The 115,343-nt window shown below is 34.4% G+C and carries 118 protein-coding genes (2 of these 118 cut by a window edge); 57 read left to right on the forward strand and 61 right to left on the reverse strand.

Translation table 11 applies throughout. The features are described from left to right. Positions 1-201 carry the 3' end of an Lrp/AsnC ligand binding domain-containing protein gene (locus CLV90_RS15015; protein WP_133688336.1) on the forward strand. It extends 270 nt beyond the left edge of the window, so the window shows 201 of its 471 coding nt (coding positions 271-471); the start codon falls outside the window, past its left edge; it ends in the stop codon at positions 199-201. A 50-nt stretch (positions 202-251) separates the two neighbouring features. Here the strand turns inward: CLV90_RS15015 and CLV90_RS15020 are convergent, their stop codons facing one another. The 4 genes from CLV90_RS15020 to CLV90_RS15035 all read right to left on the reverse strand — a co-directional run bounded on the left by CLV90_RS15020 (position 252) and on the right by CLV90_RS15035 (position 5,696). Continuing rightward, positions 252-947 carry a zinc metallopeptidase gene (locus CLV90_RS15020; protein WP_133688337.1) on the reverse strand — a complete coding sequence of 232 codons (696 nt, stop codon included), beginning with the start codon at positions 945-947 and terminating at the stop codon, positions 252-254. A gap of 136 nt (positions 948-1,083) precedes the next feature. After that, complete coding sequence (gene ald, locus CLV90_RS15025; protein ID WP_133688338.1) at positions 1,084-2,184, reverse strand: alanine dehydrogenase; 1,101 nt, start codon at positions 2,182-2,184, stop codon at positions 1,084-1,086. A 139-nt stretch (positions 2,185-2,323) separates the two neighbouring features. Beyond that, on the reverse strand, positions 2,324-2,578 hold the full coding sequence (locus tag CLV90_RS15030; protein WP_133688339.1) for a SemiSWEET family sugar transporter: 255 nt from the start codon (positions 2,576-2,578) through the stop codon (positions 2,324-2,326). Between the two features lie 88 nt (positions 2,579-2,666). Next, the gene (locus CLV90_RS15035; protein ID WP_133688340.1) at positions 2,667-5,696 is read right to left on the reverse strand and encodes a leucine--tRNA ligase; all 3,030 of its coding nucleotides are present in this window, start codon (positions 5,694-5,696) and stop codon (positions 2,667-2,669) included. A gap of 195 nt (positions 5,697-5,891) precedes the next feature. On the opposite strand from CLV90_RS15035, the gene CLV90_RS15040 reads away from it, so the two are divergent. The 6 genes from CLV90_RS15040 to CLV90_RS15065 all read left to right on the forward strand — a co-directional run bounded on the left by CLV90_RS15040 (position 5,892) and on the right by CLV90_RS15065 (position 11,255). Then, positions 5,892-7,712, forward strand: coding sequence for a T9SS type B sorting domain-containing protein (locus tag CLV90_RS15040; RefSeq protein WP_133688341.1), 1,821 nt, complete (start codon positions 5,892-5,894; stop codon positions 7,710-7,712). A gap of 63 nt (positions 7,713-7,775) precedes the next feature. After that, entirely contained in the window at positions 7,776-8,654 is an 879-nt protein-coding gene (locus CLV90_RS15045) for a cell division protein FtsX (protein ID WP_133688342.1), read from the forward strand. Positions 8,655-8,663: 9 nt separating this feature from the next. Beyond that, a complete protein-coding gene (locus tag CLV90_RS15050) occupies positions 8,664-8,927 on the forward strand; it encodes a DUF3098 domain-containing protein (protein ID WP_133674069.1) in 264 nt (87 codons plus the stop codon). Then, a complete protein-coding gene (locus CLV90_RS15055; protein ID WP_133688343.1) occupies positions 8,928-9,725 on the forward strand; it encodes an undecaprenyl-diphosphate phosphatase in 798 nt (265 codons plus the stop codon). It abuts the gene before it with no gap. Between the two features lie 23 nt (positions 9,726-9,748). Continuing rightward, on the forward strand, positions 9,749-10,462 hold the full coding sequence (gene truB / locus CLV90_RS15060) for a tRNA pseudouridine(55) synthase TruB (protein WP_133688344.1): 714 nt from the start codon (positions 9,749-9,751) through the stop codon (positions 10,460-10,462). A gap of 64 nt (positions 10,463-10,526) precedes the next feature. Continuing rightward, entirely contained in the window at positions 10,527-11,255 is a 729-nt protein-coding gene (locus tag CLV90_RS15065) for a hypothetical protein (protein WP_133688345.1), read from the forward strand. Between the two features lie 76 nt (positions 11,256-11,331). Here the strand turns inward: CLV90_RS15065 and CLV90_RS15070 are convergent, their stop codons facing one another. The 5 genes from CLV90_RS15070 to CLV90_RS15090 all read right to left on the reverse strand — a co-directional run bounded on the left by CLV90_RS15070 (position 11,332) and on the right by CLV90_RS15090 (position 17,115). Beyond that, positions 11,332-11,940 carry a thioredoxin family protein gene (locus CLV90_RS15070; protein WP_133688346.1) on the reverse strand — a complete coding sequence of 203 codons (609 nt, stop codon included), beginning with the start codon at positions 11,938-11,940 and terminating at the stop codon, positions 11,332-11,334. Between the two features lie 62 nt (positions 11,941-12,002). After that, positions 12,003-13,406 (reverse strand): TolC family protein, encoded by a 1,404-nt coding sequence (locus CLV90_RS15075; protein ID WP_133688347.1) that lies wholly within the window; start codon positions 13,404-13,406, stop codon positions 12,003-12,005. Between the two features lie 2 nt (positions 13,407-13,408). Next, entirely contained in the window at positions 13,409-14,761 is a 1,353-nt protein-coding gene (locus tag CLV90_RS15080; RefSeq protein ID WP_133688348.1) for an HlyD family secretion protein, read from the reverse strand. Next, complete coding sequence (locus CLV90_RS15085; RefSeq protein ID WP_133688349.1) at positions 14,754-16,436, reverse strand: peptidase domain-containing ABC transporter; 1,683 nt, start codon at positions 16,434-16,436, stop codon at positions 14,754-14,756. Before CLV90_RS15085 ends, CLV90_RS15080 begins: the two co-directional genes overlap by 8 nt. Continuing rightward, a complete protein-coding gene (locus CLV90_RS15090; RefSeq protein ID WP_133688350.1) occupies positions 16,429-17,115 on the reverse strand; it encodes a TetR/AcrR family transcriptional regulator in 687 nt (228 codons plus the stop codon). Before CLV90_RS15090 ends, CLV90_RS15085 begins: the two co-directional genes overlap by 8 nt. 185 nt (positions 17,116-17,300) lie before the next feature. On the opposite strand from CLV90_RS15090, the gene cutA reads away from it, so the two are divergent. After that, the gene (cutA, locus tag CLV90_RS15095) at positions 17,301-17,618 is read left to right on the forward strand and encodes a divalent cation tolerance protein CutA (protein WP_133688351.1); all 318 of its coding nucleotides are present in this window, start codon (positions 17,301-17,303) and stop codon (positions 17,616-17,618) included. Here the strand turns inward: cutA and CLV90_RS15100 are convergent. Beyond that, a complete protein-coding gene (locus tag CLV90_RS15100) occupies positions 17,615-18,538 on the reverse strand; it encodes a LysR family transcriptional regulator (RefSeq protein WP_133688352.1) in 924 nt (307 codons plus the stop codon). The genes cutA and CLV90_RS15100 overlap by 4 nt on opposite strands. A gap of 96 nt (positions 18,539-18,634) precedes the next feature. Between CLV90_RS15100 and CLV90_RS15105 the strand changes: the two genes are divergently transcribed. The 6 genes from CLV90_RS15105 (at position 18,635) to CLV90_RS15125 (ending at position 22,091) form a co-directional block, all read left to right on the forward strand. Next, positions 18,635-18,949, forward strand: coding sequence for a hypothetical protein (locus CLV90_RS15105; protein WP_133688353.1), 315 nt, complete (start codon positions 18,635-18,637; stop codon positions 18,947-18,949). Between the two features lie 27 nt (positions 18,950-18,976). After that, the gene (locus tag CLV90_RS19380) at positions 18,977-19,141 is read left to right on the forward strand and encodes a hypothetical protein (protein WP_208295137.1); all 165 of its coding nucleotides are present in this window, start codon (positions 18,977-18,979) and stop codon (positions 19,139-19,141) included. A gap of 105 nt (positions 19,142-19,246) precedes the next feature. Then, on the forward strand, positions 19,247-20,209 hold the full coding sequence (locus tag CLV90_RS15110) for a sodium-dependent bicarbonate transport family permease (RefSeq protein WP_133688354.1): 963 nt from the start codon (positions 19,247-19,249) through the stop codon (positions 20,207-20,209). Positions 20,210-20,244: 35 nt separating this feature from the next. Beyond that, entirely contained in the window at positions 20,245-20,808 is a 564-nt protein-coding gene (locus CLV90_RS15115) for a DNA-3-methyladenine glycosylase I (RefSeq protein ID WP_133688355.1), read from the forward strand. A gap of 115 nt (positions 20,809-20,923) precedes the next feature. Beyond that, positions 20,924-21,415 carry a hypothetical protein gene (locus CLV90_RS15120; RefSeq protein WP_243835484.1) on the forward strand — a complete coding sequence of 164 codons (492 nt, stop codon included), beginning with the start codon at positions 20,924-20,926 and terminating at the stop codon, positions 21,413-21,415. Then, a complete protein-coding gene (locus CLV90_RS15125; RefSeq protein WP_133688356.1) occupies positions 21,396-22,091 on the forward strand; it encodes a DUF2490 domain-containing protein in 696 nt (231 codons plus the stop codon). The genes CLV90_RS15120 and CLV90_RS15125 overlap by 20 nt, the downstream gene beginning before the upstream one ends. On the opposite strand, the gene aat is transcribed toward CLV90_RS15125, so the two are convergent. Together aat and CLV90_RS15135 are read right to left on the reverse strand one after the other, a co-directional pair. After that, complete coding sequence (gene aat, locus CLV90_RS15130; RefSeq protein ID WP_133688357.1) at positions 22,083-22,715, reverse strand: leucyl/phenylalanyl-tRNA--protein transferase; 633 nt, start codon at positions 22,713-22,715, stop codon at positions 22,083-22,085. The two genes, CLV90_RS15125 and aat, sit on opposite strands and share 9 nt — an antisense overlap. Before the next feature lie 131 nt (positions 22,716-22,846). Beyond that, positions 22,847-23,224 carry a DUF3127 domain-containing protein gene (locus CLV90_RS15135; protein ID WP_133688358.1) on the reverse strand — a complete coding sequence of 126 codons (378 nt, stop codon included), beginning with the start codon at positions 23,222-23,224 and terminating at the stop codon, positions 22,847-22,849. Between the two features lie 126 nt (positions 23,225-23,350). On the opposite strand from CLV90_RS15135, the gene CLV90_RS15140 reads away from it, so the two are divergent. Next, the gene (locus CLV90_RS15140; RefSeq protein ID WP_133688359.1) at positions 23,351-24,499 is read left to right on the forward strand and encodes a sensor histidine kinase; all 1,149 of its coding nucleotides are present in this window, start codon (positions 23,351-23,353) and stop codon (positions 24,497-24,499) included. Positions 24,500-24,501: 2 nt separating this feature from the next. Next, entirely contained in the window at positions 24,502-24,858 is a 357-nt protein-coding gene (locus CLV90_RS15145) for a hypothetical protein (RefSeq protein ID WP_133688360.1), read from the forward strand. Here the strand turns inward: CLV90_RS15145 and CLV90_RS15150 are convergent. Next, entirely contained in the window at positions 24,845-25,237 is a 393-nt protein-coding gene (locus CLV90_RS15150) for an HIT family protein (RefSeq protein ID WP_133688361.1), read from the reverse strand. The two genes, CLV90_RS15145 and CLV90_RS15150, sit on opposite strands and share 14 nt — an antisense overlap. A 76-nt stretch (positions 25,238-25,313) precedes the next feature. After that, positions 25,314-25,790, reverse strand: coding sequence for a transcription elongation factor GreA (gene greA / locus CLV90_RS15155; RefSeq protein WP_133688362.1), 477 nt, complete (start codon positions 25,788-25,790; stop codon positions 25,314-25,316). Positions 25,791-25,925: 135 nt separating this feature from the next. On the opposite strand from greA, the gene CLV90_RS15160 reads away from it, so the two are divergent. Next, positions 25,926-26,360, forward strand: coding sequence for a Rieske (2Fe-2S) protein (locus CLV90_RS15160; RefSeq protein ID WP_133688363.1), 435 nt, complete (start codon positions 25,926-25,928; stop codon positions 26,358-26,360). A 3-nt stretch (positions 26,361-26,363) separates the two neighbouring features. Here the strand turns inward: CLV90_RS15160 and CLV90_RS15165 are convergent, their stop codons facing one another. Both CLV90_RS15165 and CLV90_RS15170 read right to left on the reverse strand, forming a co-directional pair. After that, positions 26,364-27,029: a hydrolase gene (locus CLV90_RS15165; protein ID WP_133688364.1), complete on the reverse strand. Its 666-nt coding sequence runs from the start codon at positions 27,027-27,029 to the stop codon at positions 26,364-26,366. Positions 27,030-27,133: 104 nt separating this feature from the next. Beyond that, complete coding sequence (locus CLV90_RS15170) at positions 27,134-29,308, reverse strand: TonB-dependent receptor (RefSeq protein WP_133688365.1); 2,175 nt, start codon at positions 29,306-29,308, stop codon at positions 27,134-27,136. Positions 29,309-29,671: 363 nt separating this feature from the next. Here CLV90_RS15170 and CLV90_RS15175 point away from each other — a divergent pair, with 363 nt between their 5' ends. Then, the gene (locus CLV90_RS15175; RefSeq protein WP_133688366.1) at positions 29,672-32,122 is read left to right on the forward strand and encodes a hybrid sensor histidine kinase/response regulator; all 2,451 of its coding nucleotides are present in this window, start codon (positions 29,672-29,674) and stop codon (positions 32,120-32,122) included. Here CLV90_RS15175 and CLV90_RS15180 read toward each other — a convergent pair. The 9 genes from CLV90_RS15180 to CLV90_RS15220 form a co-directional block, all read right to left on the reverse strand. After that, entirely contained in the window at positions 32,097-33,455 is a 1,359-nt protein-coding gene (locus CLV90_RS15180) for a sigma-54-dependent transcriptional regulator (protein WP_133688367.1), read from the reverse strand. The two genes, CLV90_RS15175 and CLV90_RS15180, sit on opposite strands and share 26 nt — an antisense overlap. Before the next feature lie 178 nt (positions 33,456-33,633). After that, positions 33,634-33,951 (reverse strand): hypothetical protein, encoded by a 318-nt coding sequence (locus tag CLV90_RS15185; protein ID WP_133688368.1) that lies wholly within the window; start codon positions 33,949-33,951, stop codon positions 33,634-33,636. A gap of 617 nt (positions 33,952-34,568) precedes the next feature. Next, entirely contained in the window at positions 34,569-34,874 is a 306-nt protein-coding gene (locus CLV90_RS15190; protein ID WP_133688369.1) for a hypothetical protein, read from the reverse strand. Between the two features lie 153 nt (positions 34,875-35,027). Further along, on the reverse strand, positions 35,028-35,330 hold the full coding sequence (locus CLV90_RS15195; RefSeq protein ID WP_133688370.1) for a hypothetical protein: 303 nt from the start codon (positions 35,328-35,330) through the stop codon (positions 35,028-35,030). 205 nt (positions 35,331-35,535) lie between these two features. Further along, complete coding sequence (locus CLV90_RS15200; protein ID WP_133688371.1) at positions 35,536-37,074, reverse strand: DUF4301 family protein; 1,539 nt, start codon at positions 37,072-37,074, stop codon at positions 35,536-35,538. Continuing rightward, positions 37,071-37,634: an AAA family ATPase gene (locus CLV90_RS15205; RefSeq protein WP_133688372.1), complete on the reverse strand. Its 564-nt coding sequence runs from the start codon at positions 37,632-37,634 to the stop codon at positions 37,071-37,073. Before CLV90_RS15205 ends, CLV90_RS15200 begins: the two co-directional genes overlap by 4 nt. After that, positions 37,595-38,227 (reverse strand): nicotinamide riboside transporter PnuC, encoded by a 633-nt coding sequence (gene pnuC, locus CLV90_RS15210; RefSeq protein WP_133688373.1) that lies wholly within the window; start codon positions 38,225-38,227, stop codon positions 37,595-37,597. The genes CLV90_RS15205 and pnuC overlap by 40 nt, the downstream gene beginning before the upstream one ends. Further along, on the reverse strand, positions 38,211-38,471 hold the full coding sequence (locus tag CLV90_RS15215) for a thiamine-binding protein (protein WP_133688374.1): 261 nt from the start codon (positions 38,469-38,471) through the stop codon (positions 38,211-38,213). Before CLV90_RS15215 ends, pnuC begins: the two co-directional genes overlap by 17 nt. 22 nt (positions 38,472-38,493) lie before the next feature. After that, positions 38,494-39,132, reverse strand: a complete 639-nt coding sequence (locus CLV90_RS15220; protein ID WP_133688375.1) for a 4'-phosphopantetheinyl transferase family protein — start codon at positions 39,130-39,132, stop codon at positions 38,494-38,496. 82 nt (positions 39,133-39,214) lie between these two features. Between CLV90_RS15220 and ahcY the strand changes: the two genes are divergently transcribed. Continuing rightward, a complete protein-coding gene (ahcY, locus tag CLV90_RS15225) occupies positions 39,215-40,531 on the forward strand; it encodes an adenosylhomocysteinase (protein WP_133688376.1) in 1,317 nt (438 codons plus the stop codon). Between the two features lie 73 nt (positions 40,532-40,604). On the opposite strand, the gene CLV90_RS15230 is transcribed toward ahcY, so the two are convergent. Both CLV90_RS15230 and CLV90_RS15235 read right to left on the reverse strand, forming a co-directional pair. Next, positions 40,605-41,189: a DUF3332 domain-containing protein gene (locus tag CLV90_RS15230; protein ID WP_133688377.1), complete on the reverse strand. Its 585-nt coding sequence runs from the start codon at positions 41,187-41,189 to the stop codon at positions 40,605-40,607. 141 nt (positions 41,190-41,330) lie between these two features. Continuing rightward, positions 41,331-41,660, reverse strand: a complete 330-nt coding sequence (locus CLV90_RS15235) for a CCC motif membrane protein (RefSeq protein ID WP_133688378.1) — start codon at positions 41,658-41,660, stop codon at positions 41,331-41,333. A gap of 143 nt (positions 41,661-41,803) precedes the next feature. Between CLV90_RS15235 and CLV90_RS15240 the strand changes: the two genes are divergently transcribed. Both CLV90_RS15240 and CLV90_RS15245 read left to right on the forward strand, forming a co-directional pair. Beyond that, complete coding sequence (locus CLV90_RS15240) at positions 41,804-42,325, forward strand: 5' nucleotidase, NT5C type (protein ID WP_133688379.1); 522 nt, start codon at positions 41,804-41,806, stop codon at positions 42,323-42,325. Between the two features lie 57 nt (positions 42,326-42,382). Beyond that, positions 42,383-43,723 (forward strand): hypothetical protein, encoded by a 1,341-nt coding sequence (locus CLV90_RS15245; RefSeq protein WP_133688380.1) that lies wholly within the window; start codon positions 42,383-42,385, stop codon positions 43,721-43,723. Positions 43,724-43,786: 63 nt separating this feature from the next. Here the strand turns inward: CLV90_RS15245 and rpmA are convergent, their stop codons facing one another. The 3 genes from rpmA to CLV90_RS15260 all read right to left on the reverse strand — a co-directional run bounded on the left by rpmA (position 43,787) and on the right by CLV90_RS15260 (position 45,305). Beyond that, complete coding sequence (gene rpmA, locus CLV90_RS15250; protein ID WP_073240841.1) at positions 43,787-44,047, reverse strand: 50S ribosomal protein L27; 261 nt, start codon at positions 44,045-44,047, stop codon at positions 43,787-43,789. 40 nt (positions 44,048-44,087) lie between these two features. Continuing rightward, positions 44,088-44,753: a 50S ribosomal protein L21 gene (rplU, locus tag CLV90_RS15255; RefSeq protein WP_133688381.1), complete on the reverse strand. Its 666-nt coding sequence runs from the start codon at positions 44,751-44,753 to the stop codon at positions 44,088-44,090. Positions 44,754-44,849: 96 nt separating this feature from the next. Further along, the gene (locus tag CLV90_RS15260) at positions 44,850-45,305 is read right to left on the reverse strand and encodes a DUF4199 domain-containing protein (RefSeq protein WP_133688382.1); all 456 of its coding nucleotides are present in this window, start codon (positions 45,303-45,305) and stop codon (positions 44,850-44,852) included. Between the two features lie 184 nt (positions 45,306-45,489). Here CLV90_RS15260 and CLV90_RS15265 point away from each other — a divergent pair, with 184 nt between their 5' ends. Beyond that, positions 45,490-46,812, forward strand: a complete 1,323-nt coding sequence (locus CLV90_RS15265) for a M16 family metallopeptidase (protein ID WP_133688383.1) — start codon at positions 45,490-45,492, stop codon at positions 46,810-46,812. 8 nt (positions 46,813-46,820) lie between these two features. After that, positions 46,821-48,893 carry an insulinase family protein gene (locus CLV90_RS15270; RefSeq protein WP_133688384.1) on the forward strand — a complete coding sequence of 691 codons (2,073 nt, stop codon included), beginning with the start codon at positions 46,821-46,823 and terminating at the stop codon, positions 48,891-48,893. Positions 48,894-48,967: 74 nt separating this feature from the next. On the opposite strand, the gene CLV90_RS15275 is transcribed toward CLV90_RS15270, so the two are convergent. Further along, complete coding sequence (locus tag CLV90_RS15275; RefSeq protein WP_133688385.1) at positions 48,968-49,711, reverse strand: head GIN domain-containing protein; 744 nt, start codon at positions 49,709-49,711, stop codon at positions 48,968-48,970. Positions 49,712-49,777: 66 nt separating this feature from the next. Next, positions 49,778-50,668, reverse strand: a complete 891-nt coding sequence (locus CLV90_RS15280) for a DMT family transporter (RefSeq protein ID WP_133688386.1) — start codon at positions 50,666-50,668, stop codon at positions 49,778-49,780. A 155-nt stretch (positions 50,669-50,823) separates the two neighbouring features. On the opposite strand from CLV90_RS15280, the gene CLV90_RS15285 reads away from it, so the two are divergent. Both CLV90_RS15285 and CLV90_RS15290 read left to right on the forward strand, forming a co-directional pair. Beyond that, the gene (locus CLV90_RS15285) at positions 50,824-51,177 is read left to right on the forward strand and encodes a heavy-metal-associated domain-containing protein (RefSeq protein ID WP_133688387.1); all 354 of its coding nucleotides are present in this window, start codon (positions 50,824-50,826) and stop codon (positions 51,175-51,177) included. 1 nt (position 51,178) lies between these two features. Beyond that, positions 51,179-51,601 carry a hypothetical protein gene (locus CLV90_RS15290; protein ID WP_133688388.1) on the forward strand — a complete coding sequence of 141 codons (423 nt, stop codon included), beginning with the start codon at positions 51,179-51,181 and terminating at the stop codon, positions 51,599-51,601. A 12-nt stretch (positions 51,602-51,613) separates the two neighbouring features. Here the strand turns inward: CLV90_RS15290 and CLV90_RS15295 are convergent, their stop codons facing one another. From CLV90_RS15295 to mutY, 5 genes are read right to left on the reverse strand one after another with little or no spacing between them, the layout of a single operon-like run. Continuing rightward, a complete protein-coding gene (locus tag CLV90_RS15295; RefSeq protein WP_133688517.1) occupies positions 51,614-52,561 on the reverse strand; it encodes a pyridoxal-phosphate dependent enzyme in 948 nt (315 codons plus the stop codon). A 9-nt stretch (positions 52,562-52,570) separates the two neighbouring features. Continuing rightward, positions 52,571-53,131: a gliding motility lipoprotein GldD gene (gene gldD / locus CLV90_RS15300; RefSeq protein ID WP_133688389.1), complete on the reverse strand. Its 561-nt coding sequence runs from the start codon at positions 53,129-53,131 to the stop codon at positions 52,571-52,573. Continuing rightward, positions 53,121-54,449, reverse strand: coding sequence for a gliding motility-associated protein GldE (locus tag CLV90_RS15305; protein ID WP_407943385.1), 1,329 nt, complete (start codon positions 54,447-54,449; stop codon positions 53,121-53,123). Before CLV90_RS15305 ends, gldD begins: the two co-directional genes overlap by 11 nt. A gap of 19 nt (positions 54,450-54,468) precedes the next feature. Beyond that, on the reverse strand, positions 54,469-54,939 hold the full coding sequence (locus CLV90_RS15310; RefSeq protein WP_133688391.1) for a single-stranded DNA-binding protein: 471 nt from the start codon (positions 54,937-54,939) through the stop codon (positions 54,469-54,471). A gap of 27 nt (positions 54,940-54,966) precedes the next feature. Then, complete coding sequence (mutY, locus tag CLV90_RS15315; RefSeq protein WP_133688392.1) at positions 54,967-56,016, reverse strand: A/G-specific adenine glycosylase; 1,050 nt, start codon at positions 56,014-56,016, stop codon at positions 54,967-54,969. A gap of 127 nt (positions 56,017-56,143) precedes the next feature. Here mutY and CLV90_RS15320 point away from each other — a divergent pair, with 127 nt between their 5' ends. The 4 genes from CLV90_RS15320 to CLV90_RS15335 all read left to right on the forward strand — a co-directional run bounded on the left by CLV90_RS15320 (position 56,144) and on the right by CLV90_RS15335 (position 59,642). Then, positions 56,144-56,434, forward strand: a complete 291-nt coding sequence (locus CLV90_RS15320) for an HU family DNA-binding protein (RefSeq protein WP_027065813.1) — start codon at positions 56,144-56,146, stop codon at positions 56,432-56,434. Positions 56,435-56,695: 261 nt separating this feature from the next. Next, on the forward strand, positions 56,696-58,243 hold the full coding sequence (locus CLV90_RS15325; protein ID WP_133688393.1) for an Rne/Rng family ribonuclease: 1,548 nt from the start codon (positions 56,696-56,698) through the stop codon (positions 58,241-58,243). A gap of 159 nt (positions 58,244-58,402) precedes the next feature. After that, the gene (locus CLV90_RS15330; RefSeq protein WP_166638600.1) at positions 58,403-59,140 is read left to right on the forward strand and encodes a DUF3667 domain-containing protein; all 738 of its coding nucleotides are present in this window, start codon (positions 58,403-58,405) and stop codon (positions 59,138-59,140) included. 25 nt (positions 59,141-59,165) lie between these two features. Then, the gene (locus CLV90_RS15335; RefSeq protein ID WP_133688395.1) at positions 59,166-59,642 is read left to right on the forward strand and encodes a regulatory protein RecX; all 477 of its coding nucleotides are present in this window, start codon (positions 59,166-59,168) and stop codon (positions 59,640-59,642) included. 19 nt (positions 59,643-59,661) lie between these two features. Here CLV90_RS15335 and CLV90_RS15340 read toward each other — a convergent pair whose 3' ends face one another. The 4 genes from CLV90_RS15340 to bioA all read right to left on the reverse strand — a co-directional run bounded on the left by CLV90_RS15340 (position 59,662) and on the right by bioA (position 64,302). Then, a complete protein-coding gene (locus tag CLV90_RS15340) occupies positions 59,662-60,522 on the reverse strand; it encodes a cupin-like domain-containing protein (protein ID WP_133688396.1) in 861 nt (286 codons plus the stop codon). Positions 60,523-60,599: 77 nt separating this feature from the next. After that, the gene (bioB, locus tag CLV90_RS15345; RefSeq protein ID WP_133688397.1) at positions 60,600-61,694 is read right to left on the reverse strand and encodes a biotin synthase BioB; all 1,095 of its coding nucleotides are present in this window, start codon (positions 61,692-61,694) and stop codon (positions 60,600-60,602) included. 113 nt (positions 61,695-61,807) lie between these two features. After that, a complete protein-coding gene (locus tag CLV90_RS15350) occupies positions 61,808-63,019 on the reverse strand; it encodes a beta-ketoacyl synthase N-terminal-like domain-containing protein (RefSeq protein ID WP_133688398.1) in 1,212 nt (403 codons plus the stop codon). A gap of 8 nt (positions 63,020-63,027) precedes the next feature. After that, positions 63,028-64,302, reverse strand: a complete 1,275-nt coding sequence (gene bioA / locus CLV90_RS15355) for an adenosylmethionine--8-amino-7-oxononanoate transaminase (protein WP_133688399.1) — start codon at positions 64,300-64,302, stop codon at positions 63,028-63,030. A 108-nt stretch (positions 64,303-64,410) separates the two neighbouring features. Here bioA and CLV90_RS15360 point away from each other — a divergent pair, with 108 nt between their 5' ends. Further along, on the forward strand, positions 64,411-65,847 hold the full coding sequence (locus CLV90_RS15360; protein WP_243835486.1) for an ArnT family glycosyltransferase: 1,437 nt from the start codon (positions 64,411-64,413) through the stop codon (positions 65,845-65,847). On the opposite strand, the gene bioD is transcribed toward CLV90_RS15360, so the two are convergent. The 3 genes from bioD to CLV90_RS15375 form a co-directional block, all read right to left on the reverse strand. Continuing rightward, on the reverse strand, positions 65,842-66,459 hold the full coding sequence (gene bioD, locus CLV90_RS15365; RefSeq protein WP_133688401.1) for a dethiobiotin synthase: 618 nt from the start codon (positions 66,457-66,459) through the stop codon (positions 65,842-65,844). The genes CLV90_RS15360 and bioD overlap by 6 nt on opposite strands. A gap of 6 nt (positions 66,460-66,465) precedes the next feature. Next, the gene (locus CLV90_RS15370) at positions 66,466-66,849 is read right to left on the reverse strand and encodes a putative signal transducing protein (RefSeq protein ID WP_133688402.1); all 384 of its coding nucleotides are present in this window, start codon (positions 66,847-66,849) and stop codon (positions 66,466-66,468) included. 167 nt (positions 66,850-67,016) lie between these two features. Then, positions 67,017-68,174 (reverse strand): aminotransferase class I/II-fold pyridoxal phosphate-dependent enzyme, encoded by a 1,158-nt coding sequence (locus CLV90_RS15375; RefSeq protein ID WP_133688403.1) that lies wholly within the window; start codon positions 68,172-68,174, stop codon positions 67,017-67,019. A gap of 306 nt (positions 68,175-68,480) precedes the next feature. Here CLV90_RS15375 and CLV90_RS15380 point away from each other — a divergent pair, with 306 nt between their 5' ends. The 10 genes from CLV90_RS15380 (at position 68,481) to CLV90_RS15425 (ending at position 77,325) form a co-directional block, all read left to right on the forward strand. Then, positions 68,481-71,135, forward strand: coding sequence for a PAS domain S-box protein (locus CLV90_RS15380; protein ID WP_133688404.1), 2,655 nt, complete (start codon positions 68,481-68,483; stop codon positions 71,133-71,135). Further along, the gene (locus tag CLV90_RS15385) at positions 71,132-71,542 is read left to right on the forward strand and encodes a response regulator (RefSeq protein ID WP_133688405.1); all 411 of its coding nucleotides are present in this window, start codon (positions 71,132-71,134) and stop codon (positions 71,540-71,542) included. Before CLV90_RS15380 ends, CLV90_RS15385 begins: the two co-directional genes overlap by 4 nt. A 74-nt stretch (positions 71,543-71,616) precedes the next feature. After that, complete coding sequence (locus CLV90_RS15390; RefSeq protein WP_133688406.1) at positions 71,617-73,416, forward strand: M61 family metallopeptidase; 1,800 nt, start codon at positions 71,617-71,619, stop codon at positions 73,414-73,416. Between the two features lies 1 nt (position 73,417). Further along, complete coding sequence (locus tag CLV90_RS15395; protein WP_133688407.1) at positions 73,418-73,957, forward strand: GNAT family N-acetyltransferase; 540 nt, start codon at positions 73,418-73,420, stop codon at positions 73,955-73,957. Between the two features lie 374 nt (positions 73,958-74,331). Further along, positions 74,332-74,853, forward strand: coding sequence for a hypothetical protein (locus CLV90_RS15400; protein ID WP_133688408.1), 522 nt, complete (start codon positions 74,332-74,334; stop codon positions 74,851-74,853). A gap of 118 nt (positions 74,854-74,971) precedes the next feature. Beyond that, positions 74,972-75,199, forward strand: coding sequence for a hypothetical protein (locus tag CLV90_RS15405; RefSeq protein WP_133688409.1), 228 nt, complete (start codon positions 74,972-74,974; stop codon positions 75,197-75,199). Between the two features lie 3 nt (positions 75,200-75,202). Continuing rightward, the gene (locus CLV90_RS15410; protein ID WP_133688410.1) at positions 75,203-75,895 is read left to right on the forward strand and encodes a hypothetical protein; all 693 of its coding nucleotides are present in this window, start codon (positions 75,203-75,205) and stop codon (positions 75,893-75,895) included. 211 nt (positions 75,896-76,106) lie between these two features. Continuing rightward, positions 76,107-76,613, forward strand: a complete 507-nt coding sequence (locus CLV90_RS15415) for a DUF2975 domain-containing protein (protein WP_133688411.1) — start codon at positions 76,107-76,109, stop codon at positions 76,611-76,613. Between the two features lie 2 nt (positions 76,614-76,615). Next, on the forward strand, positions 76,616-77,116 hold the full coding sequence (locus tag CLV90_RS15420; protein ID WP_133688412.1) for a DUF2975 domain-containing protein: 501 nt from the start codon (positions 76,616-76,618) through the stop codon (positions 77,114-77,116). 2 nt (positions 77,117-77,118) lie between these two features. Beyond that, positions 77,119-77,325, forward strand: a complete 207-nt coding sequence (locus CLV90_RS15425) for a helix-turn-helix domain-containing protein (protein WP_133688413.1) — start codon at positions 77,119-77,121, stop codon at positions 77,323-77,325. A 54-nt stretch (positions 77,326-77,379) separates the two neighbouring features. Here the strand turns inward: CLV90_RS15425 and CLV90_RS15430 are convergent, their stop codons facing one another. From CLV90_RS15430 to CLV90_RS15460, 7 genes are all read right to left on the reverse strand, one after another. Continuing rightward, a complete protein-coding gene (locus CLV90_RS15430) occupies positions 77,380-77,658 on the reverse strand; it encodes a F0F1 ATP synthase subunit epsilon (RefSeq protein WP_133688414.1) in 279 nt (92 codons plus the stop codon). A gap of 78 nt (positions 77,659-77,736) precedes the next feature. Then, on the reverse strand, positions 77,737-79,245 hold the full coding sequence (gene atpD / locus CLV90_RS15435) for a F0F1 ATP synthase subunit beta (protein WP_133688415.1): 1,509 nt from the start codon (positions 79,243-79,245) through the stop codon (positions 77,737-77,739). A gap of 167 nt (positions 79,246-79,412) precedes the next feature. Beyond that, the gene (locus tag CLV90_RS15440) at positions 79,413-81,041 is read right to left on the reverse strand and encodes an SGNH/GDSL hydrolase family protein (RefSeq protein ID WP_133688416.1); all 1,629 of its coding nucleotides are present in this window, start codon (positions 81,039-81,041) and stop codon (positions 79,413-79,415) included. Between the two features lie 18 nt (positions 81,042-81,059). After that, positions 81,060-83,864: a TonB-dependent receptor domain-containing protein gene (locus tag CLV90_RS15445; RefSeq protein ID WP_133688417.1), complete on the reverse strand. Its 2,805-nt coding sequence runs from the start codon at positions 83,862-83,864 to the stop codon at positions 81,060-81,062. 267 nt (positions 83,865-84,131) lie between these two features. Beyond that, the gene (gene glmS / locus CLV90_RS15450) at positions 84,132-85,976 is read right to left on the reverse strand and encodes a glutamine--fructose-6-phosphate transaminase (isomerizing) (RefSeq protein WP_133688418.1); all 1,845 of its coding nucleotides are present in this window, start codon (positions 85,974-85,976) and stop codon (positions 84,132-84,134) included. Between the two features lie 151 nt (positions 85,977-86,127). Further along, the gene (locus CLV90_RS15455) at positions 86,128-88,047 is read right to left on the reverse strand and encodes a DUF4270 domain-containing protein (RefSeq protein ID WP_133688419.1); all 1,920 of its coding nucleotides are present in this window, start codon (positions 88,045-88,047) and stop codon (positions 86,128-86,130) included. A 5-nt stretch (positions 88,048-88,052) separates the two neighbouring features. Further along, entirely contained in the window at positions 88,053-88,862 is an 810-nt protein-coding gene (locus CLV90_RS15460) for a glycogen/starch synthase (protein ID WP_133688420.1), read from the reverse strand. 102 nt (positions 88,863-88,964) lie between these two features. Here CLV90_RS15460 and panC point away from each other — a divergent pair, with 102 nt between their 5' ends. From panC to radA, 6 genes are all read left to right on the forward strand, one after another. Then, complete coding sequence (gene panC, locus CLV90_RS15465; protein ID WP_133688421.1) at positions 88,965-89,810, forward strand: pantoate--beta-alanine ligase; 846 nt, start codon at positions 88,965-88,967, stop codon at positions 89,808-89,810. 8 nt (positions 89,811-89,818) lie between these two features. Then, positions 89,819-90,169, forward strand: coding sequence for an aspartate 1-decarboxylase (gene panD, locus CLV90_RS15470; protein WP_027065788.1), 351 nt, complete (start codon positions 89,819-89,821; stop codon positions 90,167-90,169). Between the two features lie 3 nt (positions 90,170-90,172). After that, positions 90,173-91,138 carry a lysylphosphatidylglycerol synthase transmembrane domain-containing protein gene (locus CLV90_RS15475; protein ID WP_133688422.1) on the forward strand — a complete coding sequence of 322 codons (966 nt, stop codon included), beginning with the start codon at positions 90,173-90,175 and terminating at the stop codon, positions 91,136-91,138. 26 nt (positions 91,139-91,164) lie between these two features. Next, entirely contained in the window at positions 91,165-92,307 is a 1,143-nt protein-coding gene (locus CLV90_RS15480; protein ID WP_133688423.1) for an alpha/beta hydrolase, read from the forward strand. A 54-nt stretch (positions 92,308-92,361) separates the two neighbouring features. Beyond that, complete coding sequence (locus CLV90_RS19330) at positions 92,362-92,532, forward strand: hypothetical protein (protein WP_166638601.1); 171 nt, start codon at positions 92,362-92,364, stop codon at positions 92,530-92,532. 73 nt (positions 92,533-92,605) lie between these two features. After that, entirely contained in the window at positions 92,606-93,967 is a 1,362-nt protein-coding gene (radA, locus tag CLV90_RS15485; RefSeq protein WP_133688424.1) for a DNA repair protein RadA, read from the forward strand. Between the two features lie 105 nt (positions 93,968-94,072). Here the strand turns inward: radA and CLV90_RS15490 are convergent, their stop codons facing one another. After that, positions 94,073-95,113 (reverse strand): aldo/keto reductase, encoded by a 1,041-nt coding sequence (locus CLV90_RS15490; protein ID WP_133688425.1) that lies wholly within the window; start codon positions 95,111-95,113, stop codon positions 94,073-94,075. 70 nt (positions 95,114-95,183) lie between these two features. After that, on the reverse strand, positions 95,184-95,948 hold the full coding sequence (locus tag CLV90_RS15495) for an exodeoxyribonuclease III (RefSeq protein ID WP_133688426.1): 765 nt from the start codon (positions 95,946-95,948) through the stop codon (positions 95,184-95,186). A gap of 114 nt (positions 95,949-96,062) precedes the next feature. Between CLV90_RS15495 and CLV90_RS15500 the strand changes: the two genes are divergently transcribed. Continuing rightward, positions 96,063-96,587 (forward strand): DUF3575 domain-containing protein, encoded by a 525-nt coding sequence (locus CLV90_RS15500; protein WP_133688427.1) that lies wholly within the window; start codon positions 96,063-96,065, stop codon positions 96,585-96,587. Between the two features lie 26 nt (positions 96,588-96,613). Next, positions 96,614-98,701, forward strand: coding sequence for a TonB-dependent receptor family protein (locus tag CLV90_RS15505; RefSeq protein ID WP_133688428.1), 2,088 nt, complete (start codon positions 96,614-96,616; stop codon positions 98,699-98,701). Position 98,702: 1 nt separating this feature from the next. Here CLV90_RS15505 and CLV90_RS15510 read toward each other — a convergent pair whose 3' ends face one another. Both CLV90_RS15510 and CLV90_RS15515 read right to left on the reverse strand, forming a co-directional pair. Beyond that, positions 98,703-100,247, reverse strand: coding sequence for a glycine--tRNA ligase (locus CLV90_RS15510; RefSeq protein WP_133688429.1), 1,545 nt, complete (start codon positions 100,245-100,247; stop codon positions 98,703-98,705). Between the two features lie 37 nt (positions 100,248-100,284). Next, complete coding sequence (locus tag CLV90_RS15515; RefSeq protein ID WP_133688430.1) at positions 100,285-101,184, reverse strand: hypothetical protein; 900 nt, start codon at positions 101,182-101,184, stop codon at positions 100,285-100,287. Between the two features lie 40 nt (positions 101,185-101,224). Here CLV90_RS15515 and CLV90_RS15520 point away from each other — a divergent pair, with 40 nt between their 5' ends. Next, positions 101,225-101,926, forward strand: a complete 702-nt coding sequence (locus CLV90_RS15520; RefSeq protein WP_133688431.1) for a ComF family protein — start codon at positions 101,225-101,227, stop codon at positions 101,924-101,926. Between the two features lie 51 nt (positions 101,927-101,977). Further along, positions 101,978-103,594: an Ig-like domain-containing protein gene (locus CLV90_RS15525; protein ID WP_133688432.1), complete on the forward strand. Its 1,617-nt coding sequence runs from the start codon at positions 101,978-101,980 to the stop codon at positions 103,592-103,594. On the opposite strand, the gene CLV90_RS15530 is transcribed toward CLV90_RS15525, so the two are convergent. Next, positions 103,578-104,363, reverse strand: coding sequence for an amidohydrolase (locus tag CLV90_RS15530; protein ID WP_133688433.1), 786 nt, complete (start codon positions 104,361-104,363; stop codon positions 103,578-103,580). The two genes, CLV90_RS15525 and CLV90_RS15530, sit on opposite strands and share 17 nt — an antisense overlap. Positions 104,364-104,368: 5 nt before the next feature. Beyond that, the gene (locus tag CLV90_RS15535) at positions 104,369-104,833 is read right to left on the reverse strand and encodes an ankyrin repeat domain-containing protein (protein WP_133688434.1); all 465 of its coding nucleotides are present in this window, start codon (positions 104,831-104,833) and stop codon (positions 104,369-104,371) included. A gap of 133 nt (positions 104,834-104,966) precedes the next feature. Between CLV90_RS15535 and CLV90_RS15540 the strand changes: the two genes are divergently transcribed. From CLV90_RS15540 to CLV90_RS15550, 3 genes are all read left to right on the forward strand, one after another. Beyond that, positions 104,967-107,162, forward strand: a complete 2,196-nt coding sequence (locus CLV90_RS15540; RefSeq protein ID WP_133688435.1) for a sensor histidine kinase — start codon at positions 104,967-104,969, stop codon at positions 107,160-107,162. Between the two features lie 10 nt (positions 107,163-107,172). Continuing rightward, the gene (locus tag CLV90_RS15545; RefSeq protein ID WP_133688436.1) at positions 107,173-107,580 is read left to right on the forward strand and encodes a response regulator; all 408 of its coding nucleotides are present in this window, start codon (positions 107,173-107,175) and stop codon (positions 107,578-107,580) included. A 169-nt stretch (positions 107,581-107,749) separates the two neighbouring features. Then, positions 107,750-108,157 (forward strand): response regulator, encoded by a 408-nt coding sequence (locus CLV90_RS15550; protein ID WP_133688437.1) that lies wholly within the window; start codon positions 107,750-107,752, stop codon positions 108,155-108,157. 2 nt (positions 108,158-108,159) lie between these two features. Here CLV90_RS15550 and CLV90_RS15555 read toward each other — a convergent pair whose 3' ends face one another. Continuing rightward, the gene (locus CLV90_RS15555) at positions 108,160-109,524 is read right to left on the reverse strand and encodes a DUF5689 domain-containing protein (protein WP_133688438.1); all 1,365 of its coding nucleotides are present in this window, start codon (positions 109,522-109,524) and stop codon (positions 108,160-108,162) included. Between the two features lie 16 nt (positions 109,525-109,540). Continuing rightward, a complete protein-coding gene (locus tag CLV90_RS15560; protein WP_133688439.1) occupies positions 109,541-111,628 on the reverse strand; it encodes a TonB-dependent receptor in 2,088 nt (695 codons plus the stop codon). 211 nt (positions 111,629-111,839) lie between these two features. Between CLV90_RS15560 and CLV90_RS15565 the strand changes: the two genes are divergently transcribed. The 4 genes from CLV90_RS15565 to CLV90_RS15580 all read left to right on the forward strand — a co-directional run bounded on the left by CLV90_RS15565 (position 111,840) and on the right by CLV90_RS15580 (position 114,280). After that, on the forward strand, positions 111,840-112,811 hold the full coding sequence (locus CLV90_RS15565) for an HIT domain-containing protein (RefSeq protein ID WP_208295138.1): 972 nt from the start codon (positions 111,840-111,842) through the stop codon (positions 112,809-112,811). Between the two features lie 216 nt (positions 112,812-113,027). Continuing rightward, positions 113,028-113,738 carry a hypothetical protein gene (locus CLV90_RS15570; RefSeq protein WP_133688440.1) on the forward strand — a complete coding sequence of 237 codons (711 nt, stop codon included), beginning with the start codon at positions 113,028-113,030 and terminating at the stop codon, positions 113,736-113,738. A gap of 69 nt (positions 113,739-113,807) precedes the next feature. Beyond that, complete coding sequence (locus CLV90_RS15575; protein ID WP_133688441.1) at positions 113,808-114,023, forward strand: hypothetical protein; 216 nt, start codon at positions 113,808-113,810, stop codon at positions 114,021-114,023. 14 nt (positions 114,024-114,037) lie between these two features. After that, entirely contained in the window at positions 114,038-114,280 is a 243-nt protein-coding gene (locus tag CLV90_RS15580) for a hypothetical protein (RefSeq protein ID WP_133688442.1), read from the forward strand. A gap of 8 nt (positions 114,281-114,288) precedes the next feature. On the opposite strand, the gene CLV90_RS15585 is transcribed toward CLV90_RS15580, so the two are convergent. Then, entirely contained in the window at positions 114,289-114,576 is a 288-nt protein-coding gene (locus CLV90_RS15585; protein WP_133688443.1) for an STAS-like domain-containing protein, read from the reverse strand. 34 nt (positions 114,577-114,610) lie between these two features. Next, a protein-coding gene (locus CLV90_RS15590; protein WP_133688444.1) for an ATP-binding protein crosses the window boundary here: on the reverse strand, positions 114,611-115,343 show its 3' portion. 161 nt of this gene lie beyond the right edge of the window; the window shows 733 of its 894 coding nt (coding positions 162-894); its start codon lies off the right edge, out of view; it ends in the stop codon at positions 114,611-114,613.

Here is a 115,343-nt window from a genome sequence, read left to right on the forward strand (position 1 = left end):
AAACAACTAGAGAAAATACCGGAAGTATTAGAATGCCACTATACCACCGGCAACTGGTCTATTCTAATAAAAGTATTATGTAGAGATAATGAACACTTAATGCAGGTCTTAAATAAAGAAATACAAGCTATAGAAGGGGTATCAAGAACAGAAACCTTTATATCATTAGCACAACAAATTGATAGACAAATAAGTATATAAAAAAACCTTCCCAATTGGGAAGGTTTTTTTTATTCGATACTAATAGCAGTTTAATCTCTACCACCAAAAACTTGAAGTCCCCAGTATACTAAAGTTGCTAAAGAACCTATTGCAGCGACTAAGTACGTACGTGCAGCCCATTTCAATGCATCTTCAGAACCTTTATACTCTTCTGGTGTAACTACATTTTTATTTTTTAACCATGCCAATGCTCTATTACTAGCATCATATTCAACTGGTAAGGTTATAAAACTGAACAAGGTTGCCATACCCATCATCACTAAACCAGCAACAGCTACCCAATAACCTAAGCCTAAACCTGCAGCGGCACCTAAAGCCAAACCTCCAAAGACTACCCATTGCGCCATCCCAGATGTCACACTAACTATAGGCACTAATTTTGAACGCATACCCAGCCACTCATATGCTTGCGCATGTTGTACGGCATGACCAACTTCGTGTGCAGAAACTGCCGCGGCAGCTGCATTTCTTTGATTATAAACTCCCTCGCTTAAATTCACTGTTTTATTAGCAGGATTGTAATGATCCGTAAGCATACCAGGTGTAGAAACTACTTTTACATCTTTAATACCATGATCTGCCAACATTTTTTCAGCAATCTCGGCTCCACTCATTCCGTTTTGCAAATGAACTTTTGAATAGAACTTAAACTTACTCTTTAACTTACTACTTACTAACCAGCTGACTAGAGCTATTGCTCCAATCAGTATATAATATCCCATCATAACTTTTCAATTTTTAAATCAATTAAATATACTAAAGATTCCCACTTATTTTAAGAATCTAGATATCTAAAAGCAAAAACCCCGCCAAATTCCTTTCGGATATGGCGAGGCATACTTTACTGACAAAATGTACAACCTAAGCAACTATCTCTTCCCAACCAAAGGCTTCAATAATTTCTTGATATACTACATTTCCTTCTACTATATTTAATCCTTTCTTTAAAGATGCATCTTTTTCACATGCTGCTTCCCAACCTAAATTTGCCAATTTTAATGCATACGGCAAAGTTACATTGGTCAAAGCCATTGTAGACGTATAAGGCACTGCACCCGGCATATTTGCTACCGAATAATGAACCACGTCATCTATAATATAAATAGGATCTTCATGCGTGGTAGGTCTGGTTGTTTCTACACATCCGCCTTGATCTACGGCAACATCAACGATTACGGTACCAGGTCTCATTTCTTTTAACATGTCTCTAGTAATCAAATTCGGAGCTTTAGCTCCTTTCAATAAAACTCCGCCAATAATTAGATCATGTGTTTTTATAAGTCTTCGAATATTAAATTCGTTTGAAAATTCTGTTACCACATGTGGCGGCATTACATCGTTAGCATAACGTAGACGTTTCATGTTTACATCTAGTATTGTTACATGAGCACCTAAACCTGCTGCCATTTTAGCAGCCTGTATACCCACTACACCAGCACCTAAGACTAAAACCTTACCTGGAGCTACACCTGGCACGCCACCTAATAATACACCACGACCTTTTACAGGTTTCTCTAAATATTTAGCACCCTGCTGAATTGCCATTCTACCAGCTACTTCAGACATTGGCGTTAATAAAGGCAAAGTACCTTCTTCATCTTCTACGGTTTCATAAGCGATACAAACCGCTTTTTGTTTGATCATTGCCTTAGTTAAAGCTTCGCTTGATGCAAAGTGGAAATAAGTAAAAAGTATCTGACCTTCTTGAATTAAATTATATTCTTCTTCAATAGGCTCTTTTACTTTTACGATCATTTCGCTCATGGCATATACCTGACCAATAGTATCTAGAATTATAGCACCTGCTTGTTGATAATCTTGATTGAAGAAACCACTTCCTTCACCAGCATCTGACTGGACATATACTTTGTGGTTGTTCTTTACCAATTCGAAAACCCCGCCAGGTGTCATACCTACCCTGCTTTCATTGTTCTTAATTTCTTTTGGAATACCAACAATCATGATTTATCAATTTATGTTTCACTGCAAAATTGAAGCTAATTATGCATATATCAAACATAAAATCGATAAAACGTAGGGGTTGAATGGTAAAAATATGTATTTACGCATATTTACCCCTATAAATTTAGGGGGTATATTATTATTTATACTTAAATTTCATTATAATCATTAAAATTAACAGGGCAGATGTAATTCCATTTGCTAAAATAACAGGGAGACTATTGATATTAACACCATAAACCAACCAAAGCAAGACTCCTATTAACAATACAGTATACATGGTAAGGGAAATATCTTCGACAGATTTATTTTTCCATGTTTTATATACCTGCGGTACAAATGCCGCTGTGGTCAACGTAGCTGCGACCAAACCTAAAATTTCAACACTGTCCATATTTTTTATTTTACAAGTGTATAAATAAGAAGAGGCGATAAATATCGCCTCTTAATCTATAACCTTTCTCTAAATTAAGCTCTTGTAATTACCCTACAATATTAACAATTTTACCGGGCACTACAATTACCTTTTTAGGTTCACGACCTTGTAACTGTTGCTGTGTTTTTTCATTTGCCATTACCGCTGCTTCTATTTCATCTTTAGATAAGTCTAGCGAAAGCTCTAAGGTAAATTTCATTTTACCATTAAACGAAATAGGATACTCCTTACTACTCTCTACCAAATACTTTTCTTCAAACTTCGGAAAGGCTGCAGTGGCTATAGATTCTTTATGACCCAATTTACTCCAAAGCTCTTCTGCAATATGTGGTGCGTAAGGCGAAACTAAAATAGCCAACGGCTCTAGTACTTTTCTACTGTAACATTTTTGCGAAGAAAGCTCATTAACACAGATCATAAATGTAGATACCGATGTATTGAAACTAAAGTTCTCTATATCTTCTTCTACCTTTTTAATAGTCTTATGTAATGTTTTCCACGATTCTTTTGAAGGCTCTTCTTCGCTTACCAAAAATGAAGCATTTTCACCGGTGTGAAATTGTCTCCATAATTTCTTCAAGAAAGAATGTGTACCGGTAATACCAGCCGTATTCCAAGGTTTTGACTGCTCTAACGGACCTAAGAACATTTCATACAAACGCAAACTATCGGCACCGTACTCCTCACAAATAGCATCAGGATTAACAACGTTGTATTTGGATTTGGACATTTTTTCGACTTCGCGAGAAACCTTAATCTTTCCTTTTTTATTAGTTATTGGAGCCTTAATATCATCCTCTCTTAACCATGAACAATAACTCTCAAAATCCAATTCATCTTGGAGGTTGATACATTCCAAAGAACTACGATTAGAATAAGTTAAGAACGAAATTTTATTAATTTCAAAATTGTTATCTATAAACTCAGACAAATCAATTTCATGGTCGCCTAATATTTCATTTAAATTATATTTAGGACCCTCGATCGCATCATATACTTTTTTACCTTCAATTAAATCATAAGAAATAACTACATTTCCGAGTAAGGATTCAAATATTTGATCAAACAAGGAATCCTTTTCCCTCATCTCATCTTCGTTGAGACCATCTTCATAAGTATAATATCCAGTATCTTGAATTTTATACACAAAAGCACTAGTCCCCGTAATCATACCCTGATTAATAAGCTTTTTAGCAAACTCATCTTTAGGCACCAAACCTTTATCGAACATGAATTTTTGCCAGAAACGAGAATACAACAAATGCCCTGTTGCGTGCTCGCTACCACCTATATATAAATCTACATCTTGCCAGTAGTTAATAGCCTTTTGTGAAAATATTTCTTCGCTATTATGCGGATCCATATATCTGTTGAAGTACTGAGAACTACCCGCCCAACCTGGCATAGTATTCAACTCAAGAGGCCACACCGTGGCATTGTTTATCTCACTGTTATCTACAACTTTATTTGCTACAGTATCCCATGCCCAAACCTCAGCATTACCCAATGGTGGTTCACCGGTTTCAGTAGGTAAATATTTCTCAACCTCTGGCAACTTAATTGGTAAATGTTCTGGAGAAATCATCTGCGGCATTCCGTCTACATAATATACCGGGAAAGGTTCTCCCCAATATCTTTGACGACTAAAAACAGCATCACGCAATCTATAGTTTATTTTTCCTTCGCCATGCCCTATTTTCTCCAACTCATAGATAGCCAATTTCATAGCTTTCTTATACGGCAATCCGTTCAAGAAATCAGAATTTGCAATAACAGTCTTCTCCTTATCAGCAAAAGCTTCTTCAGAAATATCTACACCTTCAAATATGTTAGGGATATCGATATTGAAATGTTTTGCAAAATCATAATCGCGCTGATCTCCGCATGGAACGGACATTACAGCTCCTGTACCATAACCTGCCAATACGTAATCACCGATCCAGATAGGAATAGGTTCTTTTGTAAATGGATGCTCAGCATATGCACCTGTAAAAGCACCTGAAATGGTTTTTACATCTGCCATACGATCACGCTCGCTACGTTTTGCCGTTGCCTCAATATAAGCGTCAACTTCTGCTTTTTGTTCTGCTGTGGTAATTTCTGAAACCAATTCATGCTCTGGCGCCAATGTCATAAATGATACTCCGAAAATAGTATCAGGACGAGTTGTGAAAACCTCTATTTTTTCATCATGTCCCTTCACATTAAAAACAGCTGAAGCTCCTTGAGAACGACCTATCCAATTCGTTTGCGAATCTTTTAATGGCTGAGGCCAATCGATTTTTGCCAAACCATCTAATAAACGTTGTGCGTATGCAGAAATACGCATGCTCCACTGGGTCATTTTTTTACGAACCACCGGGTGACCACCACGTTCTGATACTCCGTTTACTATTTCGTCATTTGCCAATACCGTGCCTAGTGCAGGGCACCAGTTTACCTCAGTATCCGCCAAATTCGTTAATCTATATTGTAATAGTATTTCTTGTTTTTTAACATCAGAAAAAGCTTTCCACTCATCCGCAGAAAATGATGTAATATCATCATCACAAACAGCATTTATGTTGGCATTACCTTCTGCCTCGAATACAGAAATCAACGTTTCTATATCTTCTGCCTTATCAGCATCTTTATTATACCAAGAATTGAAAATTTGAATGAATATCCACTGCGTCCATTTATAATACTCGGGACTAGAAGTTCGTACCTCTCTACTCCAATCAAAAGAAAAACCTAGTTGATCTAATTGCCTTCTGTAGGTCTTAATATTTGCTGCCGTAGTAACTGCAGGGTGCTGTCCCGTTTGTATTGCGTACTGCTCTGCTGGTAAACCAAAAGAATCATAGCCTTGCGGATGCAATACATTAAACCCTTTATGCCTTTTGTAACGCGCATAAATATCACTTGCAATATAGCCTAACGGATGCCCTACATGCAGCCCCGCACCAGACGGATAAGGAAACATATCCAGCACATAGAACTTTTCTTTTTCAGAATCGTTCTCTGCTTTAAAAGTTTGATGTTCTGCCCAGTATTTTTGCCATTTGGCTTCAATTTCGTTGAAATTGTATTGCATGATCTTTACTTCTTTTCTGTAAGTCGCAAAAATAGGTCGAATCAATGAGAGTTAAAAAGATATTGATGATTAACAGTTTTACTTTCTAAAAGTATTCCAATGCAATCTATTATCTAAATTTGGTATCTTAGAATCGTGAAATTAAAGCACCCAAAAAAAATATTCTTTTTTACAATAGCATTTTGTTTTCTTTCAGTGGAAATACAAGCTCAACTTGGTTTTTGTGGTGGTAATTCTGGCGATCCAATTTTTACAGAAGATTTTGGCTCAGGTACCACCGACGGACCCGCATTACCAGCTGGCACAACCACTTATAATTTTACTACCGGCACACCGGCCGATGGTGATTACACTATTTCTAGCACCACCAATTATTACGACTGGCTTTCTATTCAAGACCACACACCAGGCGATAGCAACGGTAAGTCTTTTATTGTAAATGCTAGTTTTACAGCAGGCGAATTTTATCAACGACAAGTAACAGGCTTATGCGAGAATACTACCTATGAGTTTTCATCATGGCTCATAAACCTACAAAGATCAGGCAGTTGCGAAGGCAATAGCATACCCGTAAATGTTCGTTTTCAAATATGGGACGAAACGGACACCAATATGCTTGCACAAGGTGATACAGGGAGCATAACAGCTATCGGCACTATCGAATGGAAACAATACGCTTTGGTTTTTAAAACCGAACCAGGGCAAACATCTGTTATTTTAAAAATGAGAAACAATAGTAACGGTGGTTGTGGTAATGACCTTGCCATAGATGATATTTTGTTTAGATCCTGTGGCGATAATGTCACCGTGGCAACACCAGCGAATGAGGCAAGATTAACCGTTTGCGAAGATCAAGGCGGTGTATCAAGAACATTGACCGCAACACCAGATTCTTCTGTTTTTAATAGTCACGTTTACCAATGGCAGCAAAGTACAGACCAGCAAATATGGACAGATATCCCCGGTGAGAATAGTGCTTCTTTAAATACATCGGCAGTTACTGCCACCACTTATTTTAGAACAAAAATTGCAGAAGATATTGTCAATGTCAATAACGATTTATGTAATGTAGTATCTGATGTTTTCGAAATTACCGTTCTACCTATTCCCGCTGCACCTGTAAGTAACGGAGTTGTAACCATTTGTGAAGGCGAACTAGGTACTTTATCGGTCAATACGCAAAATTTATATTCCATTAATTGGTACGATGCCGCTACTGGCGGTAATTTAGTTTTATCTGATAATCGAAACTTAGAAACTGGCATTGCTGGCACCTATTATGCAGAAGCAAACTCCACAGAAATTGAATGCGCATCTACTACTAGAACTGCCGTTACTTTAACCGTTAATCCGTTACCCCAAATACCAGATGACTTAAGCACGTTTTTATGCGAAGATTCTTCTACCACGCTAGATGCAGAAGTTGAAAATGTCACGTATCGATGGTCTACTGGTGAGACCACCCAACTAATAGACGTTACTGAACCTGGCGATTACGATGTCATTATTACCAATACAAATGGATGCTCTGCTACTCGCAATTTTACTGTCGAACAAATAGATTTACCACAAATTGATAAAATAGTATCTGACGGACCGTCAATAGTAGTTTCGACTTCAAACAACGGAAATTTTGAATATTCTTTAGACGGAATTTCATTTCAGCCTAGCCCCGTTTTTGATGCCGTAGCAGGCGGATTCTACACTATTTACGTTCAAAATAACACAGATTGCGGTGTAGTAACCCAAGATTTTTATCACCTAGTCATTCAAAAATTCTTTACTCCGAACGGAGATAATGTTAACGATACGTTCGAACCTGACGGATTAGAGGTTTTTAATACTGTTACCATTTCAATTTTTGACCGGTACGGAAAGCTCTTAAAATTCGCTAATACAAATTCCACTTCTTGGGATGGCACTTTTCAAGGCGAACGATTACCAAATGATGATTATTGGTATCTTATTACCGCTGATTCTGTACAATTTAAGGGACACTTCAGTTTAAAACGTTAAGGCTTGATTATTTTAAGTCCCATTTAACAATACTTTGCTATTTTTACTGCACTTTTAAGTACTATGGCGAACTCCTTCGAAAATTATCAAAGACGCAAACTCATCTCCTCCTATTTTTCTGTGGTGCTAAGTATTGCATTGGTCTTATTCCTATTAGGCATTTTAGGATTACTGGTTTTAAATACCAAAAAAATGGCAGATCGTTCTAAAGAACAAATCACCATTTCTGTCTTCTTAAAAGAAAATACCAAAGAAATTGAAGTTGAGCAGCTTCAAAAGACATTAGCAATGTCTGAATACACAAAATCTTCTACATACGTATCTAAAGAAGAAGCGGCGAAACAGCACAGTGCTGATATAGGTGAAGATTTTGTTGATTATTTAGGATACAATCCGCTTAAAAATTCCATCGACGTAAAACTAAACGCCGATTTTGTTACTGCTGAAAAAGTTGAAGAGATTGCAGACACCCTTTCAGAAAAAAGTTTTGTCGATGAAGTTAGTTATGACAAGGTATTGGTAAGTATGGTCGCCAAAAGTGTTGAACAAATTGGTTTCTGGATTTTAATAGCCAGCGCTATTTTTACTTTTATTGCTGTATTATTGATTAACAGTTCTATCAGATTATCGATCTATTCTAAAAGATTTATCATCAAAACCATGCAAATGGTTGGGGCAACAAAGACCTTTATCAGAAGACCATTTATATGGCAAAATATTAAACTTGGCATGATCGGTGCTGCCATTGCCTTATTGGCTATTGGTGGTGTCGTATACTATGTAAACACTAATTTTCAAGATTTAGGCTTATTCGATGAACCTTATATTTTAGTCATTTTATTTGTTAGTGTTTTTCTATTGGGCATACTTATTTCGTTCATTAGCACCTATTTTGCGACTCAACGCTTCTTAAACCTTAGAACGGACGAATTATATTATTAAATTTGCGGCATGAGTAAAAACAACAAAGTGGAACAGCACACTAAACAAGAATTTATTTTTCAGAAGAAAAATTATATGTTCATGTTCATTGGTCTTGCCTGTATTGCAATAGGTTTTATTTTAATGAGCGGTGGTGGTAGCGATGACCCCAACGTATTTAACCCTGAAATTTATAATTTTAGAAGAATAAGACTAGCACCAACTTTAGTGCTTATTGGCTTAGGTATAGAAATTTATGCCATTTTATTGAACCCACACAAAAAGAAAGATTAATTGGATACTTTAGACGCTATTATACTCGGCATTATTCAAGGATTAACCGAGTTTCTACCCGTTTCTTCAAGTGGGCATTTAGAATTGGGCAAAGCCATTTTAGGAGACAACTCTGTACAAGAAGAAAGTTTATTATTTACAGTAGTACTTCACTTTGCTACCGCATTAAGCACCATTGTTGTTTTTAGAAAAGATATATGGGAAATTTTAAGTGGCTTGTTTCAGTTTAAATGGAACGAAGAAAGTCAGTTTTCTGCCAAAATTATCATCTCTATGCTACCTGCTGTATTTGTAGGTTTATTTTTTGAAGAACAATTAGAAGCTTTTTTTGGTGGTAATATTCGTTTTGTTGGCTTTATGCTGATTATTACGGCAGTACTTTTATATTTCGCCGACAAAGCCAAGGATACTGAAAAAAAAGTGAGTTTTAAAAATGCTTTTATAGTTGGTATCTCTCAAGCAATTGCAATGCTACCTGGTATTTCTCGTAGTGGAGCTACCATTTCTACTTCTGTTCTTTTAGGTGTAGACAAATCAAAAGCTGCTCGCTTTTCTTTCTTAATGGTTGTACCGTTAATTTTTGGTAAAATTGTCAAGGATTTGATGAGCGGAGATTTAACTTTTGACGGAGAAAATAATGTAGCCATGGGGGCAGGTTTTATTGCTGCCTTTGTTGCCGGTCTTGCTGCTTGTACTTGGATGATTAAACTGGTTCGCAGAAGCAAGCTATCCTATTTTGCCATATATTGTCTTATAGTAGGATTGATTGCCGTTATATACGGATTCACTAATCCGTAGAACTCCTTTAAACACCCTAATTCATGAAAGATTTGACCCAAGAAGACTATTTAAACGGTCAAGTAATATTGATTGACAAACCATTAGAATGGTCCTCTTTTCAGGCGGTCAATAAATTGAAATGGGCAATTAGAAAAAAGTTCAGTTTAAAAAAATTTAAAATTGGTCACGCAGGCACTTTAGATCCCTTAGCAACGGGACTACTTATTATTTGCACCGGAAAATTCACTAAGAAAATTACCGAATACCAAGGACAAGAAAAAGAATATACCGGTGTGTTTACCTTAGGTAGCACCACTGCTTCTTACGATCTTGAAACAGAAGTAAACGAAACTTTTGCAACAGATCATATTACACCTGATCTTTTAAATACCACTACCCAACAATTTATTGGTGACATCGATCAGGCACCACCTGTTTTCTCTGCATTAAAGCAAGATGGTAAGCGACTTTATGAATTGGCTCGCGAAGGAAAAACAGTTGACATACCAAAGCGAAAAGTAAATGTAAGTGCTTTTGAAATTACTGATATCGATGGCTTGAATATTCACTTTAGAATCGCTTGTAGTAAAGGAACCTATATAAGATCTATTGCACATGATTTTGGGAAAGCACTAAATTCTGGCGCACATTTAACAGCACTTAGAAGAACCAAAATAGGTGATTTTAACGTAGATATTGCTCAAGACCCTTTGGTCTTTGCCGATATTTTACTGGGATTCGAAAACAATAGCTAACAAACAATTGATTGCCTTTTGTCGATTACTTAAAATATTTTGGTATTATTAAGGTTATATAACCATGAATCTAAACCGAAAACAACTATCATTACTTGCCACTATATTTAGCTTGTCTATTGTAGTGTTGGTGCTGTATGGTATTCAGTTTGGAGGTCAAGAAGAATCTCATGAAGATTATGTTGTTGAAATGGTCATGGATCCTGAAGTTTTAGAAGAAATTTTAAAAGAAGAGGAATTACAAGAAGACCAAGCGAACACAGATCCTATAAAAAGTCATTTAGCCTTTAACGAAACAGCAAAGCCTAGTTATGGTAACCCAGAACCGTTACAAACTTTAGAAGAGTTAATGGAGGAGCGCAGTGAGATGAGCGATGGCGATCCTACCGAGAGTCTAATTTCTGACTCAGGTTATTCTGAGAGAGTAAAAGCATTAGCTAAAAAGCGAGAAGAGAAAAAACAACTTTTAGGCGAAAAGGAAGCACAAAAGAAAGAGTTTACGAATAACCTTGCAGCTAGAAGAACTTCAGTTTCCTATTCTTTAGTAGACAGAAACAATTACAAATTACCCCCACCAATATACACTTGCATAGAAGGTGGTAAAGTCGTAATTAATATTGAGGTGAATGCTTTAGGTTATGTTACCGAAGCTGATTATAACGAAAAAAGTTCTGGCACCTCTAACGGCTGTCTTGTTGAAAATGCGATTAATTACGCTCTAAAAGCAAGATTTAATTCATCAGATAAAGAGTCTCAAAAAGGTACTATAACCTATTTATTTCAAGGGAAATAAACTAGCACAAGAAATACGCCAATTATTCTTAAAAGTATCTACTGACGTTCTAAGCCCAATTTTGAACCTTTTTTACTCAATTGTCTAGCAATAGTAGTAAGTCTTCTAAGATACTTTGACCCTTATCTTTATTGTAAAACCCTTGTAAATCTTGCTTAAACTCTGGTGTTAACAAGCCATGTGCTGTTTTATAATCTTCTACAAGCTTTGTTGCTTTTATTGATCTAGGACCCCAAGTGGCTACTACAGTGTCATCCTTCTTATCAATCGCGATTAATTTAGGTATCGACATGCCACCGTTGGTTAAAAACTGATTCATAATATCTAAATTCTCATCACGAAGAATAATAGACAACGATATATTCGGATTAATTTTAGTGATTTTGTTCATTACCGGTAAGGCAGGTGAAGCATCGCCACACCAACTTTCTGATATTACTACCCATAAAATTTTTTGATTGACAGATTTTATCTTAGTTACAGCCTCGTCACTAAATTTCAACGTTTTATCCCATCGGCGCATTCGGCTGTTGTTAAGCTGAGTATACTGCGATAAAGCTTCTGATTGTTCAGGACCGGTGGATTCGTTTTTTTCTGCAAGTTCAGAAACCAACGCCCTGTATGCTTCATAGCTATAACTATGCTCTAATCCCTTTTTAATCAAATCTTCAACAACTAATTCCATCAAGCTTACTTTTTAATTATACACTCTAAGCGAACCCATTAGTAGTACTAAATTTAAATTGCTTACAAATTCTCTGGGTTTACCGCTAAACTGTTGAATAACTTCGCTTTTGCGGTAAAGAATTTATTCTCAACTTGATTTTGTTTTAAAACGGCATCTATCAACTTGGTTTCTCTAGAATTAATTAAGAATAGTGAACTTTCGCCAAAGCTAAACTTTCGTTCTTCGGCTGCCAATAGCGCTTCATAACTTGTTACAATATCAGCTATTAATACATTCTGATTTTCAAAAGAATCTAACTCGTTATAGATGGCTGTTATTTTGTTCAGAATCTGAACCTCAGCATTATCAAACTCGAATTGCGCATCTCTTAATTTCAATTTTGCCAATTTCAAATCTCCTCTTTCCTTTCTAAGAAATAGTGGAAGTTCAAAATTCAATCCGCCTTTATAATTTTGAGTTTCAAATGAATTCAAGTACTCTGGCTGATCAGTTATAAACTTATATTCCACATCTATTCTAGGCAAAAGTTTATTCGTTTTTAAACGTTTATCTACCACTAAACCATCAATTTTATAGCCTAATGATTTTAACTTTGGATGATTCTCTAACACGAAACTATCTAAAGGTTTACCTAAAATCTCAAGAGCTTGGTCTATTTCTGTATCTAATGAAGTTTCCGGTATAACGTTCGGCTGTAATTCCATCGGTATATTTTCACCCATCCACAGGTAATTAGAAAGTTCTAATCTTGCATTTTGTAAAACCACATTAGCCTGCTCCATTTCTAAAGCTCTATTCTGCACCGAAATTTTTGCTTCTACTGTATCAATAGCTGCAATTTCACCCGCTTGTGCACTACGGCTAACACCCTTTAACCTTACTTTAGCGTTCAATAAAAAATCATTGAACACCAAACTATTACGGTATGCCTGTAACCAATCGAAATAAGCCAAAGAGGCATCGAACAAAATCTGATTGACCAATAAATCTCTATCTGCTTTTGACTGCTCTCTAAAAAACTTTGCTTTTTTTACGGTAGCCATTCGCTCGTTTATCCAAGAACCACGACCTAGAGATAGTGCTACTCCGGCACTATACAGTCCGTCATCAGGTACATTTCTTTCGGCATTTAAATATTCGCCCGAGTACTGCTCAAACTCTCCTTTTAATTCTATACCGTACCACGTAGGTACCTTAAAAGTGGAATTCAACAGATCGTAATATTCGGTGCCTTTAAACTCTTTGGTTGAATAATCAACAGATATTTTAGGATCAAACCCCCCACGTGCTTTCATGAGATTTGCCTGACCTACACTCACCACCATCTCTGCCTGCTTAGCAATAGGATGATACTTTTTTACATATCCCAAATATTCCTTAAAGTTTAAGGGTATAGTATCTACCATTTGTGCATTGGCAAAAAACCCAAAAACTAGATAGAAAAGGAAAACGATTCTTCTCATTATTATTTTTTTATGGGTTTATCTTGTGCGCCTTCTGGTTGATAATAGTTAGCCGGGAAGCCGTTTAATTGTCGCCATAGTTCGTACCAAATAGGCACATCTTCTAACAAAGCAATTGTATTTGCACCAGAACCTACGCGCAAGGCATTTGGCCATGGTTGATCTTCTTTATCTGGCGATAGCAACACCCTATATTTACCATTAGGGTTTATAAAAGTTTCAATGGCCACTACCTTACCTGCATACGTACCGTAAGATGCGTTTGGCCAACCACTGAATACAATTGCAGGCCAACCGTCGAACTGAATTCGTACCGATTCGTCTAAATGAATTAGCGGTAGATCTATAGGGTCTACAAACGTCTCTACAGCCATATCATAATCTGCCGGCATAATACCTACTAAAGGCGTACCTTCTTTAAATGTCTCACCGATACCTGCTGTAAGCACTTTATTGATATACCCGTTTTGCGGTGCTCTAATGTAGCGTAATGCATTTCGCATTTGATAATTGGTATAATCGTTCTCTAATTTACTTACCTGCGCCTCAGAATCGAATTGGTTCGACATCGCCGTAAACTTATCGCTCTGCGCTTTTGAAATTTTATCGGTATACGAGGCTTGTACACTATTAATCTCTACTTCGGCATTTATGATCTCATTTTTAGCAGCCAACAGCTTATTCTCTTGAGAAAGTAATTTTGCCTGTGTTTCTTGTAGCTTTAATCGCTTTTCTTCAACATCTGTTACCGCCTTTAAACCTTCACTTTGTAATTGAACTGTACGCTCATATTGCCGCTCTGCAATTTGAATATTGGTCTTAGCAGCCTCAAAGTCTATACTATCACTTTGTGCTTTTAATTTCGATTGTAATAATTTATTCTTGGCCTGCTCTAATTTTAATCTTCTTTCCTTAATAAGTGCCCCAACTTGATTATCTAATGACTTTACTTTATCGCCATAAGAGGTAACAGATGAACTTTTAGACTTTAATTGTTCTCCTGTTCTTTCTACTAAATCTGGATCGAAATATTCTGATTTTACTTCTGATATAAAAAGAATAGTATCTCCCTTTTTTACGTAATCGCCTTCTTGCACATACCACTCTTCTATTCTACCCGGAATTTGAGACTGAATGGTTTGCGGTCTTTGACCAGGAGTTAACGTCGTTAGAAAGCCTCTGGCATTTATTGTTTGTGTCCATGGCAAAAACAACACAATTACACCTACTACCGCAAAAGCGAATAGAAATCTATTGAAGTGCCTATAGTATTTTTTATGGTCTACTTTTTGAACGGATTTAAAACGCTCAATTGAAACTCTCTCGTTTAGTTTATTATGAGATATGTTAAGCATTTTTTCCTGAAATTTCGTTAATAATTTTTCCTTTATCCATAGTAATTATACGCGAACATTTGTTGATCCACTTGTCATTTTCACTTACAACAAGCAATGCCCAACCATTTGCGGGGTCGCTTAAAAAGCTTAAAATTCGATCAGCTTCTTCAATATTGAACTGATCTAATGGATCTTTTAGAATCAATAATTTTGGTTTACGAACGATACTTCTTGCCAGTACAATCTTTTTGGATACTGTATACGGAATCTGTTTACCCTCTGGGTAGAGTATTGTGTTAAGACCGTCTGGTTGTTTCTTTACAAAATCTGTCAAACCTACTTTATCAAGCGCCCAATAGACCTGCTCACTTGTGGTCTCTTTATCACCAAATGTGATGTTATTTAGAATAGTACCCTCAAAAGGTGATTCTTCTGGTAATGACTGACCAAGATGAGAGCGGTAGTAATTTAAATTCATCCCTTTTAAAGAAACTCCGTTTACATATACCCCACCACTATCTGGTTCTAGAATGCCCGCTATTATACGCAACAACGTATTTTTACCAGAACCGCTATTGCCTCTCAGTAAAATGGTACACGTTGGCGAAATGGTTAAACTTAGGTTTTTAATTATATCTCGATTTTGCTGCGGTACACTATAAGAAATATCGCTCAGCTCAATAGTAAAAGCTTGGTTCTCTAAAAATGGCTTTTCTCCTTCTTGTGGCTCTAATTCTTTATCTACCACCTGCCCCATTTTTTCTAGAGATGTCAATAGATCGTAAAAAGTTTCCAAACCAAGAATCAACTTTTCTACAGAACTAATCACCAAAAGAATAATAATCTCTGCTGCAACAAATTGACCAATATTCATTTCTTGATTCAATACCAATAAACCACCGATCAACAATAGACCACCGGTTACCAGAACCTTAAAACCGATCATTTGTATAAATTGTATCACTATCACCTTAAAATGACTTTCTCTTGCATTTAAATACTCTACTACCAGCGTATCATTTTTATCTAATGCATGAGAAGTTTTACCCGAAAGTTTAAAACTAACTATTGAACGGGCAATTTCTTGCAACCAGTGCGCTACTTTATACTTACTCTTAGATTCATCTAAACTAGTATCAAAACCTCTTTGTGCCGTAAACTTGAATACGATATAGATCAATAGCATTAGTAACAGACCATACACGATAAAAAACGGATGATAAAATGACAATAACAATAAACCGAAAACGATTTGTAATAACGCCGCCGGAAAATCTATTAACACCTTTGACAATGACTTTTGTATGGTCAACGTATCAAAAAATCGATTCGCTAATTCTGGCGGATAGTAGTTATGCAATTCACTCATTTTTATCTTCGGAAAACGATACGCGAATTCAAATGAGGCCCTGGTAAATATTTTTTGCTGAACATTTTCAATAATTCGTATTTGCATTAATTGAAGTATACCCACAAAGGCCACACCTACAGTTACCCCTACTACCAAAACAATCCAAGAGGTGCTTATTTGCGCACCTTGCATAAGGTTAATAATAGCCTGTATACCTAATGGTAAAGAAAGGTTTACAACACCAGCGAATATGGCATAATAAAATACCTGAAACACATCTTTTTTATCAAGCTTTAAAAGACCAAGAAAGCGTTGCCAAGCGGTTAGTATATTTTTATTCATCTATTTTCTGATTTAATGTATTAAATACAAGATGCGTCAAAAACTGTGTCGGCGTCACCTGGTTATTACAATCTGTTAGTGATGGAAAATGTTCTTTTAAAAAATGCTGATGTAAACCGTTTTCAAGAATAGTACTTGCTAAACTAGTAGGGTATTGATAGTCTGCATCTACTAGTGATATCATCTCACCTAATCGACCTACCAATCTCTTATAAATACTATAAAAGCCTTCTTTATTCTCGGTATCTACCTCTTTTGTCGTGTACGATTTTGAATATTCGTTAATGACAATCTTATTCAATAGCACTTCGTTAATGTGTGAAAATGATGAATCTTCTTTTATCTCTCTAGTTATTATAAGTATAGATTTCAACAACTTCTCTTTAGGGTTGCTAATACTGTTGGTCGCGAATACTAGTTGATACTCCATCCACCCCCAATACCATGATGTTAGATACAACAACAACTTGTGCTTATTTTCAAAATAACGATAAATAGAACTTTCGTTCGATTTTATTTGTACTCCTAATTTTTTAAAAGTAAAGTTTTCAAAACCGATTTCATTAATCATCTGAATACTTATTTCAATGATTTTCTTACCAAGCTCTGAGGATTCTGGATCTTTCAAATAAAGTTTTTCATTTATTCTTATTTGTACCCCTTGTAACAACCTATCCATAAATTTCTCTTTAATTCAATTGCAAATATAATAGTAATACTATTATATTTTAATAGTTTAACATATATTTTTGACAGCAATACGTATATTTGGAATATTATGTTATCTCAATGAACAAGAACAATAGAGATTATTAGTTGTAATAACGCTTTAACAAATGCATCTAACCCTTAAAAAATATCATTATGATCTTAGGCTATATCATTGTTAAGAAAAAGAAGCAGGCAAAAGAAATAGCTCAACTACTTTTAGCACAAAACCTAATCTACAGCGCCAGTATATCAACCAAAAAAGTATTCAGTAAGAATTTAAATACTGGAGAAATTGATTATGAAAAACAAACGATAATCGAAGGTAAAACGAAGGCGTTGCTTTTTAGTACTATAAATGAAATTCTAAGAGTTACGTATAGAAAAAACATGCCTTTATTTTATGCTGTACCAATTATTTATATGGATGAGGAACAAACACAGAGACTAAGAAACCAAACAGCTAAAGTTTAATATCTTTCTATCCAATCAAAATTTTCTTTTATGACTTGGTCTTTCTCTGACTTTATATATTCTAAAAATGCCAGTGCGGTAGGTGATAGTTTTTTAGATTTAAGCCAAATAATATTCCACTTTGTAAGTATCGGCAAGCCTTTGATCGGAACTATTTGAACTTCATTATTTATAAGTTCATTTTTTAACCCTATAATCGGCATAATAGAAAAACCTAAACCCGCAATTACCGCTTGCTTAACAGCTTCGTTAGAGGTAAGCTCAATTTTTTTTCGAACTTCAAATTTATTTTCAATTATAAAATTTTCCATAGCCCCTCTAGTGGCAGAACCTGTCTCTCTATAGAGTAATGCAGACTCTTCAAAAATCTTCTTCTTAGATAGTTTTTTATTCGCTAATCCGTTTTTACCGGCAATTAAATATAACTTGTTCTGCATGAGCTCTACCCTATCAACATTTAATTTCTTTGGCAAAACAGATACCATTGCAAAATCTACGGTATTCAATTCTAAACTTTCAATCACTTGAGCCTTATTGGTTACATCTATGATTAGATCAACACCTTTATTCTGGTGCGAGAAATTAGATAGTAAATATGGCATTACGTACTTACCTGTAGAGACTACAGAAAATTTCAATTTACCCACCAGCTCACCTTTATAGGCCAGCGTTTTATAATTGATTGCGTCTACCTCATTCAGAATTTTTTTGGCAGCGACTGCTATTTCTTTCCCAAAATCAGTGACATACAACTTTCTACCTACGACCTCAGTAAGCGGAATTGAAAATTGATCTTGAAAATTTTTTAACTGAATAGATACTGCAGGTTGCGTAAGATGCAACTCTTCAGAAGCTTTTGTAATACTCTGATTTTCAGATATTTTTAAGAATATCTTTAACTGATGTAATGTATAATTCATAAATTATTTTTATGTATAGCATAATAAATATAAATTAAATTTTATGAATTAAAAATATAAGATTTGCAACCGTAATAAAATATATAAACTAAAATTATGAAAGTAGAAGTAAACAATCCGGTAAGTACCACAAGTACTAAACAGAAAATTCAACTTGTAGATGGTGTCTTTACAGTTTCTGAAGCAAATGACATTATACAAAACCTGATCAATGAAAAAATAAATTTTCACAAATTACAGCGCCTTACGCTTTGCGAAGGATTTTCTGGATCGAATACGAAATACCCGGATGGCAGAATTAATCAACTAGAAAAAGATAAACTGATTTCAAAAGAATTTTTTAAAGATAAATACAATAAAAATGTATCGATTAAAATTAACGGGGTCTTAGAAATCTCTATAAACGAATAAACAAATTGGGACTTTAAAAAAAATGATATGTATAAAAAAGCAAACCTTTCTAGAATAGTCACGTTTTTAATGATGGCGCTATTAATACTTGCATCTTACACAAACAATGGTCTCTTTTTAAATCAATTATTAATTTCATGTGGCATCATATCTTTAATCATGTTTATTAATACTAGAGCTACCGACAAATAATTAATAGTAATTCAACTCATCTATTAAACGGAAAAAAGGGAGTTTTCAGTTATCACATATTTTACATCAAACTCCCTTAAACCTGCCTTACTAAATAAAATATTTATGGATTTACATTTACTGTTAGATAACCTGACCAACCCCGCTCTGCTCTTTTTCTTTTTAGGTGTTATTGCAGTTCAATTAAAAAGTGACTTAGAAATTCCGCCAAATTCATCAAAATTTATTTCTCTTTATTTAATGTTCTCCATTGGTTTTAAGGGTGGCTTAGAACTTTCGCATAGCGCTTTAGATATAGAAATTTTATGGTCTTTATTATTCGGTGTTTTTTTAGCCCTGTTCGTACCTATATACACTTATTTTATCTTAAGAAGAAAATTTAGTGTAGCCAACTCAGGTGCCATAGCGGCGTCATACGGTTCTGTAAGCGCAGTAACCTTTGTCACCGCAGTTTCATTTCTTGAGATGGAGCAAATAGAATTCGGTGGCCACATGGTCGCTGTTATGGCATTAATGGAAGCTCCATCAATTATTATCGGGGTGCTACTTATGTCTTATTTCCAAAAAAATAAAGAAAATAAAATCTCTCTGCCCAATGTCGTAAGACACTCGCTAACCAACGGAAGCGTAATATTAATTATTGGAAGTTTAATTATAGGTTTTTTAGCAAGTGATCAACATGCCAGAGGCATAGAACCTTTTACCACAGATATTTTTAAAGGCTTTTTAGCTGTTTTCCTGCTAGATATGGGTATAACGAGTGGTAAAAAATTAGCTGATTTTATTAAGAAAGGATGGTTCGCATTTCTTTTCGCGATAATTATACCGTTAATAAATGGTAGCATCGTGGCAGTTGCTAGTTCAACCTTTACCGAAAGTATTGGAAATCGTTTTTTGTTTGCCATTTTAGCGGCAAGTGCGTCTTATATAGCAGTACCAGCAGCAATGCGCTTAGCGGCCCCTAAAGCAAACCCAAGTTTATATCTACCCATGGCACTGGCAATTACTTTTCCATTTAACATAACTATAGGCATGCCCTTATATTTAGCTATTGTTAATTGGTTTTAATTTGACCACAAGCCATTATATAGTACTTTTAATCTATGGATAAAAATAGATGTGGCTGGTGCAAAGGTGATACGCTATACGAGGCTTATCATGACCATGAATGGGGAGTTCCCGTAAAAGATGACGAGCTTTTGTTTGAGTTTCTGGTTTTAGAAACATTTCAAGCTGGTTTAAGCTGGATTACCATTTTAAAAAGACGAGAGAATTTTCGAGTTGCTTTTGATCATTTTGATTATCAAAAAATTGCAATTTATCCTGAATCCAAAATTCTTGGCCTATTACAGGATGAAGGTATTATTAGAAACAAATTAAAAGTTCGCGCAACGGTAACCAACGCTCAGGCATACTTAAATATTCAAAAAGAGTTTGGGTCTTTTAGCAGCTACATTTGGGCATTTGTTGATAATGAACCTATTATAAACAAGGTAATACATTATAAAGAAGCTCCTGCAAATACACCAATCTCTGATGCAATCAGTAAAGACTTAAAAAAACGCGGATTCAAATTCGTTGGCAGTACCATCATATATGCATTTATGCAAGCTACCGGCATGGTAAATGATCATCAATTAGACTGTTTTAGATACCACCAAGTATAAACTTATAGACATAACTACTATGAATGCTATTCCATCAAAAATATTTGCTGTCATTTTTCTTTTTTGTTTTCAAATTTGTCAAGCTCAATATAAATATGAAAGGGAGTTTCGAATTTTGAAATCTCAATTTCCGGCAAAGGCCATCGCAACCATCAATAAGAATTTAAAAGATTTTAAACGGATTAAATTCTACAAAGAAACCGATAGCACCAAAATTAGTTTTGAAGCTAAATTGAAAAAAGATAAGCTTTGGTATAGTATAGAATTTGATGAAGACGGGGCATTAGAAGATATTGAAATTTTAATAAAAACAACCGATATACCCAATGACACTTATGCAAACATGGAAAAATATTTGAACAAAAATTTCACTAAATACCGTATTAAAAGACTACAACAGCAATATACTTCAAAAAATGAGTCGTTAGAAGTAACTTTTAAAAGCGCCTTTCAAAATCTTATTTTACCTACTAACAACTACGAAATAGTTATAGTCGGTAAAAAAGACAAAGGGTATTTAGATTATGAAATTCAGTTCGATGCTGACGGAAATTTTAAGAAAATAAGAACTTCTCTTCCTCCAAATTATGATCACGTACTTTACTAGGGGTCATTTTATTTTAATAGTATGCCTATTTTTAGGTTCGTTCTACGCCATATCGCAAGGCAATACAACGGGTTATTGGGAGCCCGATGTTGCCATAAATTACGAAGTAACACCACTTCTTAAACAGAACTTTTCTTTATCGAATAGAAATTACATTTATCGTAATCAAAAATCTGAATTAACGATTAGGCAAATAGAAATTGCCCATTTTTCCTCTTTAACAATTGACCCCTATAAAAGTATTGGACTAGGTGTTCAATACCGCTTTAGAGAAGCCTTTGAAGAGGATAAGGAAAATGAACTTAGACTAACCCAACAGTTCAATACTATTAAAAAAACGAACAGTGCCCGATTTGGTAATCGGTTTAGAATAGAACAACGTATTCAACCCTCTACTCTTGTACATCGTTTTAGATATCGTTTTGCGGTAGATATTCCTCTAAAAGGATTAAAAATAGATATTGGCGAACCTTATTTAGTTGCCACAACAGAATCTTTATTAAGTGTGGGCAAAAGTATAAAACCCATGTACGACCAAAGAATTACATCTCATATTGGCTGGTCAATTTCAGAACATTTAAAAACCCAATTAGGCGTGCAGTTTAGAATGGAGAATTATACCGAAAACACCGAACATGTTTTCTTTTTGCTGAATAGCTTCGTTATATCACTGTAAAAATTTTACGAACTCTTGTCTAGAAATTTCTTGTGCCCCCAAACTCTCTAGATGATCGGTATGCAATTGGCAATCTATAATGTGATATTCTTTGGCCTTTAATTCTTCAGCCAATTTAATGAAAGCAAATTTTGAAGCATTAGCCGTTAAACTGAACATACTTTCTCCGCAAAAAATATAACCCAAATCTACACCATATAAACCACCTACCAAGGTATCGCCTTCCCAAACTTCATACGATTTTGCAATTCCCCTTTCATGAAGCTTTACATAGGCATTTTTCATGTCATCAGTGATCCAAGTGCCATCTTGCCCTTCTCTTGGCACAGACGAACAATACTCTAAAACTTCTTTGAAACACGTGTTTTTAGTTAATCGAAATTGATTGCTTCGAATAACTTTCTTCATGCTTTTTGAAATTTTGATATGACCTGGGTAGAGTATCATTCTAGGATCAGGACTCCACCATAAAATAATAGAATCATTATCGAACCACGGAAAAATTCCACTTTGGTACGCTAAAAGCAAACGTTCTGGGGATAAATCTCCACCCACTGCCAACAAGCCTTCTTCATTGGCTTCATCTACCGGAGGAAACACAAGTTCATCTGTTAAAAAATACATGACTATTTGTGGCTTTTAATTTTTTTCAAAGTAAATAAAAGGTCTTAAAACAAAAAACTTGTTTAACTATTTAAGTTAAACAAGTTTTATATTAAAGGAGCTTTATACCTTATTAAAAAGTAATATAATTCTTAGAATGGAAGATCGTCATGATCTTCTTCATTTAAATCATCCGCAGGCTCAAAAGCCTCCATTGGTGCTACCGGTGGCTTACCACCTGCAGGTGCCGCTTTCCCAGCACCTTCTATACGCCAACCTTGTATCGAGTTAAAGTATTTTACTTCACCTTGAGGGTTCGTCCATTCCCTACCTCTTAGGTTAATACTTACTTTAACATCTTGACCTATACCGTAATTATTTAATAAATCACATTTATCTTGTACAAACTCTATCATGATATGTTGTGGATATTGTTCGTCTGTAGTAACAACCAATTCTCTTTTTCTAAACCCATTAGACCCGAAGGTTTGGGTTTCGCCTATCAATTTTACTTTACCTTCTATTTCCATCTTGAACTCTTTTTACAATAGAGGTCAAAAATACATAAAATGATGCGTTAATAAAACAGCCTACCACGATAACAACACAACAATTATTCACAATTAGGGTTATCTTTAGTATTAGATAACTATTGGATGAACTTTATTCCTAAAAACAAAATTTCCAACATTTTTCTATTGATAGGCTCGTTCGTAGTTGTGAGTCTTATCTTATGGAATACCAATAGCTTTTTTAAACAATTTAAAGAGGAAGAGCGCCTAAAAATGGAGATTTGGGCTACCGCACAGTCAGAATTTCTACAATCGTCTGAAACCGTAGATTTAGGAAGCCTTCATTTAAAGGTCTTTCAAAATAACACCTCTACCCCAATGATACTTATCAACAAAGATGGGTCGATAAGGGTCAATAATTTTCCGCCGAACAAAAGCAAAGACTCCATTTTTATTCAAAGTCAACTTAAAAAATTCAAGAACGAAAACACACCTATATCCATTGATCAGCAAGGCGAGCATTTAGCTACCTTATATTATGGCAATTCTGATGTTTTAACCAAGCTGAAGTTTTATCCGATTGCGCTACTTCTTATCATTTTTCTATTTGCAGCAGTTATCTATTTCTTGTTCAAAACTAATAAAGCTTCTGAACAGAATAAATTATGGGCAGGTATGGCCAAAGAAACCGCGCACCAAATCGGCACACCGCTATCTTCTCTTTTGGGATGGAACGAGTTGTTAAAATCTGAAGCCATAAACCCTAGTATTACCAAAGAAATAGAGAAAGATATTGACCGTTTACAAACGATAACCGAACGTTTCTCTAAAATTGGTTCTCTACCTAAATTGGTAGAAAGTGATATTGTAAAAGAAACCCAAGATGCTTTCGATTACCTGAAACGAAGAAGTTCTAAACTTATTCATTTTTCGTTTAGCACCAAGGTGGATCATTTACCCGTTATGCTCAATAGTTCTTTATACAATTGGACCATAGAAAATCTGGTTAAAAACGGAATCGATGCCATGCGCGGAAAAGGTAGTATTGCCATAGAAATTGTACAAGACCACAAGTTTGTAAACATTTTAATAGCCGATACAGGACATGGTATTTCTAAAAGCAACTATAATAGTATCTTTACACCAGGCTTTACCTCTAAAAAACGAGGCTGGGGCTTAGGACTTTCTTTGGTAAAACGAATTGTGGAGGAATATCACGATGGAAAAATAAGGGTGTTATCATCTGGAAAAGAAGGAACTATAATGCAAATTTCTCTAAAAGTGTCTTACTAATTATGGCCAAGGAAAAACTAGAAGTTATTAAAGAAGCCAATCTAAATAACAACTGTCCTGAATGTTTTAATCAAGATCTGAATCTTACTTTTTACCAAAAACATACATACGGTAGCTTCTTTCATAAAATTACAGGAGAACTAAGCAATAAATTAGTTTGCAATACCTGCCACTCTACTATTTACCCTGTTACCTGGACAGATGATATTGAACGCATGTTCAACTACTATCAAAAAACAGTTATACCCGCTAAAAAAACATCTAAACCAACGATGCTTTTTTACAGCCTTATTTTGGTGCTTATTGCATTAGTTGCAGCAGTAATCTATGTATTTATTTCTGGCACTATTCAATTTTAGCCCCAATCTCCTCGGCTAGTTCTGCAAGTTCTTCATTACTTAATTTTACCTTATACTGAAAAGTTGCCTCTTTCATTTCATTTAAAGGAATAAGATGTACATGTACATGTGGAACCTCTAAACCAATAACCGACATACCCACACGCTTACAATCCACAGTTTTTTCTAAAGCTTTACCCACTTTTCTAGAAAACAACATTAACTGCATATAAGTTTCTTCGTCAAGATCCAAAATCTTGTTTGTCTCTTTTTTAGGTATGCACAATGTATGCCCCTTTGCATTTGGATTAATATCTAAAAAAGCTAAGAAATTCTCATCTTCAGCTACTTTAAAACATGGAATTTCACCATTAATTATCTTCGTAAAAATCGTTGGCATACTCTTGTTTGTTTAGTGGGAATAAAAAATCCTACCCCGCAAAAGGATAGGATTAAATATAGTTATTTAATAAAATCTAATCTCTGGTAATTTCAAGAATTTCAAACTTAATGGCTCCGCTAGGCACAACAATTTCTGCAGTGTCGCCTACCTTTTTACCAAGCAGCCCTTTGCCTATAGGTGAATTCACAGAAATTTTACCCGTTTTAGTATCGGCTTCGCTTTCTGCAACCAATTTATACGACATTTCCATACCATTAACTTGATTTTTTATTTTTACGGTCGATAACACCAAAACTTTAGATGTATCTAATTGAGATTCGTCAATTAAACGTGCATTGGCCACCGTATTCTCCATTTTAGCAATTTTCATTTCTAAGAGACCTTGCGCTTCTTTTGCAGCATCATATTCTGCATTTTCTGACAAATCACCTTTATCTCTTGCTTCGCCAATTGCTTGAGACGCCTTTGGGCGCTCAACATCTCTTAAATGATTTAGTTCTGCCTTCAGTTTTTTTAACCCTTCGACAGTATAGTATGATATATTACTCATTACTTCCTCGTTTTATAAATAGACAAATCCTCTGCAATTGCCTATTAATTCGGCTTTTTAAGCGAGGATTTAACACAAATATACATAATTTTTACGCACATTTGCTGAAGTTTTTTAAAACAAAATTGAAGTAAGATGAACAGATTAAGTATCCTTATTCTATTGATTATCACGGCATGTAGCAATGATGGTACAAACAGAAACCCTTATTTGCAAGAAATAAGTTTTCGTTTTGAAGCTAATTTAAATCTTCCTTCCTACAGTCCCCTTACAAATACTGGAAGCGCAGTGTACATTAATAGTGATCTTGCCGGTACTAGAGGTGTTTTTGTGATCAACTCTGGTTTCGATCAATTTAGAGCTTTTGAAGGCAGTTGCCCAAATCATGCACCAAACGATTGCTCGACCATGGTATTAGACGGTCAGATTGCAATATGCTCATGCGACGATTATCGCTATAGCCTATTTACCGGTCAACTATTGAATACGCCTGAAGATGAAAATCGTTATTATGACATGTTAGAATACCGTGCCAGTTTTAGTGGCGGTAGTGTCATTATCTCCAACTAAACACTATTCTTCCGCTCGGTATTTATCCATTATTTCTTTGAACAATTCGCCCGTACTTGGCGGAGTATAGGATATTGCGTTTGCGCCAGCATCAATGGCGGCAACTATTGTTTCTTCAGTTTTACCACCTGTTGCAATGATACCAACATTGGCGTCTAAATCTCTAATCCTTTTAATGATATCGGCTGTTTTACATGCTCCAGAAACATTAAAAATATCAACGCCTGCAGCTAGTCTTCCTTTAAAATCATCTTTCTCTGAAACTACGGTAATGGTAACTGGTATATCTATTTTTTCTTTCAATAACGTGATAAGACTATTGGGTGTAGGTTTATTTAAAACTACACCCAATGCGCCTTGAAACTCGGCATGTATTGCCAACTCTAATGATCGGACACCTGTTGTTAACCCACCACCTACTCCGCAAAAAATAGGTTTGTCGGCAGCTAAAATCAATGCATTTGAAATTACAGGTTGCGGGGTAAACGGGTACACCGCAATAATTGCATTGGCATTAGTGTTTCTAATAATTGCCACATCTGTACTAAACAGAAACGACTTTATCGATTGACCGAAAACTCGAATGCCCGAGCATTGAGATATTACTTCTGGTACCGTTACTATATTGTTTCTTAACCTACTACCAAAAATCGGAATATTGCGATCCATAACCCTGAATATTAATATTCTAATTTAGAATATTATGCTACACTCCGAACTTTTTAAGCAAACATTTAAGACAAATTTGTAACGGAAAGAATCCAGCGAAATCCTTAAAAATTTACTGTAGCCCCTAACAAAAAGTTAGTGCCCGCCTGCGGATAATAACCGGCTCCTTCAATGGTAGTAATGGTATCAGGTACCGAAAAATCATCATCATAGGTAAAGAAATACCCATTAGACACATATTTCTTATTGAATACATTGTTTATCAAGCCCGAGAATACAATACTTTTTAAAAACCCATTACAGTTAATAGTATATTGCATATTTAAATCGCTCTGCGAATACGCATCTAAAACAGAATTTTCAGAATCTATATTCCCCATATACTGCTTGCCAACATATTTAGATAAAAAGGATACCTGAAAATTTTCATTAGCACTATACGTGAATATATTGCCTATAATCAGATTTGGTGAGAATGCAATATTCGTACCGCCTAGTTCTTGTAATTCGCCATCTCTCTCAAATACAAAATCTTGGTTTTTATTGGTGCTTACCGCAATATTTGGTCTTATAGAGAATTTTTCACTTAATATTATATTAGCATCTACCTCTAAACCTAAACGGTAACTTTCACCTACATTTTCACGTAATGGTGCACCAACATCGTTCAAAGCGCCTGTAAGTACCAATTGATCTTTGTAGTTCATGTAATAAACGTTCGTGTTTAATTGAACTGCCGAAGAAATATAACGCCATCCCAATTCAAAATCATTTAGTTTTTCTGGCTTAGGGTTTCCACTTTCGTAATCATTTCTATTTGGTTCTCTATTGGCAACCGCATACGAAAGGTAGAAATTATTATTCGTGTTTAAATCAAATGTTACACCAGCCTTCGGGTTGAAAAAGTTAAAAGTATCATCGACCAAACCAGTTTCATTACCATTCGCTTTATACCCAACTGTTCTATATTGCAAGTCTCCGTATAACGACCATTGATCTGTTATTTGGTAATTTGCTTTTGTATAAATATTGAAATCTGTTTTTGATGAGCTGTCATCATAATAACGGTCTCTATAACTACTATTACTAGCATATCTAGCCCAAATAATCTCGCCAAAGTGATCACCTTCATATTTATTGAAACCACCACCCATTATTAAATCTAGCCTATCTTTCTTATAATTTGCAGAAAATACGGTACCGTAGAAATCATTATCTAACCAACGTCTTCTAATAAGATCGGTCGTATTTACTTCTTCACCATCTACAATAATTGGTTCAAAACCATAGGTAGAAAAATCATCGTCTTCTTTATACTGCTCAAAGAAACCTCTACCTCTGGTATAGTGCAAAGCGATATTCGTACTCCAGAAATCTGAAATTTGTTCATTCCACAACAACTGTGCATGATCTTGCTTATAATTGTCTACCTCGTTATCATAAAACTGGGTATTACCGTCTACATCTGTATAAATACCTGAAGGATTAAAAGTTCTATCCGTTTCTAAAGTTTGGGCATCTATACCGTACCATGCTTGATACGTAACCTCATGACCGCCAAAAATCAGTGCTTTGACCAAGGTATTATCGTCTTTATAAGCTCCTTGTAAGAAATAGGAGTCCAAATCTGCACTGGCTCTGTCTATGTATGCATCAGAATTAATTTTAGATAATCTACCCGAGATTTCTACATGGTCATTTAAGAGTCCTGTACTAAATTTCAGATTATTTCTTAAGGTATTAAAACTACCAAAAGAAGTAGATATTTGTCCGTATGCATCTTGTGAGAATCCGTCGGTCAACAGATTTAAACTTGCCCCAAAAGCACCTGCACCGTTGGTAGATGTACCTACACCACGCTGTAATTGCAAGCTTTCTGTTGAAGAAGCAAAATCTGGCATGTTTACCCAAAAAGTACCTTGCGACTCGGCATCGTTATAAGGTATCCCATTTATAGTTACGTTTACTCGTGTAGCATCGCTACCTCTAACTCTAATACCTGTATAACCTACGCCAGCACCTGCATCTGTTGTGGTTACTACAGATGGTAAAAAATTCATTAAAACAGGAATATCTTGCCCTAAATTTCTAGGTTTAATATCCTCCTTTATGAGATTTGAAAATGTAACCGGAGATTGCTTGGTTACCCTAATTGCTGAAACGAACACTTCGTCTAGCACTACTTTTCGACCCTCTAAAGAGTCTGTTTCCTGTTCTTGGGCACAGACACCCATACTTAGCGCCAAAGACGCTGCAATTGTGAAAATAGATAGTTTCATCCGTAAAATAATTACGAATAAAAGGGGCTATTATTCTAAAGTTAAAATTGATTTTTGAGCAACTACGCTCTATTTCCAAAAGACTACATATGACCAAAATGTCCATATTACATCTTATTCCAAAAAATTAAAATAAACTTTTTGGATTATCCCTTGGCAGCATTACCTGCCCAGGTTCTTTGGGTATAATCTCAGCTTTGTTCTTAATATAGAACTCGGCACCCCTTTGAGATGCCGCAAATGTAATGCACATAATTCATCTCTCATAAAGAAATTTAAAAAAATAACAATGTGTTTAATTAACACGATTTTAAAACTTATTTACAAGCTTTTATCGTACTTATATTACCTATTAATAGCTACATGAATTCTACGAAAAATAAGTTCACACTTAAAATTACCATAAGCTACCTACTGCTAATTATTCTAGGGGTTATAGCTTCATATTACATTTACTCTGAAGTTCAAGAATATATTGCCACAGAAACAACTACAGAAAAAGACAATAAGCTTCTTAAAACCAACTCTTTTCTTGCCCAACTGTATGAGGCAGAGAGTCTTTCTAAACTTGCATTACAAACAAAGAGCAAAGTAAATTTTACGGCTTACGAGCATAAAATCGACTCGCTTTACACGAATATTGAAGAATTAAAGACCTTAACAGAAAGTGATTTCCAGCATGGTCTTTTAGATAGTCTTCGCTCTCTTTTAAATAGAAAAGTTACCAATATCAATGCCTTACGCTCCATTAGACTTAAAAATCAAACGGGCACTGCTATAAATTCTGCCTTGAAAGAATTTGATAAACTTGAAGAATCTTTGGGTATTATAAAACCCGAAGAATTGGCTCCAAATCTTGACGAACTATCCCCAAAAGCGCAAAGTACCATCAAAAAAGTAGCAGACTACTTAAATGCAAATGTGCCCGAAGAAGGTAATGCACAACAAAAAGCACAAAAGATGGATAGTGTTGTTCAGGTTTCTAAAAATCTTTTAAAAGATGTGCAGCAAGAAAATACCCAGAACGAAAATTCTTTAGCCGTTCAAGAAACCAATATTAATAGAACCGACATTGAACTCTCTCAACAATTGAGAACCATACTTTCTTCTTTTGAACAAGAAATTATTATGAACAGCTTAGCAAATTCAATAAAAAAAGAAAGTTTGTTAAAAAGAAGTATTCGACTAGCCGTTATTGCCGCCATTCTCGGCTTTTTGGTGGTTGCCATTTTTACATTTATATTGAATCGAGATTTTTGGAAAGCTAACCTTTACCGCGATAAACTAGAGAAAGAAAAAGCGTATTCAGAATCGCTTTTAAAAAGTAGGGAACAACTGATCGCTACTGTAAGTCACGATTTAAGAACCCCGCTGAACACTATAAGTGGATACGCGACCATTATTGAAGAATCTAACGACACAAAAAAGAATAAAGAATATATTATACACATCAAATCTGCTACAACATATGTGAATAATTTAGTGAACGACTTACTTGATTTCTCGCAGTTAGAAGCCGGTAAAATGGTTGCCAAGAATTCTACTTTTAGATTGGATAAATTAATACAAGAAAGTTCTAGAAATATAGCATCTCAGTATACAAGCAAAGACATTGAACTAATTTTAAAGTTAGACGATTCTTTAAAACAACCAATACATTCGGATGCTTTTCGTTTACGTCAAATTATTTCAAACTTATTAGGTAACGCTTTTAAATTTACAGAAAAAGGATGCATCACCTTAACCGGCAGAGTTACAGAATCAAAAGTGCTTATTCTTAAAATAACCGATACAGGCATAGGTATTTCTAAAGAAAAACAAGAGCTTATTTTTAAGGAATTCACTCAAGCAGAAAGCGATACCGATAAGAAATATGGTGGTTACGGATTAGGACTTACCATAACTAAAAAACTTACAGAACTTCTAGAAGGGAAAATTTTATTGGAAAGTGAGATTAATAAAGGAAGCACCTTTACCCTACATATACCCATCGAATTTAGTCAAAAGCCTGAGCAGGTAGCACAAGAAAATACTGTATTAAGTAATTTAAAAATGATTGTTTTTGACGACGACACTTCTTTCCTAAAACTTATTGGAGAAATGCTAAAATCTGAAGGAATTGAAGCTCGACTATTTTCAAACTTCAACGAGTATAAACCTAATGAAAATTTCGATTTTGATGTCGTTTTGACCGATATAGAAATGCCCACGATTACAGGTTATGAAATAGTTACTCTGCTGAAATCTGGAGAATTTAAAAATTTTATTAACCAACCGATTTTGGCAATGACCGGGCGACGCGATTTAACTTTAGAACATTTTACTGAACAAGGTTTCTCTAATCTTATTCGTAAGCCTTTTTCTAATACAGAATTATTACAAAAACTTCACGTTCTTTTCAATAATGCAAATGAAATTATCCCTGCCAAAGATACTCGCATAGCCACTGATTATCAGCAACTATATAGCTTGAATACCTTAAAAATGTTTTTGGGTGATGACCAAAATGCTATTGACGAAGTGTTACTTATTTTCAAAAAAGACACCAAAGAGAATGCTCTTTTAATTAGTAACGCAGTGGCTACTTTTGATATTTTACAAGTAAATAAAGTAGCTCATAGAATGCTGCCTATGTTTCGACAACTAGAGATTAAAAATGCTATTCCTATTTTAGAGACATTTGAAACTTTGAATAGCGATGATTTTTCTGATCAACAACTCAACGCGAAAAACATAGAATTACAAAAGGAAATTAAGAAGCTATCAGAAATGCTTTCGAAAGAAATAGCTATAAATCCAAATCATAATAGTTGATTCGATTATACAGTGTTTTTCTTGTAACCTGTAGTAGTTTAGCTGCTTTCGATTTATTATAATTAGTGCGTTTTAAAGCATTTACAATTTGTTCTTTTTCAAAATCTGCCTTTGATAGGCTCCCTATTTCTGCTGTTTCTAAAACCGGACTCATCAACTCCGATGGTAATACCTTTGCTTCCACCCTATCTGAAGTAGATAGCAAAACTGCTCGCTGTATTACATTCTGTAATTCTCGAATGTTACCAGGCCAATGATAAGCATTGAAAATATCCCAAACCTCATCAGAAAAATCAAGAATTTGTTTATTCAACTTTTCATTGAACTTACTTAAAAAGTGAGACGCTAATACCGATAAATCTCCGTGCCTGTTTTTTAAAGCAGGTATTTGCAATGAAAACTCATTCAAACGATGATACAGATCTTCACGAAAAGTGCCTTTTTCAACTGCGGCTTTTAAATCTTCATTTGTGGCAGACAGTATTCGAACATCAACCTCTATTTCGGTATTACTGCCTATTCTTTTTATTTTTCGCTCTTGTAACGCTCTTAATAACTGTATTTGGTTCTCATATGAAAGATTACCCACCTCATCTAAAAACAAAGTTCCACCGTTGGCAGCTTCAAAGCTTCCTATTTTATCCGCTACAGCACCTGTAAAACTTCCTTTTATATGTCCGAAGAACTCACTTGCAGCAAGTTCTTTTGGTATTGCCCCACAATCTAGTGCGATAAATGGCTTTTCATTTCTTGTGCTTTTTTGATGAATGGCTTTCGCCGTAACCTCTTTACCAGTTCCACTTTCACCAATGATTAAAACCGACATATCCGTAGGTGCAACCAAAATAATATGCTCTTCTAATTTTTGGGTTGCCTCGCTATTTAGCACTAATTTACCAGAACGAACTTCACCCTCTTTATTGACTACTTTACCCTTAGAATTTTCAGGTATTTCAAAAGGACTCTCTTTTGAAGATACTGGTTTTGAATTTAAAGCACCATCAATAACCGAAAGCATCTGATCCGGAGTGAAAGGTTTAGAAATATAATCGTAAGCCCCCATTTTCATTGCTTTTACAGCTGTAGAAACTTCTGCATACCCTGTCATTACAATGACAGGAATCTTTCCTTTTAACTCAGACACCAATTTAATTCCGTCATAATCTGGTAACCGCAAGTCTGTAATTACTAATTGAAAATCGTGTTCTTTTAATTGTTTTTCGCCATCTAACCCAGTATGACTTAATACTACATCATAACTATTTCTTGCTAAAAACTTTTGAAGCATTTGAGCGAATGAAGTATCATCTTCAATAATTAGAATTTTAGTCATAGATAGTTTGGTGTTCTTAGTATCTACGTAAAAATACCATAAGCCGACTATTTGTATTTTAAAATTATCATAAAGGTTTTATACCATTCATTTAAAAAAAAACATAAAAAAAGGAAAGAATAGCCTTTAGCTATCCTTTCCTGACCAAACCAACTTGAACAAACAAGTTTCTCTATAATTACATATCTATCCAATTACCTTCTTCATCTGCATACACTGTACCTTGTGTACCGTCTTCAAGAGATAATACCAGCTTATATTGTTTCTTTTCATTTGTATACGCCTTATCTAGATTTGCCGTTGGAAAATTCTTAGATACTGCATCTGTTACGGCTTGAGGCACTTCTGCAACCGAAATCTCTTCGAAATCTTCCGTTACTATTGAAATCTCATTTACTTGGTTATGCTGAATTCCATTTTCTGAAACCAATACATCTTGTGCATTCATTGCAAAACCTCCTATTGTCATCGCTCCTAATAAAAATAAAGTTTTCATCTTTTTTATATTTAAGTTAATAATACATATCAATACTATTAGCTAAGAAAAAAGAATGCCAGAAAACTTCAGAACAACATATAGATTGATTTTCAATACCTTACAGTTATTTCAACCTTTTAAAACTTGAGTAAAACTGTATCTTTACGGTATTACTGTATAATTTTTACCCATTAAAATCATCACCTATTCAGCAATTTTAGAACTTAAATAAAGACAAAAAAAAGGAGCTGCAAATTGCAGCCCCCCTCAAACCACCTATCAAACTCTTGTCTTAAAATTCTAAATCAACACCTCAATCAATTCAACAACAACTAAAATTGGCAATGCTAATCCTGGGGATTATTTCAAATACAATTATCTGGTGGCACCTTCATAGTTAACGGTTAGTGTTTACGCGAAAGTGATATTTTAATTATTTATTTCTCCAAACATAATTTTGATATTACACCTAATGAAAAAATCAAAACTGTGCTTAAAACTAAAATAAATACTAATGTGACCATTGTTTCATAACTTGCTTCACTTATTTAGACACAAGATTTTCTGATAGGTCACATTTTAAATAAAAAAAAACTGCATTTTGCAGTTTTTTTTATTCCTGAGTATTAATCAGATTACTTTTTAATGATCCAATTGCCGTACTGGTCTATATATACGGTTTTTCTTGTTCCGCTTTTAAGTACCATTATTAATTTGAATTCTCCTTTATCATTTTTAAAAGCAGCGCCTAGTTTAGATGTTGGGTATTGCTTTAATATTTCTTCAATCACCGGTGGTGTTAATTCGCTCGATTTAATTTTTACGTATTCATCTGCCGCTTTAACTACAACTACTGTTTCGACTATGTCGAAGCTAGTTTTTGCTGCTGCGTTAAACATGATTCCGAAAGTCAAGAATACTATTAATGCGTAATTTTTCATGCTAATAATTTTAATCGTTAATAACTCTAAATCTTAAAATACTTACGGAGTAATCTTACATATGGATTATTACTTAACGAAATTTTAAAATTTTAAACTAAAAAAAGCTGCCTAGGCAGCTTTTCATAAACAACTAATTCAAACTTATAATTATTACATTTCTAACCAGTTACCTTCTGCATCTGCATAAAGTACACTAGAAACTCCATCTTGTGTAGTAATTTCTAATTTATAATTATTTTCATCATCAACGTACGCTTTACTCAACATTGCACCTTCATAATCTGTTGCTAAAGCATTTACAATTGGTGTCGGTAAATCAGAAGCAGCAACTTCTGTATAGTCTTGTAAAAAGATATCTTCCATTATACCATCGTGAAATATAATTGGGGTAGCTGCAGTACCTATTGTTAAACTACCTATGGCTAAAGCTGTGGCAAAAACTAATTTTTTCATATTTATATATTTTAAATTAAACATTCTTGTAAAGTATATTAGGAAAATTGTGCCACTAAAAAATATTCCCACCAATAACAGATAAAATGCTCTATATCATATAATTACATTTTTTTAGGTATTTTGAACTGTGGGTAAAAATGTGTGTAAACAAAAAAAGTGTGTAGAAACTACACACTTATTGTACTATATAATATGTTATTATCTAAGCTTGATGCGAATCTTTCAAAAGATCAACCACACTTTTTACAGGATTAAAGGTTACCAATGGCACTTCTACAAAGATTGTATTCCAAAATGCCATAGCTCCGTTCCATAATCCTGGAAGTTCAAGAGCCTTTAATTCTTTACCGTCTTTAGTTTTACCTGTAATAAAACCTTGCTTTTCATCAACAAACTTTAACAGATCATATTTCTCACCTTTATAGTTACGTACCGCACATACCAAATCTACGGGATTAAAATGCGTAGAATTCTTTAGTAAGTCTGCCTGCTGTTGATCATCCATATCTATTTGGGCAGATTCTATTATCTGTAAAGAAACTTCACCTTTACCATTGGTCACCCAAAAAGGACCACCACCTGGCTCACCTTCATTTTTAACCATACCACAAATACGAATTGGTCTATTAATCTTATCTTTTAATACGGATATTTTTTCGCTGTTAGATTTTGAATCAAAGTCATCTGAGAAACGAACGTTCAGGTTTGTAACCAAAAAGTTTCTGACTTCTTCGATTTGCGCATCATCTACATCGCCCTTATCGAGTAATGCAGCATATTCGAATGCTTTTTCTTGCTCTTTTAGAAGTACACCTGCCAAAACCTTTTTACTATCGGCAACTGCTTTAGCATCTTTCATTACGGCAACGTTATCAATATTCTTTATAAAAATAACATCGGCGTCTTGCTCATTTAAATTTTGGATCAAGGCTCCATGTCCTCCTGGTCTAAACAACACCGAACCATCTTCATTTCTAAATGGATTATTATCCATATCAACCGCCAAGGTATCTGTAGATGGTTTTTGAAAAGAATAGTCTACGTTATATGTAATACCGGTATCTGCAGAAACTTTTGGTCCAGAGGATTTAAACTCCTCTCCGAACATTTCTTCATGCTGTTCTGATATCGTAAAATGTAAATTAGCTTTTCCGTTAGAGCCTGCATAAAGAGCTCCTTCTTTTAAATGTTCTTCAAAAGGAGTGGCTGCAGAAGCTTCATATTTATGAAATGGCAATAATCCCTTTGGATAAAAACCGTAGTTCAATGCATTCTCGCCTAATAGTTCAGTGATAAAACTAAAAACCTTCTCTCCCTGAGCATCAGATCTCACAGCTATTCTATCCATCACCTTTTGGTAAAACGGAAAGCGTTCTAATCCTTCAGAGAACTTCTTAATATCGTTATCATTAGTCCTAGTCAAATAAGCTTCTAAAGTTTCTTCACTTGGGCTATAAGCACCTAAAAAACTAAATAACGCTTTAAACATTCTAGAAGCTGCACCAGAAGCCGGTACAAATTTTAAAATATCAAGATCTTTTAATTTTGAATCATAAAACGAAATAAGCTCTTTCTCTTCTGCATCAGAGAATTTTAGAATACCATTACCGATTACGGCTGCATTCTCTAATTTTACAAAAGGTATACCTTCTTTGAAGGTGTTGATATGACTCAACATTTGCTCTTTTGAAATTCCTTTTTCTGCTAATTGCTTAATGTCTTTATCTGTAAGTTCGATCATTTATGTAATAAGGTATCTATATGGTTAATGGCTTTTTCTAAACGTTGTTTTTTGTTCCCCTTCAAGGTAATAAATTTTTTACCGTATTTTTCTAAAGTGTCTTTAAAATAATTGAACATTTCCTCCCTTTCATTCGGCTTATCTCTTAGGTCGTCAGCTTCCCACGGGATATCTATATAAGTCAGCAAATAAAGATCATAAGTATTCTCTAAGGCATATTTTTCTAATACTGGATCACAGTCACCGATATAATATGCCTCCGAATATACTTTGGTTTCCAACAAATCAGTATCGCAAATAAGAATATCTGTTGCTTTTTTCGTCAATTTATTCTCCATTCTCATTTGCCCTTCGGCAATAGGTAATAAATCATGTGGTTCACATGTTTTTCGCTCATTATTCCATTTATCCTGTAGATAATCTCTAGCATATTCGGGCACCCAAACGGTATGGTAATGCCTTGCCAATTGTTCTGACAAGGTTGTTTTACCTGTAGATTCTGGTCCGAAAAGAACCACTTTTAAGACATCTGAAGGTTCTTGTCTGTATTTTTCTTCCATGCATTATACCCGTAAAAGGCCAATATTGTAAAAATGAGATACTGAAAACTAGTAAACGTAAATCCTTTATAAAAGTATAATGGAATAGATATTAAATCTCCAATGATCCAATATATCCAATTTTCTACTTTTCTCTTGGCCATCAGCCACATACCCACAAAAAATATTGCTGTTGTTATGGTATCAACATAAGCCGTCCAACTATTCCATTTATCAAAAACTTGATACACCGTAAACACAAAAATGATCGTAACTACAAAAATGAGAGCCGATGTAATATGTTCTTTTTTAGTTACTCGGGTAATAGGTGTGTAATGTTCCGCATCTACTTTTCTTGTCCATATATACCAGCCATATATACTCATCGTAAAATAGTAGGCATTGATCATCATGTCACCTAACAACCCCCATTTTAAGAGTAGGTAGACGAATATAGATGTACTTACCAAACCTGTAGGGTACACTAAAATTTTGTTCTGTTTGGAAAACCAAACCGATAACAGTCCGAAAATGACCGCTACAATTTCTAGAATAATATCTAAAGTATCATAATCGGAATATTGACCAAAGAGATAATCAAAAATGGGGCTCATAGTCGCTTCTATCAGATTTAACTATTTTCATGAATAGGAGTCCGCGGTCCATCAACTCAAATGCTATTTTAATTTCGGTATTCAACACGTTCATTACTTCATCATAAGAACCAAATACTTGCGTGCTTAACGGATTCTCTAAAACGGTTAAGCCACATTCACGCAGTTTTTTAATAAAGTTTATAATGTGCTGCTCAAAATCGTCTTGTAATGGCGAAAAGGTCAATTCAACTGATATATCCATTTATAGTATGCTATATTTTATTCTATTCTTTATCTCTTGTAGCGTAAACGCAGGTAAACTTTTCAAATTCTAAAAACCTAATCTTAAAGTTCGATAAATTTCCTTCGAAAATAATTTGTGCCGTTGTTTTATGGTCATCAAACTTAAAATCTTGAACATCGATATGATGTAGAAAACTAACGCCCCTATGACCATATATTTTATAAAGCGATTCTTTAGCTCCCCATACAATGGTCAACTTTCTAACTACTGCTGCAGTATTTGCCAATGTTTTATACTCTTCAAACGGAGTAAATTTATGTGCTATTCGTAAAATTTTGTCACGCTGCATTTCAATATCAATACCTACATGTTCAGCTGAACTGATGATGATACCCGTAAAATTATGAGAATGTGTTATCGATATCAACTTTCCATCTTTTAAATGGGGCTTTCCGTTTTCATCATAGATTAGATCGGCATCTGTATAATCATATTTAGCAAGTAAGTGCCTAATACTCAAGAAAGCCTTACGATGGAGTTCAGATTTCATACCGTCAAATCGATTTTGACAATAAGGTGTGAGCTCAATACCTGTCCAAAGGTTTTCTTCTGTCTCTTCAACCTTCCAAATTGCTAAGGAGGTTTCTTCATTTACTGTTATAGTTTTGTAAAGCGGCATGGGATTCTTAGTGTTATTCGTACCTTTGCACGAATTAAAAATTGCTGTACACAGATTAACGAAAGTATAAAATAATAAAGATATGAGCACGAAAACTATTCCGTATGTGCCTTATAAGGTTAAGGATATATCCCTTGCTGATTGGGGAAGAAAAGAAATTGAATTAGCAGAAGCTGAAATGCCAGGTTTAATGGCACTAAGAGAAGAGTACAAAAATGAGCAGCCTTTAAAAGGTGCTCGTATTGCAGGTTGTCTACATATGACAATACAAACTGCTGTACTTATAGAAACATTGACTGCCCTTGGTGCTGATGTTACTTGGAGCTCATGTAACATATTTTCTACCCAGGATCAAGCTGCTGCAGCTATTGCAGCTACAGGCGTGCCTGTTTATGCTTGGAAAGGAATGAACGAAGAGGAATTCGATTGGTGTATCGAACAGACTTTATTCTTTGGTGAGGACAGAAAACCATTGAACATGATTTTGGATGATGGTGGTGACCTTACTAATATGGTATTGGATAAATACCCAGAAATGGCAGGAGAAATCAAAGGTCTTTCTGAAGAAACCACAACTGGTGTTCACCGTTTATATGAGCGTGTAAAGAATGGAACATTACCGATGCCAGCTATAAATGTTAATGATTCTGTTACTAAATCTAAATTCGATAATAAATACGGATGTCGCGAAAGTGCTGTTGATGCTATACGTAGAGCTACAGATACTATGCTTGCCGGTAAACGTGTAGTTGTTGCAGGTTACGGTGATGTTGGTAAAGGTACCGCGGCTTCTTTTAAAGGTGCTGGTTCTATTGTTACCGTTACTGAAATTGATCCTATTTGTGCGTTACAAGCTTGCATGGACGGATTTGAAGTTAAAAAATTGGAAACCGTTATTGGTAACGCTGATATTGTAATCACTACAACAGGAAATAAAGATATTATTAGAGCTGAACATTTTGAAGCCCTAAAGGATAAAGCTATCGTTTGTAACATTGGTCATTTTGACAATGAAATCGATATGGCATGGTTGAACAAAAACCACGGTAACACTAAAGATGAAATTAAGCCTCAGGTTGATAAGTATACTATTAACGGTAAGGATTTAATCATTTTGGCAGAAGGTAGATTGGTAAACTTAGGTTGTGCTACCGGTCACCCTAGTTTTGTAATGAGTAACTCATTTACAAACCAAACATTAGCACAAATAGAGCTTTGGAAAAACAGTGCTAATTACGAGAATGATGTTTACATGTTACCTAAGCATTTAGATGAGAAGGTTGCAAAACTTCACTTATCTCGTTTAGGAGCTGAACTTACAGAGTTGAAAGATTACCAAGCCGATTATATCGGTGTTACTGTTGAAGGTCCTTTCAAACCGGAGTACTATAGATACTAAAACTTTAGTTATAGAAACTAAAAAAGTCCTGATAAATATCAGGACTTTTTTTATGCTTTATACTTTCTTCGGATTAGTTATTTTCTGCCAACATACCCTCTAAATAGTAACAATCTGTTTGCTCTTTAATTTGAGCTAACCCTTCTTCTTTAGAGCTTAACGGATTAATTTTTACTTCTTTTCCGTTTGGCATATAAACAATATAAAATCCTTCTTCAAAAGATGATAATTTTATAATCTCACCATTTGGCCTTACAGCGTTCCAAGACTTTTCACTTGGCTTATAAACTAAATCAATTTTTTTCCCTTTTTTAGGTCCTTCAACCACTGTCACTTGCATTCTATTTTTAGTAGCAGTCATTTCAAAAGTATTACCATCTCTTTCTACCATTTGAGTCTCTGACTCTCCTTCTTCCATGGCTATTGGGTTAGAACCACTCCAAAATTCTATTACGTTGAAGATAACGGCATCTCCAAGAAAGAATAATCCGTATACCGGAATTATATTTAAGCCCCAAAACACCAAGTTATTTACAAACTTACTATCGGACACTCCTTGGTTCCAGTCTTTTAAATTATTAAATGCACTAAAGGACCCTAGGCAACTAGAGAACAATAATGTACTCGCCATTGCAACACAGATAATTGATTTTTTCATGATATGATTTGTTTAGAATTAGTTCTGCAAAATACCTGAAGACCAACCGTAAGGTTTCTCCTATACATTTTATTTTTGACGGTATCCGTTCTAAAGAAAAATCAAATTTGAATAGTAAATTGTTGTTACAGCTATCCAAATTTACATACCTCTCTCTAAACCTTCGTTCCATTTTCTTACGAACTCTTCTGACCAGGCATCCCAACCTATTGTACTCAATGTCCAAATGGTAACACCTATTATAATCACATTTAAGATTACACCTATAACAGCTATAATTTTACTTTTCTTTATCGTAGAAAAATTACTAAAACTTTCAGGATTCATTTTATAAATACCTTCAGATTTAGATGCTAGATAATAAGAAATTATTGCAGGTATTATACCAATACCACCAAAGCAACAAATAAAACAGCTCAAAATAGCCAGCAGGTAAATAATTAAAGAATTAGGTAGTTTTTTAGTTTCCATACAATGATTTAATATATTACCATTTAAAAATATTAAATAAATTTTAATATATCAATTCGTAAAATTTCTATCGATTTACAACAACTTTTGTACTATCGCTTTTCTCTTAACCATGATTTTACGTACTTCGTTAAAAAAATAATATGATACTATTTGTTGACATGGACGAGGTAATCGCTGATACCTATGGCGCCCATATAGAACTTTACAACACTGAATTTAACGGAGAACTAACAAAAGATTTATGCTCGGGTACAGAAGTATGGCGTATGGTACCAGAAGCGCACCAAGATAGTGTACGAAAGCATGCTACTAGAAGAGGATTTTTTAGAAATTTAAATCCTATTGCCGGTAGTCAAGAAATATTATCTCAACTTGCTGACAAACATGAAGTGTATATTGCATCTGCAGCAATGCAATTCCCAAATTCTTTAGAAGAAAAAAGTGAATGGCTAGATGAACACTTTCCTTTTTTACCCTGGCAAAATAGAATCCTTTGTGGTCACAAACACATTCTAAAAGGAGATATTTTGATAGATGACCGTAGTTTTAATCTAGAGAATTTTGATGGTAGAAGCCTTCAATTTACTTCGCCCCACAATGTAAACACCGAGGGGTTTGAACGAGTGAATACTTGGTTTGAGATTGGGGAGAAGTTGTTGTAACTACTATAAATTATTTATATTTAAAGTGAATCACTTTGTTAATTACATTCTTACCCTATGGCCCATCCTAAAATTAAGAACACAATAACAGTTACAGATCAGTATGGCCAGCAGTTAAACCTATCTAAAAGGCAGATTCTTGAAATTGATGAACTCACCTATAAGCAGCTTAAAGATTATGCATGGAGTATTGATCCAGATTATGATGAAAAAATAGAACGCTGGCGCTATTATAAGGCCATTTACAGAAAATTAAATGTTAAACAAAGAAGTCAATTTAGAGAAATAAAACAAAAGTTAAAAAGTAATTACGAAAAACAAGATTTTGAAAAAAGAAGATTTGAAATCAAAAAAAAGGAATACGCTTCTTTAAAACTGAGCGATAATGAATTAGTAGAACTTCAAGAAATACTTCAAAAAAGTCAATGGGAAACGAGTGATAAATCTGGCTATAAAGTAGAAGATTATACAGTAAACCATAGGCGTAAAATATATTTAAAAATAGCCCATGAAAAATTAAAAACTTTTCTAAACCAAGAACAATTAAAAGAGTTTTATAAGGTAGATCAATTAAATGAAGATTGGATTCTAAAAGGTCAAATAGAATTGATAGTTAATATGAATGAATCTCTAAATTTAACAAACGAGCAAGCCGAGCTAATTTATAATTACAGAGAAAACAAAACCAGTAAAGATTCTAGTGGAGAAATTTTGAGCGAGTTTGAAGAATGGGAATTAGAAAAATCTTTTAAAAAATCTATATTAAGCGAACAACAATTTAAGAAATATATAGAATGGCAAGAGCATAATGAAAAGCTTAGAATCTCTTATTTCGATGATGAGAACAATGGAAAAATTCAAAAAATAAAAGAAATTGAGAGTTATTTAGATTACCTAATTAAACAACACTTACCAGTTTTATGTAATTGGCGAAAAACTATTGAAAAAGAGATTCCTAATAATATTAAGTTAGAACTAGAAATTTTACGGAATACTTATCAAAACGATTTAAAAAAAAACTTATCGGAGCATTTAAAAGCTCACAAAAGACATAAAAGAGATTACGTACCGAAAGGAGAAATTCTTATAAAGTTAGAATTCAAACAACGAGCACTCATACCTGGGGTGTATTGTCTAAATAAAAAACAAAAAACTCTTATCAATAATCTTTCAAAAAAATTGATTAAACTAATCGACAATAAACAAATAGAATTAAAGGATTTATATATTAAAAAGCATAATTTTTATATTGACAATTACGAAGAACATGGTGGTACTTACGGAGGTTCCTTAACGGTTATCCGGAACAACGAGCCGAATACTAACATTGAATTAATCAATACCCTACTTCTACATCCACAACCCTCCAAGAATATAGAATTTTCTGACTCTATTTAAAATAATAGAATAAAAAACCCTCTTCATTGCTGAAGAGGGTTTTTAAAATAATTTGCTTAAAGCTTATGCTTCAAAAGGTTCTATAGAAACAAATGATTTTCCACCAGCTTTTTTAGTAAACTTTACTAAACCATCTACACGTGCGTGTAATGTATGGTCTTTTCCTGCGTAAACATTTTCACCAGGATTGTGTCTTGTTCCACGCTGTCTAACGATAATGTTACCAGCGATTGCAGCTTGACCACCAAAAATCTTAACTCCTAATCGTTTTGATTCTGATTCTCTACCGTTTTTCGAACTACCTACACCTTTTTTATGTGCCATTGTCTAAGGTTTTAAATATTATTATACTTAATGGTTTAGCTTATTTAGCCACACCACCATCTAATTCATCTTGCCATTTCTGTAACTCGTCCCATTTACCATCAGCAGCTAATTGTGCTTGCTTTGGCCAAGTGTCAGTTACGTGATTTCCACGAACGTCAGCAATAATTTCAGAAATTTTAGCTGAGTCTGTTTTTGCTAATTCAGCAAAAGTAGAAATACCTGCATTGTTTAAGGTCTCAGCAATTTTTGGTCCGATACCTTCAACTTTCTTTAAATCATCAGCTTTACCTGTAGCTTTTTTTGCTTTTGGCTTAGCTTCAACTGGCGCTGCTTTAGCTTCTTCTTTTTTAGCTTTTGGTTCAGCTTTCTTAGTTTCTGCTTTTTTAGCTCCTTTAGAAACAATTGACTCGATTACAATCTCTGTAAGAGACTGACGATGTCCATTTTTCTTTCTGTAACCTTTACGTCTTTTCTTGTGAAAAACGATTACTTTGTCACCTCTTAGGTGCTTAACGACTTTAGCCTCTACTGCGGCTCCGTCTATAGCCGGGGCGCCGATAGTAACGTTCGATCCATCAGCCAAAAGAAGTACATTGTCAAAAGTGACTTTTTTACCTTCTTCTACCTGTAAACGGTGAACGTACACTTTCTGGTCTTTTGCAACTTTAAATTGCTGCCCTGCCATCTCTACAATTGCGTACATATTGTTAAATGTAATGATTAAACCTGATGGATTTTTTCCATAGGCGGGTGCAAATATAGTTGTTAATCGTGAATTTACAAGTGTTTTTTACGAATTTTACGCACTCTTCATACTTCTAGTGTTCGAAGTCTTAAATAGTTGCATAAAAGATAGCGTTAATACCAAGCTTGTAGTAAAACCCATTACTGCAACCACTAAAAATACTATAGCCTCAAAACTACGATATGTATTAGCCCACTTGGTAGATAATTCCTCTAAAAAGCCCGGCTGTAGCTCTGTTGAATACACCGCAAAAAACAAGGTAAATATTAAGGTTGCCACTCCACCAGTAATTAAACCTGCCATAAATCCGCCAGCATACGTAAAGTCATCTGCCTTTTTTATTTTGTAGTATTTAATAGCTTCATAAATGGCAAAGCCTGTTATTACAGCATTAAATAGACTATAAAACACATTTACATGTAGTCCAAGTAATGACAAGATTAAAAAATAAGCGATTAAAGAGCCACTGGCAGCGACGCCAAATCTAATTGGTAGAGCATAGTTATTCATAACGAGTATATTTTTTTGTTTAGACTTTTAAGATAAACAATAAACAACTATTAATTCAATTTAATCTGTTAAAGAATACTTATATTGAAGATTGTTCTTACAAAAATTATTATTTATGTAACAAATTGCACATAACAGACACTAATTGAACAGAACAATTGAACACTAACTAAAAATAGTTTAAATGAAAATGAAATTACTACTGGTTTCGGCAGTATCCTTTTTTGGATTTGCCGGACTCGCACAAGAGGTTGCTTTTGAAGAGTACAACTTAGACAACGACCTACACGTTATTCTTCACCAAGACAATACCGCACCTATTATCTCAATTTCGGTTTTATACCATGTTGGATCTAAAGATGAAGATCCAAAACGAACCGGATTTGCACATTTTTTCGAACATCTTCTTTTTGAAGGCACCGAGAACATTGAAAAAGGACAATGGGATAAAATAGTCTCTTCTAATGGCGGATCAGGTAATGCTACTACCAATGAAGATAGAACTTACTATTATGAAGTTTTTCCTTCAAACAACCTAGAACTAGGACTTTGGCTTGAATCTGAAAGAATGCTTCATCCTGTTATCAATCAAAAAGGGGTTGACACTCAAAATGAAGTTGTTAAAGAAGAAAAAAGACTTCGTGTCGATAATTCACCATATGGCAAGTTTATCGAAAACATAAAGAGAAACCTTTTTAATAGCCATCCTTATAAAGAAACGGTTATCGGTAAAATGGCAGATTTAGATGCCGCTACCCTAGATGAATTTATAGCGTTTCAGAAAAAATTCTATTCTCCTAACAATGCCGTATTAGTTATTGCTGGCGATTTTGAGAAAGAAAATGCCAAAAAATTAATTTCAGATTACTTTAAGGACATTCCAAAAGGAGCAGAAATTGCAAGAAACTTTCCAAAAGAAACTCCTATAACATCAGAAATTAACGCAAAGGCTTACGATTCTAATATTCAAATACCTGCTACTATGATCGCTTATAGAACTCCCGGTCTAAAAAATAGAGACAGCCAAGTACTAGAAATGATTTCTACTTACTTATCTGACGGTCCTTCTTCTAAACTTTATAAGAAAATGGTAGATGAAGAAAAGCAGGCCTTACAAATTGGCGCAATACCAGTTACATTAGAAGATTACGGTATGTATATCGTTTTTGCACTTCCTGTAGGCGAGACTAGCTTAAGCACACTTAATACCTCTATTGAAACAGAAGTAGAAAAATTAAGAGATGGACTTATTTCTGAAAATGATTATCAAAAATTGCAGAACAAGTTTGAAAATGAATTTGTAAACAGTAATTCAAGTGTTGAAGGTATTGCTAGTTCTTTAGCTGAATACTATATGTTATACGGAGACACTTCTTTAATAAATAAAGAAATAGAGGTTTATAGATCTATTACAAGAGAAGAAATCAAAGAGGTCGCCAATAAGTATTTAAAGCCTAACCAAAGATTGGTTCTAGAATATTTACCTGAACAAAATTCTGCAAACTAAAAATAACTATGAAAAATACATATATATTACTGCTAACATTATTCTCCTTTTTCGCTGTTCAAGCACAGGTAGACCGTACAGTTATGCCTAAACCAGGTCCTGCACCTGAAATTAACTTAGGAGAACCGCAATCTTTTAACCTCAATAACGGATTAAAAGTATTGGTAGTCGAAAACCATAAACTTCCAAGAGTTTCTATGCAATTATCAATTGATAACCCGCCAATTTTAGAAGGTGACAAAGCTGGCACAGCTAGTTTAACCGGTAGTCTTTTAGGGCTAGGGTCTAAAAATATAACGAAAGAAACCTTCAATGAAGAAATCGATTTTTTAGGAGCTAGGCTATATTTTAGCTCTCAAGGCGCTTACGCTCAATCTCTTTCTAAATACTTTTCTAGAATGATGGAACTTATGGCAGACGCAGCTATTAATCCGAATTTTACTCAAGAGGAATTTGACAAAGAAAAAGACAAACTTATTACCGGACTAAAATCTGAAGAGAAAGTAGTTTCTTCAATTTCTAGCAGAGTTCAAAGGGCTTTAGCTTATGGTAAAAATCATCCTTATGGAGAATTTACCACCGAAGCCACAGTAAATAATATTACTCTTGGTGATGTTGAAGAGTTTTACCGAGAGTACTTTGTACCTGCAAATGCCTATTTAATTATTATTGGCGATGTAAATTTTGAAGAAGTGAAGACTTTAACAGAAACCTATTTTACATCTTGGACCAAAGCTGTACCGCCAAGCTTCTCTTATTCTCAGTCTAAGAACGTACCGAATACGCAAATTAACTTCGTTGATATGCCAAATGCCGTTCAGTCAGAAATTACAGTACAGAATATCGTAAACCTTAAAATGAAAGACGATGATTATATAGCTTCTCTTTTAGCCAACGAAATATTGGGCGGGGGATCTGATAGTAGATTGTATTCTAATTTAAGAGAAGACAAGGGCTACACTTACGGCGCCTATTCTTCTATTGGCAACGACAAATATGGTCCGTCTAGATTTAGAGCATCTGCAGAAGTTAGAAATATGGTCACCGATAGTTCCGTAGTCGAAATGTTAAAAGAACTTGAGCTTATTACCTCTAAACCTGTAACCGATGAGGAATTAAAAAATACCAAGGCATTATATGCCGGTAGTTTCATAATGGCGTTAGAAGACCCAGAGACCATAGCGAGATATGCTTTGAATGTTGAGAAAGAAAATTTACCTAAAGATTTCTACAAAACATTCTTAGAGAAACTAGACAAGGTTAGCAAAGAAGAAGTAGAAACAGCTGCTAAAAAATATTTCAACGTTGACAATGCCAGAGTAATTGTTGTTGGTAAAGGAAGTGATATTTTGGCCAACCTAGAAAATGTGGAGTTCAAAGGAAAAAAACTTCCCGTGCTTGCCTATTCTAAAACTGCCGACAGAGTTGAAACTCCAGATTACAATGCCGCATTACCAAGTGATGTGTCTGCGCAATCTATACTTGAAAAATATATTGAGGCTATTGGCGGAAAATCGAAACTAGAAGGTGTTAACACCTTAGCAATGATGGCCGAAGCAGAAATGCAAGGCATGAAGCTTAATCTAAATATTAAAAAAACATCTAGCGATCAACTAATGCAAGATGTACAAATGATGGGCAACTCAGTTAGCAAACAAGTACTTAATGGTGATAAAGGCTATATGGTAATGCAAGGGCAACGTAAGGATCTTGAAGAAAAAGAATTGCAAGCGATTAAAAAAGAATCTGCTCCTTTTACCGAACTTCAATTATTAAGTGACGACACCATTGCCCTAGAAGGTATGGAAATGGTTGGCGATAAAAACACCTACAAACTCAAAGTTGGCGAAAACAAATCTGCTTTTTATGATGCCGAAACCGGACTTAAATTACAAGAGGTTACAGTTACTGAAATGCAAGGTCAGCAAATTGCAAGTACTTCTAATTTTGAAGATTACAAAGAGGTATCTGGCATATTGTTTCCTTATAAAATAATGCAGACCGTTGGTCCACAATCTTTTGAATTCATAGTGTCTGAAATCAAAGTTAATGATGGCGTGTCACCTACCGATTTTGAATAACCATAGTTTTTTTTAAAAATAGAAAAACCCGCTACTTGGCGGGTTTTTTGTTTTACAATTTCTAGGTGAAGTTCTTATCCTATTTTTCTAATGGTTGCTTCTCCGAATATTAATCCTTTATCCACTTCTGGGTTACCGGTGTAGTTAACATTTGTTTCGCCATAGCAGGTAACTTTTAATCGCTCTTTTACATTCACTCTAAAATTACTTTCGCCATAGGCAGTAATCTTAGTTTCTTCTGCCAGCATACCTTCAGTATTTACTTCACTTTCACCATAGGCTCTAAATACTTGGCGTGCCACAGTACCTTCACCAATTTCTAAATAGCTACTACCATAAATTGCTACCGTTAATTCATCTATAGAAACCGAATCAAAGTACACTTTAGCTTCTCCGTATAGCGACATTTTAAAATCATCGGCTGTGAATAAATTTTTGCATCTAACAATTTCTTCCCCACGTATCGATAAATTTTCAAGTTTTCTATAGGTAACCGTTACAGAAGCCATGGTTCCATTGTATAGCGATTTGCTACCGCGCCATTGATCAGTTGAAATTCGTTCAGATTTGGTTACCATTTTGGCCCCATCTAAATACAAACGTAAAGTTCTACCTTCTACTTCCACATTTATTTTATCCAACGATATTTTTGCATTGTCTATTACAACACTTTCTTCTTCGCCTTCAATAAGGTTTAATTCTATATGCGGACTAACAATTAGTTTATCGAAAGATTTTACGTTGAATATTTTCTCTTGAGCATGTATACTGCCTACAACAAAGGTTACTGCAAGTAGCGTAAATATAATTTTTTTCATGATTTTGTTTTTTGATTAGTTCTATACAAAGACAACCCTAAGTCAAGTTTGTTACAGTAGGACGAATTATTTTTGCAGAACAATCACTTTTTTTCTATTTACAAGCCACACGCCAAATAAGATAATGAGTCCGCCCAAGAGCTGTAGAATACTGATATTCTCGCCATCTAGAAAACCCCATAACACTGCTACAAGCGGAATTAAATACGTTACTGATGCAGCAAATACAGGACTGGATAATTTTATTAATTTATTGAATAGGATATTCGCCAAAGCCGTACCTAAAAACGCCAATGCCATTATATACCAAACTGCTTCATGCATAGCACTATTACCAGAAAACTGCTGAAATACTCCCGTATAAACCAATATAATCAATGCCGGAAAAAAAGCAACACCAAAACTAGCCGTTGTAACAGCTAAGGGCGTTAAATGAGATAAATACTTCTTAATGATGTTAATATTAAAAGCATAGCCCAATGCAGCAAAAATTATAAATAAAGAATACCAATAGTTCTGGTTTACATTATTCTCCATACCAGCAGCGATAAGTACTATAGTACCAAAAAGACCTATTAGCACCCCTAAAACTTGCCTGCCTTTAAGTGAAAGTCCAAAAAGCGCTATACCCACCAATGTGGTAAATAAAGGTGCTACGGAGTTTAAGATAGAGGTTATACCACTACTAATTTCCATTTGTGCCAAGGCAAAGAAAAAAGGCGGAAAAAATGAACTGCACAACCCAGCAATACCCACCCATTTCCAATCTGTTTTTGAAAGTGTTTTCAAAGATTTAAAACCTAGAACAAATAATAAGACAGATGCAAATACAATTCTTAACCCACCCACTTGAAGTGGCGTATACCCAACTAGAGATCTTTTAATAAGTATAAAAGATGAACCCCATATAAGCGATAGAATTACTAGGTAAACCCACTTCTGATTTATATTCTTCAATTGTATAAGTTTACAGCAAAAGTGAGGTTTTTTCTAAAAAATACAGGTAACTATTTTTATATTTTTATCTGATTATGAATTACATTTTAGTTAATTGGTATCTTTACGAAGAACAACAGTTCTTCTATAATTAGAAAGACAATAAAATCTCTATTATGAAATCTAAAATTTTATATCCGTTCATTCTTGTATTTTGCTTAGCTGTTCACGTCTCTTTTGCACAAGAAATTGCCTCAGAACAAACTATAATTGAAAGCTTAAAAACCACAACAGCCACTATTGGTATTGAGGGTATGGCTTGCCAAGAAGGCTGTGCAGATAAAATCGCATCAAATTTAAGGGAGACAGAAGGCATCGTTTCTGCCGATGTTAGTTATGAAAATAAAAATGGAATCGTATTTTTTGACCCAACACTAATTTCTATAACTGAAATTAAATCTATCATTACCAATACCAAAGTAAAAGATTACAACTACACGATTAGTTCTGTTAATTTACAAGAAAACTAAAATGAAAAATATACTTTATACACTTGCCATAGCAACATTAGTTACGTTCACTTCTTGCAAAGAAACCAAGAAAGCGGAAGAGCCTTCTAAAATGGAGAACGTAATGAACATACATGATGAAGTTATGCCAAAAATGGGAACTATCGGCAAACTAGTTGGACAATTAAAACCAATGGCAGATTCTCTTGGGGTTGAATCGGCTGAAGCAAAAGCAATGAAAGACCTTCAAGAAGCCAATAAATCTATGATGGATTGGATGCAAGGTTTTGGTGATCGTTTCGATTCGGAAGAGATCATGAACGGCAAAGAACTTTCTGACGAAAAGAAAGCATGGTTAGAAGAAGAGGAAGAGAAAGTTCAACAAGTAAAAGAAAACATCAATTCTAGTATTGAGCGTGCTGAAGAGATCTTAAGTAAGCAGTAAAAACAACATATTTTAAAACGGCAACTTAGACAAATCTACATTACCCCCAGATATTATAATTCCTATTTTTTTATTCTGAAAAACTTCTGGCTGCTCTTTTGATTGTTTCAAAACCGCAGCCACTGTTACCGCACTAGAAGGTTCTATGATAATTTTCATACGCTCCCAAACCAATTTCATTGCGGCAACAATCTCATCTTCGGCTACCCTGACAATACCGCTAACAAGCTCTTTAATAATAGGAAAGTTCTTGTCGCCCAAAACTGTTTTTAATCCGTCGGCAATGGTGTTTACGGTTTCATTAGTTTCTATTTTACCACTTTGTAACGAACGGTAAGCATCATCTGCTTCAAACGGCTCTGCGCCGTAAACCTTACAGTTTTTTCCGAAGTATTTTGACGCCAAAGCCGATCCTGCAATGAGTCCGCCGCCACCTACCGGGCAAAATATAAAATCTAAATCGGGTTGTTTATACAACAGTTCCAAAGCAGCTGTACCCTGACCTAAAATAACATTGTTATCATTGGATGGGTGCACGAAAGTAGCACCTGTTTTCATGGCTATTTCATCTGCTAATCCTTGTCTTGCTTCTACTGTTGACTCACACTCATAAATTTTACCGCCATATTCCAAAACACCGACTTTCTTAACTTCTGGGGCTGTTTTTGGCATTACAATATGTGCAATAACACCTACACTCTGTGCTGCTAATGATAATGCTTGTGCAAAATTACCAGACGAATGTGTTACTACTCCGTTTTTCTTTTGCTTTTCGGTTAATTGTAAAATGGCATTGGTAGCACCGCGCATTTTATACGCTCCGGCTCTTTGAAAATTCTCGCACTTAAAAAATATTTGAGCATCAACTTCTTTATCGATTAGTCTAGAAGTTAGAACAGCTGTGTTATGAATAAATGGAGTTATTCGTTTATGACAATCTAATAGCTCTTGTTTTGTCATCATATGAATTTACTTTTTCCAACGCAGTGTTTCTATGATTCCCCTGATGTCATTCTGAAGATATGACGCTGCGGGCAGAATAGAATCATAATTGGGTTTTGTGTAAAAATAAACCGAACCGGTTAGAAAATGTTCGGTGCTATCGGTGACGAAAAATTGAGATTGCGAAGCAGCATTACCTTGAACCTCAAATAAAGCACCATATATTTTATTATCAGGATTTACATATGGTTGCTCTACTATGTTATCTGCCTTAGCAGCATGTTCGTAGCTAAGCCTTTTAGAATCGTTAATTAATTGAGCCAAGTTACCATCGATTTTTTTATAACTTAGAAAAATAGCACCTTTCATTTCTGGATATGAAATAGTATAGGCTTTATCGCCATTTAGCTCAGCCTTTGCCAATTGATTGTATTTAAAACTAAAGTTCTCCGTTTCTAAGTCTGCTAATTTACCTTGAGGATATTCTAACCGCATTTTAGCCTTAGGCTTTGGCAGTATAGGTTCATCTTTACAACTAACCATCACAAGAAATACTACTAAAAATCCAACAAACGACTTACTCTTCATGTGGCAAGGTTACTTTTATTTGTTTTAATCTTTTTTTATCCATCGCTTCTACAACAAAGGTAAAGGACTCAAATACTATTTTCTCTCCACGTCTTGGGAAGCTACCTGCCTTTTCCAAAACAAAACCAGCCAAGGTTTCTGATTCCCCTTTGTTCTCTTCGAAGGTTTCGCTATCCTCTAATTTAATAACCCTATAAAAATCTTTAAGAGGAGTTTTTCCTTCGAAAACATAATTATGCTCGTCGAGTTTAGAGAAAATTAAATCTTCATCATCAAACTCATCGCTGATATCGCCAACAATTTCTTCAATAATATCTTCTAAGGTTACCAAACCAGAAGTGCCGCCATACTCATCAACAACAATTGCCAAGTGATTTTTCTTCTCTTGAAATTCACCCAACAGGTCATCTAACTTTTTATTCTCAGGAACAAAATAGGGCTCTCTAATAAGTGTCATCCAATTAAAGGTCTTTCTATCTAAATATGGCAATAGATCCTTTACATACAACACCCCTTTTACGGTATCGATATTCTCGCCAAATACCGGAATTCTAGAATACCCGTTCTTCTTTATCTCACCTAAAACTTCGGGGAATTTCATTTGATCGTTCAACGCAAAAATATCGATACGAGGTCTCATTACCTGTTTGGTATCCGTATTACCAAAGGTTACGATACCTTCTAAAATCTTTTTTTCTTCTTTAGTAGTATCGCCATGAGAGGTTAAATCTAATGCCTGTGACAATTGATCGATACTTAAGCTCGATTTTTGTTTGCCTAGTTTGTTATATAAAAATAAAGTGCCTGAACGCATTGGCAAACTCAATGGCGAAAAAATAAAGTCTAACACTCTTAAAGGGTATACCATTAAATGTGCAAAGCTCATTCTATTTCTATTGGCATATACCTTTGGTAGAATTTCACCGAACATTAAGATTAGAAACGTTGCGACCACTACTTCTAACAAAAAACGTACTGAAACAACACCGAACAATACTTGATTTATATTTTCAAAAAGCGTGTCGCCTATGATACTAAACAATAAAACCACGCCAATATTAATAGCATTATTCGCTATCAGTATTGTTGCCAATAATTTTTTAGGTCGTTCCAGAAGCTTAATTAGAATTGAACTTTTAGCAGATTTTTCGTCTTGAAGCTCTTTAACCTCGGTTGGCGAAAGACCGAACATTGCCACTTCGGCACCAGATATAAGTGCAGAACAAAGAAGTAGTACAAAAAGTACAACTATATTAATCGCAAAAACACCGTTTACAACCAATGTTGTCATTAAAAACGGTAAGGGGTCTGGGTCCAATAGTTGTTATTTAAATTTATTAGAATGGTAAATCATCGTCATCTTCTTGACTTGTAGGCGCAGGAGCAGGAGCTTTAGCCGGTGCTTTATTTTCAGTACTAGGTGCTTTTTGAGCTACCGGAGCTGAACCACCATTGTTCTGCATTCCTTCTTTTTTGGTGGTCAAAAAAGTGAATTCTTGAACATGTACTTCAGTCGAATATCTAGTAACCCCATCTTCACCTTGCCACTGACGGTTTTTTAACCTACCCTCTACATATACCTTGTCGCCTTTACTAAGGTATTTTTCGCAAACTTCAGCAGCTTTGTTTCGCACCACTATATTATGCCAATCAGTATTGGTAACACGTTCGCCGGTAGATTTGTTGGTATATGTCTCATTTGTAGCTAACGGAAACCTGCCAATACTTCCGCCACCTTCAAAATAATGCATTTTAACTTCATCGCCTAAATGCCCAATTAACATTACCTTATTTAATGTACCGCTCATAACTTAAAGATATAAAAACCAAAAGTACTAAAATTTAAATGCTTTGATAAAATCTGCGATTAAAACCGGTACAGGAAATTCGGTTATTTTTTCAACCGGAATCTGATTTTCAAACTTAGTATCCGTGTAAATAATCCAGAATCGGGTATGTAAATGTTGATGCGATAATTTATGAACAATGGCATTTTCATTGTATTCTAGTATTTCAACTGACTGCAAAGTATCCAATACCTCTTTATACCTTATAGTAATATCATCTATTTCAAGGGCGTTTTTTGATTCCAGTAGCGGAAACTCCCATAGATTCTGCCAAATACCCTTTCCTATTCTTTGATTTAAACGCGTAAATTGATTTCCACTTGTATCCTTATATATAGGTATAAGATAATTGAAGTATCTATTGCGCACTTTTGTCTTCTTCAATTTTACGGGCAACTGATCTACCAGACCCTTTTGCAATGCCACGCAACTATCGCTAAACGGGCAATGCAAACACAATGGCTTTTTTGGTGAGCATTGTATAGCGCCAAACTCCATAATACCTTGGTTGTAGTCTCGAATATGATCTGGGTCCATTACTTTTTCAGCCAAGGATTTAAAGTACTTTATACCCTCTGTGCTATTAATTGGGGTGTTTATACCGTAATATCTTGCAAGTACCCGGTAGACATTTCCATCAACAACAGCTTGTGGTTCGTTAAAACATATGGAAGAAATAGCACTCGCCGTATAGTCCCCTACACCTTTTAATGTTAAAAGTTGCTGATAACTTTCAGGAAATTTGCCGCCGTGATCATCGACCACCATTTTTGCAGCTGCATGTAAATTTCGGGCTCTTGAATAATACCCGAGGCCTTGCCAAAGTTTTAAAACCTGCTCTTCATTTGCATTTGCCAAGTCATCAACAGTTGGGAAAGTCTCAATAAACCTCAAGTAATACGGGGTTCCCTGAGCTACCCGGGTCTGTTGAAGAATAATTTCTGAGAGCCAGATTTTGTACGGTTCAGTACTATCGCGCCATGGTAAACTGCGCTTATTTATATGATACCAATCTAAAATTTTACCCGAAAATGACATGCTCTTCTATGCTAAGTGATAAAAGTAGCAGTTTATACACTTAAAATTAACCCATTAGAAAGAAAGATTGAATTTAATTTATATATTTGCAACCCGAAAAAACATACAGAAAATCTAATATTGAAAGATGACGAAAGCGGAAATTGTATCGAAAATCTCAGATAAACTGGGAATTGAAAAAGGAGATGTACAGGCAACTGTTGAATCTTTTATGGAAGAGGTAAAAACATCATTAGAAAGTGGTGATAATGTTTACCTAAGAGGTTTTGGTAGTTTTATCATTAAAACAAGAGCTGAAAAAACCGGTAGAAATATTTCCAAGAACACAACTATTAAAATACCCGCTCACAACATTCCAGCATTTAAACCTGCAAAGGTTTTCGTAGAAGGAGTTAAGAGCAACGTACACGTTAAATAATTAATCTTAAAAAAAGAACTTTATGCCAAGTGGTAAAAAAAGAAAGAGACATAAGGTAGCAACACACAAACGCAAAAAGCGTAGAAGAGCTAACCGACACAAGAAAAAGTAGTTTTATAACTACTTTTTCTTTTTAAAATACGTTCATTGACATAGAAATCCAGAATTCGGATTTCGGCAAGTACTTTTGTATTTGTCTATGGTATTGTTTAATCAGTTCGTTCCCTATTTTAATAGTAGAACGACTAAAAATATATTCAGGTGAATAGAGAATTAATCGTAAGATCTAGTTCCCAATCTGTTGACTTTGCCTTGTTAAAGGATGGAAAACTCACTGAACTGCATAAAGAAGAAAACAGTAACGATTTTTCTGTAGGCGATATTTTTCTCGCTAAAATTAGAAAGCCGGTTACCGGGCTTAACGCAGCGTTTGTAAACGTAGGTTATGAAAAAGATGCATTCTTGCATTACCATGACCTTGGTCCGCAATTATCTTCTATGCTTAAGTTCATAAAACAAGTGAGCTCAGGAAAACTAAATGATTACACTTTAGGTAATTTCCCGATCGAGACCGATATTGACAAAAATGGTGTTATCACCGATGTCATAAAAGCGAACCAATCATTATTGGTTCAAATTGTAAAAGAACCTATATCTACTAAAGGACCAAGAATTAGTTCTGAGCTATCAATTGCCGGACGTTACTTGGTAATGGTTCCTTTTTCTGACCGTGTATCCGTATCTCAAAAGATAGCGAGCAAAGAAGAAAAAGACAGGTTAAAAAGACTCGTTAGAAGCATTAAACCTAAAGGTTTTGGTGTTATCATTAGAACAGTCGCAGAAGGACAAAAAGTTGCAGAACTGGACAAAGATCTAGAAAACTTGCTGAGCAAATGGTCAGCAATGTGTAAAAAATTACAACGTGCTCAAACACCATCAAAAGTATTCGTAGAACTAAACAGAGCATCTTCTATTTTAAGAGATGTATTCAATGATAGTTTTACCGGTATACATGTAGATGACGACACCTTATATAATGAAATTAAGGACTATGTGTCGGAAATTGCTCCCGAAAAAGAGAGCATCGTTAAGCACTATAACACCAACGTACCTATTTTTGAAAAATTTGGTATTGAAAGACAAATTAAAACGTCTTTTGGCCGTACTGCCGCAATGAGCAAAGGCGCCTATTTAATTATAGAGCATACAGAAGCACTTCATGTAATAGACGTAAACAGTGGTAACCGATCTAACAAAGCCAAAAACCAAGAAGACACTGCCCTAGAGGTAAATCTTTTGTCCGCATCAGAAATTGCAAGGCAATTACGCCTTCGTGATATGGGCGGTATTATAGTTGTAGATTTTATCGATATGGTAAAACCACAACATAGAAAAAGGCTATTTGAACATCTTAGAGATGAGATGAAAGATGATCGTGCCAAACACAAAATACTACCTCCTAGTAAATTTGGTTTAATTCAGATTACCCGACAAAGGGTACGACCTGAAATGAATATTAAAACAACTGAAGAGGACCCTAACAATGCAGGGAAAGAGGTGGAAGCACCTATTGTTTTAATAGATAAAATTACATCGGACCTTGAAAAACTCCTTAAAGGACCTGCAAAAGACAATAGTATAACACTAAATATACACCCGTTTATAGCAGCCTATATAACAAAAGGTTTTCCATCAATGAGAACAAAATGGTTCTTAGAATACAAAAGATGGATTAAAATTCAACCGCGTGATGCGTATACGTATCTTGAATACCGTTTTAAAAACAAAGACGGCAAAACAATATATTAATAAAAAAAGCGACTCCCAAAAGAGTCGCTTTTTTTGTTTTAGGTTTTTATGTATTTTAACAATCAAATTCCTAACCAACCAAAGCAAATGTCTTGCAAAAACTGCTCTTCAACTCTAGTAAACTATTCTTTATTTTGTAATCAATGTGGTGCTAAAATTGTGAATGATAGAATTACAATTAAAAATATTTCTGCCGATGCATTTCAAAATATATTCGGATGGGATAATAGATTCTTTTTGACATTTAGAAAACTTATCACCGCTCCTCAAATATTAATAGGTGAATACCTTAACGGAACTCGTAAAAAATACATTAATCCTTTTACCTTTTTAGGAATCGGTAGTGCTATAGCCATTTTTGTTTTTAACTTTTTTGCAGACGATTTCTTAGCTCTTCAAGTTGACTCTAATAAACAGACCATAGAGATGACATCGAAAATAATGAGCAGTAGATTTGGATCGGACTTTGACGTAGAATCTTTTAAAAAGGACCAACTAAAATTAATAACCAAAATGAATACTTTAACCTTAAAGTACTTCAATATCTTAGTTCTACTTTTAATACCCATTTACACATTTATAGCGAAGCTTGTTTACAGAAAACCTTATAACTATGCTGAACACTTAGTAATAAATAGTTTTATTCAAGGCATAACATTCTGGGCTATGACCTTTATTTTTGTTATTAGTATTTATACCTCACCAACGATATATCTTTTATCTATATTTTTTTCCATATTTTTTTATACATATGCTTATGGTAAATTATACAATCTAACTATAGCAGAATCAATTCTTAAAATTTTTCTATTTATAGCTATCCTTCTAGGGACTATTATTGCTTTATTTATTTTATCCTTCGTTTTTGGTTATATTTTTGCAGCATTATTTTCTTAATTTCAAATATTATTAAAATTCAAATTTGAACCAAAAATCAAAAGGCTACACCGTTCAGGAAGCCACAAAAAAGATAGAAAGCTACTGTGCTTATCAAGATCGCTGCCATAAAGAAGTGGTTTCTAAATTGAAAGACATGGGTATGATCCCATTAGCCGTCGATACTATTATTGCCCATCTTATTGAAGACAGATTCTTAAATGAAGAACGCTTTGCCAAAAGTTTTGCTCGTGGTAAATTCATTATTAAAAAATGGGGGAAAAATAGAATTGTTAGAGAGCTGAAATTCAGAAACGTCTCTAAATACAATATTACCACCGCCTTAAAAGAAATTGAACCAGAAGCTTACCTAACTACTTTAGATGATTTAGCTCATAAAAGACTACTGCAGATTACAGAAACCAATATTCAAAAGCGGAGAAAAAAATTAGCCGATTACCTTTTATACCGTGGTTGGGAAAGTCATTTAGTGTATGAGAAAACATTTGAGCTTATAAAATAATACGCATTCAATTTTCTATTTAAACTTTTTGATTTTTGTTGGTTCTAGAAATTGCTTCTTTATTCTTCCAATCTATCCAATCTTGTCCTTTTAATTTGCGCATTAGCACATCATAGTAACGCATTATCACAATGTTATAAGATGCTTTAACCAAATTCTTAGGATTACGCGCTAACCCTCGTAAACTCATTGAAAACCCCGGAGTGTTGTATTTCATATAATGCCAATAACCTTCTGGCATATATAAGACTTCACCATGAGAAAGGGTCGTTTTAAATCCGTTTGCTTTTCTCAAAGCTGGCCACTTATTATAATCAGGATTCGAGAAATCTATACTCTCATGTGTAATTAGGGAATGCGGAACTTTATAAAGCTTCTCCGTTTCTGACTGAGGAAAAAGTACTACTTCCTTTTCTCCATCGAAATGAAAATGAAAAATATTCGCCAAATCGATATCGTAATGCATGAACGTGTAAGAGTCTCTTCCACCGAAAAACATCATTGGCACTCCTTTCAAAAGCCTTAATCCGAAGTCCGGAAACTTATAATCTTTCTGTAGCGCAGGCACTTCCTTTAAAATATTCCAAAGAAAAATTCTATACTTAGTAGGCTCCTTCTTTAACAGATCCACATATTCTGCCATTTTCATTTTGGCATGCGGTTCATTAAAACCATCTTTATGCTGCACCGGTCTATCATCGTACAAAGGCACGGTTATATCACCCGCTACTTCTTTGATATAATCTAGATTCCACTTGTTAAAAGCAGGCCAGTCTTCAATAGCCCGTTCTAAAACAACAGGCTTCTGAGTCTTAAAGTAGTCGTTAATAAAAGTGTCTTTGGTAATATGTTTTACCCTTGGAATATCTGCTAACTTCAATTACACATGGTTTTTTAGGGAAGCCAAAGGTAATTAACGTAAAGAAAATAATTTCTTAAAAATGTATTAATGTAGTCTTAGTCAACAATTTTAGCCTTTTGCTTCGCAGTTTCATTACGTTCAATAGAATGACCAGGTCTAGACCATTTTGGTTTTTCACCTAAAGAATGAATTTGCGAATCTTCTGCTTCTACCGTTTTAGGTTGTGATACCTTTGTAAACGGCTTTTGCGGATTTAAACCTAACATTTTAAACATCGCCATATCCTCATTTACATCAGGATTCGGAGTCGTCAATAACTTATCACCTGCAAAAATAGAATTTGCACCTGCAAAGAAACACATTGCCTGCCCTTCTCTACTCATTTCAGTTCTACCTGCAGATAAACGAACCTGAGTCTCTGGCATTACAATTCTAGTAGTAGCTACCATACGAATCATATCCCAAATAGAAACTGGCTCAATATCTTCCATTGGTGTACCTTCTACGGCAACTAATGCATTAATCGGTACTGATTCTGGTTGCGGATTCAATGATGTCAAAGCAACTAACATACCTGCTCTGTCTTCTAACGCTTCACCCATACCAATAATACCACCGCTACAAACGGTTACATTACTTTTACGAACATTTTCGATAGTATCTAAACGATCCTCGAAAGCACGTGTAGAAATAACATCTTTATAGTAATCTTCTGAAGTATCTAAATTGTGATTGTATGCATACAAGCCTGCTTCTGCCAAACGTTTTGCCTGATTCTCGGTGATCATACCCAACGTACAACAAACCTCCATGTCAAGCTTGTTAATGGTACGTACCATTTCTAAAACTTGATCAAACTCAGGGCCATCTTTTACATTTCGCCATGCAGCACCCATACATACACGAGAACTACCTGATGCTTTTGCTCTAAGCGCTTGAGCTTTAACCTGAGAAACAGCCATAAGATCGTTACCTTCAATGTCGGTATGGTAACGAGCAGCTTGCGGACAATACCCACAATCTTCTGGACAACCACCAGTTTTTATAGAAAGTAAGGTAGAAACTTGTACCGTATTAGGGTCATGATTTTTTCTATGCACAGTTGCAGCTTCATAAAGTAGCTCCATTAAAGGCATATTGTATATTTCTAAAATTTCTTCTTTTGACCAATTGTGTCTTGCTTCGCTCATATAATCTTAGGTTGTTACCAGGGTTCAAAAATAATGGAATTTAAATTGAAAAAATAATTGGTAGGTTTTAAAAAAATTACCAAGCCGCTACATCTGTTCTCTTTTAACTTCGTTTATTCGTTTTTACTTACTAAAATACTCACTGCATTACCGCCAAAACCAACTGCGTTTACCAGTACTTTTTTAATATTTCTACTATTTAGTTGTGCCTCAGTAAAGGGCACCGAGATCATTTGATTATGTTGTAACATCAGTACTGCCAACTCTAGATTTAGCATACCCGAGGTAGCGAACGTATGCCCTATTTTCCATTTATTGGTTGTTAGTTGAGGCATATCATCACCAAATACTTCTTTAATGGCATTATATTCTGATGAATCTCCTTTTATAGTGCCTGGCGCGTGCATCACAATAGCATCGACCTCAGCAGGATTCAAACTACCCAAAGCCATTTTTATAGATTTCTGAAAACATACGGCATTAGCCGAAATGGAAGTGTTATGTTTCAATATTTCTGTTGCATACCCTACTCCGTCTATTATTGCCAAGGCATTTTTTACCACTCCCGTTTCTAGACAAGCGACTGAAGCTGCTTCGCCTAAAATCATGGTATTGTATTCTTTTTTCAGATTTAATGCTTGGCAAGGGTAGTTTCGGCTACGTTCAGCTACCGTTGACATATCGACTACTGTACCAGTGTTAGTCTCGGGTGCTTTTGCGTAAATTTTTAATGCCTTCATTTGAGCAATAGTGAAATTGGTCAGCGAAGCTTCACTCGCACCTACCAAAAACTTAGTTGCCATTCCGCTATTTAACCACGCCACTCCGTTCAACACCGAATGCAAACCTGTTGAACAGGTGATGGAATGTGATATTTCTGGTCCGGTTGCTCCTAAATCATGAGAAACCCATGATGAAATATTACCTAATGTGGTTGTTGGTGAGCTTAATGTTGATGAAATACCTGTTTCTAAATACTCTGAATGATATTGCTCAAATAACTTGGTTGCCCCACGAGACGAGCCCATATTAATTCCGAATTCAGTTGTGTTTTCCCAACAAGATTGCTTCACTGCCATTCTTGAAGCTACCATCGCAAAAAGTACACTATCATCTAATTTTTTGTATTTACTATCAGACGCTCTAAGTTCATCTACTTTTAATCGTGCAGATAGTGATAATGGCGCTACCCAAGATTTACCTTCATTCTCTTCAACTAGTGAAAAATAATGTTCGTTGTTCTGATAAGCCGCCCAAGTTTCTTCTAATGTGCTACCTAAAGGTGACATCGAAGCTATGGCTGTTATGGATATTTTTTCTTTCAAATTCTAATCTAAAATGTATCTAAAGCCTCACTGATGGCGTCGTAAATTTTCTGGAGTTGGGCATCTGTAATTACGTAGGGCGGTAATGTATAAATGGTATTACCTAAAGGCCGCAATAAAACCCCTCTTTCCAAAAAGAAGCTATAAAGTTGATCACGTAAATTACCATAACGTTCCATTTTTATTTCAAGGTCTATAGCAAGAATAGCACCCATTACCCTTACCTCTTTTACTTTTTTGTGATTCTGAATTTTATTGGCGTATGACTTATGTTCATTTTCAATATAGCTTCTTCTTTCTATAATTTCCGGAGAATTCAAAAGTTCTATTCCCGCCAATGCAGCTGCACACCCTAAAGGATGCGCGCTAAACGTATGCGCATGAAAGAAACCTTTATGCACCTCCTCACTAAGAAAACGATCATAAATTTTTTGCGAACAACTGGTAATACTCAACGGAAACATACCTGCCGTTAACGCCTTACTCAAACATATAACATCGGGCTTGTTCGATAAATTATCTGATGCAAAATTCTTACCTGTTTTACCAAAACCGGTCATTATTTCATCGGCAATACATAATACCTCATGTTCTTGACAAAGAACAATCAAAGCATCTAACCCTTCGGCTGAATGAAATTTCATACCTGCCGCACCTTGCACTAATGGTTCAAAAACAAATGCTGCGCAGCTATTATCTTTCAAAATTGCAGCCAGCTTACTTTTTACTTCTTCTATATTATCTTTTTGCGGAGTAGGTATTCGAACCACTTTTAAAAGAAAATCTTCAAACGGACCGTTGTACGACGATAGACCAGATGCACTCATTGCCCCAAATGTATCGCCATGAAAACCATCTTCAAAAGCAATTAGGGTATCTCTTTTTTCTCCGTTATTATGAAAATACTGAAGTGACATTTTTATACCTGCCTCAATAGCAGTAGAACCGTTATCGTTGAAAAATAATTTTGCTTGATTATCGGGCAAAATGGCCATTAATTTTTCAGACAATTCTATTGCTGGTTCGTGAGTTAAGCCACTGAACATTACAAAATCTAACTTTTGCATTTGCTCGGTCATTGTAGAAATAATATGGTGATTTGAATGTCCGTACATTACGGTATACCAAGACGCAATACCGTCTATATATTCATTTCCTTCCTCATCAAACAATAAAGCACCCTTTGCTTTAGTTATAGGTAATTGCGGTTTACCCAACTTATGTTGTGTTAAAGGATGCCATAAATATTTTTTATCTCGACTAGATAGATTTTCCTTTTTCATAGAATTTATAATTCTTCATTTTATCTATCTTGCAAAGATCGGGAAATAAACCGCAATAAAGAGATGCCCTTAACAAGAAACAAAAAAGCGTTTTTAAATTTTTCCGAATTGAAGAATACAGCTGTATTTTTCCTGTTCTTTTTAATCACTTTTTTTATTCGTTTTCCTTTTTTCTTTAGAGACTACATAGATCGCGATGAAAGTACCTTTATTCTTTTAGGTCAATCTTGGGCCAATGGTTTTTTACCTTATACCCAGTTATGGGATCTAAAACCGCCTTTAACTTTTGCTTTTTTCGCTGGCATTATATCAATATTTGGCAAAAGCTTTATAGCTATTCGGCTCGCCGGTGTCTTTTTAGTAGTCATTACTGCATTTTACACCTATAAGATTGCATTTAAGATGATACCTAAAAAGGCTTCTATTCTTGTTGGGGCATTTTGCATTGTTCTATTAAGTCTTTTTGGTAGTCTACAAGGTGTTATGTCCGAACATATATGTATTGCCTTATTTGTGCCTGCCATTTACATTCTGCAAACTAAAAAATCTCTTGGTTACATTTTCTTTGCCGGACTTTTAATGGGCGCTACGGTTATGGTAAAATTGAATATGGCTTTCCCTATTTTGTTTATTGGTCTATTCTTGGTTTACGAAGCTTTATTAACAGAGAAGAAAATTTCTTTCTTGTCTATTCTGTTATTTGGCATCGGAGTTACAACTGTAATTTTTGCGACTATTATACCCTATTACTTAAGCAACCAAACTCATATTTGGTGGGAATCTGTAGTACTAGCACCACTAGAATATACAGAGGCTAGAAGATATACTATTTTTAAGCTGGCACCCATATTTGTAATTACGGGACTCTTCTTTTTATATGCCTTTAAAAGTAAAAGCCTTGATTTTAAGAATAGAACAGTTCAATTTTTAATAATTGCAATTTTAGGTGTACTATTTTCATTTGTGAAAGGTGGAAGAATCAATGGGCACTACCTTATACAATTACACCCTATGCTACTTATTCTTGTAGGGATAGTTATGTATAATTTAATACTAAAATACAAGCCGAAATTACCAATTTATGCCGCGTTTATTGCGTTATTAATTCCTGCAGAAAGTTACCTGGAATATGTAAATGTTATACAAAACAAATTTGAAAAAGGTACTTTCTTTAATGGGGAAGGTTTTGCGGCTCCACAGTATATTTTAGAGCATAATTTAGATACGAAGAACATCCTATTTTTTGAATATCATATAGGATACTGGAATTTAGACACCTTACCACCTACTACAGCTTCTACACACCCAAGTAATATTTGCAGAGATGAGCTATTTCCTTTTTTTGCTAATCCCAGAAAAAATTCTATCGAGGAACTTACCTATATTATGGAAGAATTACAACCAAAAACTGTTGTAATACGAAAAGGTCGGCGAATTTTAGATAAAAAAGAAATTGAGGAAAATGAGTATATAGATGCCTATTTAGCGCAACATTATAAAGTGTATGCTACGGTTGATAATGCTGAAATTTTACAACGACTATAATGTTCTTAAAATACCCTCAAACTTATTGGCATACTTTTTAATCACCTCTTTGGTAAATTCTTTTTCTTCATCAATTCTCCCTATTAAGGATACTCCTGTTTTATGAAGAATAATATTCTCTGTATGAGGATTCGCCTCTCCACTAAATAATACAGAAACTTCATAACCTTTGTGCAACAACCAATTTATGGTCAATAACGAATGGTTGATACTTCCCAAATAATTTCTAGATACCACCACAACTTTATAATCGGGCATGATGATGTCGAACATGGTATCTTCCTCATTTAAAGGAACCAAAATACCACCAGATCCTTCAATAATTAAATTGTTGTCTGTTTCTGGTTCATTAATATGAAATCTATCAATTTCAATACCTTCAATTTCAGCTGCTGCATGCGGACTCATGGCTGCTTTTAAATTATAGCTGCTTGGGTGGAATTTAGATTTCTCATTAGATATCAATCTCTTTACTTTATCTGTATCAGTGTTATCCAAATCACCTGCTTGTACAGGTTTCCAATAATCTGCTTGTAATGCTTCGGTAAAAATTGCCGATGCAATAGTTTTACCCACCTCTGTTGAAATTCCTGTTACAAATATCTTATGCATGTATTCTTACTTTGAGTTAGTAATCATTCCACAATTTAGGCACTTATATTTTCTTTTTTCAAAAAATGGAAAAAGTTTATAAAATACTCCCTTGCTGTTATAATATGGTTCAGATTTTTGAGCTTTACAATTAGGGCAAACAACAGGTTCCCCATCATTATCAACAGCATAGGCTCTTATCTCATCGTAAATAGCGATTGCCCGTTCTTTATCTTTCGAATACACTTGTAATTTGACTCCCCCGATCGCATTGCTTATCAACGGATCTGAATTTAAAGTATTTTCATCCCTAAGAAAAACTGGTATCCCTTCAGACTCTAATTTACCTTTTACAATCTGTACATCGGCAACGTATTCAAAAGAGGCTAGCTGATAAAATTTATCTTCCATATATTGAACTCATCTTGACTTTTTGTTTGGAACCGAGAATTATGGTTTTCGTGCCGTAATGAAGTCATTTTTTATTTACATAGCCATAGCTACGGAACTCAAAAATAACAAAATTAGGGTGCAAAATGTATAATCCGTAGGTAAAAGAAAAAGTCAAGATGAGTTCATTATATAAAACTAGACAACAATTTTACCAATAGACCTATTTCCTCTTTAGAATTAAAACTATGCAAGCAAATTCTAAGTCTTTCTTGACCTTCTGGCACCGTTGGCGATAAAATTGCTTTGACATTAAAGCCTTTGTCCGTTAATTTTTTAGATACTTGCCTTGCTTTCTTTGAACTTGGTATAATACAACCTTGTATTGCGGTAGAACTTGGTATAAAATGATGGTCTATTTTAAAGGCTACCAGCTGCTTTTTAAAGAATTCTATATGATCTTTTAATAGTTCTCTAGGTTCTTTCCCCAATTCACTTAAATACTTATGTGCTGTAATAATTGTTGCCAAGGTATGTGGCGTTAATGCTGTGGTATATATTAATGGTTTGGCAAAATTTACCAAATAATCTTTTAAATTCTCAGAACCAAGTATAGCTGCGCCATGGCAACCAAAGCTTTTGCCGAATGTTACTGTTCTCGCGAAAACATCTCTCTCTAGACCTAATTCTGGGACCAATCCTTCTCCGTTCTTTCCTAAAACCCCAACCGCATGGGCTTCATCTACTATTAAACGATACGTATTGGCTGTAGTAAATTCTGCAAATGCTTTTAAGTCTGGCGTATCACCATCCATAGAAAAAACACTTTCAGTAACTACATATACGGCATAATCTTCATGCTCATTTCTAGCAGTATTTAGTTTTACCTTTTCTTGGAGGCTTGCCAAATCGTTATGCGAAAAACTATATGCTTTCGCATTGCTCATGCGTATACCCTCGCGTATGCTTGAATGTATAAACTCATCGTAAAAAATTAAATCGCCACGTTGGGGTACGGCACTGAACAACCCCATATTGGCATCGTAACCAGAATTAAACACCAAGGCTGCTTCTGCTTTGTAGAACCCGGTCAATAGCGGTTCTAATCGCTTATATAATTTATGGTTGCCCGACAATAACCTAGACCCGCCAGACCCATTTGATGCTACGTTCTCTGTTAATAAAAGCTGAAACGTCTTAGAAAATAAAGTTTCATTGGTAGCAAAACCTAAATAGTCATTAGAAAGAAAATCAATTAAGCCTTCGGCAGACTCTAGCGAACGAAAGGTTTCTTCCTTTTTACGTTCTGCCAAGATATTCTGTAATTTTATGGGTAGTTGGATCATGGCGCAAAAATAGCTTTTCTATGAAATGATTGTAATGTAATTAACGAATTCCTGTAATATTTCTAAGCTATTTATCTGCATTGTTAAAAATAGATCAAACTTATTCTAAATCTACTGATAAAATCATTTTATAAATCTGACTAATAGTCACTTACAAATTCAAAAAAACTATATATCTATGAAAAAAACTATAAAATTATAGGTGAAAGATAAACTAATATCATATTTTTGCGTCTTTTTTTAAAGAAATTTCCTACTTTGACGTTAAAGTATTAGATTAAGTATATGTCTTTTGATAAGGATTAAATGAACGGGAGTAATATATTAGATACGAACAGATTAGAAACATTGATGTCTTATGACATTATGGATACGCACCCAGAGGTTATCTATGATGAAATAACATCTCTTGCAGCCTCTATTTGCAATACCCCAACAAGCCTAATCTCTTTGGTAGATGATAAAAGGCAATTTTTTAAATCTCACCATGGTTTAGATACTACTGGAACACCTATAAGAGATTCGTTCTGTAAACATATCATAAGCGAAGACATTGATGTATTAATTGTAGAAGACACTCATAAAGACGATCGATTTAGCAACAACAGTCTTGTTATTGGTGACCCTAATGTTGGTTTTTATGCAGGCGCATCGTTAACAGCTGAAAATGGTTCTCGTCTCGGTACTTTATGTGTTATTGACTACGCACCAAGAAAACTTAACGAGCTTCAAATTAAAAGCCTTAGAACACTTGCCAAACAAGTTGTTCATTTACTTGATCTTCGTAAATCTAAAAAGAAAGAAGAAGAACAGCAGTTAGATTTAGAAAGAAAAGGCAAGCTTTTGGATAATGTTGTTACCGCAACAGGAATAGGAATTTGGGAACGCAATCTTATTGATAACGTACTTACATTAAACGAACAAGCCCAAGATATTTATGGTCTAGAAAATTCATCTTTATCAGATTTTAAAACCGATACCTGGTTTAGTCTAATTCATAAAGATGATTTAGAAGAGGTAAAAATTAAAATGGCTGAATGTTTAAGCTACCCATCTAATGGGTGTAGTGTTCAATATAGAATGCTTCAAAAAGATGGCACTTATAAATGGATACAAGACAAGGGGAAGGTACTACATTGGAGTGACGATAAGAAACCACAATTAATGTACGGTACCGTACAAGATATTACTGAAAAAAAGAATTTTACCTATGAGCTTCAAAGGGTTAAAAATAACCAAGAAGCGATGATCAATAGTACCAAGGATTTAATGTGGTGCATAGACTTAGAATTTAAACTAATTACCGCAAATACCGCATTTCATCAACTAGTTGAAAAAATTCAAGGCAAACCTTTTAATGAAGGTGATTTAGTTTTCTCTAAACATGTGGCCAAGCAGGTAACAAAAAAATGGAAAGCGTACTATAATAGAGCTCTTACTAGTGGCGCCTTTTCTGTGAAACAAAAAATTCAAGATCCTGAAAAATTTTGGACGACCTATGGCCTTACATCATTTAATCTTCTTTATAATAAGGAAGGTGAAAAAATTGGCATTACCTGCTTCTCTAAAGATATTACTTCAGAGGTATTATCTCAACAAGTACTTATAAGTGCTAAAGAAGAACTGCAAAAAATAATGGACACTTCTCTAGACATTATTTGTACTATGGATGAAGAAGGCTATTTTTTAAGCGTAAATAGAGCGTGTAAACAAATTTGGGGTTATGATCCTAAAGATATTATTGGTACCCAATATCTTGATTTGGTTTATGATGAAGATATTAAATTGACCGAAGATTCTGCCGAATCGGTTTTATCTGGCAAAAAAGTCGTCAATTTTGAAAATAGATATAAACATAAAAACGGAGCGATAGTACCTATGCTTTGGTCTTCTACGTGGGATAAAAAAGATCGCATTTACTATTGTATTGCTAAAGATAATACTGAAAAGAAAAAATCTGAGCTCCAATTAGAAAACAGTGAACGCCGTTTTAAAACACTGGTTCAAGAAAGTAGCGATATCATTTCTATTCTTGATCTTGAGGCGAATTTCACCTATGTAAGCCCTAGTTCAAAAAAAGTACTTGGTGGTGATCCTGAATATTATATGGGCACCAATGCCTTTGATTATATTCACCCCGATGATCTACAAAGAGTTCAAGACAAATTTTATTCTATAAAAAACCATGCGTCTATATCAATAGAACCATTTAGGTTTAAAGATATGAATGGTGAATGGAAATGGTTTGAGAATATCATCACCGATCAGATTAACGAACCATCTATAAACGGGCTCGTAGTTACCACGAGAGATATTACAGAAAAGAGAAAAGCTGAAGAGAAATTAGAAAATAGCGAACGTCGATACAAAACATTGGTACAAGAAGGCAGTGATATGATCTGCATAGTTGATGAAAAGGCAGTTTTCTCATATGCTAGTCCAACTTCAACTAAAGTTTTAAATATTACACCTGAAGAATTTGTAGGTACAAGTGCTTTCAAACATGTTCACCCAGAAGATTTTGACGCTGTTTACAATGAGTTTATTAAAGTTTTAGATACTCCACAAATCGCTATAAAACCATTCAGGTTTAAGCATGGTGATGGGCATTGGGTTTGGCTAGAAACTATAGTAACTAATAAATTAAATGAAGCTACAATTAAGGGTATTGTCGTAAATTCGAAAGATGTCACTACTAAAGTTCAGCACTTAAAAGCAATAGAAGAACAGAATGCTCAGCTTAAAAAAATTGCATGGACTCAGTCTCACATCGTAAGGGCTCCTGTTGCCAGGTTAATGGGTTTAGTAGATCTTTTAAGAGATGACAAGGAGAAATTACAACCGGAAGAAAGAGAACAAGTTCTTAATTATATAATTATTTCTGCAGATGAAATTGACCATGTCATTAAAGACATTGTGGAAAATACCATTAATGCGATTGAAATAGAAGATATTAAATGAATTACCAAATATTATTAATTGAAGATGATCCCATATTCACTTTTTTATTAGAAAAAGGAATTAAACATGCCCAGTTAAAAGGGGAAACTATTAATTTTTCTAATGGAAAACCTGCTATAGAATATTTAGAAAAAGAGTATTCAGATACAAGTAATTATATCATCTTTTTAGATCTAAACATGCCCGTAATGAATGGTTGGGAATTTATGGATCAATTAGAAACATTTGCAAAAACCGATAACTGTATGGTTTTTATCTTAACTTCTTCTGCCTATCGCAATGACATAGAGCGCTTAAAGAAAAAATCTTTAGTTATAGATTTCGTTACAAAACCAATTACCGAATATATATTAAGCGGTATTAAAGAAACTATTGAAGATAGATTCGAAAAAAATCAAACTATATAATTCACAGTACATTTTATAAAATTTAACTGCATATAACATGAATTAGCTTCTGTATCTTAGCTAAAAATCATCATATGCGCTACCTTATTACAGTATTACTTTTTTGTTTTCAATCAGTACAATTAGTTGCACAAACCAACAACTACACCATCTCTTTCGAAAATGCCGTTCATCACGAGGCTACTATTTCAGCTACATTTCCGCAAGTGCCTGAAGATACGCTATCACTTAGAATGAGCAGAACTTCGCCAGGTAGATATGCTTTACATGAATTTGCAAAAAACGTATATAACTTTAAGGCAATAGACAGTAAAGGAAATGCCCTTCAAATTACCCGAACCAACCCATGCGAATGGAAAGTATCGGGACATGATGGTACCGTTAAAATATCATATACCCTTTTTGCGAATAGAGGCGATGGTACCTATTCTCAAATAGATGAGTCTCATGCGCATTTAAATATTCCGGCAACATTTATGTATGCTCCTTCACTTAATGAAAGAAAAATTGAAGTAGATTTTAAAACTAGAGAAGATTTAAATTGGAAAGTCGCTACCCAATTACCACACGTAAAAGACAATACCTATAGCGCACCCAATCTGTATTATTTTATGGATAGCCCGACGGAATTAAGCAACCATAAAGTACGAGAATTTAAGGTAGACGGGCAAACCATAAAACTAGCATTACACGACCCTGGTACCGAAGTAGAAGCCGATACCTATTTTGAAAAAGTGAAGAAAGTTGTGCTTGCCGAAAAAAATGTTTTCGGAGAGTTACCAACCTTTGACTATGGCACTTATACCTTTTTAGCTTGCTATATGCCAAATGCCTCTGGTGATGGTATGGAGCACAGAAACTCAACCATTTTAACCAGTACGCGGACATTAGCCAACGGAGGAATGGATGGTAATATCGGTACCGTTTCTCATGAGTTTTTTCATAGTTGGAACGTGGAACGTATACGACCAAAATCTTTAGAACCTTTCAATTTTGAAGAAGCCAATATGAGCGGCGAGCTTTGGTTTGCAGAAGGTTTTACCAGTTACTACACGAACTTAATTTTATGCCGCGCAAGATTAATTACACCTGAAAATTATGTGGAAGGATTAACCGGAACTTTCAACTATGTTTGGAATTCACCTGCAAGACAATTTTTCAATCCCATAGAAATGAGTTACCAAGCTCCGTTCGTAGATGCATCAACCTCAGTAGATCCTGTAAATAGAGAAAATACCTTTATCTCTTACTATTCTTACGGTAGCGTTCTCGGTTTGGCTCTTGACCTTTCTTTAAGAGAGAAAGACTTGAATTTAGATGATTTCATGAAACTGGTTTGGAATACCTACGGAAAAACTGAAAAGCCATATACCATAGAAAATCTTAATAAGGCTTTAAACCTTTATGCTGGTAAGGAGTTTGGAGATCACTTCTTCAATAGTTTTATTTACAAAAGCGAAATGCCAAGCTATACCGAACTATTTAAAACCGTAGGTGTAAGTTTATCTCAAAACACAGAAGCGGCTTATTTTGGTGCCGCTGTATCTATAACAGACGATTTAAATGGTAAAATTAGAAGCAATACTAAAATTGGGAGTCCCGCTTACCTTTCTGGGCTAGATAAAGACGATATTATCACCACAATAAATGGCGATAACTTCCCAAACGGTATTCAGTTCAACAAGTTCATAGAAAATCAATTTAAGCCAAATGACAATCTTTCAATAAGCTTTTTAAGAGATGGATTGGAAAGGAAAACAGAAGTCGCCTTGACCGCTGACCCGAACTATTCTATTAGCTTGATTGAGAAAAATGAGGAAGCTCCTTCAAAAAAAATATTAAAAGCCCGTAAAGCTTGGTTAAAAGTTGACTAAAATGAATTTGATATATACGACTGCCACAACTACTGAAGAATTAATACAAATTCTCTCTTTACAAGAAATGAATTTAAAATCATCTGTTTCTGTTTTAGAAATGGAACAAGAGGGTTTCCTTACTGTTCACCACACCTTAGATATTCTTACTAGAATGAATAATGCTTGTCCGCACATCATTGCGAAAGATGAAGATAAAGTCGTTGGTTACGTGCTATCTATGACCGAAGATTTTAAAGATGAGATTTCTGTTTTAAGACCCATGTTTACAGAATTAGAAAACGTCAACATTCAAAATTTCATTACCATGGGGCAAATTTGCGTAGCTAAGACCCATAGAAAAATGGGGATTTTCCGCGGACTTTATAACGCCATGAAAATAGCCTCCTACCCAACTTACGATGCCATTATCACAGAAGTAGATGCAACCAATACTCGCTCTTTAGGAGCTCATTACGCCGTAGGTTTTGAAAAAGTATGTACGTATAGTTCTTTAGGTCAAGATTGGGAATTGATTTCTTTGAAGACGGGTGCATTATAAAAAACGTTATGTCTATGAATGTTTATTTAAACTGGAATTAAATATATAATTATCTAGATTACTAAATATTACTGGATAAATCTGTAAAAGAAAATACCTATGTAAATGATTTGTTCGATGGAAAATTAAATAATGTTCCAAACAGAATTGCTACTGTAAACAGACCTTAGATACTTATTAATAATGAAATATTATCAAATTTTTTCACCTGATGAATACTGGTTTCTATACTGTAGCCAAGAAGAAATTGCCCGTTTACAGTTAGATACACATTTACTAAGAAACAGGGAAAAATGGGAAAACCCTAAACCTATTCAATTATATATAGATACAAATGTTCCAGATCACGAACAGTTAGATTTTAATGAACCATATTGCGAAATACCATGCTATGGTCTAGCGGTGGTGGAAGTCAGAAATGGCATAAAGCTGCTTTTACACCATTTACTAGAGGTATTTGTATAAGTGACCAATTATTCAAAGTTTTAAATAATTTTACTTTAACGGAAGATCAATTCTTAGAACTAAAAGTTGACAATTATCAAAAAAAGACCGAATATAAATATTGGTTATTTTATCCAATAAAACAATGGAACTTTCCACATCTAAGTATTGAAAATTCAATATTTAAAAAAATAAATAAAAATGATAAAGACAACATAACAATCGTAAAAGCATCATCATACTATGAGCTACTTGAGATAAAAAAAGCTAACTACAAGAATTATGAATTTATCCCTTCAATTTTAACCTTAAAAAAGGAATATGATTTCTTATTTGATGGTTACACGTTTATTGTATCTGAAAGATTAAGAAAAGCCATAGAAGAAGCTGGCCTGACAGATGTTTTCTTTTATAATCTAGATTATAAGGTTATCGTTAAAAACGAAAATTGAAGCTTGAAATCTCTGCCTAATCGAACAGAAAAACATTAACTTAATAATCCTGTTTATTAAAGACATTATCGCCATCGAGAACAAACTAAGCCCCGACAACCTTTTTACCCCCGCACAGATGACGAAGTTTAATCATACAAAAGAGACCTCAGGTGGTGTGGTGGAGTTAAAGGTGAAGTTTGATAAAGAAAGTATAATTGATGGTAGACCAATTAGTTTGAATTTAAATGAAAGTTTTAATGTAGAGCAATCCAAAGTGATAAAATTTAATGATCATGGCACTAATGATGTGGGAACTATTGGGTTATTAGATGTTGAATTTATAAAAGATTCAAGTAAGTTATAGACTATGGAAATAAAACTAACGGAAGGAAAAAAGGAATTATTTGCTGTAACTCATCCATTTTTTAAAGAGGAAGGATATAGGTTTCAGTCTAAAAGGCCTGTTTTATATAGAAAAGAATTTGAAAATTTTTATGTGCAATTGTATCTACAGTTCGCAATTAAACTCTGGAATCATTTATCGGGACCTTTCCGTATTTCTTTTAAGGAGGTTGAAAAAATAATTTTTGAAATAGGTATTCCCACAAATTCATTTGAACACATAAAGAAAGGGGATAATATTCTTTTAACAATTCATGATGTACATAATAAAGATTATATGGATGCCGTAACCAAATTGAACTTCAAGAAGTTAGATTCATTCCGCCAATGGGGTCATGCAATTGTGGATTATGCCCAAGGTCCAGGTCAGACTTTTATAGACACCTACTCCTACTTGCCCAACGTACTAAAGGAAATGGACCGCTTAGAGGCCGAAGGAAAATATTGGAAGGAGATTTTGGTAGGTGGATTAGATCATTTGTTTAGAGGATTAATCATTTCTAAATTATGCGATGATCCTAATTTTAATGTAAAATTGGAAAAATGGGATAGCGTTATATCTCAATCAAAATATAAAATCTGGCATTCTTATTTTAATACATTAAAGGATCGCCTTGAAACGATAAAGCCTATTTATCCGTATTACAAAAATGTGTAAAATATAAGATTTTGTCGCCCACCGCTAGCGCAAGCGTCACATTTACACCTGTAAAAATAAGAACGTGAATACGTAATAACGATACAAATTTAACCTATACCTCTATGAAATTTTACTAATAAAAAAGATATCACAAATCATTTTTATTAAATTTTATTATTGTTTTTCGATAATTTTTATATATTTGTTATCGTTAAACAATAATTATATTATGAAAAACTATACTACAGCATTTAAGTTCTTTGTTAACCTATTAATATTTACAGTAATTATTTCAATTTTAGAAAAGGGTGGGTCATTACTAAAATATTTAAACTCTTCGTCAAATATAATATCATCTAATTCTGACCTAATTCTTGTAATATTCAATCTGATATTATTAAGTTATGCACTATGGCTTTTAATAAAATTCAGAAAAACTATCTATACATTACATACAGATTCTGTTTTTTCCGCAAAAAATGGCTTCAGCTTTACATCTATCGGTAGAGGTTTATTATTTTACTCAGCCGGTATATTTATTATCAGAGTTTTTGAGAATATTCTAAACAAACCTGCAGTTAAAGGAGAATCTGTCGCATATAATTTAGGAAGAGATTTTGGTGCTGCCCTAAGTGATAGAATACCACTTTTAGTAATTGCATTTTTTCTCTTGATTGTTGCCCAATTAATTAAAGATGGCTATGATTTAAAACAAGAAAATGACTTAACTATATAACCATGGGACACACCAAACTATTTAAAACACTAATTGATATATTATTCTATGTTCTTTGTCTTGGACTTTTTGTACTACTCTTTTTAGGACCAAAAGGATTAAATTCTATTGCTCAAGAAAATAAGTTCGTACAAGAATGGGATGTAATTTCATGGCTAATATTAGTTATGTCCACTGTTGCTTATGTCTTATTAATAATAGGAGTCAAATACCTAAAGAACGTAGCTAGTATAATGACAAACAGCATTAGTTTCGGTCCGTCAGTTCAAATCAACCTAAGAAAATCAGGTAAGTTCTTAATTTTCAGTTCGCTTTTAAACTTCCTAACTTTTGCTTTAATATTTGTGAAACAGATAGTTTTAGATATTTCAACGGAAATTACATTTGACAATAATTTACTACTCCAAATATTCATAACTATAGTTGGATTGTATTTTATTATCCAAAGTGATATTTTGAAAATGACATTTAATTTAAAATCTGAAAACGACTTAACCATATAACCATGAGCATAGTCGTAAACTTAAACAACGTATTATCTGAACGCAATCTGAAGAGTAAAGAGCTTGCTGAAATGATTGGTATTACCGAAGCCAACCTTTCTATTCTAAAATCAGGTAAAGCTAAAGCAATTCGTTTTTCTACACTAGAAGCTATTTGTAAAGCTTTAGATTGTCAGCCTGCAGATATTTTAGCTTATGAAAAAGAATAAAAAAAGGCTACACTTTTCAGTGTAGCCTTTATAATTTATAATAAAATGTACTAGTTAATCTGCAAGTACAATAACTCTATTATTCTTAAGCTCTATAGTACCGCTAGAAATTTGTAATACAGTACTACCGCTAGCATCTTTTGTGAACTTAGAGGCATATTCTTCATCTAAAGAAATATTACCTGAAATTTTAACCTTCCCTTCTTGTAACAATGATACAATTGGGGCGTGGTCTTTTAACATTTGAAACTCACCATTTATACCTGGTACCGTAACCGAAGTTACTTCGCCTGCAAATAATGTTGCTTCTGGTGATACAATTTCTAAATACATATCTCTTTTAGTTATGAGTTATGAGTCATGAGTTATGAGTTTCAATTCGGAACTCTGAACTCTGAACTCTGAACTTAATTACGCTTCAGTCAACATTTTTTCACCTGCTTCAATAGCTTCTTCGATAGTACCTTTAAGGTTGAAAGCAGATTCTGGTAAGTGATCTAATTCACCATCCATAATCATATTAAAGCCTTTTATAGTCTCTTTAATATCAACTAAAACACCCTTAAGACCTGTAAATTGCTCTGCTACGTGGAAAGGTTGAGATAAGAAACGTTGTACACGTCTTGCTCTACCTACGGCAGATTTATCTTCTTCAGACAATTCTTCCATACCTAAAATGGCAATAATATCTTGAAGTTCTTTATAACGCTGTAAAAGCTCTTTTACTCTTTGCGCACAATCATAATGCTCTTTACCTAAAATAGCAGCTGTTAAAATTCTTGAAGTTGAATCAAGAGGATCAACCGCTGGGTAAATACCTAGCTCAGCAATTTTACGAGATAATACCGTTGTTGCATCTAAGTGAGCAAACGTTGTTGCCGGTGCTGGATCTGTTAAATCATCTGCAGGTACGTAAACCGCCTGTACTGATGTAATAGAACCTCTTTTTGTTGATGTAATACGCTCTTGCATTGCACCCATCTCTGTTGCCAACGTTGGTTGGTACCCTACCGCAGATGGCATACGACCTAATAATGCCGATACCTCTGAACCTGCTTGTGTAAAACGGAAAATGTTATCTACGAAGAAAAGTACATCTTTACCTTGACCTTCACCTGCTCCATCACGGAAGTACTCAGCAATTGTCAAACCTGAAAGTGCAACTCTAGCACGTGCTCCTGGTGGCTCGTTCATTTGACCAAAAACGAATGTCGCTTTTGAACCTTTCATTGCCTCTTTATCAACTTTGGTAAGATCCCATCCGCCTTCTTCCATAGAATGCATGAAATCATCACCGTATTTTATAATACCCGATTCTAACATCTCACGAAGTAAATCATTTCCTTCACGAGTTCTTTCACCAACACCTGCGAATACAGAAAGACCACCATGACCTTTTGCAATGTTGTTAATCAATTCTTGAATCAATACCGTTTTACCTACACCAGCACCACCAAATAATCCAATTTTACCACCTTTTGCATAAGGCTCGATCAAATCAATTACTTTAATACCTGTAAATAAAACTTCAGTAGAAGTTGAAAGATCTTCGAATTTTGGTGCTTCTCTGTGTATTGGAAGACCCGCTTTACCTGCTTTAGGTAAATTACCTAAACCATCAATGGCATCACCAATAACATTGAATAAACGACCATATACGTCATCACCTACCGGCATTTGAATCGCACTTCCTGTAGCAACTACATCTACTCCCCTGCTTAAACCATCGGTAGAATCCATTGAAATGGTTCTTACCGTGTTTTCACCTACATGAGATTGTACTTCTAATACTAAAATCGAGTTATCCTTTTTTACAATTTCTAAGGAATCATAGATTCTAGGAAGATCAGCACCTGACTGAAATTCTACATCAACCACGGGTCCAATGATTTGCGAAACTTTACCTGTAACTTTTGACATTACTTATTTGTTTATGTATTACATTTAATATATCCTGAAAAATGCTCTCATTTTCAGGCTGCAAAGATATAGTTTTCAATTTTAAAGAAAAATTGTTTTTTCGCTTTTTTATAAAAGTAAAAAGGTGCCAAAAAAGCACCTTTTAAATCTTACTATTTTATTTACTTTTATTGTAAAGCCGGAGAGTAATTTGTTGGATAATCTCCTACATTTAATAAATTACCCGATGCTTCAAAATTTGAACCATAAGTTGCATCAATTGATTTCATAAATTCATTTGCCAACAATGCATACCCTCTAGCCGTTGGGTGAATACCGTCTAAGGAGAAGGCGCTACCAGTAACCAAACTTGCTGTTAATGTAAATTGTCCGCTTGTAATACCACCATTTGCCAATTGATTCAATAATGTATTTGCGTCTACCAAAGCTAAACCTGCTTGGCTAGCTGTTGCTGCAATAATTTGATTGAATGCCGCTGTAGCTACAGCAATCTCTTCTTGCTCGCTAGGTATAAGCACCCATTTATCTTCTAAAGGAAGTGATATACCTTCAACAGAAAACTGACCTGCCAATGCTTGTGGCAAACCTGCCGCCATTAAAGCACCTACAGATTCTAAATTTACAGTTCCAATTACCGATGCACTTGGCAATACAAACAAGTCATCTGCAGTTGCTTCTCTTGTTTGACCGTAAGTACTACCTAATAAACCAGCAACTAATGGTGCTGCTTGCACTGGTAAGCCAAACGACTCTACAAATGCAGGGAACGTTGGACTAGCACTTAATACGCCAGCAATTTGAGCTGATAAGTCTGTTAACGTTTCATCTCTGATAACTACTTCACTAGCCGCGGTTGTTGAGAATTCAATAGAACGCTCTGGCACCCCTAAAAAGGCATAAACCTGATTTAACTGACCGAAGATTCCATTCAATGTCGCTATTTGTGGTCCAAAATCTGGATTTGTAGGATCTAAAGGATTATGAGGTACGGTTGTAAAATGTGGTACATCTGTAACATTAGGAATATTTGCAACAACACCTTTTGCTCCTCCTGCAGTCAGCGTAGCAATTAAAGCTCCATAACTACCATCAAAACCTTGACCTGGTGCTCCTGAAACAGGAGTAATAGGATTTGTACCGTCACCACCTGTAGTAGCATAGCCTAGTACATCATTATTACCGATCCAAAGAGAGAAAAAGCTCGGAGCTTGGCTTACTGCCAATTCTAAAATTGATGCGTTGGTATTGCCAGTAATTCTAATTGCATAAGGGTTGGCCGCAGTAGGAAAATTATCCAAACTACCATAACCTGGCGCTAGTAAGTGGAAACTTTTTGCGCCAGGTACTCCTAAATTGTTAAAAGGACCTGTCGGGTTGTTCAATGCAATATCGGTTGTAACCGTTACATCTCCAATTATCGATTCTAAAGTCACTGGACCAGCACCACCAAAAACCAATCTAGGGCTTTGAATTCGAGTACCACCAAGTGCCAAACCACCAATGTTATCATTGGTCAATGGCTGGGTAAAACTACCACCACCAGCAAGACTGAATTTTTGAGAAAGTAAGTTAGGAAGAGAAAGGTTCTGACTTGCCTGAAACAATGCACCATCAGTAAAACCTGCCGTCAACGAGTTTCCTAAAGAAACATAATTAGAAAAATCTGCCGACCCTGCTGTTAACACAGGCAGCTCTTCAGCCATTTCTACTGGATTAATATCAACGTCTTCTGGGTCATTACAAGCCGTAAAAGCTAATATGCCTAAAGAAATATATAAATATTTTAAGTTTTTCATTTCAACTTTTGATTTTAATTAGTTGTTAATTGTCCAAGACAGGTAGTACATAGAGCCTATAAAACCAGTACCTACAGCTGTATAGTACTCATCGCCTAATATGTTTGTACCCCCTGCCTTAAACGTAGACTTTATGCTTGGAACAGAATAATTTATTTGTGCGTCTATATTGTGGAATTCAGGTACTACACCCTGTGCAAATGTTGCTTCCCAAAAATAATCATCACTAAATCTATAAGCAACATTGAATCCGAAATTTTCAAATAATGCCGTGTTTCCGAAAGAAGCCTTGAATTTGTGTTCTGGCGTGTTGAAATTTAGTTGTAAATCAGGATTAGCGTTACGATCAAAATCTAATTTGGTATATGTATAACTTCCTTCTAAATCATAGTTACCTAAAACTTTCATACTTAAAGCTAAAGATGCTCCATATGAATTTACATCAGCATCAGAATTAGTGTACGTACTATACGCTTGAAAATCACCATTTGCTACAGCAGCAACCGATAATCCACCATCGCCAACTACACCATATAGTGGCGCTATTACTACTTCTTGTGATATGAAGTCTTTATACTTGTTATAATAGGTACTAAAATCAATAATTAGTTTATCTATTTTACCTCTATAACCTATCTCCAATGAAGCTACTTGTTCTGGTGTTATGATATCCGGATTAGCGATTTCTAAGACCGCAGGGTTTCCTGTTTGGCTAAGTTCATTCACCGAACTTAAAGAATACGAGTTTTCGTATGCCGCTCTACCAGTTTGAGTAATGCTAGATTGTTGTCCAAAATTATCTTGACCTGCTTGGCTAATGGTAAAATCGCGAGTGTAACGATCAAGGTTATCTGGAGCAGAACCTACCAAAATAGCTCTACCTGCATCCAATCCTATAAAAAGATCCTGTGTTGTAGGGTTTCTAAATCCTGTTTGTGCCGATGCTCTAATATTATGATTCCTATTAATAGTTAAACCTGCAGATATCCTTGGAGAAAAGAAACCATCAAAAAATTCAGACTTATCATAACGTACAGACCCTGTCAATTTTAAGTTTTTCTCGCCAGACAAAGGTAAATTCTTTTGAACTTGGGTGTAGACGCCAAATTCTGAATAGTTAATCGGTCCGTCAGTATCAGTGTAGATGGTACCCGAAGAATTCAAACTATATTCCCTAAATGACCCACCAACTTGTATATCTGCAAAATCAATTAAATGGCTGAAATTATAATTTGCATCTGCATGGTAATATTTTGATGCATCCTGAAACTTTGAACCTGTGCTAAGATCAGGATCGTTTACACTTCTATCAAAAGCCGCTTGAAATTCTGGTGTACCTGGCAGAAATCTACCTGTTTCAGCTGTTGCACGACCAGCTGCATGTGCTGCTTCGTCAGTTGCCCCAGCTAAAGTAGCTTGTAAATAGGCTCCTGTATATTCACCGAACCACTGTTGATCACTTTTCCAAGCTCTATTGATATTAATTCCGGTAAAAACCATATCGTAAGAATCTCCAGATTTATCACCAACTAAATAACCACGAACAAAAAAATTATCGTTTTTTATTTCTAGTTTATGTTGCTCTTGAAAGAAACCATTAATGTTATACCTATTAGTACCTTGATAAATAGTATTACCTGTACCTACTTTACCTACATAAGAAAGTTCTAAGCTATTATCTTCAATTGGTCTATAGTAAAGTCCCCAATCTGCTTTAATACTTTTTGCGCTATAATTTGTAAGATCACTTTCGTTATAACCTGTTCTACTTACCTGAACCGAAGGAATTAAGGCATTAGCACCTGCTGGAATACGCCCAAGACTTTCTAAAGTAAGCGCAACATCTTTTATATCAGTGGCTACCTCATCACCGTATACATTTACCCCATTATAATTTAAATCGTTTTCACGAGTTAAACCTGTTGCAATAAAGTTATTTTCATCTTTTCCTTCAATATTGTTTGCTGCCCAATCTGTACCATCTAGATAACCGAAATTGACCTTGGCCGCAAATTTATCACTAAACTTATGGGCTGCTCTTATACTAACATCTGTATATGCATTATCGCCAGCGGCCTCTTGTGAAGTTATACCTCTTTTAATAGCTACACTTAAACCTTCATAATCGAACGGACTTTTACTTCGCATAAATAATATACCATTAAAAGCATTTGCACCGTACAATGCAGAAGAAGCGCCAGGCAGTAATTCTACACTTAACACATCTGTTTCTGTTAACCCAACTAAGTTACCTATTGGAAAGTTTAACGCAGGTGCAGAATTATCCATACCATCTACCAGCTGCATAAAACGAGTATTTGCAAAAGAAGCGAAACCTCTGGTATTTACTGATTTGAAGGTTAAACTGTTCGTGTTTACATCAACACCCTTTAAATTCTCTATACCACCATAGAAATCGGCGGCAGCAGTGTTCTTTATTTCAGAAACACCCATTCTCTCTACCGTAACCGGAGATTCGAAAATACGCTCTGGAGTTCTAGATGCCGAAATAACAACCTCATCTAAAAAGGTTTGTGATTCGTTTAAAATGATTGTAATTGTTTGGCTTGCACTAGTAATACTTTCTTTAATACTAGTATACCCGATGCTCGACACCTCTATTTTAAAAGGTGGAACTTCGGATGTTGCCAAATTGAAATTACCATCAAAATCTGTTACTGTACCAATGGTTGTGCCAACAATAACAATATTGGCCCCGGGGATAGGCTCGTTGTTTTGGTCAACAACATTACCATTGATATTGGTCTGGGAATACCCAAAAGTTCCAATAATCATCAATGCTAAAAGTAGTATTGTTCTCATTCTTAATTAAAGTTTAAAATTAGTTGAGGGTTAAGATACAGATTATTTTATACGGACAATAGTAATTTGAAAAAAATTATGCATGCATAGTAAAATTATCACAATCAAATGGGAATAATTTTAAGATATACGCAATTAACTTAATAATAACAGCCCTAAAAAATACCGTACCTAAATTAATTTATCTACATAAAAAAGAACCACATACAAATAAATAAGGGGCGTGAAATGAATCACGCCCCTTTATAATCTATAAATTGACTTGTTTTATTCTACTGTAACAGATTTTGCCAAATTTCTAGGTTGGTCAACATTACAATCTCTCATTACTGCAATATGATAAGAAAGTAATTGTAAAGGGATTGTGGTTAATAACGGTGTTAAGCTTTCTAAAGTTTCAGGCACCTCAATTACATGATCTGCCAAATCTCTTACTTGCTCGTCACCTTCGGTAACGATTGCTATAATTTTACCTTTTCTAGATTTAATTTCTTGAATGTTACTTACTACCTTTTCATAATGCCCCTTTTTTGTTGCAATTACGAATACTGGCATATGCTCATCGATCAATGCTATAGGACCATGCTTCATTTCTGCAGCTGGGTAACCTTCAGCATGAATATAACTAATCTCTTTCAATTTAAGAGCTCCTTCCAATGCTACCGGAAAATTATATCCTCTACCTAAATATAAACAGTTGGTTGAATCTTTATAAACATCGGCAATTATTTCTATAAGTGCGTTCGACTGCAAAGCTTTTTCAACCTTATTCGGAATGTTCTCTAATTCGGTTAAATACTCATGGTATCTAGATTCAGAGAAAACACCTTTCGCCTTTGCTAGTTTTAAAGCAATTAACGTAAGTACCGTAATTTGCGTAGTAAACGCTTTTGTAGAAGCAACACCAATTTCGGGGCCGGCATGGGTATAGGCACCTGCATCTGATTCTCTTGCAATTGACGAACCTACCACATTACAAACTCCAAAAACGAAAGCCCCTTTCTCCTTTGCTAACTTTATAGCAGCTAAGGTATCTGCAGTTTCACCAGATTGTGAAATTGCAATTAAAACATCTTTATCTGTTATTACAGGATTTCTATATCTAAATTCTGATGCATACTCTACCTCTACAGGAATTCTTGCCAAATCTTCAAATATATACTCAGCAACTAAACCAGCATGCCATGAGGTACCACAAGCAACAATAATAATTCTGTTAGCGTTTAAGAATTTTTCCATATTAAGGTCAATTCCCGCCATTCTAATTAAACCTTGATCCGCCAACAAACGACCTCTATACGTATCTTTTATAGCTCTAGGCTGCTCATAAATCTCTTTCAACATAAAGTGATCGTAACCACCTTTTTCAATCTCTTCAAGATTCATCTGTAGCTCTAAAATTCTTGGATATGCTACTGCATCATCCTTTATTTTTCTAAGCTTGATTTCTTTTCCTAATCTAATAATAGCCATCTCTTCATCTTCAAGATAAACAGCATTATTTGTAAACTCAATAAAAGGAGATGCATCTGAAGCGATAAAAAATTCACCTTCTCCAATTCCAATAGCCAAAGGACTACCTAATTTAGCAACTACAATTTCATCTGGTTTTTTCTTATCAAAAACTGCAATGGCATATGCACCCACCACTTGGTTAAGCGCAATTTGAACTGCCTTCCCTAATTTAACACCCTCAGTTTTTTGAACTTCTTCTATTAAATTAATTAAAACTTCTGTATCTGTGTCAGAGTGAAATATATAACCACGCTTAGTCAACTCTTGTTTTATAGCCTCATAATTTTCAATAATACCATTGTGGATTATTACCAATTCGCCCGAATTTGAATAATGAGGATGTGAATTAACATCATTTGGTACACCATGGGTTGCCCAACGGGTATGACCTATACCAATAGAACCCTTTTGAGAAATATCCTTAGCTTTATTTTTTAAATCTTCAACCTTACCTTTTGTTTTGGCTAGATTTATTTGGTTACCATCAAACAATGCAATACCTGCACTATCATAACCACGGTATTCTAATCTTTGAAGTCCTTTTATAACGATAGGAAAAGCTTCCCTATACCCTATGTATCCAACAATTCCACACATAATACTATCAATTTGAAAATTTTAATTAAATATCAAAGTCACAAAATATTATGACAATGAAATATATAACATTTAGGTTATACAACGCTAATAATTAGGAAGTGGTATGCCAACAAAGTATTTAATGATAAAATAACACAATCTTCAGTTACTAATCTGCTTTTGTATAAGATATCTCAAGCTTTAGCCTTTTGTCAAAATTAGGGTCTGTAGCCAGAATATTACCGCCATATAATATAGTGCTCAAAGGGGTTACTGTAGATGTCGTTGCTAATCTCTCTTCACCACTTACAACCTTTGCATCAGCAATGCTCCAGTTTTGTATATTAGTAGTTAAAGTTAATGCCAATTTAGCATTTGTAGAATCTCTAACCACCATATCATTAATGTGATCGGTTATTTTCAATGAATACTTAACTCCTTTACCACTAGATTTTTCAATGACTCCATCATAGTTTGGATAAAACCCAAACAAATTTGAGACTCCAGTAACTGCAGTAGCAGGATCTGTAGTAGTATCTATCAATGGAAATTTATTCTCTGCATTGTACAAGTAAAGTCTTGGAGGCTCTAAGGTACTACCTGCGGCATCTAGCTGATCCCTATCTATGTAAAAAACAAGATTAGCTTCATTTATTACCCAATTCTCACTTTTAATTTGCCCTAAAATACTTTCACCACCATCTTCTTCGAATAAATTGATTTCGGCATAGGTACCCGCTCCGCCTTTTAAATAAAGTCGTGATGCGTTTTCACCATTATCAAGTGCCTGTAATATTTGAGGACCGTAATTTTCGGTAACCAAAGTGTTTACAGCATTACCTGACACTGCGCCAGTTGTACTACCTGTCAAGAAAGAAAATGTAAAGTCTTTTTCTAAAATATTATTTGGATTATCATCACTTGTATCATCTGTTGTACCATTGGTGTCATAGTTTGTATAACTATAAGTCATAGTTACGCTAGACCCCTTTAGATCAAACATAAACATAACATCGTTGCCGGATTGGTTTACAATAGAAAAATGAAGCCCACGTATAAATTCGGTAAAATTCGACTGACTTATTAACTGAGAATCTCCTTCTTTATCTAAAATATTAGCCTGAAAAAATTCATTATTCAATGCTACCCTAATACCTGGTTGTATTTTCGAAAATGTTAACGACTCATCTACATCTTCAGTAGAATCATCATCTTCGTTTTGAATCAAAATTTCTTCATCATTAATTTCTACAATACCATCGAACAGGGGATCACCTATAACAAAATTTGGAGAAAAAACTTGATTAGAATAATATTCTTGCGCTTCTTGAAAACTTGAATTAGGATCTAAATCTCGTAAGAAAAAAGAAGAACGCTCTACCTTTAAATTAAAAGAAGGTAATGGAGATTTGACTACATCATCATAATTTGTTCCATTAATATAAATACTATCTAACTCCACCTTTTTAGCAAAATTATTTGTAAATATAGGGGCATTATCACCATCATTTAATCCATCTCTATCGGCATCTACACTCAATATATCTAAAGGATCTGTATTAGATGCAGTTTCTACTGAATTATCCACTCCGTCACCATCATTATCATTATCGCTATCTGGTACTTTGTCAAATTCATCGACAACACCATCATTATCAGTATCAACCGAATTACTGTTTCTTAGAAAAGGAATATATAGATAAACCTCTTTTACAGTCTCGTTTTCCTGAATTGTCGTAATTGACTCATCTGTAGTACCTGCTCTATCTTCTTTCTCTTGCGAAAAACTACCAAAAGATGGATTAGTAGCACTTAAGAACATCTGCGAAGTTACAGAAGCCTCTGTTTTACCGTAAATAGGATCGTTATAGGTACCTAATTGATAAATTGGCAATTTATTGGTCTGTACAGCTTCAATGTTTTTGTTATAAGCAAAAACATCATAAATTTCTGTGCCTGTAGTAAATGGCTCATTGCCGACTACACCAGAACCTACGGTAGTTAAATCTTGCTCACAAGAAACCAAAAGACCCAATATCAATAACAATCCCGAAAATTTGGGAATAGCGGACTTAACGATAAAATTCATTCAGATTATTTTAAAACTTCGGTGTTATAAAAATTAGCATACGCCTCTTCAAACTCTTGAACAGGTACATATTGCAACACTGGTTTTTCTTGGTTGGAAATGTGGTTTTCTAATTCTTCAGGAATATCTTCCGAAGCTAAAATAATAGCATCAGAATAATCAACAGCTACCTTTAACAAATTATTATATGTAGGATCCTCTAAAGATGCAATCGCTTCTTCTGGAATTCCATCAAAAGCAATTTTCTTAACCATATCTTTATCTAAAGAACCATCAAATGTTCTACCGTATACCGATAATACTATTTTACTGTCTGCAAAAAGTGGTTCGTCAGCATAGTATTTCTTAAGATATAACGGCAATAAACTTGCCATCCAGCCATGAACATGAATGATATCTGGAGACCAATTTAATTTTTTCACCGTTTCCATAACTCCCTTTGCAAAGAAAATTGCACGTTGGTCATTATCTGGAAAAAGGTTTCCTTGCTTGTCTGTAAAAGTAGCTTTACGCTTAAAGTACTCTTCGTTATCGATAAAATAAACTTGAATTCTTTCTTTTGGGATAGATGCCACCTTAATGATCAATGGCATATCCATATCATTAATGACCAAGTTCATACCCGAAAGCCTAATTACTTCATGTAATTGATGCCTTCTTTCATTAATGTTACCATATCTAGGCATGAAAATCCTAATTTGACCACCATTGCTGTTGACCATTCTAGGTGCTTCATAAGACATTAGGGAAACTTCGTTTTCGGGTAAGTAAGGAACTAATTCAGAAGATACAAATAATATCTTTTTACCATTCATAAAGGTTATATTTTATTTTTCACTGAAACGTAACTGCAAAATTACAAAAAATATAGAGATTAGCAGTAATTATAGTAAGTTTGCTCGCTAAAGCACTTTTCAATGCTGGTAATAAAGTCTAAAAACAAGCTTACAGAAGATCTTAACAAACTGGGCGAAGACCTTAAATTAGGTCTCGTACCTACAATGGGAGCCCTACATCAAGGGCATGCTTCTTTAATACAGAGAGCCGTTGATGAAAATGAGAAAGTTGTCATCAGTATTTTTGTAAACCCTACACAGTTTAATAATAAAGAAGACTTAGACAAATATCCGAAAACTTTAGAGGCAGATATTCAACTTATTTCAACTATTTCAGAAGACATTATCATATTTACACCCGAAGTTGATGAAATATACCCAGATTCAATTGAGCCTAAAATATATGATTTTGAAGGGCTTGACAAGGTTATGGAAGGTGAATTTAGAGATGATCATTTTAATGGCGTGGGTACTATAGTTGAACAACTACTTAAGGTTGTCAAACCTACTAAAGCTTATTTTGGAGAAAAAGATTTTCAACAATTACGCATCATTCAAAAACTGACCAAAATACAGCATATACCTGTTGAAATTATAGGTTGCGAAATTATTAGAGAAGATAATGGCTTGGCAATGAGTTCTAGAAATGAAAGGTTAAGTAAACCTATGCGACAAAAGGCTGCATTTATATATGAAACCTTGAAAGCTGCCAAAATTAAATTTGGCATGGAAAATGCTCTTAACGTTAAAGATTGGGTCATAAACGAGTTTAAAAAGTCGGATGATTTTCAACTAGAGTATTTTGATATTACCGATGTTGAAACATTAACACCCATAAAGAATAAAATTAATAATATAAAATACCGGGCGTTTATTGCCGTTTATGTTGAAGACGTAAGGCTTATCGATAACATAGCCCTAAATTAATTTAAGATATGCAAGTAGAAGTAGTTAAATCAAAAATACATCGAGTAAAAGTTACCGGTGCTGATCTTAATTATGTTGGTAGCATTACAATTGACGAAGATTTAATGGATGCCGCTAATTTTATTCGTGGCGAAAAAGTACAGATCGTTAACAATAACAACGGTGAACGACTTGAGACCTATATTATTCCCGGTCCAAGAAAAAGTGGAGAAATAACATTAAATGGTGCCGCTGCAAGAAAAGTATCGGTTGGCGATATTTTAATTTTAATTTCTTATACTTGGATGGATATCGAGGATGCAAAAAAATTCAATCCTTCTTTAGTTTTTCCTAACGAAGCAAATAATCTTTTAACGTAAAAGTTGACGAATACGCTAAAAAAAAATCTTAAGATTATACTCCCAATTGCATTGGGAGTTTTTTTAGTTTGGTACTCTTACAATTCAACAACTCCTGAAAATAGAAAAGAAATAATTTTTTACATTAAAGAAGCGGATCCGCTCTATGTATTTCTTTCTGTTTTACTCGGTATTTTTGGGCACATCTCTAGAGCCGTTCGTTGGAACTATCTTTTAGAACCGCTAGGCTACAAGCCTAAACTCACAAATAACATTTTAATAATTTTAACCTCGTACTTCGCAAATTTAGGCATCCCCAGAACTGGCGAAATCTTAAGAGCTACGGCATTAACTACCTATGAGAAGGTACCTTTTGAAAAAGGCTTTGGCACCATTGTCACGGAAAGGGTAATCGACGTTATCATGCTACTTTTAGTAGTCACTGTTGCATTTTTATTACAGACAGATGTGATCATGGGCATTCTGCAAGAACGTGGTTTTAATGTTGCCGGACTTATTTCACTTGCCGTTGTCGGTATTGTTTTATTCTTTTTATTCATTTTTATAATTAAAAGGTCGAAAAGCACTTTTGCCCTAAAGATCAAAACATTTGTAAAAGGATTGCTCGATGGTGTTTTCAGTATTTTTAAAATGAAAAATAAATGGCTTTTTATATTCCATACTTTTTTCATTTGGGGATGTTATATAGGAATGCTATGGATCATTAAATTTACAGTACCAGAAACCATTTCGCTTTCATTAAGTCAACTCTTGGTAGCCTTTGTAGCAGGGGCGTTCGCCATGGCAACTACCAATGGTGGAATTGGTCTCTACCCTATCGCGGTAAGCAGTGCTTTGGCTATTTTCGGAATCAGTTCTGTATCTGGTGATGCCTTCGGATGGATAATTTGGATTGCACAGACACTAATGATAGTTGTTTTTGGTGCAATATCTTTTCTTTTATTACCGTTATTGAACAGAAGTAAATAGTAACCTTCAACTAATAATTACTTTTTATGCGTTATGTATCTTTAATATTCGCGCTTTTATTTGGGATAACTTCCTATTCTCAAGTGACACAAGAAATTTTCGAATCTTTTAAACTTCAAGAAAGAAGAGACGTGCATTACTTTTTTCCTGAAAATATGGACAAAACCAAAAAGTACCCTTTAATTATCGTACTTGACGGAGAATATTTGTTTGAACAGGTAGTAGCAACATCAAAATTTTACAGTCGTTTTCATGGTATGCCCGAAAGTATTGTAGTAGGTGTCAACCAAAGCGAAAACGACCTAAGATATAAAGATTGCGCTTTTGACCCAGAAAGTGGTTTACCTTCTGAAAAGGGAAAAAGTTTTTATGAATTTATTGGCATGGAACTTATTCCTTACCTAGATCTCAATTATAGTACAGCTCCATTTAAAATGATTGTTGGCTATGACATCACCGCCAATTTTATGAACTATTGGTTGTTCAAAGACAACTCCATTTTTGACGGTTATGTTAGTATCTCACCAACTCTTGCGCCAGAAATGGAAAGTAGGGTTCCTATGAGATTAGGTACATTTGAAAATCAGATATTCTATCAATTGATCGTTGAAGGCGAAGCTAGTAACGACAAACAAAGAATTATGACTATGGATAAGGATATTAAGGCCATAGAAAAAGAATCTTTACATTACTTCTTTGATGAATACACCAATGCCGACCATATTTCTGTTGCCACCTACGGTATCGGAAAGGCGTTTGATAACATCTTCGGAATGTTTAAACCTATTAGTCCGAAAGAATACAAAACTAAGATATTAACTAGCGAAGAGCCAGTTTACAATTATTTAGAAAACAAATACCAAGGCATCGTAGATATGTTCGGTTTTAGTAAGCCTGTTGAGCTAAATGATATTATGGCAATATATGCTGCATCTAGAAAGAAAGAAGATTTTGAATCGCTAAAACCCCTATCTGACCTATGTAAAAAAGAATACCCAGAAACAATGCTTGGGTTTTATTTTGAAGGGGAGTACTATGAGCAACTTGGCGAACCTAAGAAAGCATTAAGAACATTTGAAAAATCTTTTCAAATGGAAGAAATAGATTTTTTAACTAAAGAAATGGCCCTTGAAAAAATGGATGCACTAAAAGCCGATTTCGGTTTTTAAAGATTATTATATTAAATAAACGGCTAGTCCCAAATTAGCCTAACCTACTTAATTATGATTAAAATTGACGCAATGTACTTCGTGTTCTCCGGAGTGCTTTTTACCTATTTTGGATTAAAAGGAGAATTTATTTTAACCTATAACGGCATTGCCCTATTTATGGCGTGGGCATCATTTTTCCTCGCTTTTAGTGCCTATAAAAAAGAAAGATCTAGTGATAGTTAAATCATAATTTCATTCTGAGATGTACACATTCTAAACTTCTTGCTACCTTTAGCCTTTTCAATAAAAGCTAAAGATGGCCAAAACTAAAACTGCATTTTTTTGTCAAAATTGTGGTACTCAATATGCCAAATGGGTGGGACAATGTTCTGCTTGTAAACAATGGAATACCGTTGTTGAAGAAGTGGTACAAAAAGAAGAGAAGGCTAGTTGGAAAACTCCCTCTCAAACATCTAAAAGAGTTTCTAAACCTCTTTTGGTGAATGAAATTAGTATTGAAAAAGAAGTGCGCCTAAACACTTTTGACCTAGAATTCAATAGAGTTCTTGGTGGTGGCTTAGTACCTGGTGCATTAGTACTTCTTGGCGGCGAACCTGGTGTCGGAAAAAGTACCTTACTGTTACAAATCGCTTTAAAACTACCTTATAAAACGCTATATGTTTCTGGTGAAGAAAGCCAAAAGCAGATTAAAATGCGTGCCGATAGAATTCACCCAAACAGTCAAACCTGTTTTATTCTAACGGAAACAAAAACTCAAAATATATTTAAACAAATAGAAGCTACAGAACCAGATATTGTAGTGATCGATTCTATACAAACATTACACTCAGATTATATAGAGTCTGCTGCAGGCAGTATCTCTCAAATTCGAGAATGTACGGCAGAGCTTATAAAATTTGCCAAAGAGACGAACACACCCGTAATTCTCATTGGTCATATTACTAAAGATGGTTCTATTGCCGGACCTAAAATTCTGGAACACATGGTCGATACCGTTCTACAGTTCGAGGGGGATCGTAATTATGTATATCGTATTCTTAGATCGTTAAAAAACAGATTTGGATCAACCGCAGAGCTTGGTATATATGAAATGCAAGGCAGCGGATTGCGCGAGGTCAATAATCCGTCAGAAGTATTGATTTCTAAAAATGATGACGGATTAAGTGGTACCGCCATTGCCTCGACCGTTGAAGGTATGCGCCCTCTACTCATAGAAATTCAAGCATTAGTAAGCACAGCTGTTTACGGCACACCTCAACGTTCTACAACTGGCTACAATGCTAAAAGATTAAATATGTTATTGGCCGTACTAGAAAAACGGGCAGGATTTAAACTTGGAGCAAAAGATGTTTTCTTAAACATAACAGGTGGTATTTCAGTAGATGATCCCGCTATTGATTTAGCTGTTGTTGCCGCTATTCTATCAAGCAATGAAGACATACCTATTGACAAGGGTATCTGTTTTGCTGCGGAAGTCGGTTTAGCTGGTGAAATTAGACCTGTACAACGGGTAGAGCAACGTATTCTTGAAGCCGAAAAGCTAGGGTACACCACTATTATTATTTCAAAGAATAATAAGATAGGACTCAAATCAACCAAAATAAAAATTCTTTTGGCTTCTAAAATTGAAGAAGTGGCAGCTAATTTATTCGACTAGCGCTTATCTCTCATAATTCTGGCTAAAACCATAATTACGACAATTACCACTATGGTAAGAACTACCTGTCCGAATCCGACTTGTAACCGTACAAGGTTTTGCATATTACGGGGCCGGGTTAGGAATGGAGTTGTGAATAGTTTCAATTTGCTCAATAATATCGTCAGATAAATTCACATTTATGCTTCCAATATTTTCTTCTAATTGCCTTATGTTTGTAGCGCCTACTATTGTACTGGTAACAAAAGGTCTAGAATTTACAAATGCCAATGCCATTTGTGCTAATAAAAGACCATTAGCTTGTGCCAAATCATAATATCTTTTTGTCGCCTCAACGGCTGTATCGCCTATATATCTATTATACTGAGGAAATAGACTTAATCGAGAACCTTCTGGCATTCGATCACCTAAATACTTGCCACTTAACGCACCAAAGCCCATAGGTGAATACGCCAATAGACCTACTTGCTCTCTCATAGAAATTTCTGCCATACCCACTTCGAAAAGTCTATTTAATAAGCTATATGGATTTTGAACTGTAATCGTTCTTGGTAATGTTCCATGAACTTTACTCTCTTCTAAAAAGCGCATGGTACCCCAAGGTGTTTCATTAGAAATACCTACATGTTTAATTTTACCCTCGCGTATTAGATCGCGCATGGTTTCTAAAACCTGATGAATATTATCTTCCCAATGGTCAGCTATATCATGCTTATAACCTCTTTGACCGAAATAATTAGTGCTTCTGTCTGGCCAATGAAGTTGGTATAAATCTATATAATCTGTCTGTAAACGTTGTAAACTACCTTCAACTGCATCAATTATAGATTCTCTAGTAAATCCAGTAGTTCTAATGAACTTCGTCATTTCGGCTTTACCGGCGATCTTAGTAGCTAGCACTATATCTTCCCTATTGCCATTCTTTTTAAACCAATTACCTATAACCTTCTCAGTAGCGGCATATCTATCTTTATGCGCAGGAACAGGATATAATTCTGCCGTATCTATAAAGTTAACACCCTTATCAATGGCATAATTTATTTGCTCATGCCCCTCATTCTCGGTATTTTGATTTCCCCAGGTCATGGTGCCCAAACAAATTTTACTTACTTCAATATCTGTGTGCGGTAAATTGGTGTAGATCATTCAACTATTCTATTTACTAACATTAAATACAAAATTACTAAATATTTTGAGGGTAGTTGTATCCATATAGTTAACTCTCTACCTCTATCAATATTGGGCAGTGATCACTATGTCTCGCTTCAGACAATATTACCGACCTAGAAAGCCTATCTTTCAATGTAGCGGCTACCATAGCATAGTCTAAACGCCAACCTTTATTGTTATTTCTAGCATTCGCCCTATAACTCCACCAGGTATAATTATCTGGCTCAGTATTAAACTCTCTAAAACTATCTATGAATCCGCTTTTCATGAAATCTCCTATCCACTCTCTTTCAACTGGTAAAAATCCAGACACGTTTTTTAAACCCACAGGATTATGAATATCTATGGCTTCATGGCAAATGTTAAAATCGCCCAAAACAATTAAATTAGGCTTTGTCAACCTCAATGCATTAGCATATTCTTGAAAATCTGCCATGTAAGTAAGTTTAAAATCTAAACGCTGCATATTTGTGCCTGAAGGCAAATACATGCTCATGATAGAAATATCTCCGAAATCGGCACGAATGTTTCTTCCCTCAAAATCCATATAATCGATGCCTGTGCCAAAAACCACATCATCTGGTTTTGTTTTTGAAAGTATGGCCACACCACTGTAACCTTTCTTCTGCGCACTGTACCAATAATTGTATTTATAACCTACCTCTTCAAATAATGAAATATCTAACTGATCCTCATTTGCCTTAATTTCCTGCAAACAAACAACATCTGGTGAAACTGCCGCCAACCATTCTAAAAAACCCTTTCTTAACGCTGCCCTTATTCCATTTACATTATAAGATATGATCTTCATCTCTATTCATTTTGGCTTAAAAATAAAAAAGAGTTGAAGATTAAAGGTGCATACTTTCTATTAAAATCATAATTTCACAGCTTTAAAAAATATTTGCACTTTTAAACGCATCTCATGAACAAGTTTATTTTTTCAGTTCTTTTAGTTTTTATTACCACTTCTTCTTTTTCTCAGGCTTATTATAATGACGAAAACAGCCATGAGGTAAAATTGAATATTGGTCAGTTTTTGGTAACCACTACGGTTGAATTAGGATACGAGTATTATATCAATGAAGATACTAGTATTGGCGGAACTATGTATTTTGATGGTAAAGCAACAGATTACAATGGCAATTTCGGAATAGGACCGAACTTAAGAGCCTACTTTGGCTACGGACCTAAAAGTGGTCTTTTTGCTGAAGTATTCGGACTATATTACACTGGTGAAGATGATGATGTAGACACTGCAAACCTAGGAAGTAGAAATTATGACTACTCTACGATAGCACTTGGTCTTGGTGGCGGTTATAAATGGGCTACAAGAAGCCAAAAATTTACTATCGAATTAAATGGAGGGCTAGGTAGAAACATTAATCCAGAAGATTTTCAAGATGACTTTATGTTCAGAGCCGGTTTATCTTTAGGTTATCGGTTTTAATGGGTATTTTTGAGGTTTAATCACCTATGAAAAGAATATTTCTCCTATTACTTATTTTTTCAATTTCTTCAGCCCTTTTTGCACAAAACACTGTCGAAAAAGATAGTGTCACCCAATTGAACGAAGTTATTGTTGTAGATACGCTAACAGCTAAAAATGCCATTGGTATTATACCTTCACAAACCATTGGCGCTACTACATTTGCAAATTATAGTCCGGTAGATTTCATTAGTTCCATAAATCAAGTTTCTGGTCTTTATGCTTTATCTGGAGCGTTGAACACCAACAGAATAACCATTAGAGGTGTTGGTTCTAGAACATTATACGGCACAGATAAACTAAGGCTTTACTATAATAATATTCCAATTACCAATGGAACAGGCTCTTCGACCATTGAAGCTTTTGACCTAGAAAACTTGACATCTGTTGAAATTATTAAGGGACCAAAAGGAACAGGATTTGGCACTAATTTAGGCGGAGCAATTATCTTGAACACCAAACAACTGAGCGATCAACCTACCAAGCTCACCAATAATACTACCATTGGTTCTTACGGATTATTTAAAAATAGTTTAGGATTTACGCATTCGCAGGAGGATTTTTATATGACCTTTCAATATGGACATATGGAAATAGATGGATACCGTGATAACAATAGATTTGAACGTGACGGATTTCTACTGAATACCATTTTTAAACTAACAGATAAAAGTGAAATTGGACTTCTGGTAAATCATATTGATTACTCTGCTCAAATAGCTAGCTCAATAAGTCAAGAAGATTTCGATGAAGATCCTACACAAGCTGCATTTACGTGGCAATCTGCCAAAGGATATGAAGACAACAATTATAGCCTAATAGGGCTTTCTCATACCTACAATGCAAATTCTAATCTTAAAAATACGACAAGTTTATTTTATACTTATTTAGATCATTATGAACCTGCGCCGTTTAATATTTTAGATGAATACACTAATGGCTATGGCTTTAGAACCTTATTCTCTGGTAAAATAGATATTTCTAAAAATGCCCTATTGTACACCTTTGGCGCTGAACTTTATAAAGATGAATACTCATGGGGAACTTTTGAAAATCTTTATCAAGAAAACAATGGTAATGGAAGCTTACAAGGAGATAGGCTATCTCAAAACAAAGAATTTCGAAGCCAAATCAATGCTTTCGCAACAGCCTCTTATTCATTTACGAATAAATTGACCGCACAATTGGGTTTAAACAGTAACAACACTCAATATGATTTTAGAGATTTGTTTAACTCTGGCGAAAATAATACAAGTGCCAATAGAAATTTTAAAACCTTATTCTTACCTAGTTTAGATGTCAACTATGCTATTACGCCATTCAACCATTTATACGCGAACATTAGCCGCGGATTTTCTAACCCGAGTTTAGAAGAAACATTGACCCCTGACGGAATCATAAATATCGATATTGTTCAAGAAACAGGCACAAACTACGAAATTGGCATTCAACATAAAAGCAAAGATGATAGGCTAAATTTGGATGTCGCTTTTTACCTAATGCCCATTAATAATTTACTAGTTGCCAAACGCGTTGGCGATAACCAGTATATTGGGCGTAATGCGGGTAAAACTAAACATCAAGGTGTTGATCTAGACTGGAGTTATAGCATTAGCTTAACCAATAAAATAACGATATCACCATTTATAAGCTACACCTTCAGTAATCATAAGTTCATTGATTTCATGGATGAAGAGGCTGATGCAGATTACTCTGAAAATGCATTAACAGGTGTACCAAAAAACAAAATAAATTCTGGAATACAAACTAATTTTGGGAACGGATTATTTATAAATGTTACCCATCAATTTATTGATGAAATACCGTTAACAGATGCGAATTCGCTTTATAGTGACTCCTTTAATTTATTAAACATTAAAATAGGCTACAAAAATCAGATAACAGAAAAATTACGTGTAGGTATAGATTTTGGCATCAATAATTTAACAGACACAAAGTATGCCCAATCAGTATTAATAAATGCTACCGGATTTGGAGGAAATGCCCCAAGGTATTTCTACCCTGGGAACACTATTAATTACTACGGTGGTGTAAAACTGAATTACATCCTATAAACTATTCCATTTTTTTCAACCAAGTACTCATATCGACCGCATCATGAATAATACCTTTCAATGCCGATATGGCAACACGTTCTTGCTCCATAGAATCTCTATGTCTAATAGTAACAGTTTGGTCTTCTACAGACTGGTGGTCAACGGTAATACAAAACGGAGTACCATTGGCATCTTGTCTTCTGTATCGTCTACCTACAGCATCTTTTTCATCATAAGTAACATTAAAATCCCACTTAAGATCATCAATAATTTCTTGTGCAATTTCTGGTAGACCATCCTTTTTAAGTAAAGGTAATATAGCAGCTTTTACAGGTGCCAAAACAGCTGGTAACTTAAGAACTGTTCTAGTTGTATTGTTTTCTAATTCTTCTTCTTGAAGCGAGTTAGAGAATACTGCCAAGAACATTCTATCTAAACCAATAGATGTTTCTAATACGTAAGGAACATAGTTTTTGTTTACCTCATGATCAAAATATTGTAACTTCTTACCAGAGAATTTCTCGTGACTGCTTAAATCAAAATCGGTACGTGAATGTATCCCTTCTAATTCTTTAAACCCGAATGGAAAACGAAATTCTATATCAGAAGCTGCATCTGCATAATGTGCTAATTTCTCATGGTCATGAAAACGATAATTATCTTGACCCAAACCAAGAGATAAATGCCACTTCATTCTTTTTTCTTTCCAGATTTCATACCACTCTTGCTGGGTACCTGGCTGTATAAAGAATTGCATTTCCATTTGTTCGAACTCACGCATTCTAAAAATGAACTGTCTAGCAACAATTTCATTTCTAAAAGCCTTACCGGTCTGTGCTATACCGAAAGGAAGCTTCATACGACCAGATTTCTGAACATTTAAGAAGTTTACAAAAATACCCTGAGCAGTTTCTGGTCTAAGAAATAGATCTATTGCAGTTTCTGCATTGGCACCTAATTTTGTACCGAACATTAAATTGAACTGCTTTACCTCTGTCCAGTTTTTAGAGCCTGACATTGGGCAAGCGATATCTAATTCTTCAATTAGCGCTTTTACATCGGCTAAATCTTCTTCTTGTAAAGATTTTGCCAATCTACTTAAAATGGTTTTTCCTTGCTCTTGATACTCAACTACACGTTGGTTCGTTTGCAAAAACTGTTCTTTATCAAAAGCTTCGCCAAAACGTTTTTCAGCTTTACCGACTTCTTTTTCGATTTTAGCATCGATTTTAGCGACATAATCTTCCACTAATACATCTGCTCTATATCTTTTTTTAGAATCTTTATTATCTATTAAAGGATCATTGAAAGCATCAATATGCCCAGAAGCCTTCCAGGTTAATGGGTGCATGAAAATTGCAGCATCTAAGCCAACAATATTGTCATTGAGCTGAACCATCGCCTTCCACCAATAGTCGCGTATATTCTTTTTAAGCTCAACACCATTTTGACCGTAATCATAAATAGCACTTAACCCGTCATAAATTTCACTAGATTGAAATACATATCCGTATTCCTTTGCGTGAGAAATTACACGCTTAAAATCATCTTCTTGCTTTGCCATTTGGCAAAAATAGAACAATAGACCAAAAAAAAAATAATTATTTCAATTCAAATTCAGAAGAAGTAATTAAACGTTCGTCTTCAAACACATTTAAAGTGTAATTACCTTCCATTAATGAACCTTCTGGTATGGTAATCGACTCGCATAAAGACTGATCTAATCCTGTAAAAATAAATTCGACTCTTTTGCTATACACATTTCCATTTACAGTAATGGTATTGGCATTATCTTCGACAATCTGTTTGTTGGGATCTAAAAACTGTAGATAAATAACTTTTTCGTTATCAGCCTCACTCTCATCCGCCAAAACTGTAACACAACCTCTTAATTTTTCAATTATAGATGCCTTGTTCGTTTTAGTCGGCTTTGTACCACGAATTAATCTGAAACCGCTTCCTTCAGAATTAGCCATTTTTAAATAGCTCTTCGTCTTCAACTTCTGATTAAGTTCTAGAATTTTTCTTCTTTGTAAAGCCTCGGCCTCTGCTAAAGAATTACTGTTTGTTCTAAGATTTTCAATTTGCTTACGAGACTCATCGTACTTATCCGTAAGTAACATGTTGTTATATCGTAAGAAATTGTTCTTTAAAATTAAGCTGTCGTTCTTAGATTCTAGTCTACGTAGTTCTGTTTTGAACTCTCTTAACTTTTGAACCGTAAAGTTTAAACGCCCAACTGAATCTAAAAGTTCTTGTACTTTATATTTAGAATCTTGCAATTCTATTTCATTCATTTCACTTTTAGCAGATAAACGTGCCACATCTGCCTTCATAATAGTAAGGTCTTTTACCAAAATCTCTTTTTCTTGTTCTAAGAAACCGATTTGTGCATTTGATTGGGCATAACTATAGTAGAATGCAATTAGCAACGCTATAATTACAGCAATAAATGCTGCAAGTATTATTTTATAATTGAATTTGTTATCTTGACTGTCCATTTAAAAAGCGGGCTGTAGGTTGTTTAATCTGTAAAATTTGATGAAAAACATAATTTCAAATATACTAAAGGATGTTACCAACATACTACTACCCATATCATGTTTTGGATGTAATGCTCGATTATATAGAGGAGAGGCTCTTCTCTGTACATCTTGCCGACATCAATTACCACTTACCGAGTATACCTTTAACGATGAAAATGCCGTTGACCGTATTTTTTATGGTCGAATTAACATAAAAAAGGCAAATTCATTCTTATTCTTTACCGAAATTGGAATCGTAAAAAACCTCATCCATTTTTTAAAATATAAGAATCAAGAAGGTATTGGGCACTTTTTAGGTGACTGGCACGGACAAGTTTTAAAAAAACAAGGCCATTTACCACAAATAGATTTTGTCATACCCGTACCATTGCACCGAAAGAAACTAAAAAAAAGAGGCTATAACCAAGTTGCACTTTTTGCCAAACAAATTGCTTTCCATATCAATGCCCAATACATTGATGATATTTTGGTAAAAACCGCTAATACAAAAACGCAAACCAAAAGAAACAGATTAAGCAGATGGTATGACAATAGATCTTTATATGAAATTAAAAATGGAAAAACGCTTGCCAACAAAACTATACTTTTGGTTGACGATGTAATCACTACAGGCGCTACTATGGAAATCTGCGCCAACACTTTTAAAGATATCGAAGGTGTTGAGATTTATATTTCTAGTATGGCAGTTGTTCCATAGAATTAGATTTCTATAAAATATGTTGTTTCTTTGCGGTCGATAATCACACTAATGAGCAGAAAAATTTTAGGTTTTATATTTGTTTTTATCATCGTATTGGTTTCATATCAATGTGCACAACGAGGTACACCGACAGGCGGACCGAAGGATATTACTCCACCAGAATTAACAAGGGCCGAGCCGCCTAATTTAACTACGAACTTTACGGGACAAAAAATTAGATTGTATTTTGATGAATTAGTGAAGCTAAAAGATATTCAAAAGCAACTGATAATTTCACCCCCTTTAAATAATGCTCCGGTACTTTCACCCATTGGCAATGTCAATAAATATGTTGAAATAACGATTAAAGATACCCTTGAACCCAATACTACCTATACTTTTAACTTTGGTCAAGGTATTGTTGATAACAACGAAGAAAATCCGAAATCATTTTTTACCTATGTTTTCTCTACTGGTGATTACATTGATTCATTATCGCTAACAGGTGTGGTTAAAGATGCATTTAATAAAAAAGCCGATGATTTTGTTAGTGTAATGCTCTATAAAATTGACAGCAGCTACACCGACTCTACTGTTTACAAGAGACCACCGAATTACATTACAAATACTCTAGATAGCGCAGTTATATTTAAACTTAACAATTTAAAAGAAGGCAAATATGCTTTGTTTGGTATTAAAGATGCCTCAGGCAATAATTTATTTGATCAAAAAACCGATAAAATAGGTTTTGTACGTGATACAATAAACTTACCTACAGATTCCATTTATTTGTTAAATCTATTCAAAGAAATTCAAGATTATGGTGTAGCCGTACCTAGTATGGAAGCCAGCAATAGAATAAGTTTTGGCTATTATGGCGAGGGTGACGACATCCAAATTGAAACCATTACCAAAATACCAGATACCGTAAAAACAAAGATTACTAAAGAAAGAGAAAAAGATACATTGAATTTTTGGTTCACACCTTATGAAATGGACTCGATTATTTTCGTAATCACCAATGAATCTTTAAAAGTAAAAGACACCTTTAAAGTTAAGAACAGAAAAGTTGAGTTTGACTCCTTAAAGATTTCTATGAGTCAAAATGGAAATATTGAGATGGATAAGCCTATAAACCTTTTAAGCAATACACCAATAATTAGGTTTGATAGTACCAAGATTAAATTGATGGATAAAGATTCTGTAGAAATTGCCTATTCATTAAAACTTGACACCCTACAAAATTTATTGAATTTTGATTTTAAGGTTCATCCGGACCAAAGCTACAGAATGGAATTAGTGCCGGGTGCAGTGACTGATTTTTTCGAAACATCTAATGATTCGGTCGATTATTCTTTTAGAACAAAAAGTATTGCCGATTATGGTAACCTGACCCTGAGTTTAAATGGTAATACTATTGTTTACCCCATAATTGTTCAGCTAACCAATGAAAAGGGAGATTTACAGCGAGAAATTTATGCTAGCAGACCACAAGAATATGTTTTCAACAATCTGAACCCAGGTAAATATCAAGCTAGGGTCATATTCGATATGAACGGTAATGGAAAATGGGATACGGGTAGTTTCTTAGAACATAGACAACCTGAAAAAATAAGCTATTACCCTACGTTAATAGAGCTACGTGCCAATTGGGAAAAAATAGAGACGTTTAATTTGATAGAGTAAAATGATCGCGATCATTTAGAAAACGAAGCTTTTTACGAACGAGGTCAATTTTCTCCTTCTCTATTTCTACTATAATCGTTTCTTCTTTTTCGGTAAGCGATATCAAGCCGCCAAGTGGGTCATATAAACTAGAGTGACCTGGGTATAGATGACCCACCTCATCTATACCAACACGATTTACACCAACACAATAGACCATATTCTCGATTGCTCTTGCTTTTAACAATGCATCCCAGGCATTGATTCTTGGAGTCGGCCAATTTGCAGTGTACAACAACACATCAAAATTTTCTGTATTTCTACTCCAAACCGGAAAACGAAGATCATAACATACTAAAGGGCAAATAGCAAACCCCCTAAAATTCACTATTAATCTCTCTGTACCCGCCGTATATTTTTCATGTTCTCCTGCCAATGTAAACGTATGTCGTTTATCATAGCTTTCATACTCTCCATTAGGTTTTACAACGAGGAGTCTATTATAGTAATTGCCGTTATCATGAAATACCGTACTGCCAATAATAGCGCTATTTTTACAGGTTGCTATTTTCTTCATCCAATCTAAGGTTATTACACCTTCATGAATATCTATATTAGCAGGTGACATAGTAAAACCCGTTGTAAACATTTCTGGTAGTACTATAAGATCAACATCTTGTTCAATTTGTTCAATTTTATTACCGAACATGTCTCTATTTGCATTAGGATTTTCCCAATGTAAAGAAGATTGTATTAACGCTATTTTTAAACGACTGTTATTCTGTTGCATACTACTTATTCCAATAAATCTACAAAAGCACTTACCCCTTGTGTTTTTGCAATATCTAAAGCACTGTTTCCTCTATTATCTTTTATCGACTTATCTGCGCCATTGGCAATTAATAGCTTCGCAATATCTAAGCGATTAAATTGGGTGGCATATATAAGGCATGTAGCCCCCATTGCATTACGCTCATTTAGCTGTGCTTTCTTTTCTATCAATAATTTAGCGATATCGGTAAAACCTTTAAAACAAACACCCATTAAGGCCGTATTACCAGAGGCATCTACAGCATCGATTTTTGCACCTTTGTCCAATAATAGCGATGCAATCTCCATTTCATCATAATACGTCGCTAAAATTAACGGTGTCGACCCTCTAGCATCTTTACTATTAACAAGTACAGGATTCTTTTCTAACATAGATTTAACCTCGTTAAAACTACCTTCTCTAATTCCTTTAAAAAAAAACTCGTTCATAAGATTGTATTATAAATTATTCTCATTATTCAGAAAACAGAAGCAATTGAACTAAGAAGTATTTTCTTACCGTTCGACAAACTTTTCCTACCTTAAAGATAATATGTACCTTTAAATAAAAATTCTAGAACTTTTGAAAACATTAGCCGTTGACTTTCTTTTAAAAGAGTCCCCCAATGCAATTGCTATCGTCGATACTAAGTTAAACTTTATTAGCTACTCTAACCAGTGGCATCAAAAATTTAGTCTTAACAAAACTGATAATGATAATAAACCCCTGTTTGACAACATAATCGAAATGCCCGATTCATTCAAAATTGCCTTAAATAATGGGGTAAATGGAAAAGAGGACATTAACCTGGGACAAAAATTTGTTTTCCCCAACGGTAAGCTTCAATGGTTAAAATGGAAAATTATACCTTCTAAATCTGAGAACCATGGTTTTGACGGTGCCATAATATTTTTAGATGATATTACGATTGAACAAAAAGAAATAGAATTATTACATAAGGCTGAAGAGGTTGCCAGAATAGGATGCTGGGAACTTGATTTACTTAATAATACCTTAAACTGGACAAAAACTACTAAAGACATTCACGAAGTAACCAATGATTTTATCCCGAATTTAAAGGAAGGAATAAACTTTTATAAAGAAGGTGTTCACAGAGAAAAGATTACTCAATTAGTTGGTTTAGCTATTAGCGAAGGTAAACCTTACGACACTGAGTTAATTATTATTACTGCCAAAGGAAATGAAGTTTGGGTACGCGCAAAAGGTGAAGTTGAAATGTTGAATGGTAAAGCGGTTAGACTTATAGGTACTTTCCAGGATATAGATGAACGAAAGAAAATTGAATTAGCTCATCAAGAAATTTCGGAACTTTTAAAAATTACCACTCAAACTGCACAAATTGGTACATGGGACTATAATCTTCTTGAAAATAATCTTGAATGGGACCATGAGATGTACCGGATTTTTAATATTGACAAAAATAATTTTTCCGGCGTTTTTAAAGCTTGGTCATCCTCAATACATCCAGATGATTTAGAAAGAACATTGGCTGCAACAAACGATGCTATCAATGGCATTAAAGATTTCGATGAAGAGTTTAGAATAAAACATAAAGATGGTTCTATAAAATTTATTAGAGGGCTATCAAAGACCATTAAAGACTTTAATGGTAATGCCATTAAAATGACAGGGGCAAATTGGGATATTACAGAACTTCGTAGTACCGAATTTAAATTAGCCGAAAGCACCAAACTATTCGCTGAAACTTTTGAACATTCTGCCATTGGCATGGCATTGGTGAGTCCGGATCTTAAATGGCTAAAAGTAAACAAAAGCCTATCTCAAAGTTTAGGGTATTCTGAAGAAGAGTTATTAAAAATGACCTCAATGGATATTACTCACCCAGATGATATACCAAATAGTACTTTCTATAAAAACAAAGTTAAAATAGGCGGCAATAAAAATTTACAGTTACAAAAAAGATATTTTCATAAAAATGGCAATATAGTTCATGCTATTATTGGGGCTACTCCTGTAAAAGACCTCAATGGCAATATAAGCCATGTAATCACCCAATTTCTAGATATTACCGATAGAATTGAAGCACAAAAAAAATTAGAAGCTTTGGTAGATGTTACCAAAAGCCAAAATGAAAGTTTAACCAATTTCGCCCATATTGTATCGCATAACCTTAGGTCACATTCTACAAATATGACTATGCTTACCAAATTTTTAAATGAAGAAGAAGATGAAGATGAAGTTAAAAATTTAAATAGAATGATTACTAATGCTACCCAAAGTTTATCTGAAACCATAGCGCATTTAAATGATGTAGTACAAGTAAAAACCGGTGCACTTGAACAATTGCAAAGCATTAGTATACTTAATACAATCAATCAAATAACCAAAAGTATAAACGGCTTACTTGAAGAACAACACGCAACACTAAATTTAGATATAAATAAGTCGCATTTTGTACATGCAGTACCAGCATATTTAGAAAGTATATTTCTGAATGTTTTAACCAATGCCTTAAAATATAGGGCTAAAGAACGAACACCTGTTATTGATATAAAATCTAAAATTGAAAAAAATGATATTCTAATTTCATTTACTGATAACGGTCAGGGCATCGATTTAAACAAACATGGTAATAACATATTTGGGATGTATAAAACTTTTCATAAACACAAAGATGCCAAAGGAATAGGGTTATTTATAACCAAAAACCAAATAGAATCAATGAATGGTAGCATAAGCATTGAAAGTGAAGTTGACAAAGGCACTACTATTTTCATTAAACTTAAACAGGCATAATAAAATAATTATGAATAAAATTGAACTCTGCTGCATTATAGATGACGATCCCATATTTGTTTATGGCACAAAGAGAATAATGAAAGAAGTAGGTTTTGCAAAATCTATACTTGTCTATAGTGATGGACAAGCAGCTCTTGACGGACTTACAAAATTATGCATCGCCAGAGAACCTTTACCCGATGTTATATTTCTAGATTTAAATATGCCAATTCTAAATGGTTGGGAATTTTTAGATGAATTTAAAAACTGTAAAAGCAAAAGATCTAAAAAAATTGTCATCTACATTATTAGCTCTTCAGTTGACCCTAGAGACTTAGAAAGGGTCAAAAATTACGACCAAGTAGATACCTATATTCTAAAACCGATTACACCAGATGACCTTATCAAAATATTAGGTACTGTAGTTGAAAATTAAGCTAGAGACTTAATTAACAGACAAAACACTATTGTTAATAAAAATTAGGGCAACTTATTTAAATGACGAATACTAGTATATCAACATTTATATAACTTAGTAACCATTAATTTGTTATCTTTTTTTTCTGCCCAAGACTGAGGGGTCTTTACATTTGAAATAATTAAAAATGAGCATATTTTCTAGTTGTTGCATCATAGATGACGACGAATTTTTTTCGGTGAGTAGTAAGAATATATTGAAGCATTATAACTTTAGTGACAATATTCTATATTATTCGGGTGGTCAAGAGGCACTAGACGGTCTTATTGGCTTACTTGTTGAAAATATTAAACTGCCAGATGTTATTTTTCTAGACTTAAATATGCCCAATAAAGACGGGTGGTCATTTTTAGAAGAATTTAAAGATCTTCCTGAAGATAAAATAGAGCATATTCAAATTTATATTACCAGTTCGTTCATAAGTCCTAAATACATGGAAAAGGCGAAAGACTACAAGTTGGTTAAAGATTATATCGTTAAACCTTTAACCGAAAGTGCCGTTAAAAAAATAATAGATTCTAAAGAAATAGCATAAAATTATCTTACCCCGGGAGTAAAATCTAACGGAGCATTTTGTGGCCGATTTATTGTGCCCTCATCACCTGTGTCATTATAAATAGTCCATTCGCTTGCTGTAAAAACCGGATTTCCTGAAATTATTTCTATTTTTCTCACTCCCTTACCATCTTCAAATTCATGGTTTGTATTACTGCCATCTTCACCGATTACTCCGAAAATATCTATGACCGTACCAAAAGGGTCTACTAGTACAATAGTATCATCACCGTTAGAATCTGCCGGTGAATTTGTACCGACGGATATATCAGGCTCAAAACCATACACATTTTTAAACTCTTCTGCGTTGGGCGAAATGACCAAGAGTCCGTTTCCTTCAATTATATATTCAGACAAATCTATGCTTGAACTTACATCTATATTATCATTTGTATAACGCTCTAACACCCATCCTTTTAATGATAGACTTTCTACAGATGCATTATAAAGCTCTACAAATCTGGCTCCTGCATTATTATCGGGGTCAGCAATTTCAGATATAAAAATTGAGGTAGATGTAAATTCATCTATCAAATCTTCACATCGTTCTTGGTTAAATGAAAGATCATCTACACTTCTAATTATCAATTGAAATTGATTATTATCCATAGTTAAGATTCCCGTGGCTGTTCCCATTTTATCTGGGAGTATTTCGGCTTGAAAATCAGCATAACCACTGTTTACTATTACCAATTCGTTTTCGCCACAATCAACCAATGTTCTCAATGTTTCTTCTTCTTTAATCGCAAAAGTTTCGCCTATCTCTTCTTGTTTAATTTCTACATCAGTTACAACAACCAATGTATTCAACATAGACTCATTTATTTCAGATACTGTAACAGAAGTAGGTATGATGCCAACATTCTCTTTACAGGAAACCAATACATGGTCGAAAACAACATTTTTAGGCAACCTACCTACACTACGATTACCAAAAGAAGTAAATACACCGCCAATTTTATAAATCCCTTTAGACTCGCCCAAATACAGTCCTTTTAACTTAATTATAATTTGTTGACCTACATTAAAGAACAAATGAGCATCTCTTAATTCCAGTTCAATCTGCATTCCACCTAATGGATTACTTGGCTCGTCTTGAAAATATATTGTATTAAAAAAATTACCTTCTTTGTCCGAAGAGATTACATAACCTTTAATAACCAAGTCTTCTTGAATCTGAATAGTCTCGCCATTATATATATTCTTTAATTCTGATATAGTTATAAACGTAAACTCAGCATTAGAACATTCTAAATCTGGCGCATCAAATTCCTTATCTTTTACACAAGAGGATAGCATAAGAGTAATGGCTATCATGGAATAAAATATGTTACTTTTTATCTTCATACTATTTGAATCAGATTTAAAAACTGAAAGCGAAATTTAAAAAATAGGTTCTACCGAAACCATACCAATACTTAGGCGCAAAAGACGGATTACCACTAAAATTATCTTGCTTTAGCTGACCGTAATTACCATTTCTACTCTGCTCATAGCCACCCGTTCTAAAAGTGGTGTCAAAAAGATTATTAACACTTGCAAAAACACTAATGTACTTACCTTTTTTAAGCCACGACTTACCGCCAACCATATTCAATAAATAGAAATTATCTAATGGTTTTTGCATTAGTAATTTTTGAACATTTTCATCTGTTGCATCAGTAAATCTTAACTGGGTTTCTGGATCGATTAAAAAACTCTGAGTTCTGGTTATCGTAGAAATATTGGCATAGTTATTTGCGAGATAGTTTGCCGAAGCGCTTACCCACCAATATTTTGGATCTCTATATTCTATACCTGCCGCAATTGCTTTCTGCGGACCTTGCGCCAGATTATAATCTTTTACAGCCGATTGCCCCAAAAACTTAGAACCAGAAATATCGATTAAATCTTCGGTTGCACCTGCCGTGTCAAAATTAATTGTCACAAAAGGGTTACTTGCATATTCATGTTTAGCAACAGAACCAACTAATGACAATTTAACAGCGCTAGATACTTGGTATTCTAAACCAAGTTCAATACCTAAATGTAATTTGTCTAAATCAGTGAGCACTTCTTGTACGAAATCTGAACCAACACCCGAGTCAACGAAGAAGAAATTTACATCGGTTGTATTTTGAAAACGGGTATAAAATCCTGTAAATCTACCTGTCAATTTTGGCATTCTAAGAAAGTAAGTAGCATCAACACTAGTCACCGTTTCACTTTGCAAATTTGGGACTATAGCATTATTCTCCCTCGGATTTATAAATACATTTTGTAAAACGGGTGCTCTATTTATAAGCGCGGCATTTACAGAAACCCAATGCCTACCTGTTATGGTATACGATGCGCCTGATTTTAATGACCAATTTGAAAATTTGACCTTTTCGCTATTCCCAAACGAATTATCTATAAAGCGCTCATTCATATACAAACCTTCTCTTTGATAATTAACGATAGTATATTTACCAGCAACAAACGCCTTTACTTTATTATAATGCGCATTTAACTGTGTATAGAAATCGCTATTGCTTCCCTTTAAATTATAGTTGTAATTAAAAACCGCACCATCACCTTTATTTACTTCAGATGAAACATCATTTAAAGTTTCTGAAAATGTATCGATATCACGATGATAATCTGCCCCTAGCAAATCATTTATTTGAGCATAATTTTTAGAATTCAACTGTCTGTACGTTGCCCCTAAATCGAGTTTCAAATGACTATCAATATCTATATTAGCGGTAGCCCTTGCAGTTAGCTGGTTATCTTTTGTAGTATCATCATACAGCACATAAGCTGCTTCTCCGTTTTGACTGATACTGGTATTCGCCATGTATATATTCTCCCAATCTAATTGAGGATTTTCAATAAAGCCTTCTTCTGCTTGTAAGGCACTTTCGAAGTTAGCACCGATTGGCGAGTTCAAATAAAAACTAGGTAAATAGCGGTAGTATGTAGGATCAGGATTAGGAGCATTATAATACCCTAAACGACTTCTCTTATACATACCTGTTTGATAGCCCAAGCCTGCATTAATTTGCAAACTTTTAGATTCATGATGATAGTTGAATAAGAATAATGGCTCGCGAATATGTCGCTCTCTAGAGTTTCTGATTTTTCCATCTTGAATACCGGCATATGGATTATATCTGTTTCCTTGAATTTCTTGTACTTCTTCTGTGATTGCAGAAGACCGGCCTCTTCTATTTGATGCTACTATTGCCGTTGCAGAAATTGTATTCTTTTCATTCAATAAATATTCAAATGAACCATAAACAGAATAAGAATCATACAACGTACCATCCATATATCCTTCTTTTGCCCAACGTCTTGATGCAGAAATAATATAGGCGAATTTCTCATTTTTAACTCCAGAATTATAAGTTGCCATCAGTCTGCCGCTATATGTTCTATTGGAGAGTGAAGAAGATAATCGCGTACCTGGTCTTAAACCAGATGGTCGCAAATCTATATTTGTGTTTCCTAAAATTCCTCCAAAAGTAAAATCTGATGCTTCTAAACCATTCGCATATTGTTGGTTTCTGATAACATCATTTAATCCGCCCCAGTTATTTATACTAATTATGTAAATTTATTAAAATGTTGAAATTACTAATCCTAATGATGTAAAAACTATTATAAACTGTAATTTTCAGATTACAAAATCATCTATATAAATGAATAACTTAAAGTACTTTATTGAAAGAAAGATGAGCATGTCGCACATCTATCAACCAGTTATGATCAAGGTATTACTTGAAAATGGAGGAGTTACCGACAAGATAAATATTGCAAAGACTATACTGAGTTACGATTTTTCTCAAGTAGAATATTATGAAGATATTACCAACAATATGGTGGGAAGGATACTTCGAAAGAACGAAGTTGTTATAAGGGAGAAAAACATCTATAAACTGATTGACCATGAAAACCTATCTCCAGATGAAGTCCAGGAACTAATAGATCTTTGCGAGCTGAAGATAAACGAATACATAGACAAAAGAGGTAATCAAATTTGGGAACATAGAAGGAGGAATAGAAAAGCTGTTAGTGGATCAGTACGTTATAATGTTCTTAAGAGAGCTGATGGTAGATGTGAACTTTGCGGAATTTCCAAGGATGAAAAAGCTTTAGAGGTTGACCATATTTTACCTAAGAATCACGGTGGCGAAGATACCATTGACAACTATCAAGCCCTCTGCTATACCTGTAATGCCAATAAAAGAGATACCGATGACACTGATTTCAGAAATCTGGGAGTAAAATATGATTTACGTGCAGCGGACTGTATATTCTGTAATTATTCAAGAGAAACTATCGTGGAAAATGAGTTAGCAATTGCCTTCTATGACAAGTACCCCGTTACTTCAAAACATATTCTTATTATTCCTAAACGACATTGTGAAGATTATTTTTCGTTATCCCAACCTGAAGTAAACGCCATCAATAGGTTAGCTCACGAATTGAAATCAAAACTAACCGTAGAAGATCAAAACATAACTGGATTTAATTTAGGTTTCAATTCAGGAGAAGATGCTGGTCAAACTGTTTTTCATTGCCACATGCACCTAATTCCAAGAAGAAAAAACGATGTTTCAAATCCGACTGGAGGTATCAGAAATGTTATACCAGGTAAAGGAGAGTATTAGTTTAATACTACTCTTTCAGAAAAGGATTAAAAAAAAACTATAAAGGGCAACCAACTAAAAGGTATTTAAAAGTAATGAAAAAAATAAACGAAGCCGACAAAATACCAATGGAAACAATAGAAATGCCAATGATTATGCAAGTATTTTATTCACTAAATTTAGAAGAAATCACACTAAAATAAATCAACTTGGATAAAGTAAACACTATTATACATTATGCCGTTCTTTAAAATTCAACAATTTTTCTTTTATCCTTCCCAAATTGAGTTTGACCATTCGACAGGATTTTATGCATTAAATACAAAAAATACTACATTCTTTAGCAATGAAATTGTATTTATTAAGAGCATTACAGATTTTCAGAAATATCAATCCGACCATTATCCTGGCAAATGTTATATTATAGAAATGATTGAAGATTTCAAATCTCTTGTATCCCGAGTTTTAGTCACATGGTATTACACAGATATTAATACTCAATATCCATTAACCATTACCAATGCCAGTTATTTAGACCAAGTAGATACTAAAATTCTAAGTGAGTTTAATTTTTCAAATGACCATGAAGTTGTATCAACAATTAGATATCTAAATTCATTTTTTGGATTTAAAAATATTGCCGCAAGTTTACTTAACCCAATAATTAGCATTAATGAAATTTACGACTTACAAACAGAGTTTAGCAATCACGAAGGTTTTTATACTGATTTCAAATTTGAAAAAAATGAACATAAAAAAAGATTAGAAAATGATTATTTTTTTTACTTCAAAAATATAATTTTAGATAATAAGTCAAAAGATTTCCTTGCAATCCAAGGCGTACAATTTGATACTAACGAAGATGATTTTAAAGAGATACCATTTAAAAAAGTGAAATGGCATAACAGAAGTTTTGGTATAATAGATTCGAGGTCAAATCTATTATAAGATTTATTCAAATCATTTAAAATAGTATAATCGAATTTATGTTTTAATTATAGTTTTGTAATTTCCACTATGCGAATATTATTTCCAATTATCCTATTGACTGGCTGTACCAATCAAAACCTAGAATTGCAAAAAGAGAATATGCAATTAAAAGATGAGTTTAACAGCATAAGATTACAAGCCAATTCTTTACGCAAGGAAGCCGAAGCAATATCAAATGAAGTAGACAACCTTAAAACACGATTATACAATTGTGATATTTTAGTCAAAACCTTAGAAGAATAAATTTAAAACCACCAATGGACATATACGACTTCAATAAATTATCTAATCATGATAAGTACGATACAATATTTACCAAAGGTCAATTTGTTGACACAGTAACAGAGGGGTCAATTAAATATGTACTCTACGCCTTATCTTACTTTTGGGTAGAAGTTGAATATGATTCAAAAAATAATAAAATTGTTGGAATAGTTAGTTTTGTCGGTGGTAAAACTTTAGACCGATACAGTAATTTAAAAGGAACTAAAGTTCAATAAATGATTAATTAACAAACCTTATCATTATGAAAATCAACATATTTCTTTAGTTGATTAAAAATATTTCGATTACAGGAAATTTTAATGTTCTTTTTAAAATTTTCCATTCCAAACACATCAATAAATTTCCCTACTGAAGAATTCAAAAAAGAAGAAGAAATAATTACATCACCAGGAATTTTCAAAACTACATTATCATTAACCGCACTATTTGACAAAAAATCAAATAAAACATCCCCATCACTATTAGTAGAAGTTTTAGGTGTAATATCTAGTATGTTATATAAATTACTCATTTATCCAAATATATGGTTATTTAAACTAAAATCTTTAAAAGAAATCATAAACTGCATCTTCAGGATCAAAGTCATCAAATGTGTTTGTATCAATCTCTACTTCAATAAACGTACCATCAAACTGATTTTTAGTCTCACCGTAAATAGGTTCAACGCCTGATTTCTTTATATAGTATCCACTTTTCGAAAATATAGAAAATTTACCCCCAGATGATTCTGCAAAATCATGAACAAGAGACAATCCCAAACCAGCATTTCTAGGTTGAGAACCAACTGTCATACCGTATTCCAAAGACTTTATTATACAATTACTATCCGTTAAAACAGGCTTGTTATTCTTTATTAGATAATTATTTACTGTACTTGGAATACCAATACCTAAATCTACAACTACAAAAGTCATCTTGTTCATTTGAGGGAAATATTGAGTTAAGACATACCCATTTATTGGTGATTCTGCATGGTCAAATACATTATTAAAAATCTCAACCAGAGAAGAAGAAAAGGGCTGCAAGTCCTTATTTGTAAAAAATGCTCTTTTAAAATATAATTGTGCCTGCATACCATAACCTTCAATCATAGGTTTAGAAATATGCCAAAGGCAAAGAGTTGTGGAATTATTTGCTTGGGTATAATTATCCCTATTAAACCCCTTGCACCAATAATTTTTGAATTTTATATTATCTAGATGTTTATTAAGGCTTTTACCTCCCCCTTCAAATTCAATTAATACATTATTCTTTTGACCAATTAATTCGATTGTACAT

It is taken from the genome of Maribacter spongiicola (genome assembly GCF_004364165.1).
Taxonomy (GTDB): Bacteria; Bacteroidota; Bacteroidia; order Flavobacteriales; family Flavobacteriaceae; genus Maribacter; species Maribacter spongiicola.

Excerpts from the sequence above, each read along its gene's own strand:
- CLV90_RS15020 (WP_133688337.1), bottom strand. The coding sequence starts at position 947 with ATGATGGGATATTATATACTGATTGGAGCAATAGCTCTAGTCAGCTGG.
- ald (WP_133688338.1), bottom strand. The coding sequence starts at position 2,184 with ATGATTGTTGGTATTCCAAAAGAAATTAAGAACAATGAAAGCAGGGTA.
- CLV90_RS15030 (WP_133688339.1), bottom strand. The coding sequence starts at position 2,578 with ATGGACAGTGTTGAAATTTTAGGTTTGGTCGCAGCTACGTTGACCACA.
- CLV90_RS15035 (WP_133688340.1), bottom strand. The coding sequence starts at position 5,696 with ATGCAATACAATTTCAACGAAATTGAAGCCAAATGGCAAAAATACTGG.
- CLV90_RS15045 (WP_133688342.1), top strand. The coding sequence starts at position 7,776 with ATGGCGAACTCCTTCGAAAATTATCAAAGACGCAAACTCATCTCCTCC.
- CLV90_RS15050 (WP_133674069.1), top strand. The coding sequence starts at position 8,664 with ATGAGTAAAAACAACAAAGTGGAACAGCACACTAAACAAGAATTTATT.
- truB (WP_133688344.1), top strand. The coding sequence starts at position 9,749 with ATGAAAGATTTGACCCAAGAAGACTATTTAAACGGTCAAGTAATATTG.
- CLV90_RS15065 (WP_133688345.1), top strand. The coding sequence starts at position 10,527 with ATGAATCTAAACCGAAAACAACTATCATTACTTGCCACTATATTTAGC.
- CLV90_RS15070 (WP_133688346.1), bottom strand. The coding sequence starts at position 11,940 with ATGGAATTAGTTGTTGAAGATTTGATTAAAAAGGGATTAGAGCATAGT.
- CLV90_RS15075 (WP_133688347.1), bottom strand. The coding sequence starts at position 13,406 with ATGAGAAGAATCGTTTTCCTTTTCTATCTAGTTTTTGGGTTTTTTGCC.
- CLV90_RS15080 (WP_133688348.1), bottom strand. The coding sequence starts at position 14,761 with ATGCTTAACATATCTCATAATAAACTAAACGAGAGAGTTTCAATTGAG.
- CLV90_RS15085 (WP_133688349.1), bottom strand. The coding sequence starts at position 16,436 with ATGAATAAAAATATACTAACCGCTTGGCAACGCTTTCTTGGTCTTTTA.
- CLV90_RS15090 (WP_133688350.1), bottom strand. The coding sequence starts at position 17,115 with ATGGATAGGTTGTTACAAGGGGTACAAATAAGAATAAATGAAAAACTT.
- cutA (WP_133688351.1), top strand. The coding sequence starts at position 17,301 with ATGATCTTAGGCTATATCATTGTTAAGAAAAAGAAGCAGGCAAAAGAA.
- CLV90_RS15100 (WP_133688352.1), bottom strand. The coding sequence starts at position 18,538 with ATGAATTATACATTACATCAGTTAAAGATATTCTTAAAAATATCTGAA.
- CLV90_RS15105 (WP_133688353.1), top strand. The coding sequence starts at position 18,635 with ATGAAAGTAGAAGTAAACAATCCGGTAAGTACCACAAGTACTAAACAG.
- CLV90_RS19380 (WP_208295137.1), top strand. The coding sequence starts at position 18,977 with ATGTATAAAAAAGCAAACCTTTCTAGAATAGTCACGTTTTTAATGATG.
- CLV90_RS15110 (WP_133688354.1), top strand. The coding sequence starts at position 19,247 with ATGGATTTACATTTACTGTTAGATAACCTGACCAACCCCGCTCTGCTC.
- CLV90_RS15115 (WP_133688355.1), top strand. The coding sequence starts at position 20,245 with ATGGATAAAAATAGATGTGGCTGGTGCAAAGGTGATACGCTATACGAG.
- CLV90_RS15125 (WP_133688356.1), top strand. The coding sequence starts at position 21,396 with ATGATCACGTACTTTACTAGGGGTCATTTTATTTTAATAGTATGCCTA.
- aat (WP_133688357.1), bottom strand. The coding sequence starts at position 22,715 with ATGTATTTTTTAACAGATGAACTTGTGTTTCCTCCGGTAGATGAAGCC.
- CLV90_RS15135 (WP_133688358.1), bottom strand. The coding sequence starts at position 23,224 with ATGGAAATAGAAGGTAAAGTAAAATTGATAGGCGAAACCCAAACCTTC.
- CLV90_RS15140 (WP_133688359.1), top strand. The coding sequence starts at position 23,351 with ATGAACTTTATTCCTAAAAACAAAATTTCCAACATTTTTCTATTGATA.
- CLV90_RS15145 (WP_133688360.1), top strand. The coding sequence starts at position 24,502 with ATGGCCAAGGAAAAACTAGAAGTTATTAAAGAAGCCAATCTAAATAAC.
- CLV90_RS15150 (WP_133688361.1), bottom strand. The coding sequence starts at position 25,237 with ATGCCAACGATTTTTACGAAGATAATTAATGGTGAAATTCCATGTTTT.
- greA (WP_133688362.1), bottom strand. The coding sequence starts at position 25,790 with ATGAGTAATATATCATACTATACTGTCGAAGGGTTAAAAAAACTGAAG.
- CLV90_RS15160 (WP_133688363.1), top strand. The coding sequence starts at position 25,926 with ATGAACAGATTAAGTATCCTTATTCTATTGATTATCACGGCATGTAGC.
- CLV90_RS15165 (WP_133688364.1), bottom strand. The coding sequence starts at position 27,029 with ATGGATCGCAATATTCCGATTTTTGGTAGTAGGTTAAGAAACAATATA.
- CLV90_RS15170 (WP_133688365.1), bottom strand. The coding sequence starts at position 29,308 with ATGAAACTATCTATTTTCACAATTGCAGCGTCTTTGGCGCTAAGTATG.
- CLV90_RS15175 (WP_133688366.1), top strand. The coding sequence starts at position 29,672 with ATGAATTCTACGAAAAATAAGTTCACACTTAAAATTACCATAAGCTAC.
- CLV90_RS15180 (WP_133688367.1), bottom strand. The coding sequence starts at position 33,455 with ATGACTAAAATTCTAATTATTGAAGATGATACTTCATTCGCTCAAATG.
- CLV90_RS15185 (WP_133688368.1), bottom strand. The coding sequence starts at position 33,951 with ATGAAAACTTTATTTTTATTAGGAGCGATGACAATAGGAGGTTTTGCA.
- CLV90_RS15190 (WP_133688369.1), bottom strand. The coding sequence starts at position 34,874 with ATGAAAAATTACGCATTAATAGTATTCTTGACTTTCGGAATCATGTTT.
- CLV90_RS15195 (WP_133688370.1), bottom strand. The coding sequence starts at position 35,330 with ATGAAAAAATTAGTTTTTGCCACAGCTTTAGCCATAGGTAGTTTAACA.
- CLV90_RS15200 (WP_133688371.1), bottom strand. The coding sequence starts at position 37,074 with ATGATCGAACTTACAGATAAAGACATTAAGCAATTAGCAGAAAAAGGA.
- CLV90_RS15205 (WP_133688372.1), bottom strand. The coding sequence starts at position 37,634 with ATGGAAGAAAAATACAGACAAGAACCTTCAGATGTCTTAAAAGTGGTT.
- pnuC (WP_133688373.1), bottom strand. The coding sequence starts at position 38,227 with ATGAGCCCCATTTTTGATTATCTCTTTGGTCAATATTCCGATTATGAT.
- CLV90_RS15215 (WP_133688374.1), bottom strand. The coding sequence starts at position 38,471 with ATGGATATATCAGTTGAATTGACCTTTTCGCCATTACAAGACGATTTT.
- CLV90_RS15220 (WP_133688375.1), bottom strand. The coding sequence starts at position 39,132 with ATGCCGCTTTACAAAACTATAACAGTAAATGAAGAAACCTCCTTAGCA.
- ahcY (WP_133688376.1), top strand. The coding sequence starts at position 39,215 with ATGAGCACGAAAACTATTCCGTATGTGCCTTATAAGGTTAAGGATATA.
- CLV90_RS15230 (WP_133688377.1), bottom strand. The coding sequence starts at position 41,189 with ATGAAAAAATCAATTATCTGTGTTGCAATGGCGAGTACATTATTGTTC.
- CLV90_RS15235 (WP_133688378.1), bottom strand. The coding sequence starts at position 41,660 with ATGGAAACTAAAAAACTACCTAATTCTTTAATTATTTACCTGCTGGCT.
- CLV90_RS15240 (WP_133688379.1), top strand. The coding sequence starts at position 41,804 with ATGATACTATTTGTTGACATGGACGAGGTAATCGCTGATACCTATGGC.
- CLV90_RS15245 (WP_133688380.1), top strand. The coding sequence starts at position 42,383 with ATGGCCCATCCTAAAATTAAGAACACAATAACAGTTACAGATCAGTAT.
- rpmA (WP_073240841.1), bottom strand. The coding sequence starts at position 44,047 with ATGGCACATAAAAAAGGTGTAGGTAGTTCGAAAAACGGTAGAGAATCA.
- rplU (WP_133688381.1), bottom strand. The coding sequence starts at position 44,753 with ATGTACGCAATTGTAGAGATGGCAGGGCAGCAATTTAAAGTTGCAAAA.
- CLV90_RS15260 (WP_133688382.1), bottom strand. The coding sequence starts at position 45,305 with ATGAATAACTATGCTCTACCAATTAGATTTGGCGTCGCTGCCAGTGGC.
- CLV90_RS15265 (WP_133688383.1), top strand. The coding sequence starts at position 45,490 with ATGAAAATGAAATTACTACTGGTTTCGGCAGTATCCTTTTTTGGATTT.
- CLV90_RS15270 (WP_133688384.1), top strand. The coding sequence starts at position 46,821 with ATGAAAAATACATATATATTACTGCTAACATTATTCTCCTTTTTCGCT.
- CLV90_RS15275 (WP_133688385.1), bottom strand. The coding sequence starts at position 49,711 with ATGAAAAAAATTATATTTACGCTACTTGCAGTAACCTTTGTTGTAGGC.
- CLV90_RS15285 (WP_133688387.1), top strand. The coding sequence starts at position 50,824 with ATGAAATCTAAAATTTTATATCCGTTCATTCTTGTATTTTGCTTAGCT.
- CLV90_RS15290 (WP_133688388.1), top strand. The coding sequence starts at position 51,179 with ATGAAAAATATACTTTATACACTTGCCATAGCAACATTAGTTACGTTC.
- CLV90_RS15295 (WP_133688517.1), bottom strand. The coding sequence starts at position 52,561 with ATGACAAAACAAGAGCTATTAGATTGTCATAAACGAATAACTCCATTT.
- gldD (WP_133688389.1), bottom strand. The coding sequence starts at position 53,131 with ATGAAGAGTAAGTCGTTTGTTGGATTTTTAGTAGTATTTCTTGTGATG.
- CLV90_RS15310 (WP_133688391.1), bottom strand. The coding sequence starts at position 54,939 with ATGAGCGGTACATTAAATAAGGTAATGTTAATTGGGCATTTAGGCGAT.
- mutY (WP_133688392.1), bottom strand. The coding sequence starts at position 56,016 with ATGTCATTTTCGGGTAAAATTTTAGATTGGTATCATATAAATAAGCGC.
- CLV90_RS15320 (WP_027065813.1), top strand. The coding sequence starts at position 56,144 with ATGACGAAAGCGGAAATTGTATCGAAAATCTCAGATAAACTGGGAATT.
- bioB (WP_133688397.1), bottom strand. The coding sequence starts at position 61,694 with ATGAGCGAAGCAAGACACAATTGGTCAAAAGAAGAAATTTTAGAAATA.
- bioA (WP_133688399.1), bottom strand. The coding sequence starts at position 64,302 with ATGAAAAAGGAAAATCTATCTAGTCGAGATAAAAAATATTTATGGCAT.
- bioD (WP_133688401.1), bottom strand. The coding sequence starts at position 66,459 with ATGCATAAGATATTTGTAACAGGAATTTCAACAGAGGTGGGTAAAACT.
- CLV90_RS15370 (WP_133688402.1), bottom strand. The coding sequence starts at position 66,849 with ATGGAAGATAAATTTTATCAGCTAGCCTCTTTTGAATACGTTGCCGAT.
- CLV90_RS15375 (WP_133688403.1), bottom strand. The coding sequence starts at position 68,174 with ATGATCCAACTACCCATAAAATTACAGAATATCTTGGCAGAACGTAAA.
- CLV90_RS15380 (WP_133688404.1), top strand. The coding sequence starts at position 68,481 with ATGAACGGGAGTAATATATTAGATACGAACAGATTAGAAACATTGATG.
- CLV90_RS15385 (WP_133688405.1), top strand. The coding sequence starts at position 71,132 with ATGAATTACCAAATATTATTAATTGAAGATGATCCCATATTCACTTTT.
- CLV90_RS15390 (WP_133688406.1), top strand. The coding sequence starts at position 71,617 with ATGCGCTACCTTATTACAGTATTACTTTTTTGTTTTCAATCAGTACAA.
- CLV90_RS15395 (WP_133688407.1), top strand. The coding sequence starts at position 73,418 with ATGAATTTGATATATACGACTGCCACAACTACTGAAGAATTAATACAA.
- CLV90_RS15405 (WP_133688409.1), top strand. The coding sequence starts at position 74,972 with ATGACGAAGTTTAATCATACAAAAGAGACCTCAGGTGGTGTGGTGGAG.
- CLV90_RS15410 (WP_133688410.1), top strand. The coding sequence starts at position 75,203 with ATGGAAATAAAACTAACGGAAGGAAAAAAGGAATTATTTGCTGTAACT.
- CLV90_RS15415 (WP_133688411.1), top strand. The coding sequence starts at position 76,107 with ATGAAAAACTATACTACAGCATTTAAGTTCTTTGTTAACCTATTAATA.
- CLV90_RS15420 (WP_133688412.1), top strand. The coding sequence starts at position 76,616 with ATGGGACACACCAAACTATTTAAAACACTAATTGATATATTATTCTAT.
- CLV90_RS15425 (WP_133688413.1), top strand. The coding sequence starts at position 77,119 with ATGAGCATAGTCGTAAACTTAAACAACGTATTATCTGAACGCAATCTG.
- CLV90_RS15430 (WP_133688414.1), bottom strand. The coding sequence starts at position 77,658 with ATGTATTTAGAAATTGTATCACCAGAAGCAACATTATTTGCAGGCGAA.
- atpD (WP_133688415.1), bottom strand. The coding sequence starts at position 79,245 with ATGTCAAAAGTTACAGGTAAAGTTTCGCAAATCATTGGACCCGTGGTT.
- CLV90_RS15440 (WP_133688416.1), bottom strand. The coding sequence starts at position 81,041 with ATGAAAAACTTAAAATATTTATATATTTCTTTAGGCATATTAGCTTTT.
- CLV90_RS15445 (WP_133688417.1), bottom strand. The coding sequence starts at position 83,864 with ATGAGAACAATACTACTTTTAGCATTGATGATTATTGGAACTTTTGGG.
- glmS (WP_133688418.1), bottom strand. The coding sequence starts at position 85,976 with ATGTGTGGAATTGTTGGATACATAGGGTATAGGGAAGCTTTTCCTATC.
- CLV90_RS15455 (WP_133688419.1), bottom strand. The coding sequence starts at position 88,047 with ATGAATTTTATCGTTAAGTCCGCTATTCCCAAATTTTCGGGATTGTTA.
- CLV90_RS15460 (WP_133688420.1), bottom strand. The coding sequence starts at position 88,862 with ATGAATGGTAAAAAGATATTATTTGTATCTTCTGAATTAGTTCCTTAC.
- panC (WP_133688421.1), top strand. The coding sequence starts at position 88,965 with ATGCTGGTAATAAAGTCTAAAAACAAGCTTACAGAAGATCTTAACAAA.
- panD (WP_027065788.1), top strand. The coding sequence starts at position 89,819 with ATGCAAGTAGAAGTAGTTAAATCAAAAATACATCGAGTAAAAGTTACC.
- CLV90_RS15480 (WP_133688423.1), top strand. The coding sequence starts at position 91,165 with ATGCGTTATGTATCTTTAATATTCGCGCTTTTATTTGGGATAACTTCC.
- CLV90_RS19330 (WP_166638601.1), top strand. The coding sequence starts at position 92,362 with ATGATTAAAATTGACGCAATGTACTTCGTGTTCTCCGGAGTGCTTTTT.
- radA (WP_133688424.1), top strand. The coding sequence starts at position 92,606 with ATGGCCAAAACTAAAACTGCATTTTTTTGTCAAAATTGTGGTACTCAA.
- CLV90_RS15490 (WP_133688425.1), bottom strand. The coding sequence starts at position 95,113 with ATGATCTACACCAATTTACCGCACACAGATATTGAAGTAAGTAAAATT.
- CLV90_RS15495 (WP_133688426.1), bottom strand. The coding sequence starts at position 95,948 with ATGAAGATCATATCTTATAATGTAAATGGAATAAGGGCAGCGTTAAGA.
- CLV90_RS15500 (WP_133688427.1), top strand. The coding sequence starts at position 96,063 with ATGAACAAGTTTATTTTTTCAGTTCTTTTAGTTTTTATTACCACTTCT.
- CLV90_RS15505 (WP_133688428.1), top strand. The coding sequence starts at position 96,614 with ATGAAAAGAATATTTCTCCTATTACTTATTTTTTCAATTTCTTCAGCC.
- CLV90_RS15510 (WP_133688429.1), bottom strand. The coding sequence starts at position 100,247 with ATGGCAAAGCAAGAAGATGATTTTAAGCGTGTAATTTCTCACGCAAAG.
- CLV90_RS15515 (WP_133688430.1), bottom strand. The coding sequence starts at position 101,184 with ATGGACAGTCAAGATAACAAATTCAATTATAAAATAATACTTGCAGCA.
- CLV90_RS15520 (WP_133688431.1), top strand. The coding sequence starts at position 101,225 with ATGAAAAACATAATTTCAAATATACTAAAGGATGTTACCAACATACTA.
- CLV90_RS15525 (WP_133688432.1), top strand. The coding sequence starts at position 101,978 with ATGAGCAGAAAAATTTTAGGTTTTATATTTGTTTTTATCATCGTATTG.
- CLV90_RS15530 (WP_133688433.1), bottom strand. The coding sequence starts at position 104,363 with ATGCAACAGAATAACAGTCGTTTAAAAATAGCGTTAATACAATCTTCT.
- CLV90_RS15535 (WP_133688434.1), bottom strand. The coding sequence starts at position 104,833 with ATGAACGAGTTTTTTTTTAAAGGAATTAGAGAAGGTAGTTTTAACGAG.
- CLV90_RS15545 (WP_133688436.1), top strand. The coding sequence starts at position 107,173 with ATGAATAAAATTGAACTCTGCTGCATTATAGATGACGATCCCATATTT.
- CLV90_RS15550 (WP_133688437.1), top strand. The coding sequence starts at position 107,750 with ATGAGCATATTTTCTAGTTGTTGCATCATAGATGACGACGAATTTTTT.
- CLV90_RS15555 (WP_133688438.1), bottom strand. The coding sequence starts at position 109,524 with ATGAAGATAAAAAGTAACATATTTTATTCCATGATAGCCATTACTCTT.
- CLV90_RS15565 (WP_208295138.1), top strand. The coding sequence starts at position 111,840 with ATGAATAACTTAAAGTACTTTATTGAAAGAAAGATGAGCATGTCGCAC.
- CLV90_RS15570 (WP_133688440.1), top strand. The coding sequence starts at position 113,028 with ATGCCGTTCTTTAAAATTCAACAATTTTTCTTTTATCCTTCCCAAATT.
- CLV90_RS15575 (WP_133688441.1), top strand. The coding sequence starts at position 113,808 with ATGCGAATATTATTTCCAATTATCCTATTGACTGGCTGTACCAATCAA.
- CLV90_RS15580 (WP_133688442.1), top strand. The coding sequence starts at position 114,038 with ATGGACATATACGACTTCAATAAATTATCTAATCATGATAAGTACGAT.
- CLV90_RS15585 (WP_133688443.1), bottom strand. The coding sequence starts at position 114,576 with ATGAGTAATTTATATAACATACTAGATATTACACCTAAAACTTCTACT.